This is a genomic window from Flavobacterium sp. UM26, from assembly GCF_057922445.1.
In genome coordinates this window covers 115,343-230,685 of sequence record NZ_JBVHCY010000003.1, presented here as the reverse complement: position 1 = coordinate 230,685, position 115,343 = coordinate 115,343, and the positions used below count along the sequence as shown (strand labels likewise).

General features: G+C 34.4%; 91 protein-coding genes, 1 tRNA gene and 1 CRISPR repeat array (2 of these 93 running past the window's edge). Of the genes, 59 read left to right on the top strand and 33 right to left on the bottom strand.

The genetic code is table 11. The annotated features are described in order from the left end of the window. A protein-coding gene (locus ACZ1AQ_RS05405; RefSeq protein ID WP_489631925.1) for a DNA topoisomerase IV subunit B crosses the window boundary here: on the bottom strand, positions 1-860 show its beginning. The gene continues 1,003 nt to the left of window position 1, outside the view; 860 of the gene's 1,863 nt are visible here — the first part of the coding sequence; the start codon lies at positions 858-860; the stop codon falls past the left edge of the window. Positions 861-1,006: 146 nt separating this feature from the next. Here ACZ1AQ_RS05405 and ACZ1AQ_RS05400 point away from each other — a divergent pair, with 146 nt between their 5' ends. The 22 genes from ACZ1AQ_RS05400 (at position 1,007) to ACZ1AQ_RS05295 (ending at position 32,610) form a co-directional block, all read left to right on the top strand. After that, positions 1,007-2,203 (top strand): GAF domain-containing sensor histidine kinase, encoded by a 1,197-nt coding sequence (locus tag ACZ1AQ_RS05400; RefSeq protein WP_489631924.1) that lies wholly within the window; start codon positions 1,007-1,009, stop codon positions 2,201-2,203. 234 nt (positions 2,204-2,437) lie between these two features. Beyond that, positions 2,438-2,935 carry a thiol peroxidase gene (gene tpx / locus ACZ1AQ_RS05395; protein WP_489631923.1) on the top strand — a complete coding sequence of 166 codons (498 nt, stop codon included), beginning with the start codon at positions 2,438-2,440 and terminating at the stop codon, positions 2,933-2,935. Positions 2,936-2,941: 6 nt separating this feature from the next. After that, positions 2,942-3,316 carry a diacylglycerol kinase family protein gene (locus tag ACZ1AQ_RS05390; RefSeq protein WP_489631922.1) on the top strand — a complete coding sequence of 125 codons (375 nt, stop codon included), beginning with the start codon at positions 2,942-2,944 and terminating at the stop codon, positions 3,314-3,316. An 18-nt stretch (positions 3,317-3,334) separates the two neighbouring features. Beyond that, positions 3,335-5,785, top strand: coding sequence for a DNA translocase FtsK (locus tag ACZ1AQ_RS05385; protein WP_489631921.1), 2,451 nt, complete (start codon positions 3,335-3,337; stop codon positions 5,783-5,785). 63 nt (positions 5,786-5,848) lie between these two features. Next, the gene (gene lolA1, locus ACZ1AQ_RS05380) at positions 5,849-6,487 is read left to right on the top strand and encodes an outer membrane lipoprotein periplasmic chaperone LolA1 (protein WP_489632061.1); all 639 of its coding nucleotides are present in this window, start codon (positions 5,849-5,851) and stop codon (positions 6,485-6,487) included. Between the two features lie 6 nt (positions 6,488-6,493). Further along, positions 6,494-7,939, top strand: coding sequence for an LptF/LptG family permease (locus tag ACZ1AQ_RS05375; RefSeq protein WP_489631920.1), 1,446 nt, complete (start codon positions 6,494-6,496; stop codon positions 7,937-7,939). Positions 7,940-7,947: 8 nt separating this feature from the next. Then, positions 7,948-9,081 carry a 3,4-dihydroxy-2-butanone-4-phosphate synthase gene (gene ribB, locus ACZ1AQ_RS05370; protein ID WP_489631919.1) on the top strand — a complete coding sequence of 378 codons (1,134 nt, stop codon included), beginning with the start codon at positions 7,948-7,950 and terminating at the stop codon, positions 9,079-9,081. A 168-nt stretch (positions 9,082-9,249) separates the two neighbouring features. Then, positions 9,250-9,334, top strand: a tRNA-Ser gene (locus ACZ1AQ_RS05365). A gap of 285 nt (positions 9,335-9,619) precedes the next feature. Beyond that, positions 9,620-10,864 carry a site-specific integrase gene (locus tag ACZ1AQ_RS05360; RefSeq protein WP_489631918.1) on the top strand — a complete coding sequence of 415 codons (1,245 nt, stop codon included), beginning with the start codon at positions 9,620-9,622 and terminating at the stop codon, positions 10,862-10,864. Between the two features lie 130 nt (positions 10,865-10,994). Beyond that, positions 10,995-11,819 carry an RteC domain-containing protein gene (locus ACZ1AQ_RS05355; protein WP_489631917.1) on the top strand — a complete coding sequence of 275 codons (825 nt, stop codon included), beginning with the start codon at positions 10,995-10,997 and terminating at the stop codon, positions 11,817-11,819. A 489-nt stretch (positions 11,820-12,308) separates the two neighbouring features. Further along, positions 12,309-12,689 (top strand): helix-turn-helix domain-containing protein, encoded by a 381-nt coding sequence (locus ACZ1AQ_RS05350; protein ID WP_489631916.1) that lies wholly within the window; start codon positions 12,309-12,311, stop codon positions 12,687-12,689. Between the two features lie 308 nt (positions 12,690-12,997). Further along, the gene (locus tag ACZ1AQ_RS05345) at positions 12,998-13,879 is read left to right on the top strand and encodes a transcriptional regulator (protein WP_489631915.1); all 882 of its coding nucleotides are present in this window, start codon (positions 12,998-13,000) and stop codon (positions 13,877-13,879) included. Further along, positions 13,863-14,522 carry an ATPase gene (locus ACZ1AQ_RS05340; protein ID WP_489631914.1) on the top strand — a complete coding sequence of 220 codons (660 nt, stop codon included), beginning with the start codon at positions 13,863-13,865 and terminating at the stop codon, positions 14,520-14,522. The genes ACZ1AQ_RS05345 and ACZ1AQ_RS05340 overlap by 17 nt, the downstream gene beginning before the upstream one ends. A gap of 319 nt (positions 14,523-14,841) precedes the next feature. Continuing rightward, the gene (cas9, locus tag ACZ1AQ_RS05335) at positions 14,842-18,888 is read left to right on the top strand and encodes a type II CRISPR RNA-guided endonuclease Cas9 (protein ID WP_489631913.1); all 4,047 of its coding nucleotides are present in this window, start codon (positions 14,842-14,844) and stop codon (positions 18,886-18,888) included. Between the two features lie 2 nt (positions 18,889-18,890). After that, positions 18,891-19,787: a type II CRISPR-associated endonuclease Cas1 gene (cas1, locus tag ACZ1AQ_RS05330; protein ID WP_489631912.1), complete on the top strand. Its 897-nt coding sequence runs from the start codon at positions 18,891-18,893 to the stop codon at positions 19,785-19,787. Continuing rightward, the gene (gene cas2 / locus ACZ1AQ_RS05325) at positions 19,780-20,127 is read left to right on the top strand and encodes a CRISPR-associated endonuclease Cas2 (RefSeq protein WP_489631911.1); all 348 of its coding nucleotides are present in this window, start codon (positions 19,780-19,782) and stop codon (positions 20,125-20,127) included. Before cas1 ends, cas2 begins: the two co-directional genes overlap by 8 nt. A gap of 115 nt (positions 20,128-20,242) precedes the next feature. After that, positions 20,243-22,871: a CRISPR direct-repeat array (repeat unit 46 nt; unit sequence GTTGGGAATCATAAGTAAAAATACAATTCTGAAAGCAATTCACAAC). A gap of 461 nt (positions 22,872-23,332) precedes the next feature. Beyond that, positions 23,333-26,002: a UvrD-helicase domain-containing protein gene (locus ACZ1AQ_RS05320; RefSeq protein WP_489631910.1), complete on the top strand. Its 2,670-nt coding sequence runs from the start codon at positions 23,333-23,335 to the stop codon at positions 26,000-26,002. Positions 26,003-26,267: 265 nt separating this feature from the next. Then, positions 26,268-28,256, top strand: a complete 1,989-nt coding sequence (locus tag ACZ1AQ_RS05315) for a hypothetical protein (protein WP_489631909.1) — start codon at positions 26,268-26,270, stop codon at positions 28,254-28,256. A gap of 221 nt (positions 28,257-28,477) precedes the next feature. Beyond that, positions 28,478-30,433, top strand: a complete 1,956-nt coding sequence (locus ACZ1AQ_RS05310) for an AbiJ-related protein (protein ID WP_489631908.1) — start codon at positions 28,478-28,480, stop codon at positions 30,431-30,433. Then, a complete protein-coding gene (locus ACZ1AQ_RS05305) occupies positions 30,420-31,268 on the top strand; it encodes an HNH endonuclease (protein WP_489631907.1) in 849 nt (282 codons plus the stop codon). The genes ACZ1AQ_RS05310 and ACZ1AQ_RS05305 overlap by 14 nt, the downstream gene beginning before the upstream one ends. Positions 31,269-31,276: 8 nt before the next feature. Beyond that, positions 31,277-31,510, top strand: a complete 234-nt coding sequence (locus ACZ1AQ_RS05300; RefSeq protein WP_489631906.1) for a hypothetical protein — start codon at positions 31,277-31,279, stop codon at positions 31,508-31,510. Positions 31,511-31,647: 137 nt separating this feature from the next. Next, positions 31,648-32,610, top strand: a complete 963-nt coding sequence (locus ACZ1AQ_RS05295; protein WP_489631905.1) for an endonuclease/exonuclease/phosphatase family protein — start codon at positions 31,648-31,650, stop codon at positions 32,608-32,610. Between the two features lie 498 nt (positions 32,611-33,108). Here the strand turns inward: ACZ1AQ_RS05295 and ACZ1AQ_RS05290 are convergent, their stop codons facing one another. After that, positions 33,109-33,888 carry an XRE family transcriptional regulator gene (locus tag ACZ1AQ_RS05290; protein ID WP_489631904.1) on the bottom strand — a complete coding sequence of 260 codons (780 nt, stop codon included), beginning with the start codon at positions 33,886-33,888 and terminating at the stop codon, positions 33,109-33,111. Between the two features lie 85 nt (positions 33,889-33,973). Between ACZ1AQ_RS05290 and dinB the strand changes: the two genes are divergently transcribed. The 8 genes from dinB (at position 33,974) to ACZ1AQ_RS05250 (ending at position 45,744) form a co-directional block, all read left to right on the top strand. Further along, entirely contained in the window at positions 33,974-35,164 is a 1,191-nt protein-coding gene (gene dinB / locus ACZ1AQ_RS05285) for a DNA polymerase IV (RefSeq protein ID WP_489631903.1), read from the top strand. Positions 35,165-35,653: 489 nt separating this feature from the next. Continuing rightward, positions 35,654-38,707 (top strand): DNA polymerase III subunit alpha, encoded by a 3,054-nt coding sequence (locus tag ACZ1AQ_RS05280; protein WP_489631902.1) that lies wholly within the window; start codon positions 35,654-35,656, stop codon positions 38,705-38,707. Positions 38,708-38,981: 274 nt separating this feature from the next. Next, positions 38,982-39,863, top strand: a complete 882-nt coding sequence (locus ACZ1AQ_RS05275; protein WP_489631901.1) for a WD40/YVTN/BNR-like repeat-containing protein — start codon at positions 38,982-38,984, stop codon at positions 39,861-39,863. A 293-nt stretch (positions 39,864-40,156) separates the two neighbouring features. Next, a complete protein-coding gene (locus ACZ1AQ_RS05270) occupies positions 40,157-41,407 on the top strand; it encodes a WD40 repeat domain-containing protein (RefSeq protein WP_489631900.1) in 1,251 nt (416 codons plus the stop codon). Between the two features lie 197 nt (positions 41,408-41,604). Beyond that, positions 41,605-42,204 carry a hypothetical protein gene (locus ACZ1AQ_RS05265; protein ID WP_489631899.1) on the top strand — a complete coding sequence of 200 codons (600 nt, stop codon included), beginning with the start codon at positions 41,605-41,607 and terminating at the stop codon, positions 42,202-42,204. Positions 42,205-42,444: 240 nt separating this feature from the next. After that, positions 42,445-42,777 carry a YegP family protein gene (locus ACZ1AQ_RS05260; protein WP_489631898.1) on the top strand — a complete coding sequence of 111 codons (333 nt, stop codon included), beginning with the start codon at positions 42,445-42,447 and terminating at the stop codon, positions 42,775-42,777. 372 nt (positions 42,778-43,149) lie between these two features. Further along, positions 43,150-43,785 carry an SOS response-associated peptidase gene (locus ACZ1AQ_RS05255; protein ID WP_489631897.1) on the top strand — a complete coding sequence of 212 codons (636 nt, stop codon included), beginning with the start codon at positions 43,150-43,152 and terminating at the stop codon, positions 43,783-43,785. Between the two features lie 1,536 nt (positions 43,786-45,321). Beyond that, positions 45,322-45,744: a DUF6943 family protein gene (locus tag ACZ1AQ_RS05250; RefSeq protein WP_489631896.1), complete on the top strand. Its 423-nt coding sequence runs from the start codon at positions 45,322-45,324 to the stop codon at positions 45,742-45,744. Between the two features lie 210 nt (positions 45,745-45,954). On the opposite strand, the gene ACZ1AQ_RS05245 is transcribed toward ACZ1AQ_RS05250, so the two are convergent. The 6 genes from ACZ1AQ_RS05245 to ychF all read right to left on the bottom strand — a co-directional run bounded on the left by ACZ1AQ_RS05245 (position 45,955) and on the right by ychF (position 50,373). Beyond that, complete coding sequence (locus ACZ1AQ_RS05245; protein ID WP_489631895.1) at positions 45,955-46,131, bottom strand: hypothetical protein; 177 nt, start codon at positions 46,129-46,131, stop codon at positions 45,955-45,957. Continuing rightward, positions 46,121-46,408, bottom strand: a complete 288-nt coding sequence (locus ACZ1AQ_RS05240) for a hypothetical protein (RefSeq protein WP_489631894.1) — start codon at positions 46,406-46,408, stop codon at positions 46,121-46,123. Before ACZ1AQ_RS05240 ends, ACZ1AQ_RS05245 begins: the two co-directional genes overlap by 11 nt. A 38-nt stretch (positions 46,409-46,446) precedes the next feature. After that, entirely contained in the window at positions 46,447-46,848 is a 402-nt protein-coding gene (locus ACZ1AQ_RS05235; RefSeq protein ID WP_489631893.1) for a DUF5675 family protein, read from the bottom strand. A 1-nt stretch (position 46,849) separates the two neighbouring features. Then, positions 46,850-47,605, bottom strand: a complete 756-nt coding sequence (locus tag ACZ1AQ_RS05230; protein WP_489631892.1) for a hypothetical protein — start codon at positions 47,603-47,605, stop codon at positions 46,850-46,852. Between the two features lie 818 nt (positions 47,606-48,423). Next, positions 48,424-49,125: a DUF1826 domain-containing protein gene (locus ACZ1AQ_RS05225; RefSeq protein ID WP_489631891.1), complete on the bottom strand. Its 702-nt coding sequence runs from the start codon at positions 49,123-49,125 to the stop codon at positions 48,424-48,426. Positions 49,126-49,278: 153 nt separating this feature from the next. Next, positions 49,279-50,373, bottom strand: coding sequence for a redox-regulated ATPase YchF (gene ychF, locus ACZ1AQ_RS05220; protein WP_489631890.1), 1,095 nt, complete (start codon positions 50,371-50,373; stop codon positions 49,279-49,281). A 225-nt stretch (positions 50,374-50,598) separates the two neighbouring features. Between ychF and ACZ1AQ_RS05215 the strand changes: the two genes are divergently transcribed. After that, positions 50,599-53,274: a TonB-dependent receptor gene (locus ACZ1AQ_RS05215; protein WP_489631889.1), complete on the top strand. Its 2,676-nt coding sequence runs from the start codon at positions 50,599-50,601 to the stop codon at positions 53,272-53,274. A gap of 125 nt (positions 53,275-53,399) precedes the next feature. Continuing rightward, entirely contained in the window at positions 53,400-54,155 is a 756-nt protein-coding gene (locus ACZ1AQ_RS05210; protein WP_489631888.1) for a class I SAM-dependent DNA methyltransferase, read from the top strand. 13 nt (positions 54,156-54,168) lie between these two features. Here ACZ1AQ_RS05210 and ACZ1AQ_RS05205 read toward each other — a convergent pair whose 3' ends face one another. Next, positions 54,169-55,332 (bottom strand): hypothetical protein, encoded by a 1,164-nt coding sequence (locus tag ACZ1AQ_RS05205; protein WP_489631887.1) that lies wholly within the window; start codon positions 55,330-55,332, stop codon positions 54,169-54,171. A 231-nt stretch (positions 55,333-55,563) separates the two neighbouring features. Next, a complete protein-coding gene (locus ACZ1AQ_RS05200) occupies positions 55,564-55,914 on the bottom strand; it encodes a 4Fe-4S dicluster domain-containing protein (RefSeq protein ID WP_489631886.1) in 351 nt (116 codons plus the stop codon). A 143-nt stretch (positions 55,915-56,057) separates the two neighbouring features. Between ACZ1AQ_RS05200 and ACZ1AQ_RS05195 the strand changes: the two genes are divergently transcribed. The 6 genes from ACZ1AQ_RS05195 to ACZ1AQ_RS05170 all read left to right on the top strand — a co-directional run bounded on the left by ACZ1AQ_RS05195 (position 56,058) and on the right by ACZ1AQ_RS05170 (position 60,959). Further along, positions 56,058-57,119: an acyl-CoA reductase gene (locus ACZ1AQ_RS05195; protein WP_489631885.1), complete on the top strand. Its 1,062-nt coding sequence runs from the start codon at positions 56,058-56,060 to the stop codon at positions 57,117-57,119. 90 nt (positions 57,120-57,209) lie between these two features. Next, the gene (gene serC / locus ACZ1AQ_RS05190; RefSeq protein ID WP_489631884.1) at positions 57,210-58,280 is read left to right on the top strand and encodes a 3-phosphoserine/phosphohydroxythreonine transaminase; all 1,071 of its coding nucleotides are present in this window, start codon (positions 57,210-57,212) and stop codon (positions 58,278-58,280) included. A 189-nt stretch (positions 58,281-58,469) separates the two neighbouring features. Next, positions 58,470-59,420, top strand: a complete 951-nt coding sequence (locus tag ACZ1AQ_RS05185; RefSeq protein ID WP_489631883.1) for a D-2-hydroxyacid dehydrogenase — start codon at positions 58,470-58,472, stop codon at positions 59,418-59,420. Positions 59,421-59,518: 98 nt separating this feature from the next. Continuing rightward, positions 59,519-60,076, top strand: a complete 558-nt coding sequence (locus ACZ1AQ_RS05180) for a DUF937 domain-containing protein (protein ID WP_489631882.1) — start codon at positions 59,519-59,521, stop codon at positions 60,074-60,076. A gap of 116 nt (positions 60,077-60,192) precedes the next feature. Then, a complete protein-coding gene (locus ACZ1AQ_RS05175) occupies positions 60,193-60,624 on the top strand; it encodes a DUF6146 family protein (RefSeq protein WP_489631881.1) in 432 nt (143 codons plus the stop codon). Between the two features lie 32 nt (positions 60,625-60,656). Further along, entirely contained in the window at positions 60,657-60,959 is a 303-nt protein-coding gene (locus ACZ1AQ_RS05170) for a DUF6787 family protein (RefSeq protein WP_489631880.1), read from the top strand. 39 nt (positions 60,960-60,998) lie between these two features. Here the strand turns inward: ACZ1AQ_RS05170 and ACZ1AQ_RS05165 are convergent, their stop codons facing one another. Genes ACZ1AQ_RS05165 through msrA form a run of 3 tightly spaced genes read right to left on the bottom strand, consistent with a single transcriptional unit; the run spans position 60,999 to position 62,557 of the window. Next, positions 60,999-61,301, bottom strand: coding sequence for a hypothetical protein (locus ACZ1AQ_RS05165; RefSeq protein ID WP_489631879.1), 303 nt, complete (start codon positions 61,299-61,301; stop codon positions 60,999-61,001). 39 nt (positions 61,302-61,340) lie between these two features. After that, entirely contained in the window at positions 61,341-62,009 is a 669-nt protein-coding gene (gene folE, locus ACZ1AQ_RS05160) for a GTP cyclohydrolase I FolE (RefSeq protein WP_438060192.1), read from the bottom strand. Positions 62,010-62,023: 14 nt separating this feature from the next. Then, on the bottom strand, positions 62,024-62,557 hold the full coding sequence (gene msrA, locus ACZ1AQ_RS05155; RefSeq protein WP_489631878.1) for a peptide-methionine (S)-S-oxide reductase MsrA: 534 nt from the start codon (positions 62,555-62,557) through the stop codon (positions 62,024-62,026). A gap of 153 nt (positions 62,558-62,710) precedes the next feature. Between msrA and ACZ1AQ_RS05150 the strand changes: the two genes are divergently transcribed. The 9 genes from ACZ1AQ_RS05150 to ACZ1AQ_RS05110 all read left to right on the top strand — a co-directional run bounded on the left by ACZ1AQ_RS05150 (position 62,711) and on the right by ACZ1AQ_RS05110 (position 73,198). Beyond that, positions 62,711-63,376 carry an ABC transporter ATP-binding protein gene (locus ACZ1AQ_RS05150; RefSeq protein WP_489631877.1) on the top strand — a complete coding sequence of 222 codons (666 nt, stop codon included), beginning with the start codon at positions 62,711-62,713 and terminating at the stop codon, positions 63,374-63,376. Between the two features lie 30 nt (positions 63,377-63,406). After that, a complete protein-coding gene (locus tag ACZ1AQ_RS05145) occupies positions 63,407-64,171 on the top strand; it encodes a TIGR02757 family protein (RefSeq protein ID WP_489631876.1) in 765 nt (254 codons plus the stop codon). A 69-nt stretch (positions 64,172-64,240) separates the two neighbouring features. Next, positions 64,241-65,302 (top strand): HEAT repeat domain-containing protein, encoded by a 1,062-nt coding sequence (locus ACZ1AQ_RS05140; protein ID WP_489631875.1) that lies wholly within the window; start codon positions 64,241-64,243, stop codon positions 65,300-65,302. Beyond that, the gene (locus ACZ1AQ_RS05135) at positions 65,293-66,735 is read left to right on the top strand and encodes a glycosyltransferase family 2 protein (RefSeq protein WP_489631874.1); all 1,443 of its coding nucleotides are present in this window, start codon (positions 65,293-65,295) and stop codon (positions 66,733-66,735) included. The genes ACZ1AQ_RS05140 and ACZ1AQ_RS05135 overlap by 10 nt, the downstream gene beginning before the upstream one ends. 6 nt (positions 66,736-66,741) lie before the next feature. Next, entirely contained in the window at positions 66,742-68,007 is a 1,266-nt protein-coding gene (locus ACZ1AQ_RS05130; protein ID WP_489631873.1) for a YaiO family outer membrane beta-barrel protein, read from the top strand. A gap of 65 nt (positions 68,008-68,072) precedes the next feature. After that, positions 68,073-70,232 carry a glycoside hydrolase family 20 protein gene (locus ACZ1AQ_RS05125; protein ID WP_489631872.1) on the top strand — a complete coding sequence of 720 codons (2,160 nt, stop codon included), beginning with the start codon at positions 68,073-68,075 and terminating at the stop codon, positions 70,230-70,232. A 16-nt stretch (positions 70,233-70,248) separates the two neighbouring features. Beyond that, entirely contained in the window at positions 70,249-70,623 is a 375-nt protein-coding gene (locus ACZ1AQ_RS05120; protein WP_489631871.1) for a response regulator, read from the top strand. 120 nt (positions 70,624-70,743) lie between these two features. After that, complete coding sequence (locus ACZ1AQ_RS05115) at positions 70,744-71,754, top strand: thioredoxin domain-containing protein (RefSeq protein ID WP_489631870.1); 1,011 nt, start codon at positions 70,744-70,746, stop codon at positions 71,752-71,754. Positions 71,755-71,845: 91 nt separating this feature from the next. Then, positions 71,846-73,198 carry a DEAD/DEAH box helicase gene (locus tag ACZ1AQ_RS05110; protein ID WP_489631869.1) on the top strand — a complete coding sequence of 451 codons (1,353 nt, stop codon included), beginning with the start codon at positions 71,846-71,848 and terminating at the stop codon, positions 73,196-73,198. Between the two features lie 72 nt (positions 73,199-73,270). On the opposite strand, the gene ACZ1AQ_RS05105 is transcribed toward ACZ1AQ_RS05110, so the two are convergent. Then, complete coding sequence (locus ACZ1AQ_RS05105) at positions 73,271-74,386, bottom strand: lactonase family protein (RefSeq protein ID WP_489631868.1); 1,116 nt, start codon at positions 74,384-74,386, stop codon at positions 73,271-73,273. 335 nt (positions 74,387-74,721) lie between these two features. Between ACZ1AQ_RS05105 and ACZ1AQ_RS05100 the strand changes: the two genes are divergently transcribed. The 4 genes from ACZ1AQ_RS05100 to ACZ1AQ_RS05085 are packed head-to-tail and all read left to right on the top strand — an operon-like array spanning position 74,722 to position 78,940. After that, on the top strand, positions 74,722-76,647 hold the full coding sequence (locus ACZ1AQ_RS05100; RefSeq protein WP_489631867.1) for a BatA domain-containing protein: 1,926 nt from the start codon (positions 74,722-74,724) through the stop codon (positions 76,645-76,647). A 32-nt stretch (positions 76,648-76,679) separates the two neighbouring features. Next, positions 76,680-77,930: a dihydroorotase gene (locus ACZ1AQ_RS05095; RefSeq protein ID WP_489631866.1), complete on the top strand. Its 1,251-nt coding sequence runs from the start codon at positions 76,680-76,682 to the stop codon at positions 77,928-77,930. Positions 77,931-77,954: 24 nt separating this feature from the next. Then, positions 77,955-78,278 (top strand): DUF4870 domain-containing protein, encoded by a 324-nt coding sequence (locus tag ACZ1AQ_RS05090; protein ID WP_489631865.1) that lies wholly within the window; start codon positions 77,955-77,957, stop codon positions 78,276-78,278. A gap of 20 nt (positions 78,279-78,298) precedes the next feature. Beyond that, complete coding sequence (locus tag ACZ1AQ_RS05085) at positions 78,299-78,940, top strand: alpha/beta hydrolase (RefSeq protein ID WP_489631864.1); 642 nt, start codon at positions 78,299-78,301, stop codon at positions 78,938-78,940. A gap of 31 nt (positions 78,941-78,971) precedes the next feature. Here the strand turns inward: ACZ1AQ_RS05085 and ACZ1AQ_RS05080 are convergent, their stop codons facing one another. Then, positions 78,972-79,472, bottom strand: coding sequence for a hypothetical protein (locus ACZ1AQ_RS05080; protein ID WP_489631863.1), 501 nt, complete (start codon positions 79,470-79,472; stop codon positions 78,972-78,974). 14 nt (positions 79,473-79,486) lie between these two features. Continuing rightward, on the bottom strand, positions 79,487-80,251 hold the full coding sequence (locus ACZ1AQ_RS05075) for an MBL fold metallo-hydrolase (RefSeq protein ID WP_489631862.1): 765 nt from the start codon (positions 80,249-80,251) through the stop codon (positions 79,487-79,489). A gap of 97 nt (positions 80,252-80,348) precedes the next feature. On the opposite strand from ACZ1AQ_RS05075, the gene ACZ1AQ_RS05070 reads away from it, so the two are divergent. Then, positions 80,349-81,806, top strand: a complete 1,458-nt coding sequence (locus ACZ1AQ_RS05070) for a TonB-dependent receptor (protein WP_489631861.1) — start codon at positions 80,349-80,351, stop codon at positions 81,804-81,806. 41 nt (positions 81,807-81,847) lie between these two features. Here ACZ1AQ_RS05070 and ACZ1AQ_RS05065 read toward each other — a convergent pair whose 3' ends face one another. Both ACZ1AQ_RS05065 and bcp read right to left on the bottom strand, forming a co-directional pair. Then, the gene (locus ACZ1AQ_RS05065) at positions 81,848-82,306 is read right to left on the bottom strand and encodes a YciI family protein (protein ID WP_489631860.1); all 459 of its coding nucleotides are present in this window, start codon (positions 82,304-82,306) and stop codon (positions 81,848-81,850) included. 153 nt (positions 82,307-82,459) lie between these two features. Beyond that, positions 82,460-82,912, bottom strand: coding sequence for a thioredoxin-dependent thiol peroxidase (bcp, locus tag ACZ1AQ_RS05060; protein WP_489631859.1), 453 nt, complete (start codon positions 82,910-82,912; stop codon positions 82,460-82,462). 296 nt (positions 82,913-83,208) lie between these two features. Here bcp and ACZ1AQ_RS05055 point away from each other — a divergent pair, with 296 nt between their 5' ends. Then, positions 83,209-83,862 (top strand): endonuclease III domain-containing protein, encoded by a 654-nt coding sequence (locus ACZ1AQ_RS05055; RefSeq protein WP_489631858.1) that lies wholly within the window; start codon positions 83,209-83,211, stop codon positions 83,860-83,862. Positions 83,863-84,172: 310 nt separating this feature from the next. On the opposite strand, the gene ACZ1AQ_RS05050 is transcribed toward ACZ1AQ_RS05055, so the two are convergent. The 8 genes from ACZ1AQ_RS05050 to ACZ1AQ_RS05015 all read right to left on the bottom strand — a co-directional run bounded on the left by ACZ1AQ_RS05050 (position 84,173) and on the right by ACZ1AQ_RS05015 (position 99,184). Beyond that, the gene (locus tag ACZ1AQ_RS05050; RefSeq protein WP_489631857.1) at positions 84,173-84,757 is read right to left on the bottom strand and encodes an RNA polymerase sigma factor; all 585 of its coding nucleotides are present in this window, start codon (positions 84,755-84,757) and stop codon (positions 84,173-84,175) included. Between the two features lie 264 nt (positions 84,758-85,021). After that, a complete protein-coding gene (locus tag ACZ1AQ_RS05045) occupies positions 85,022-85,780 on the bottom strand; it encodes a glycoside hydrolase family 16 protein (RefSeq protein ID WP_489631856.1) in 759 nt (252 codons plus the stop codon). Between the two features lie 210 nt (positions 85,781-85,990). Next, on the bottom strand, positions 85,991-88,285 hold the full coding sequence (gene bglX / locus ACZ1AQ_RS05040; RefSeq protein ID WP_489631855.1) for a beta-glucosidase BglX: 2,295 nt from the start codon (positions 88,283-88,285) through the stop codon (positions 85,991-85,993). Positions 88,286-88,351: 66 nt separating this feature from the next. Continuing rightward, positions 88,352-89,986 carry a glycoside hydrolase family 16 protein gene (locus tag ACZ1AQ_RS05035; protein ID WP_489631854.1) on the bottom strand — a complete coding sequence of 545 codons (1,635 nt, stop codon included), beginning with the start codon at positions 89,984-89,986 and terminating at the stop codon, positions 88,352-88,354. A gap of 12 nt (positions 89,987-89,998) precedes the next feature. Next, positions 89,999-91,588, bottom strand: coding sequence for a hypothetical protein (locus tag ACZ1AQ_RS05030; protein ID WP_489631853.1), 1,590 nt, complete (start codon positions 91,586-91,588; stop codon positions 89,999-90,001). A gap of 12 nt (positions 91,589-91,600) precedes the next feature. Then, positions 91,601-93,079, bottom strand: coding sequence for a RagB/SusD family nutrient uptake outer membrane protein (locus ACZ1AQ_RS05025; RefSeq protein ID WP_489631852.1), 1,479 nt, complete (start codon positions 93,077-93,079; stop codon positions 91,601-91,603). 11 nt (positions 93,080-93,090) lie between these two features. Further along, entirely contained in the window at positions 93,091-96,135 is a 3,045-nt protein-coding gene (locus ACZ1AQ_RS05020; RefSeq protein WP_489631851.1) for a SusC/RagA family TonB-linked outer membrane protein, read from the bottom strand. A gap of 241 nt (positions 96,136-96,376) precedes the next feature. Beyond that, positions 96,377-99,184, bottom strand: coding sequence for a triple tyrosine motif-containing protein (locus tag ACZ1AQ_RS05015; RefSeq protein ID WP_489631850.1), 2,808 nt, complete (start codon positions 99,182-99,184; stop codon positions 96,377-96,379). A gap of 192 nt (positions 99,185-99,376) precedes the next feature. Here ACZ1AQ_RS05015 and uvrA point away from each other — a divergent pair, with 192 nt between their 5' ends. After that, a complete protein-coding gene (gene uvrA, locus ACZ1AQ_RS05010) occupies positions 99,377-102,187 on the top strand; it encodes an excinuclease ABC subunit UvrA (protein WP_489631849.1) in 2,811 nt (936 codons plus the stop codon). Positions 102,188-102,283: 96 nt separating this feature from the next. Here uvrA and ACZ1AQ_RS05005 read toward each other — a convergent pair whose 3' ends face one another. The 6 genes from ACZ1AQ_RS05005 to ACZ1AQ_RS04980 form a co-directional block, all read right to left on the bottom strand. Beyond that, positions 102,284-102,580 carry a hypothetical protein gene (locus ACZ1AQ_RS05005; RefSeq protein WP_489631848.1) on the bottom strand — a complete coding sequence of 99 codons (297 nt, stop codon included), beginning with the start codon at positions 102,578-102,580 and terminating at the stop codon, positions 102,284-102,286. Between the two features lie 245 nt (positions 102,581-102,825). Continuing rightward, positions 102,826-104,517, bottom strand: coding sequence for a mechanosensitive ion channel family protein (locus ACZ1AQ_RS05000; RefSeq protein WP_489631847.1), 1,692 nt, complete (start codon positions 104,515-104,517; stop codon positions 102,826-102,828). 271 nt (positions 104,518-104,788) lie between these two features. Further along, the gene (locus tag ACZ1AQ_RS04995; RefSeq protein WP_489631846.1) at positions 104,789-106,258 is read right to left on the bottom strand and encodes an oligosaccharide flippase family protein; all 1,470 of its coding nucleotides are present in this window, start codon (positions 106,256-106,258) and stop codon (positions 104,789-104,791) included. A gap of 40 nt (positions 106,259-106,298) precedes the next feature. After that, positions 106,299-107,621, bottom strand: a complete 1,323-nt coding sequence (locus ACZ1AQ_RS04990) for a glycosyltransferase family 4 protein (RefSeq protein WP_489631845.1) — start codon at positions 107,619-107,621, stop codon at positions 106,299-106,301. Positions 107,622-107,648: 27 nt separating this feature from the next. Further along, the gene (locus ACZ1AQ_RS04985; protein ID WP_489631844.1) at positions 107,649-110,069 is read right to left on the bottom strand and encodes a YfhO family protein; all 2,421 of its coding nucleotides are present in this window, start codon (positions 110,067-110,069) and stop codon (positions 107,649-107,651) included. A gap of 48 nt (positions 110,070-110,117) precedes the next feature. Further along, entirely contained in the window at positions 110,118-110,408 is a 291-nt protein-coding gene (locus tag ACZ1AQ_RS04980; RefSeq protein ID WP_489631843.1) for a DUF4834 family protein, read from the bottom strand. 121 nt (positions 110,409-110,529) lie between these two features. Here ACZ1AQ_RS04980 and ACZ1AQ_RS04975 point away from each other — a divergent pair, with 121 nt between their 5' ends. The 5 genes from ACZ1AQ_RS04975 to ACZ1AQ_RS04955 all read left to right on the top strand — a co-directional run bounded on the left by ACZ1AQ_RS04975 (position 110,530) and on the right by ACZ1AQ_RS04955 (position 114,307). Continuing rightward, positions 110,530-111,480 (top strand): transporter, encoded by a 951-nt coding sequence (locus ACZ1AQ_RS04975; protein ID WP_489631842.1) that lies wholly within the window; start codon positions 110,530-110,532, stop codon positions 111,478-111,480. A 78-nt stretch (positions 111,481-111,558) separates the two neighbouring features. Further along, complete coding sequence (locus tag ACZ1AQ_RS04970; protein WP_489631841.1) at positions 111,559-112,677, top strand: GTP cyclohydrolase; 1,119 nt, start codon at positions 111,559-111,561, stop codon at positions 112,675-112,677. A gap of 250 nt (positions 112,678-112,927) precedes the next feature. Further along, positions 112,928-113,323 carry a hypothetical protein gene (locus tag ACZ1AQ_RS04965; RefSeq protein ID WP_489631840.1) on the top strand — a complete coding sequence of 132 codons (396 nt, stop codon included), beginning with the start codon at positions 112,928-112,930 and terminating at the stop codon, positions 113,321-113,323. Between the two features lie 114 nt (positions 113,324-113,437). Further along, positions 113,438-113,935 (top strand): hypothetical protein, encoded by a 498-nt coding sequence (locus ACZ1AQ_RS04960; RefSeq protein ID WP_489631839.1) that lies wholly within the window; start codon positions 113,438-113,440, stop codon positions 113,933-113,935. Between the two features lie 12 nt (positions 113,936-113,947). Continuing rightward, positions 113,948-114,307 carry a hypothetical protein gene (locus ACZ1AQ_RS04955; RefSeq protein WP_489631838.1) on the top strand — a complete coding sequence of 120 codons (360 nt, stop codon included), beginning with the start codon at positions 113,948-113,950 and terminating at the stop codon, positions 114,305-114,307. 84 nt (positions 114,308-114,391) lie between these two features. On the opposite strand, the gene capB is transcribed toward ACZ1AQ_RS04955, so the two are convergent. After that, on the bottom strand, positions 114,392-115,343 hold the 3' portion of the coding sequence (gene capB / locus ACZ1AQ_RS04950) for a cysteate-C-fatty acyltransferase (RefSeq protein WP_489631837.1). 311 nt of this gene lie beyond the right edge of the window; only the last 952 of its 1,263 coding nucleotides appear in the window; its start codon lies off the right edge, out of view; it ends in the stop codon at positions 114,392-114,394.

Genomic DNA, 115,343 nt, shown 5'->3' with positions numbered 1-115,343 from the left:
AAGTTTTTATTGTAAAATTCACGTATGGTTCTAACCACCGCCTCTCTAAAAGCAACTAAATGCGTTCCCCCTTGTGTTGTATTTTGACCGTTTACAAAAGAATGATATTCTTCACTGTATTGCGATTTGCTATGGGTCATTGCAATCTCAATATCATCCCCTTTGAGATGAATAATGGGATACACCATGTCTTCCTCTGCAATATTTTCATCTAATAAATCTTTCAATCCATTTTCAGAAAAATATTTTTCACCATTATAAATGATGGTCAAGCCTGTATTTAGGTAGCAATAATTTTTGAGCATTTTTACTATATACTCATTTCTGAATTTATAGTTTTTAAAAATGGCTTCATCTGGTGTAAACGTAACCTTGGTTCCTTTACGCTTGGTGGTTTCGATGATATCTTCTTCTAAAACCAAATTTCCTGCTGAAAATTCTGCTGCTTTTTGCTTATCATCACGAACCGATTCGACTCTAAAATAATTAGACAAAGCATTAACTGCCTTGGTTCCTACTCCATTCAATCCAACTGATTTCTTAAATGCCAAGGAGTCATATTTTCCTCCTGTATTCATTTTAGAAACTACGTCGATTACCTTACCTAGTGGAATCCCACGACCATAGTCACGTACCGCTACGGTTTTGTCTTTAATGGTCACTTCGATAGATTTTCCAGCGCCCATTACGAACTCATCAATACAGTTGTCTAATACTTCTTTTAAAAGAATATAAATACCGTCATCCGGTGAAGAACCGTCACCAAGCTTTCCGATATACATTCCGGGACGCATCCGGATGTGTTCTTTCCAATCGAGAGAACGTATATTGTCTTCATTATAAATATTTTGCTCAACCATAAACAGATTTTGGATTTTTACGCAATATAGCATATATCTCCAAAAAATGAAAGGTGATACTCTTTAATTTTTTTTAATAAAATCGGAGTCAAAAACAACATTTCACATCTGTTTTGAGTAAATTTAACGCCTAATTTTTCCAATAAATGCCAAATACCATAAAACCGAGTTTAGAGCAAATTAAGCTCATCAATCAATATTTATTATTTGACTCTCCCAACGAAGAGCAGTACGATAACATTACTTTTTTGGCTACCCAAATTTGCAATACTCCTATCTCAACTATAACCTTAATCGATACTAATCGCCAATGGTTCAAGTCAAAAGTAGGTTTTACACACGACGAAAACCCCATAGAATATTCCTTTTGTGCCTTGGCGCTTTCTAAAAATCTAGACTTTATAGAAATTCCCAACTTAATGTTAGACAATGAGTTTAGCGGCATAGGCAAATTGAACGGCTTAGAAGAAAATGGTTTTTATGCTAGTGTAGCAATTAGGAACGAAAAAGGAATTCCATTAGCAACCTTATGCGTCATAGATTATGAAAGCAAAAAACTAACGGATGATCAAAAAAAAGGATTGCAAATTTTAGGAAAACAAGTAGAAGAACTTTTTAAATTGAGACTTAAAAATGTAACACTACTGAGCAACTATAAACTTTTAAGCGAACAATATGAGGCTTTAAAACAATTCTCTAATCGAGTGTCACATGACATCCAGTCTCCGCTTAACAACATTATTTCATTGATCACCCTTTTCAGAGAAGAAAACGAAACTTCTTATTCTAGCTCAGAATATTTAGATTTAATGATTGAAAGCTCAAGTCAACTGAAAGAATACGTTACTAAACTCCTTTATTATTACCGTTCAGAAAACCAAACCATTATTAAACAAAAATTCGACATCCAAGATATAATTACAACTACCAACTCTATTTTAAATCCCAAAAAGGAATACAAAATAACATCAACCTTCAAAAAAGCAGAAATATATTCGGATCCATTGGCTTTAACACAAATTGTCATGAATCTCGTTTCAAATGGCATAAAGTACAATTACAGTACGATACCTGCAATTACATTTGACTTCAATAATACAGCAACTTCCTATGAGTTACTAATTAGCGATAATGGAATTGGCTTAAGCGAAATTGAAGCGACTACACTCATAGACAATGCAGCTAGTATTGCAAAAATAGATCGTTTTGGCAACTACGGAACACAATTAGGTTGGACCACCATTAAAAATCTTTGCCTCAAAATAGGAGCAACGATTATCATTAACTCAAAGCTCAATGAAGGTAGTACGTTTATCCTTTCCATTCCAAAAGAAACAAACTAGTCTTAATTGTTCATAATAGGATAAAAAATAAACGATGGTTTGAAATGAATTGAAATCAAAAGCTTTTCATCCAGTTTTTTGATGCTTTATTCTCCGAATTCAACTATCAAAAAAAACCGAATAATGAGTTTTCTTATTGAAGAACAAGCCGTTTAGAACAAGCTAAAATCTTGCTTGAGTAAACCCAATTCTTAAAAAAAATTCATACTTTTGAAACTCAAAAAAAATAACGATATGGCAACAGTAACATTAGGTGGAAACCCAATTCACACTTCAGGCGAACTTCCTCAAGTTGGAAGCAAATTAGTAGATTTCAAACTAATCAAAAATGATTTATCCGTAGCTACATTAGCTGATTTTGCTGGCAAAAAATTGGTTTTAAATATTTTTCCAAGTATCGACACCGGAACATGTGCTACATCTGTTAGAAAATTTAACGAAAGCGCTAGTTCATTAGAAAACACTACAGTTTTATGCATTTCTAGAGATTTACCTTTTGCTCAAAAACGTTTTTGTGGCGCAGAAGGATTAGAAAATGTAGTGAATTTATCCGATTTTCAAGAAGGTAGTTTTGGCAAAACTAATGGCCTAGAAATCACTGACGGTCCTTTGACAGGATTACACTCTCGAGTAATTATTGTAGTAGACGAAAACGGCGTGATTACACATACTGAACAAGTTGGAGAAATCGCTAACGAACCTAATTATGAAGCAGCATTAGCAGCACTATAATAGATTATGGAATTTCAAAAAGACAATTCTTTTGTAACCGGAAGATTAAAAAGTGTTACCTATGCTTTTAAAGGAGCAATAAAATTAATAACTACTGAACACAGCATAATGGTTCAGTTTTCTATTGGAATCCTCATAAGCATTTTAGGCTTTATCATGAACATTACTGCTTCAGAATGGTTATTTCAAACTTTTGCGATTGGCTTAGTCATGAGTATCGAAGGACTGAACACTGCTGTAGAAAAAATAGCCGACTTCATTCATCCGAATTACAGTCAAAGAATTGGTTTTATCAAAGACATTGCTGCAGGATCTGTATTCTTTGCAGCAATTACAGCAATCATTATAGGTTTGATCATTTACGTTCCAAAATTCATATAGGCTTACTTCAAAACAAGAATGGCAAAAACAAGTAAAAAAAACACCCCTGAAACTCCTTCTGAAACAACTACTCCGAAAATAAAATTTTGGGAAGTCTCAAAGCAAAACAAACTCATTATAGGCAGTTTATTACTCCTATTTTCTGTTGGATTACTCATTGCATTTGTTTCCTTTTTTCTGTATGGACAAGAGGATCAAAGTGCTGTAAATAGTATTACCGACAGGAACGAAGTCGTGCAAAATTGGTTAGGAAAAATTGGTGCTTTTCTTGCAGATGCCTTAATCTACAAAGGATTTGGAATCGCTTCGTTTTTATTCGTTCGATTATTTTTCCTGACAGGTTTATTTTTATTTTTAGACTTACGTCTCAAAAAACTCAAAAATATTTGGTTTTGGGACATGTTTTTGGTTGTAATTCTTTCTGTTTTATTTGGCTTCTTTGCTACATCTGTACCTGAATTAGGCGGAACTGTAGGCTACGAACTCAATTTATTGTGCCAAGACTACATCGGAAAAACAGGTACTTTATTGGTGCTAATTTTTGGTGTCTTAATTTATCTAATTTTCAAATTAAAAGTTTCACCAGAAAAGATTCAAAATTTATTTCATTCTACCAAAGAAGAAATTAAAGATGAAATAGCCAACAATCCATTTCCTAAAGAAACTTCAAACGCATACAATTTAGAAGAGTTTGCCATTGAAGAGGAAGAAGATATCGAAGACACCATTCATTTAAAAACCTCAGGCTCACAGTTTGAAATTAACAAAGAGGCTTTGAAACCTACTATTAGTAGTGCTTCGGAGATTAATTTGGAACCTCAATTGAAACCACAACCCATAATTACTCCAATTCCAAATGAAGTAATCACTACCAACGACGATGCTTTTGTAATTGAAAAAGCAGCCGAAGAAGATATTATCGAAGAAAATCTTGCTTCACGTTTGGTTTCTGATTTCGGTTTATTCGACCCAACGTTGGATTTATCGCACTACAAATACCCAACAATAGATTTATTAAAAGAATACTCTACTGGTGGAATTACCATCAATCAAGAGGAATTAGAAGAAAATAAAAACAAAATCGTTGACACCCTTCGCAATTATAAAATAGAAATTGCGCAAATTAAAGCAACAGTTGGCCCATCAGTAACCTTATATGAAATTGTTCCAGAAGCAGGAATCAGAATTTCAAAAATTAAGAGTTTAGAGGACGATATTGCTTTGTCTTTATCAGCACTTGGAATTCGTATTATTGCGCCAATTCCTGGAAAAGGAACCATTGGTATCGAGGTTCCGAACAAGAATCCAACTATGGTATCAATGAAAAGCGTAATTGGTTCAGCTAAATTTCAAGAAGCCGAAATGGAACTACCAATTGCATTAGGAAAAACCATTTCTAATGAAACTTTTGTAGTTGATTTGGCAAAAATGCCTCACTTATTGATGGCGGGTGCTACCGGACAAGGAAAATCAGTAGGATTAAATGCCGTATTGACTTCGCTTTTATACAAAAAACATCCAGCCGAGGTGAAATTCGTTTTGGTCGATCCTAAAAAAGTGGAGCTTACTCTCTTTAACAAAATAGAAAGACATTATTTAGCCAAATTACCCGATACCGAAGATGCCATTATTACGGATAATGCGAAAGTTGTTGCTACCTTGAACTCACTTTGCGTAGAAATGGACAATCGCTATTCGTTGCTGAAAGACGCCATGGTGCGTAACATTAAGGAATATAACGAAAAATTCAAGTCTAGAAAGTTAAATCCAGAATTAGGGCACCGTTTTTTACCGTACATCGTATTGGTAGTCGACGAGTTTGCCGACTTAATTATGACGGCCGGTAAAGAAGTAGAAGTTCCTATTGCGCGTTTGGCTCAATTGGCTCGTGCAATCGGAATACATTTGATTATCGCTACTCAAAGACCTTCGGTGAATGTAATTACAGGTTTGATTAAAGCCAACTTCCCAGCCCGTATTGCTTTTAGGGTAACTTCAAAAATTGACTCTAGAACCATTTTAGATACACAAGGCGCTGACCAATTGATTGGTAGAGGAGATTTGTTATACACCAATGGCAATGATGTGGTTCGTGTACAATGTGCTTTTATTGACACCCCAGAAGTAGAAAAAATAACCGAATTTATAGGTTCTCAAAAAGCCTATGCCACTGCTTACTTACTTCCAGAGTTCGTTGGAGAAGAAAGTGGCATTAATCTTGATATGGATGTTTCCGAAAGAGACCCCTTATTTAGAGAAGCCGCCGAGATTATTGTCAATGCACAACAAGGCTCCGCTTCTTTACTACAGCGCAAACTCAAACTAGGTTATAACAGAGCAGGCCGACTAATTGATCAATTAGAAGCTGCTGGAATTGTAGGCTCGTTTGAAGGAAGTAAAGCTCGCAGTGTAAATATTCAAGATATGAGTTCTCTTGATCAATTTTTCAATAACGAACTAAACAATTAAATCATGTTACCTAGTATTCAAAACTCCACCCTTGTTCCTTCAAATAACAAGTTCCAATTCTTGATGTCTTATTTAACAACAATTGCCTTATTCTTTGTCGTTTTTACTACATCAGCGCAAGACAAAAAAGCTAAAGCTTTATTAGAGCAAGTTACTGGCAAAGTTAAAAGCTACGACAACATTACAATTGACTTTAAATACAGCTTACAAAATGCCAAAGAAAACATCAATCAAGACAGTAAAGGAAATGTTACCCTAAAAGGAAATATGTATGTACTCAATTTCATGGGCGTTACCAAACTTTTTGATGGTAAAAAAACATACACAATCGTTCCTGAAGACGAAGAAATTACCATTTCTAAACTAAATGAAAATGACGATAACGCCATTACACCTTCAAAAATGTTGACCTTTTTCAACTCGGGTTATAAATACACTATGGACATCATTCAAGATGTTAGAGGACGAAAAATACAATACGTAAAACTTGTTCCTACCAACGCAAAAGATCAAAGAAAAGAAATCTTATTAGGAATCGACATTCAAACCAAACACATTTACAACTTAATTGAATTTGGAAAAAAAGGAACAAAAACAACCCTTACCGTTAATTCTTTTAAAACTAATCAGCCATTATCAAAAAATCAATTTACCTTTGTGCCGAGTAAATACCCCAATTACTACATCAATAAATTAGATTAAACATAGGTGAAGATACTTGACAAATATTTATTAAAATCCTTTCTGATTACATTTACTACGGTTTTTGTTATCCTTTTTTTCATCTTTATTCTCCAAACTGTTTGGCTTTTTATCACTGAATTAGCTGGAAAAGATTTAGATTTCATAATGATCGTCAAATTTTTATTATTTTCTATGCCAAGGATCATTCCTTTGGTTTTGCCATTATCGGTTTTATTAGCTTCTATCATGACTTTTGGAAGTTTTTCCGAGAATTATGAATTGGCAGCTATGAAATCCTCAGGAATTTCGTTGCAGCGTTGCTTTCGTACCTTGGTTATTTTTATCTTTTTCCTGAGCATCGTAGCTTTTATGTTTGCTAATAACGTAATTCCGTATGCCGAGTACAAATTCATGAGTTTCAGAAGAAATATTGCTCAAGTTAAGCCCGCTTTGGCTATAGCCGAAGGACAATTTAATACCGTTGGCGTGTACAACATCAAAGTGAATAAAAAATCTGGGGATAAAGGAAACTTTTTAAGTGGCGTAACCATTCACAAAAAATCATTAATGGGTGATGGAAATAAAACTGTCATCAAAGCCAAAACAGGTGAATTAATTAGCAACGAAACTTCCAATTTATTACAATTGGTTTTGAAAGACGGGTATTATTATGAAGATGTTACTCCAAAAAAATACGAAGACAGAGAAAAAATGCCTTTTGTAAAAAGTTCATTCAAGAGAGACATCATCAACATTGACTTATCCAAATTAAACACAACAGCCGTAGAAGACACCAAAGACGCCAATACCAAAGGAATGCTTGACGTATCTGAACTAAGGTATACCATCGATTCTTTGTCAAAAAGCAAAGCCACGGAAGCTAAATCTTTTTCTGAAAACATCAACCAGAGAATCTCTATTCCTTTGACTACTTCTACTCCAACTAATGATACCGTAAAAAAAACAAAAAAGATTAATATCAAGGATCCATTAGCCCCATTTACTGATGACGAAAAAGCAACCGTTTATAAAAATGCTTTGGCTAATATACAAAGTACTGTTGTCAGCATAGACGGAACACTTACGGATTTGAAGTTAAAACAGAAAAACATCAACAGTCACGAATTTGTTATTTATGAAAAATTTGTAATTGCCTTTGCTTGCTTTTTGATGTTTTTCATAGGAGCTCCATTGGGCGCTATTATCCGAAAAGGAGGTATTGGACTTCCAATTGTATTTGCCGTTTTGATTTTCATTACTTTCCATTTCATCAACACTTTTGGAAAAAGAATTTCGCAAGAAGACGGACTAACTCCTTTTATGGGAGCTTGGATGTCCTCATTCATATTGACACCTTTAGCAATTATGTTAACGTATAGAGCCATCAATGATATTGGTATCATTAATATGGATCGTATAACAGAACCTTTTCAAAAATTGGTTAAAAAATTATTCCCTTCTAAAAATTAATTCTACACATGGTAGCAGATAAAATACAACTCAATACAATTGAGGAAGCAATTGAAGACATTCGTCAAGGCAAAGTAATTATTGTAGTAGACGATGAAGACAGAGAAAACGAAGGTGATTTTTTGGCAGCTGCCGAAAAAGTAACTCCAGAGATGATCAATTTTATGGCTACACACGGACGAGGACTGATATGTGCTCCCCTTACTGAAAGCCGCTGCAAAGAACTTGGATTGCATGTGATGGTAAGCAACAATACCGACCCTATGGAAACTGCTTTTACCGTTTCAGTCGACTTAAGAGGAAATGGTGTTACCACAGGTATTTCTGCTTCTGATAGAGCAAAAACAATTCTATCCTTGGTCGATTCTAATACAAAACCGCACGACTTAGCCCGACCTGGACACATCTTTCCGTTAATTGCTAAACAAGGTGGAGTTTTGAGAAGAACAGGACACACAGAAGCCGCCATCGATTTTGCACGTCTAGCAGGCTTTAAATCTGCTGGGGTGATTGTAGAAATCATGAACGAAGACGGAACCATGGCACGTTTGCCTCAATTGGTAAAAGTGGCTAAAAAATTTGATTTAAAATTAGTTTCTATTGAAGCATTGGTAGCTTATAGAATGCAACACGATAGCCTAATTGTAAAGAAAGAAGATTTCGATATCCATACCCGTTTTGGGACTTTTAGATTACGCGCATACCAACAAACCACCAACAAACAAGTACACATTGCCTTAACCAAAGGAACTTGGAATTTAGGAGAATCAATTTTGACAAGAATTAACTCTTCACAAGTGAATAATGATTTACTAGGCACACTAACCAACAACGCAGACAAACAGTTGGATGACATGTTTACCACCATTAATAATGAAGGTAAAGGTGCGGTAATCTTTATCAATCAAGATATGCAAGCCGTAAACCTTTTGAGCCGAATTGCTGAATTAAAGGAATTACAAGCCAATGGTGAACTCAAAGCACCTAAAATAAAAATAGACAGTAAAGACTTTGGAATTGGAGCACAAATACTTCACGATCTTGATATTTCAAAAATACGTTTAGTGACCAATTCAGCACACGAAAAACGTGTAGGTATGATTGGTTACGGCCTTGAAATTACAGAATATGTAAGCTATTAAGCTTTTGAAACTATTTTTTTTTATTTTTTTTATTTACCTAAAACCTAGAAAATGAAATGATTAAAAAAAAGCCAAAAAAAAAGGTGCGATTTTTATAAAAATACATTTGCATAACCAAAAAAGGTTCTTATATTTGCACTCGCAATCACGAAATGATAGCAACATACTGGAGAAATGGCAGAGCGGTCGAATGCGGCAGTCTTGAAAACTGTTGACTGTAACAGGTCCGGGGGTTCGAATCCCTCTTTCTCCGCGAAACAACCTTCAAAAGGTAACAAAACCCTGAAAATCTTATGATTTTCGGGGTTTTTTCTTTTATGAAATACTCAAAATATTCATTCTTTTACAAATTGCAAGGGACAAAATCGAGACCCTAAAAAATTGAAAAATTAGGGTCTCGCTAAATGATCACAAATTCGACCTAAACCTCAGTATTTATTAATGGTTCCAAAGGGTTAGTAACCGTATCATTTTTTAAACATCTTGCAGTTAGACAAACCTTAAGTTAACTTAATTGTATAATTTAAAGGTTACCAAAATGAATGTAAAAACAACATTGCATTTCTATGCAAAATCAACCAAAAGCAATACTAAAGGGCAATTCCCTATTTATGTGCGATTAACTGTCGATGGAAAACGACTAGAGTACAGTACTAAAAAATTTATCGACCCCGCCAAATGGTCCTCTAGCGCAAGCAAAATGAAGGGTAGTTCAGAAGAAGCTCGTTCAATTAATAATCTACTAGATTTAATAAAAAACAGAATCAACGAGATTCAATATGAACTTTTAAAAGGTGGACATCAAATTACTATAGAAGAATTCAAAAACAGACTACTCGGAACAACCGAGAGAGCCCGTACCCTAATCCCCATCTTCCAAGACCACAACGACAAAATAAAGGCGCTAATAGGCAAAGAATACGCTCCAGGGACTTTGGAACGCTATGAAACTTCTTTAAGGCATACGAAAGAATTTTTAGAATGGAAATACAAGCAAACCGACATTGACATCCTCAAAATCGACCATGCGTTTGTAACCGATTATGAGTTCTACTTGAGATCTGTGCGTAATTGTGCTAACAATACCGCTGTGAAGTACCTTAAAAACTTCAACAAGATCATCAAAATCTGTTTGGCCAACCATTGGCTCGAGCGCAATCCCTTTGCCAATTACAAATCCAAAATCAAAGAAGTGGAGCGTGTCTATTTAACAGAAAACGAAGTTCAAGAAATCATCAATAAAGACTTAGGAACCGATAGATTATCGCTAGTGCGCGACATCTTCTTGTTTAGCTGCTTTACTGGACTGGCGTATATCGACGTGAAGAACCTCACCAAAGCACACATAAGCATGGGCATTGATGGCGAAAAATGGATTTTCACCCACCGCCAAAAAACAGAATCCGCTTCTAAGATTCCCATTCTTCCAGTTACACAAATGATCATCGACAAATACGAGAATCATCCGCAAGCGATTAATTCCAATCGCCTACTCCCTATCCTATCCAACCAAAAAATGAATGCTTATCTGAAAGAGATTGCAGATTTATGTGGAATCAACAAAGAATTGACTTTCCATATCGCGCGACACACTTTTGCTACAACGGTAACTTTGACCAATGGAGTTCCTATTGAAAGTGTCAGCAAAATGCTCGGTCATAAAAACATCCGCACCACCCAGCACTATGCCAAAGTGTTGGATAAAAAAGTAAGTGAGGATATGAGAATACTGAAAGACAAGTTCCAACCAATAACCACAGTACAGCGTTCAAAAACCAACTAAAAAGAGCCAAAATACTACAAATTATATGATTTTTGTGATAAAAAATAGTAAGAAATTACATTTAATTTTATTTATTTTGTAAGTAAACCAAACTTAAAACTTACAAACAAATCAAAAAATGACCGAAGTAATGAATCAACTCTGTGAAGAGATGGAGCAAAAAAACCGAAACTTCCACCAACACAAAAAAGAGTACATCTGCCATGCCAAAGAAATCATTCTGTGGGCAGAACCACGAATTGAAAAACTAAACCAACTCTTAAAAAACCATCAATTCAGTACCCTGGAAGAGGAAATCCATTTCTTCAAAAAGGTAAAACCCAAAATAATGTCCAGGGTTATTTTCTACAAAGAAGTACTCCGCATCGAAGTGGCAAAGCCACCAGGCAAAGTCCTTCAAAACAAATATTACAAAAACGCTTTAGAAAAAAGCACGGAATACTTCAAGAAAGAACCTAAAATCTACAAGTACTACAGAGCCAATGCAGAAACTTATGACACCCTCTATTTCACCAGAGATACACAAAAAGACGTATTGGAGACGGAGAACTTTCACATTAATATAGATTCACGCATAACCACTTGCTATGACTATAAGATTGCCAAAATTATGGCTGCTGAGGCCATTGCAGATTTCATTGAAGAGCAAATCGCTTATTTGAACAAGCCGCAACAACTGCAGGAAAAACCATTCCTGAGCAAATGGCAATGGACAGGCTCCAAAACAGACCTAACAGAATTAATCTATGCCCTACATACCAAAAAAAGCATCAACCACGGCAATGCAGACATAATGGAAATTGCAACCGACCTAGGAAAGCTATTAAATGTAGAGTTGAACCAGTCCATCTACAGAAACTACACCGACATAAAAAGCAGGAAAATAACCAAGACCAAATTTTTAGACGCTTTATCTGAATCGCTGACTAACAAAATCCTAGAAGAAGAAAGATAGGATAACTGCCTTTAATACCAAATACCACATTTTATTCTACTACACCAACCATTCTCGAGCATCTTCTAAGCAAGAGCTTTCAAACAACTCACCACTCACTACTCACTACCAACTTGGGAACTACTCGCCACTCAATACTGACAACTCACAACTCACAACTCACCACTGACAACTCACCACTGACAACTCACAACTCACAATTCAAAACTCACCATTCAAAACTCACCATTCACTTCTCACTTCTCACTAGTACCTACCACCTTGTGAACTACTTGGAAAAAGGACTCCAAACCATACAAAACAAACAACTCCCCTCCTACACTGCAAAGACAGTAAGACAAAAGCCTTGTTCTTTTACGCAACCAACCCAACAAAACCAAGACAATTAAAGTTTTTTGGTATAAAATCGTTACCAACTTGGGAAGACCTTGGTAGTTCATTCCATTCAAATCCAATTATTTTGCTTTAGACATTTAAAACAAAATAAACATGACAATCCATCCAAAAAAACTATTCCCTGAAGTAACTAATTTAGAATTACTCAACCACCAAACCATTACCAAAAAAGACCTACTCAATTTTTGCAACATCCTTTTAGAGGAAATCCAAGAAACACTCGGGGCTGCAGAACCAACACCCCAATGGCTGAAATCCTCTGAAGTCCGTAAACTACTCAAAATCTCCCCAGGCACCCTCCAAAACCTCCGCATCAACGGCACCCTCTCCTACAACAAAATCGGAGGCATCATCTATTACAACTACGCCGAAATCCAAAAAATCCTCAACCCCCAACCCACAAGTATAGTGTCTCTTCGACTAGTCCATACTGAGCGAAGTCTAAGTACAGTCGAGAACCCACAACAACCTTAAACCATAAACAATGAACCCAAAAACCTCAGTTTGTCACTTCGAGTAATCTATACTGAGCGAAGTCGAAGTACAGTCGAGAAGCCCCAACAACCTTTAACAACCTTAAACAACCTTAAACAACCTTAAACAACCTTAAACAACCTTAAACCTTAAACCAATGAACCCAGAACCCTTGCGCCTTTCGCGTCCTGGCGGTAAAAAAAAACACAACCCTCAGTTTGTCACTTCGAGCGGAGTCGAGAAGCTTCAACAACTTTAAACAACCTTAAACCTTAAACCTTAAACCTTAAACCTTAAACCATAAACCCATGACCCACATAAAACACCTCACCGGCTTCTACAACAAATCCAACCAAGACCCAGCCATCACCCCATCCCATATAAGCCTCTATTTCGCTTTATTCCAACGATGGAACCTCAACCGCTTCAAAAACCCAATCCTCATTTCAAGAAACGAAATCATGTTGGCAGCCAAAATCAAATCAAAAGCAACCTATCACAAATGCATGAAAGACCTCCATCAAAAAAACTACATCATTTACAAACCGTCCTACAATCCCTATGAAGGCACCGAAGTAATTCTACCAGATTTAACCCTCCCAACCAGTTCAAATATTACACAAACCCGTTCAGCAAATGACCACAGCAGTTCAAATTTTGAAACACCAACCACTACAAAAAATTCTTGGAAAAAAGACGACAACCAAACCCGTTCAGCAACTGAACCCAAATCCAACAACCCTCAGCACCCCCTTGTAAATACTACAGAAAAGAGGACACATAGTATACCAACCAGTTCAGTAACTAACCCAGCCTTACCATTAAACGAACAACTAAAAAAAAGGGTACATACTATAGATAATAATAGAAATAATATAGATAATAATAGTAAGTATAGTGTGGAGGCAAAAAATCAAAAAAAGGAAGTTTTTGTTCCGCCTACCCTCTCGGAAATACTCCCCTATTTCATCGAAAAAAAAGCTACCGAATTTGAAGCCCAAAAATTCCACAACTATTACTCCAGTAATGGCTGGCTAGTAGGTGGAAAAACCAAAATGAAGGATTGGCAAGCCGCAGCTCGAAATTGGCTCCTCAACGCAGATAAATTCAAAACCCCTCAAAACAACAACAAACTAAATCCAAACAACCTTCACGTAACCAACAATAAAAACTATGCAGAACCACTCTAACCCTTTCACATCCACCTTCCAAATCATCGAGGGGCGCAAACTATACGACTTCAAAAAATGCCTCGCTTACATCGAAAAACAAGGAAAAATACGCTATGGCTATAGCTTCAAAATTGACCAACAAGACCTGCCCACCCTGTACAAACTGCTCATCTACGCCATCAAAGACGAAAAAAATGCAGCCAAAGCCAACATAGACCTCCACAAAGGCATTATCCTTTCTGGCCCTATTGGGTGCGGTAAAACATCCATCATGCAACTCATAAAACCTTTCTTTGTAAAAGCAGCCGAATACAAAATCAAAACCTGCCGCGAAATCTCCTTCGAGTTCGCCAAGAACGGCTATGAAGCCCTAGTCCCCTACACCGAAAAATCAACTTACCAACCCAAACTACCTGGCTACTGTTTTGACGACTTAGGCGCAGAGCAACAAATCAAACACTTCGGCAATGACTGCAACGTGATGGCAGAAATCCTAATTACCCGTTACGAACATTTCGTGGCCAACCAATCCATCACCCACATCACCACCAACCTCTCAGCCTCCGAAATCGAAAAACTATACGGCAACCGACTCAGGTCCAGAATGCGAAGCCTTTTCAACCTCATCACCTTCGAAGCCAATGCCAGAGACAAAAGATAATCCGCTTCCAAAAGCCCGCGCCCCCTCTCATTCTCCCTGTACGGACAGGTCACGACCTGTCCTGTTATATCCTTTTCAAAATCTATCTCTTCTCTTCATCTAACAGCACAAACAAAAAAAGCGACCCTTTGGAGGCCGCTTTGAATGTTTTCACAACGGAATAATCCTTATTGTGAATTGCTTCAAAATTGTGACACAATTATACTAAAAAAGTTTTAATATTCAACTGAGGTTTTCCGTAAAAAAAATAATTTTCTTTTATTTAAATTTAAGGACTACATTAGATAAAGAGAAAATCACACTTAAATAAAGTTTAATAATGAAGAAAATATTAGGATTGGATTTGGGTACAACATCCATTGGTTGGTCTTTTATAAACGAAGCAGAGAATGAGAATGAAACCTCATCTATTGTTAAAACTGGTGTTAGGATTGTTCCACTTACAACTGATGAGGAGACCGACTTTCAAAAAGGAAATACAATTTCTATAAATGCAAGTAGAACCCTAAAACGAGGAGCGCGAAGAAGCTTGCAGCGTTTTAAGCAAAGAAGAAATGCTTTGTTAGAAATTTTCAGCAGAATAAAATTCATTCCTACAGATTTTGTTTATGCCGAACTTGGAACAGACACAACCTTTTCTTCCTATCAAATAAGGGCTAAAGCAGCAACCGAGGCCGTTAGCAAAGAAAAATTAGTTCAAGTTTTATTAATGCTCAACAAAAAACGAGGTTACAAAAGTAGCCGAAAAGCCAAAACTGCGGAAGAAGGCGATGCAATTGACGGAATGAAAATCGCCAAAGAAATTTTTGAAAACAGTTTAACACCAGGACAATGGGTTTATAATTCACTATTAAATGGAGGTAAATATATTCCTGATTTTTATCGATCGGATTTACAAAAAGAATTAGAGAAGATAGTACGTTTTCAAAATCAATTTCATCCAGTACAAATGAATGATAAATTATTGGAAGACATTAAAGGGAAAACAAGAACAGTAACTTCTCAGTATTTTTCAAAAACATTAAATATTCCTCTTGCCGAGAATAAAGGAACTAGAGAAGAAACCAAATTACAACATTACAAATGGAGAAATGAAGCTTTGACAAATGAACTCGATTTGAAAATATTGGCTTTTATTATTACTGAAATCAATAATCAAATTAATCAATCCAGCGGTTATCTTGGTGCTATAAGTGACCGAAGCAAAGAATTGTATTTCAATCAAGAAACTGTTGGGCAATTTCAATACAAACAACTTCAAAAAAACGCACACGCCAAGTTAAAAAATCAAGTTTTTTACCGCCAAGATTACCTAGATGAATTTGAAAAAATTTGGGAAACACAAGCGAAATTTCATCATGAATTGAATGAAGAATTGAAATCAGAAGTTAGAGATATTACAATTTTTTACCAACGAAAATTGAAATCTCAAAAGCATTTGGTAAGTTTTTGTGAATTTGAAAAAGGCCATAAAGCCATTCCAAAATCATCGCCTTTGTTTCAGGAATTTAGGATTTGGCAAAACATTAATAATATTGAATTTAAAAAAGAAAAAGAAATTTATCCATTAGGAGAAGAACTTAAACAGATTATTAGTCAAGAACTTTTATTTAAAGAAAACATGACTGATGCACAATTTATTAAGTTCATCGTAAATGAATGTAAATTAGAAAAAGGTAATTATTCCATTAATTTCAAAAAAATTGAAGGCAATAGAACCAATACTGAAATTTTTAAGGCTTTTGAGAAAATTTTAATCCTTGAAGGCTATGACGAATTGGATTTTTCTAAATTAGATGCAATAGATATCAAACAAATTTTCAAATCGGCTTTTAAAGATTTGGAAATCAATACGAATATTCTTGATTTTGATCCAACTATTCAAGGCAATGATTTTGACAAACAAGGGTATTACCAATTATGGCATTTGCTCTATTCGTCAGAGGAAGACGAACCTTTGAAAAAAAACCTAATGACAAAATTTGGTTTCAAAGAAAATCACATTCAATTTCTTTTAAATATAAATCTACAAGCTGATTATGGCAGTTTAAGTGCCAAAGCAATAAAAAAAGTATTGCCTCATTTGATGGATGGACATATTTATGACAAGGCTTGTTTGATGGTGGGCTACAATCACTCATCTTCATTGACCAAAGAGCAAAATAATGAAAGAGTTCTAAAAGACACCTTAGAATTGCTCAAGAAAAACAGTTTACGAAATCCAGTAGTGGAGAAAATTCTCAATCAAATGATTAATGTAATCAATGCGATAATCAAGGACCCTCAAATGGGTAAACCTGATGAAATAAGGATTGAATTAGCTCGTGAATTGAAAGCAAACAATGAGCAGCGAAATGAAATGACAAAGGCAATCAATAAGAGTACTGCTGAACACGAGCAAATCAGGAAACTATTACATAGTGAATTTGGAATTCATCGTGTAACAAGAAATGATATTATTCGCTATAAACTTTGGAAGGAATGTGATGGTATTTCAATTTATACAGGAAAGCCAATTGAACCATCTAAACTATTCACAAAGGACTATGATATTGAACATATCATTCCCAAATCACGTTTGTTTGATGATAGTTTTTCAAATAAAACGATTTGCGAACGCCAATTAAACATTGATAAAAGTAATAAAACAGCATATACTTTTTTAAAAGAAAAATTATCTCCCGAAGAATTTGACCAATTCGAAAAAAGAGTAAAAAGTTTGTTTGGAAAAATTAGCAGAACCAAACAAAATAAACTACTAATGCCTGACAATGAAATTCCAGAGGGGTTTATTGACCGTCAATTAAGAGAAACCCAATACATTGCCAAGAAAGCCAAGGAAATTTTATTGGAAGTTTCCAGAAATGTAACTGCAACAATTGGTAGTGTTACGGATAAATTGCGTGAAGATTGGGAATTGGTCGATGTGATGAAAGAACTCAATTGGGAGAAATACGACAAATTGGGTTTGACTCATATTGAAGAAGGTAAAAACGGTGAACGTCTGTACAAAATTAAAGACTGGACCAAACGCAACGACCATCGCCATCACGCTATGGATGCAATAACTGTTGCTTTTACAAAACCTGCTTATATTCAGTATTTAAACAATTTGAATGCCAAAACACAAGGAGAAAATAAAGCCAAATCAATTATTGGAATTGAATTAAAATATTTAAGAAGAGATAAGAACAACAAACTTCGATTTATTGAACCAATGCCAAACTTTAGAGAAGCAGCCAAAAAGCAACTTGAAAGTATTTTAATTTCATATAAAGCAAAAAACAAAGTGGTTACCAAAAACAAAAACGTAACTAAAAAAAGCGTTGGAACTAATCAGAAAATACAATTGACGCCGAGAGGTCAATTGCATAAAGAAACCGTTTATGGAAAATTGCAACGTTATGAAACCAAAGATGAAAGCGTAAACGCAAAATTTACCAAAGAATACATCGCTAAAGTTGCCAAAAAAGAATATCGAGAAGCACTTTTAAAACGATTGCAAGAAAACGATAATGATCCTAAAAAAGCATTTACAGGAAAAAATGCTTTGACCAAAACACCTATTTACATCAATCTCAAAGACAACATTGTAGTTCCTGAAAAAGTAAAAATAGTTTGGTTAGAAGCTGATTATACTATAAGAAAAGATATTACACCCGATTTAAAAATTGATAAAGTAATTGATATTGGTTTAAAAACTATTCTTCAAAACCGTTTGAATGAATTTGGTAATGACCCAAAAAAAGCATTTGTGAACCTTGACGAAAACCCGATTTGGCAAAACAAAGAAAAAGGAATTGCGATAAAACGTGTTACTATTAGCGGAGTGAGTAATGCACAAGCTTTACATACCAAAAAAGACCATTTGGGCAATGAAATTTTAGACCATAGCGGCAAACCCATTCCTGTTGATTTTGTTAGCACTGGCAATAACCATCATGTTGCTATTTATAGAGATGAAAAAGGAAATTTGCAAGAAGAAGTAGTTTCGTTTTATGATGCCGTAGTTCGCAGAAATTTAGGATTATCTGTTATCAATAAAAACCACAATAAAGGCTGGGAGTTCTTGTTTACTATGAAACAAAATGAGTTTTTTATTTTTCCTTCGGATAATTTTAACCCGCACGAAATAGATTTATTAAATCCAGACAATTATCATTTGATTAGCCCTAATATGTTTAGAGTACAAAAACTAGGTTCAAAAGATTATACTTTTAGACACCATTTAGAGACCCAACTGTTAGACAATAGCCAATTAAACAATATTGCTTACAAAAGAATTAGGAGTCCAAAAGAATTATCAATGGCACTAAAAATACGCATCAATCATTTAGGCCAAATTGTGCAATTAGTAGAGTATTAGTTATGATAAAACGAACCCTCTTCTTCGGTAATCCAGCTTATTTAAGCACCAAAAATGAGCAAATTGTGATTTCATATCCCGACAAGGAACAAGAAACCAAAACAGTGGCTATCGAGGATATTGGCGTGATCGTTTTGGAAAACCAGCAAATCACTATTACCAATGGTTTACTCGAAAAACTAACCCATAACAATGTAGCATTAATCAATTGTGACCAACAGCACCTGCCTATTGGTTTGTTAATGCCACTCAACGGACATACGGAACAAACAGAACGTTTTAAAAACCAAATCAATGCTTCTGTGCCACTCAAAAAGAATTTATGGCAACAAACCATTAGTGCTAAAATATCAAACCAAGCGGGATTATTAAAAGAAAAAGGAATTCCTTGCCGAAAAATGGAACTTTGGGCTAAAGAAGTTACCTCTGGAGATGCGCTTAATCACGAATCGAGAGCAGCGGTTTTTTATTGGCAAAACCTCATCACAATAGAAAACTTTACCAGAGGTCAAAAAGGAATTCCACCGAACAATTTACTGAATTATGGTTATGCAATTCTTAGAGCCATTACAGCAAGAGCTATTGTCAGTTCTGGAATGTTACCCACCTTAGGAATTTTCCACCGCAATAAATACAATGCCTATTGCTTGGCTGACGATATTATGGAACCGTATCGTCCGTATGTAGATTTAATTGTCTGCCATATTATGGAAACCGAAGATTCGTATGAGGAACTGACCATCGAAATTAAAAAACAATTGTTAAGTATTGCCTCTATTGATGTGTTTATAGACGGAAAAAACAGTCCGTTGATGGTTGCCATGAGTAGAACTACTCATTCCTTACACGAATGTTTTGAAGGAACAGCAAGGAAAATTTTATACCCTGTTTATGTATGACGAACATTACACGCGCTTAAACCAATATAGAAGTTTGTGGATACTAGTATTTTTTGATTTGCCCACCGAGACTAGGAAGGAGCGTAAAATAGCCAGTGCATTCAGAAAAAGGCTATTAGACGATGGATTTTCTATGTTTCAATTTTCAATTTACATGCGATTTTGTGCCAGTAGAGAAAATGCGGAAGTACACACCAAAAGAATAAAAAATAGTTTGCCCGAACACGGAAAAATTGGCGTGATGCAAATCACAGACAAACAATTTGGAATGATGGAACTTTTTTATGGGAAGAAACCAGTAGAGCCTGAAAAACCATCTCAGCAATTAGAACTTTTTTAAACTAGGAATAAAAAAAAAGGATTGTCTTCTGAATCTTAGCATACAAATAATGCTTTTTTTTAGTTTTAAAAACTACTTATAACTACCAACATATCAATCGATTAAATCGATGTATGTTGGGAATCATAAGTAAAAATACAATTCTGAAAGCAATTCACAACTGTTTTAACAAATGTTCTTTTGTCCGTATAGTTGGGAATCATAAGTAAAAATACAATTCTGAAAGCAATTCACAACGTGCCGATGCTAAGGATGATGTGTTGATTGGTTGGGAATCATAAGTAAAAATACAATTCTGAAAGCAATTCACAACATATAGCCTTAGAAGAATTTGATAAACGTTGTTGGGAATCATAAGTAAAAATACAATTCTGAAAGCAATTCACAACTGCGCGTGTGGTTGCGAATCTAAGCTTACTGTTGGGAATCATAAGTAAAAATACAATTCTGAAAGCAATTCACAACGGTAGCTAGTTCATTTTTTCTTTTAGCAGAGTTGGGAATCATAAGTAAAAATACAATTCTGAAAGCAATTCACAACAATATTGTCTGTAACTATTTGCTTTCTTGCGTTGGGAATCATAAGTAAAAATACAATTCTGAAAGCAATTCACAACGATGCGATAATTGATAATTACCAAACAACAGTTGGGAATCATAAGTAAAAATACAATTCTGAAAGCAATTCACAACCTGTAGTAGCCACCGTATCGAGTACAAATAGTTGGGAATCATAAGTAAAAATACAATTCTGAAAGCAATTCACAACGACTACTAGCAACACTTTTTTGCGTGTGGCGTTGGGAATCATAAGTAAAAATACAATTCTGAAAGCAATTCACAACCCGCTTTCTCTGCTTTCGTATCTCCTTGTGGTTGGGAATCATAAGTAAAAATACAATTCTGAAAGCAATTCACAACACGCCTTATACAACTCCGTTATTAGGAGCGGTTGGGAATCATAAGTAAAAATACAATTCTGAAAGCAATTCACAACTGTTCTCATTGCGAATCATTAGAACACGAAGTTGGGAATCATAAGTAAAAATACAATTCTGAAAGCAATTCACAACAAATGAATCGCTAGGAGCTGAAATACTAATGTTGGGAATCATAAGTAAAAATACAATTCTGAAAGCAATTCACAACCAAGAAGAATAACAGTTAAAGTAATACCTGGTTGGGAATCATAAGTAAAAATACAATTCTGAAAGCAATTCACAACGCTTAACCGATAGTTATTTAGACCGAGGTAGTTGGGAATCATAAGTAAAAATACAATTCTGAAAGCAATTCACAACACTATTGGAAGCCGTGCCAATAGTCGCTATGTTGGGAATCATAAGTAAAAATACAATTCTGAAAGCAATTCACAACATGACGATGGCGTAGAAACTGAAGGATTGAGTTGGGAATCATAAGTAAAAATACAATTCTGAAAGCAATTCACAACCATGGGATATAATGGGAACCAACTCGACAAGTTGGGAATCATAAGTAAAAATACAATTCTGAAAGCAATTCACAACTATTCCATTTTTTACTTTTATCAGTCCTGGGTTGGGAATCATAAGTAAAAATACAATTCTGAAAGCAATTCACAACAGATACTGACATAGACAAAGATACTGACATGTTGGGAATCATAAGTAAAAATACAATTCTGAAAGCAATTCACAACTCGGTAGGTAATGCATATATATATCTTACTGTTGGGAATCATAAGTAAAAATACAATTCTGAAAGCAATTCACAACTCGGTAGGTAATGCATATATATATCTTACTGTTGGGAATCATAAGTAAAAATACAATTCTGAAAGCAATTCACAACTATGGATAGATTGTGGGATTTAGGTCAAGAGTTGGGAATCATAAGTAAAAATACAATTCTGAAAGCAATTCACAACCGTTTGTATAAAGAAGAAGAGGATGAAGTAGTTGGGAATCATAAGTAAAAATACAATTCTGAAAGCAATTCACAACCTCAATTGAATGTCTTTAATATCAACAAAGGTTGGGAATCATAAGTAAAAATACAATTCTGAAAGCAATTCACAACCCATTGTATCCACAAGCAGGATTATTCAATGTTGGGAATCATAAGTAAAAATACAATTCTGAAAGCAATTCACAACTAATTACTAACTAATTGATAATTATGCTACGTTGGGAATCATAAGTAAAAATACAATTCTGAAAGCAATTCACAACAGGGCGGTAATGCTCATTTATAAAAAAAAGTTGGGAATCATAAGTAAAAATACAATTCTGAAAGCAATTCACAACAAATGAATCGCTAGGAGCTGAAATACTAATGTTGGGAATCATAAGTAAAAATACAATTCTGAAAGCAATTCACAACGATGTAAGCCAAGTGATGTATTAATTCTGGGTTGGGAATCATAAGTAAAAATACAATTCTGAAAGCAATTCACAACTAGTCAATAATTGTTAGCTTTGCACGTGAGGTTGGGAATCATAAGTAAAAATACAATTCTGAAAGCAATTCACAACACGCCTTATGATGGTAAAGTCTTTGTAATTGTTGGGAATCATAAGTAAAAATACAATTCTGAAAGCAATTCACAACAGGTTCAATTCTTTTGAAAAGGAGCTGCATGTTGGGAATCATAAGTAAAAATACAATTCTGAAAGCAATTCACAACGACACTTATTGAACTAACTCCTCAACATCCGTTGGGAATCATAAGTAAAAATACAATTCTGAAAGCAATTCACAACCAGACAAACAAGGAATTAAGGTTAAAGAAAGTTGGGAATTATAAATAAAAATACAATTTTCAATTGAAAATCATCGAACTCTAAAAAAAAAAATAAAAGCCAAGTAAGATAAATCAATTCACAACTTGTTATACCTAGCTTTACGAAGTCTCTCGACTTCGTATTTTTTTATAAACTTGAATAGACATATATTTTAAAGTTTTCTAACTTTTTCGATAACCGTTTTATAAATCTTACGATTTTATGATAATCCATGGCCTTGTTCACCTCAAAATCAAAGAAATAATAACTGTAAAAGTAGAGCAATGTACTAAAAGTTGTATATATTTGAACTAGTTTAAAGTAAAACAAAACTGTGCAAAAAACCCCATTTTTGCAGAAAGCACAAAAGTATAATAGACCTCATTATTGTCTATCATAGGATTATATGTTTTTCAAATGAAATATAAAGAGCAACAAATATGACATTGACAATCATTATTATTGCGGTTATATTGATAGTGTTTTTTCTTGTATTTCTACAAAAGCTAGAAAAGAAAAAATATCAAAACACCACATACCTTCTAAATTTACAGCAGATAAATTCTTTTTTTGAAGCGATAGAATCCCTTGATGATTACGTAACTTGGAAACATCGTGATCAGATAAAGACAGATTATTCTGCAGTAGGTAAGTTTTTTAAATACAAAACAAGATTTTATAAAAAGGAAGAGAGAGTTAAAAATTTCAATGAAATTTACAGCGATTTTGACAATTACTTTGCCAAATATAACCAAAACTATGTCCTTGCTCAAAAAGAAAAACTCAGCCAATATTTTGAAGATATTGAAGGCAAAAAATTAGACGACCAACAACAAACTGCAGTGATAACAGATGAGTATTCAAACCTTATTATTGCGGGTGCTGGCTCTGGAAAAACCTTAACAATAATTGGTAAAGTGAAATACCTAATAGAGCAAAAGAAGGTAAAACCAGAAAACATCTTACTGTTATCATTCACTAAAAAAACAGTTGACGAATTAAACGAACGGTTAAAAAACATAAACTTAGAGGCAAGAGCTACAACTTTTCATAAACTTGGCTACGATACCATAAAAAACCACCTAGAAGCTGTTCCAGCACTAACCAACGAAAACACATTAAGTAATCTTATCAAAGCATACTTAGAAAAAGAAATACTTGACAATACAGCAGCACTAGAAGCTTACATCGTTTATGTAGCGTGTTATATGAACATACCCGAAGAACACGATAGTTATGAGTCTCTAGGGGATAAACTTGATACTGAAAAAGGAATAAATTTTCAAACTTTAAGATCTAAATGTGAACCTGAATTAAACAAAGTAAAAAAAACAAATTTGGACACAATACATGGCGAGAGAGTAAAAAGTGTTGAGGAGCTTACCATTGCCAACTTTCTTTACTTAAATGGTATTGAATATGAATATGAAAAACCATATCCTTTTGGCAATACAATGTATCGTCCTGATTTTTATCTAAAAGACTACGACATTTATTTAGAACATTTTGGTGTTGACGAAAATAATCAGGCAAAATGGCTTACACCACATAATGAACAAAAGTATGTGGAAGAAATGGAAATGAAGAGGGAAATACATAAAACAAATAACACCAAACTTTTAGAAACCTATTCTTACTACAACAGAGACCACATATTGCTCGAGAAATTACGTGAAGTACTGGAAAATGAAAATGTAATTTTTAATCCAAGAGATAAAAAAAGTATTTACTCAAAAGTTACAGAAAGCGAGAATAATTTTGGCAAAGAAATTTCAAATCTTATAATCACCTTTATTAATCTTTGTAAATCAAGAAAGTTAAACAATAATGCAATAATCACTTTGTTTTCTGATAAAAAAAGTACTAAAAATGATTATATGCTCGAAAGACAGGAAGTCTTTTTAAAATTCGCACTTCCTATTTTAGAAAAATACAACGATAAACTTAGAGATAAAAATGAAATTGACTTTAATGATATGATAAATCTGGCAACAGATATTGTAATAGACAAGAAACCAGACTACACTTATCAACATATCATCATTGACGAATATCAGGACATATCCTATTCTCGTTTTAACCTCATAAAAGAAATTAGAGAAATAGCACAAGCTAGATTAATTTGTGTGGGTGATGATTGGCAATCCATCTATCGTTTTGCAGGTAGCGACATTTCTTTGTTTAGCAATTTTGAAAAGTATGTTGGAAAATTTAAACAATTATTTATTGAACAAACGTATCGCAACTCACAATCCTTAATTGACATAACTTCTAAATATATTCAAAAGAATAAAAAACAAATAAAAAAGAACCCAAAGTCCAAAAAAGAACTGTTGGAATACCCTATTAAGTTTGTTTACTATTCACAAGCCAATGCTGAAAATGTTTTAATAAATGAAGTTCAAAATATAATAAATAAATATGGAAAAAAGCCAATATTAGTATTGGGTAGACATAGTTTTGACATCAACGAATTTATCAAGTATACTGATAATAGCAGAATTAAATATAATGAACGTACAGATCAATTAGAAATCAAAGGTTTTGAAGACATTGATATTAAATTCATAACAGTACACAAATCAAAAGGTCTAGAAGCGGATAATGTAATAATACTAAACCTAAAAAATGACTTACTAGGCTTTCCAAATAAAATGACAGATGACCCTATGTTATCATTATTACTCAGTGATGATGAAGAATATCGTTTTGCAGAAGAACGTAGATTATTTTATGTAGCATTAACAAGAACTAAAAACACAGCGATACTTCTTACCCCTTCTGATATTTCAGTTTTTGTAGAAGAATTAGAAAAGGAGAATAACTTTTTATTTAATAAGAACAATGAAAATTTAACGAAAACTAATTGTCCATACTGTCAAACAGGACGTCTAGTTATTAGGCAAAATTCATCAAATCAAAATCAATTTTTAGGGTGTTCTCATTACCCTATATGTAATCAGACTTTTAACAACATTGAAATTTTAGAAAACACTATACTTTGTCCAAGTTGCCAAAGCGGATTTATGACTAAAAGAACCGGACCATACGGTAACTTTTTAGGTTGCACAAATTATCCAAAATGTAACAAGACAATAAAATTAGAATAATTTACCTAAGCACCTTAAAGCCCCGATTACGATGTCTCATTTTCTTTACAAAACCAAAGAAATAATCAATATTAAAATAAATAATGTACTAAAAGTTGTATATATTTGAAAAAGCAAGAACACAACGAAAGCACTAAGCCAATAGATTTGGGTTATATACGAAAGCTTGTTGCTACTGTATGCTAACTAGTAGCTATGCCTTGACGGGAATACTACAAACATCTCAATTAAATAAACTTCTATCTATACTTTTTATCAACTTATTATGGAAATTACTACGAAACTCGATAAGCTATATTCTCTACGTGAAGAATTTAGCATACTTGGAATTACAGGCAGAACAGGAAGCGGTTGCACAGATGTCGCTAAGAGCTTATCACATCCATTTGAAAATTTAGATCGAATTGTTGCTCCGAGAGTAAAATCCGAAAATATCGAGCAACGTAAATATAAAATTATTTACGATTTTAATTCACTAAATTGGAAACAATATCGGATTATAAAGTACAAGAATATTCTTCTTTTTATAATGTGTCAAAACATAGACATAAGGAAATTTAGAAAACATTTATTAAGCTTTTACAGATTTAGTGCTTTAGAATACGATGATCAAAAAATCGAAAATGTTCATCAAGAACTTCACGAATTCTTTACAACCAATCAAGAAATAATTAGCACTATAAAACAATTTGGTAATATCCGAAAAATTAAAAGTCGTGATGATTTGAAATTTCTTGCGGATTTCTACTGGAATTCTTTTGAGAATTTTGCCGACCAAGTGGATAATATCCTTAAAAAACATGGTATAGCAGAGAGAACAAAATTACTACATCATACAGCTATTAATTTTAGAAAGTCGGGACAAGCATACGAAAGTGATAACGAAGATTTTCAGTATATTTATTTCATTGCAGAAGTTATTAATAGAATCATTAAGGGTACCAAAATACTACAAAGGAATTCATGCCATATTGTTATCGATTCACTGCGCAATTCTTTAGAGATTAATTTTTTTAAAGAACGTTATTCAGGTTTTTATCTAGTTGCAGTAAAGTCGGACGAACGACGAACTAGATTAGTTGACACTTATGGAAAGAATGAAACTAGACTAATAAATCGACTATTAGAGTTAGATGAAACTGAATATAAGTGTTCTGATTTTTCTAAAGGACATTTTTTTTCTCCTGATGTTCAAAATTGTATTCAGAAAGCTGACTTTCATATTTTAAATAATAAAAGAGATAACATTGAAGAAGATTTTGATTCTGTTCAACAACAACTATTGAAATTGCAGGGACTTATCCAACAACCTGGATTAATAACACCTAGCGCTGTTGAAAGATGTATGCAAATGGCTTTCACTGCGAAACTCAGTTCAGGATGTATTTCAAGACAGGTTGGAGCAGTAATTACAGATTCAGACTATTCTATTAAATCAATTGGTTGGAACGACGTTCCTAAAACTGCTGTGCCTTGCGCTTTAAGGAATATCAAAGAAATTGGACAAGAGGAGCCTTTTGGATTTTCAGATTTTGAACGTGGTATTGGTTTAACTGAAAAAGATTCTGCAAGCAAGGAAAATTTAAATAATCCTGACAATGCTGAAATAGATAAAGAATCTAAAAATTTTAATGAATACCTGAAAGCTAGTTTTTCCGAAGAAAAACTAAGTACGCAAGATCTTGGTGGAATCAACTGTCCATATTGTTTTAAAACCGCTTATAATAAATTTAAAGGTGAAACAAATCAAGTCCACACACGTTCACTACATGCTGAAGAAAATGCAATGATGCAAATTTCAAAGTATGGCGGACAACCTTTAAAAAATGGCTTTTTATTTACTACGGCAAGCCCATGCGAATTATGTGCAAAAAAAGCTTTTCAACTAGGAATAACGAATGTATTTTATATCGACCCATATCCAGGAATCTCTAGAAGTCATATTTTAAAACAAAGCAAAAAAAATCCTAATCTTAAAATGTTTCATGGGGCAATCGGACGTGGATATATAAAATTTTACGAACCTTTTTTAGCTCAAAAAGATGAAATCTCGATTCTTACTTCACATTCACTTGTAACTCCTCAAAAAATTAAGATAAAACAATTTAAAGAAATGTTCGCAAAGAATCTTGAAAAATCTCCACAGATAAAGAAGCAACTTGACGAATTGTTTAAAGATGATAATAATGCGTTTGAAAACATTGTAACTTTGATTGAAGAAGCGTTAATTTCTAGAGGTGATAAAAGTATTTAAACTGGCACGGCATTGAAAAATACAATAAGCAATTTGGGGGTACTAGCCTTAATTTGAAATTGGTTTTGTATTTGGGATTTCAGTGATAACCTAAAAACAAACCAGAACAATCGGCAACCGCATCATTGTGCAAATCAAAGAGTTTATAGAGATGTTTGTGAAAGGGATAATGACTTAATAAAGAATTAAAAAAGTTAAAAATACGATAGTAAAAAATTAGGATGTTAGAACTTTCAAAAAAATTAAAACTAGATATATTAAAGTCGTTATTACAAGAAAACGAGTTATTTGGAACACCAGTTAATGATGAAAATATAATAAAGTTTTTAGACGATTTATTAAACCTTAAAGAATTACCATCTAATGACCCAAGATATAATAATGCCTATAGTGATGCATACCAACATTTGGTAAATAATTATGATTGGGAATACGAATATGTGTTGACTGAAAGATTCAATATAATCGAAAATACAGAAACTTTTATAGAGTTTCTAAATAGAATTATTCATCCAAACATTAGAAATACAAAGGATGAAATAATGAAATTCTATTTAATGATAAACCCTTATTTAGAAAAGGAAAATTTATCATACAAAGCAATTCAATTAGATAATAATGGGTTAATAGTATATAAAGTAAGTGCCAAACAAGATGCGGATAAAATTCCATTAGGTTTAGTTACAAATAATATCCCTTTTTTTGTAAATAATAACCCTAGAGGTTTTTTTGATAGAAAAAGTTCGCATCAAACACCAACTGAATTTCCCTCATTTGTATTGGTTTTAAATGATGGGTGGAATGATTTCGGTATTATATCTGAATATGAATTGTTTTTTTATCAAAGTGCTAGTGATTGTTATATAATTGGACGATTAAAAATTATACATAATAAAGATATTATAACACCAAATATAATCCCTCCTTCATTCACACAACTTCCTGATTTATTTTGCTCTCTAGGACAAGAATATAAATATTATGAAAATATTAAAAAACTATTTGGAGACAATTTTAAAAACATACTTTGGGCAATACAAGACACTGCATTTTTTCCAACAATATTAGAAAGTTTTGAAAACAATCAAATTTTTAAAAAATCTATAATAAGAGAAGATACTTCTGAACGTTTAATGCGCGAAGTAAAATATAAAATTTATGGTATTAATTCAAAAAAACTTTACAGTTTCAAATATAAATTTCAACCTAAATTTGCTGATAATGAATTAGAAGTTGATTTTGACTTTGATAATAATAGTATGATTCCAAATAGAATTTATGCAATTATTGGTAAAAATGGTACTGGTAAAACCCAATTAGTTACTACGTTACCTATTGATATATCAAATAAAAACGACGATAATTTCACGCCAAAAACACCTTTATTTAGTAAAGTAATAGCGATTTCTTATAGCTCATTTGACAGATTTGAAATACCCAAAAAAACAGCTGAATTTAATTATGTCTATTGTGGCTTAAAAGATGAGAATGGCAATCGTATGGAGGAAAATGAACTAATTTTAAGGTTTAAGAAATCATACGAAAAAATAAGTGAACAAAGTAGAACAAATATTTTCTTAGATACAATCAAAGAATTTATCGAATTAGATTTAATCAAAGAGTTTATTATCTATAAAAGTGAAACTGAAGAGTATGAAATTAACTATGCTAAGTTTGTTGAAATTATCAATATTCTAAGCTCAGGTCAAAGCATTCTGATATTAATTATAACTGAAATAATTGCCAACATCAGGTACGATTCTTTACTAATTTATGATGAACCTGAAACACATTTACATCCAAATGCAATTTCACAACTTATTAATACTATTTATGAATTAAGTCGAATATTTCAATCCTATTGCATTATCGCAACTCATTCACCAATTATTATTCAAGAATTGTTTTCAAAAAACGTTTATGTTGTTCAACGTGAAGGTAAATATGCATCAATTAGAAAACCAAGCAAAGAGACATTTGGTGAAAACCTATCCACTATTATTGAGGAAATTTTTGGTAACAGAGAAATTCCGAAACAATTCAAAATCATTTTATCTAATTTGATTAAAAAGGGAATGTCTTATGAAGATATAATAAAAGAAATAGAATCTGACAACGTTCCTGTAAGTCTTAACACACGTTTATTTCTAAAAAGTATTATTGATGAAAAATCTTAAACCATATAAGGAATGTTCAAGTACTTTTTTAGATGATGTTTTAAAAGCTAAAAATAATTCTAACAAAGACCCTGACTACAAAAAAAGAATAGAACTATTAAAACCAAATGTAAAAAATAAATACGGAACTTTTGATATAGAAAACACAGCAAATAATCTTTCATCACTTACAGCTCACGGTTATGTGGGTCAAGATAAAATTGATTTATTAAAATTATACAAATACGACAATTCAGTAATACAAAAATTAAACATAGAAGTAACTACAGTTGAGGGTGATAGATTAATTAATACTTGCCAAAATTGTACTATCAATGAGATTAATTCATTTGATCATATTGTTCCCAAAGATGAGTTTCCAGAATTTTCGGTAAATCCACGAAATTTATTTCCTTCTTGTTCAAAATGTAATGGGCATAAAAGTAATGTTTGGAGAGAAAACAACAAATCAGTATTTCTAAATCTTTATTTAGACAATTTACCAGAGGTACAATATTTATTCTGTTATCCAGCATTTGATGAAGATAAAATAACTTTAAAATTTAATGTAGAAAATAGATTTGGTATTGAGCAAAATCTTTTCAACTTAATTAAAAATCATTACAAAAGATTACATCTACCTAAAAGATTTAGAAAAAATAGTCATGATACAATTTATGAACTCACTAAAGAAATAAATAAGTATAAGGACAAAATGAGTCAAGGAGAATTAATAACAACTATAAAGGAAGATATAATGGGAGAGAAGATCTATTATGGATTCAATTATTGGAAAGCCATCATAAAAGAAACACTTATAAATAATAAAGATTATCTTGATTTAATTTTTAATTAATAAATTAAATGAAAAAATCATTAGTGAAATTATGCAAAGAAGAACACCTGTACAAAGCCCAATTCAAAGCCTTAATCGACGCCTACATTTACAGCGGTAGAGAACCCATAAAAAACGAAGTATTCCAATGCATTGACAACCCTGATAGCGCGGATTTGCAATCCGTGCCCAAAGTGACGTGGCGCCATTCTGCTAACAGCTGTAAGTTCCAGTCCAAATTGACCACCTCCATTTCTAATTAAGAAGTTCGGACAGCTTGCGAGCTGTCCCATCCCCATCCCCATTCCCATTCCAAACCACAACACTTATTTAACACACAAGCATTCAGCTAATTAAATAAAATTCCTATCTTTAATTTCAGAACCCAAAGCACAAAAAGATGGATACGATTGAAGATAAATTACCAGTGGATGTAGAAGCCAATCTCAAAGAACTAAAAGAAGATTTAGACCTAAAAATACCACCCAAAAAACTAGAAAAAAACCTACTCATTGCCACTTGGAACATTAGAGGATTTGGAGACATTACCCGTAAGTGGACTTCGGCTCCTACAGACAGTCCAAAAAGAGATTTACATTCTTTGGTATGTATAGCCGAGATTATAAAAAGATTTGATGTAATAGCAGTCCAGGAAGTAAAAGCCAATCTCAAAGGACTACGCGATGTGCTGAAAGTCTTAGGTTCGGATTGGTCCCTAATCCTAACAGACGTCAATCAAGGCGATGTCGGCAATGGCGAACGTATGGCCTATCTCTTTGATACCCGTCGCGTAAACCTTTCCGGTTTAGCCTGCGAATTAGTAGTTCCAGACGAATGGACAAAAACCATCAACAAAGGAATGCTCGACAAACAATTTGTGCGTTCCCCTTATGCAGTGAGCTTTAGAGCACAAAACCAAACCTTTATTTTGGTCACCTTACACATCCTTTTCGGAAATACGTCCAGCGACCGCATCACCGAGCTCAAAGGCATAGCCAAATGGTTGGCCAGCTGGGCAGACGACATCAACGCCTACCACCAAAACCTAATCGCCTTAGGAGATTTCAACATCGACAAACGCGGCGACTTACTGAACCAAACCTTTATCTCCGAAGGATTGTATATTCCACCCGCTTTACAAAACGACAAAGTAACCCGTTCCATCTTCGATGAAACCAAATACTATGACCAAATCGCTTGGTTCCAAAACAGCAACAAGAAAAACAACCTATCGTTAGAATTCATAACAGGCGGCAATTACGACTTCATCAAAACCGCCCTATCCAACCGTGGCCTCACCAAACAAGCCCTATCCTTTATGCTATCCGACCACTACCCCCTCTGGGCTGAATTCAAACTATAATCCTGTACGGACAGGTCGCGACCTGTCCTACTCTTTAAACCAATAACCTCAAAAAGAGAATCTTTTTGTCCTCTTCCCCACCCTTTTAGCCAGCTCAAGAAAAGAAAGCTCCCAAAACGCACCACACACAATCAAAAAAATCTTCGCCCCCTAACCTCTTCACGCACAAAACTCATAACTGATAACTAATAACTAATAACTGACAACTCATAACTCATAACTCATAACTCATAACTGATAACTCACAACTGATAACTCACAACTGATAACTGTCAACTCATAACTGATAACTGACAACTCATAACTCATAACTCACAACTCATAACTCACAACTGTCAACTCATAACTAATAACTCATAACTAATAACTCACAACTCATAACTCACAACCCATAACTCATAACTCATAACTGATAACTGATAACTGATAACTCACAACCCATAACCTATTAAACAACCTTAAACAACCTTAAACTATAAACGATTAACCCATAACCGATTAAACAACCTTCGAAACCCTCTGCTCCTTAATCTCCTTCACTTCCCTTTTCAACTCCATTAAAATGGCTTTCAAACTATCAATTTCGGTAACAGGTTCTTTCCTATCACTACGGCCAATATTACATACGAACTCCCATATTTCTAGAATTTCTGAAAACTTAACTTCAAAATTGGGATAAAAGCGGTTATCCGATTCCAAGACAAAGGCATTCCTTTTGTTTTTATTCAAACGTTTATAGACCATCCCTTGATTTTTGGTAATCAAAATATAGGTTTTGCCGTCTTGTACTTCTCCCAGCTTTTCAACATAGCGTCCGACAATAATAGAACCCTCCTCGTGTGGTGGCATCGAATCCCCTTCAACTGGGAATCCTCTATGCTTCCCTGGACCCAAAAAGGGCAAAGAAATTTGCTGCAAACTTTCAATATATTCGGGGTCCGCATAGCCATTCAAATAACCCGCTTTTACTTTTTGCGTGACTACCTCAATGACATTTTCCCCTATGGCATCCACTTGTATGGGCAAAATAAGGCGGTTATTTTCCAATTTAATCAAATCCTGAAGGTCAATTTTACGGACATCAACAGCCAATAACAAATCAATACTGATATGATAATGATGTGCGATTTTCTTCAGTATGTCATACGGAGCTTCCGAGGTACCATCTTCATATTTCACATACCGACCTCTGGTAATCCCCAACTGCTCCGCTAATTTTTCTTGCGAGATTTGATGCTTAATTCGCAACGCCCTGATATTGTCTGAAAATAACGACATAATAATTTTGTTACAATTTGTAACAACAAATATATAAAAAATTGTTACTATCTGTACTAATTTTGTTCCCTATAAAAGCATCAAAATGACTAGGGCAATTGTACATCTCGACATGAATACTTTTTTCGTTTCCTGCGAAAGAATTACGAACTCACAATTAGAAGGCATCCCTCTAATCATAGGAGGTGGCGACCGTGGAGTCGTAGCTTCTTGTTCCTATGAAGCACGCCGTTTTGGGGTGCGTTCAGCCATGCCTATTCATATGGCACTAAAACTTTGTCCACAAGCCAAGGTGATGAAAGGTGATATGGAATTGTATTCCAAATTTTCCCATACCATAACCGAAATCATTCAAGAAAAAGCGCCTGTGGTAGAGAAAGCCAGTATCGATGAATTCTATTTAGACATCACCGGAATGGATAAATTTTATGGCTGTTACAAATGGACAGACGAACTCGCCAAAACCATCACCAAAGAAACGGGTTTACCCTTAACTTTTGCTTTATCAGTAAACAAAACAGTATCAAAAATTGGGACAGGAGAAGGAAAGCAAAAACAAAATCTAGAGATACCCGAGCACTTGGTAAAACCTTTTCTAAATCCCTTATCCATACAAAAAATACCGATGGTGGGTGACGTGACCTTTAGATTATTATCCCGCATTGGAATTCGTACCATTCAAACCCTATCGGAAATGCCTGCGGAAGTACTGCAGCAAATGATTGGCAAAAACGGACTTGATATTTGGAAAAAAGCCAATGGAATAGACAACACCCCCGTAGAACCCTACACCGAGAGAAAATCAATTTCAACCGAACATACATTTTCCCAAGACACGATTGACATAATCAAACTAAAAGCAATCCTAATGGGAATGGTTGAAAAACTGGCATTTCAACTACGTTCAGAACAATGGCTCACCTCAACTATTGTAGTTAAAATCCGCTATGCCAATTTTGACACCGAAACCAAGCAATGCAAAATTGCCTACACCTCAGCCGACCATATCCTCAACAAACACGTAATGGAACTATTTGACAAAGTATACCAAAGACGTATGCGCTTGCGATTAATTGGTATTCGTTTTAGTGGCCTCGTACGAGGAACCTACCAAATCAACCTTTTCGAAGACACCTTAGAAATGCTAGCCCTCTATGAAGCTATGGACAAAATGAAAACCCGCTACGGTTTTGATGCCGTTATGCGTTGTGCAGGAGCCTCCTTCAAACCCAACAGAAAAGATGTAATTCTAAAAAGACCCCCAAAACAACAATAAACTATATCAATCACTATCACTTCGAGTAGTCTATACTGAGCGAAGTCGAAGTACAGTCGAGAAGCCTAACAACAACCTTAAACCTTTAAACAACTTTAAACTTTAAACAACCTTAAACCATAACCCACAACCGATAACTCACTACTGATAACTGATAACTGACAACCGACAACTGATAACCGACAACCGATAACCCATAACCCACAACAACCATAAACAACTTTAAACAATTACCCCAGAACAAACAACAATCACTGTCACTTCGAGCGGAGTCGAGAAGCCTCACAACACCCACAACAACCTTAAACCTTTAAACAACTTTAAACTTTAAAAAACCTTAAACCCAAAATCGTATACAAAGAATCATCTCGTTCTCTTTTCCTCCCTTTAGGGCTGGGGAAAAGAAAAGAGAACTTCCCAAACAACCTTAAACCTTTAAACTTTTAAACAATTTTAAACTTTTAAACAACCTTAAACCCTCAAAAAAAAATGTACCTCAACTGCCACTCCTTCCACTCCCTCCGTTACGGCACCATTCCTCTTAATGACCTTATTAGGCAGGCCGTTACTTGTGGAGTACAAGCGATGGCACTTACAGATATCAATACGGTAACTGGAATCTATGATTTTATAAAAGGCTGTGATGAGGTAGGAATCAAACCACTTGTAGGGATTGAATTCCATTCAGAAAACAAAATGCGGTACATCGGTTTAGCCAAAAATGCCAGTGGTTTGGCAGAGATGAACCGATTCCTAACGACTCATAATTTCAGCGGCGAACCACTACCAAAACAAGCACCACAATTCGAGCAAGTTTTCATCATTTATACTATAGAAAATGCACCAAAAACACTTCAGGAGAATGAATTTATAGGCATTCGCCCAGAAGAGCTACCTAAACTTTTTGCTTTGGAACTCAAAAGCAAAATAGCCAAAATGGTCGTATGGCAACCCGTGACGTTCAGAACCAAAAAAGAATTCAATCTGCATAAAATTTTAAGAGCCATTGATTCCAATAGCATATTGTCGAAACTAACGGAAGCTGACTATTGTAAAACAACAGAAGTACTCAAACCAGTAGAAGAGCTTTTGACGCAGTATGCAGACTACCCACAAATCATTGCCAATACAACAGAACTAATAGAGCAATGCAATTTTAAATTTGATTGCAATACCCCTAAAAACAAAAAATACTACACCAACAATCGGCAAAGCGACATAGCATTACTAACATCATTAGCCCAACAAGGAATGCTATGGCGCTATGGTAAAAATAATATAGAAGCAAAAGCAAGAGTCGAAAAAGAACTCAAGGTCATTGACCAATTAGAATTCAGTGGTTACTTTTTAATCACTTGGGACATTATTCGCTATAGCAACAGCCGTGGTTTTATGCACATTGGTCGGGGAAGCGGTGCCAATAGCATCATAGCCTATTGCTTGGGCATTACCGATATTTGTCCACTAGAACTCGACTTGTACTTTGAACGGTTTCTAAATGAAAACCGCAAAAGCCCACCTGATTTTGATATTGATTGGAGTTGGAAAGAACGCGATGTAATCCTGGAATACATCTTCAATCGCTATGGCAAAGAAAATGTCGCTTTTTGTGGCACCAATGTCGAATTCAAATACCGTTCTATTTTCAGAGAAGTAGGTAAAGTATTTGGTCTTCCCAAAGAAGAATTAGACCTACTGGCCAAAAACCCAATGAAATTGCACGACAAGAACAGCATTGTCAAGCTCGTACAAGAATATGGTATGATGCTAGAAAAATATCCCAACCAACGCAGCATGCATTCCTGTGGCATCTTAATATCGGAAGAACCTATTACGAATTACACCCCACTGGAAATGCCACCAAAAGGATTTCCAATCGTCCTTTTTGACATGCACGTAGCCGAAGATATCGGCTTTGAAAAATTCGATATTTTAAGCCAACGCGGTATTGGACATATTGACGATACAGTCAAACTCATCGAACAAAACAGAGGAATTCGGGTAAACATCCGAGATACTTCCATTTCAAAAAATGAAGCCGTAGCCAATACCTATTTAGCGCAAGGCAAAACGATTGGCTGTTTCTATATCGAAAGTCCAGCAATGCGAGGCTTATTAAGAAGACTCAAATGCAACAATTACAAAACATTAGTAGCGGCTTCTTCTATCATTCGCCCTGGTGTGGCCAAATCGGGTATGATGAAAGAATACATTTTTCGCCACAACAACCCCTCCCAATTTGAGTACTTCCATGAAGTGTTCAAGGAGCAATTAGGCGAAACCTACGGCATTATGGTGTACCAAGAAGATGTAATCAAGATAGCCCTACATTATGGTGGTTTACCAGCTGCTGATGGAGACATATTGCGTAGAGCGATGTCGGGCAAAGGACGTTCTGTAGAAGCCTTGCGAAAAGTAAAAGAAAATTTCTTTGCCTCCTGCTTGCAAAAAGGACACCCTCCTACCCTCAGCGAGGAAATTTACCGCCAGATAGAATCTTTTGCAGGATACTCGTTTTGCAAAGCGCATTCCGCTTCCTATGCTGTAGAAAGCTATCAAAGTTTGTACTTAAAAGTCTATTATCCTATAGAATTTATGGTCGCGGTAATCAACAACCAAGGCGGATTTTACAGAACCGAAGTCTATGTCCACGAAGCACGAATGGCAGGCGCAACCGTTCACAATCCTTGTGTAAACAAAAGCAACTACGAAACAAACCTTTATGGTTCAGATGTGTATTTAGGGTTCATGCACCTTCTTAGTTTGGACAGTAAAATGGCGTTTTTCATTCAGTCAGATAGAGAAAAAAACGGCCCATTTCTTTCTTTAGAAGACTTTATCAATCGCATCCCAATGGGAATTGAAAGCATTAAAATATTAATATTCATTGGTGCTTTTCGATTTACCAATCAAACAAAAAACCAGCTTTTAGTCATTGCAAGTTTGTTACTCAACAACTTAAAGCCAGAGCATAGAAATGCAATGCTGATACAAGAACCCGTAAAAGAATACAAACTCCCCAATTTAGAACGCTCCTTATTGGAAGACGCTTTTGATGAAATAGAATTGCTCAGTTTTCCCGTTTCTTGTACAATTTTCGATTTGCTACAAACAAAATATCGTGGGGATGTTATGGCCAAAGATTTACTACTACACCACAAAAAGCAAGTCAAAATGCTAGCCTACCTCATCTCAAGAAAGCAAGTCCCCACTGTAAAAGGAACCATGTATTTCGGCACTTGGATAGACAACGAAGGTACTTATTTTGATACGGTGCATTTTCCTGATAACCTAGTGCAATATCCCTTTCAAGGCGGAGGTTGTTATTTGTTGTTAGGAATAGTTGAGGTAGATTATCATTTTCCAACCCTTACCATTTCAAAAATGGCCAAGATGCCCTTTGTTCCCGACCCACGATATATGGAAGCAAAAGACCAATACAAAACCCAACAACAAATCAAAGAAGATGTAAGCAGCACCCAACGTGCCCCTTACCCACAAGCCCATGAAATCAACCTACCCCGCCACCGAATGACCCCATAAATTACAATTCGTACGGACAGGTCGCGACCTGTCCCATCCTAAAACTCATCCAGCCCTTCATTTCATCAACCAAATAAATCGCTAATCTAATATCCAAAATCAAAGAAATAATAACTATAAATGCTGAAAAGTGTACTAAGAGTTATATATATTTGAATAAATATGAAGCAGAAAAAGTCTTTGCTTATCTAACCAATTATTGGTATGTATACGAAGGCTTCTTATATTTATAGACAAGTTGGAAAACATTGAAAAAAAATAAGACTCCCAGATAATGAATAGATTCATAATTACATTAATCCTATTGCCCTTTAGTCTATTTTCTCAATCTTTTGAGACAATAATTGAGGACAAAGATGTTCCTTTTTTTTCTTCAATAGCGTTTCGAGATTCACTAAATGGTTGGGCAGTTGGTTGGGGTGGTACTATTTATAAATTTGATCATGGAAAATGGGCTAAATATAGAAGTCCCGTTAAAGAAACTTTAAATAAAGTCTTTTTTGATATGGACGGAAATGGATGGATAGTTGGTGAATATGGAACATTACTTAAATTAAAAAATAATGTGTGGGAAAGTATCCAAATTGATACAAAAGAAGGCCTCAATGATATTCATTTCAAACAAAATTCTGGCTATATAGTTGGCAATAATGGTGTCATTTTTAAATATATTGAAAATAGATGGTTGCAAATTAAATCAGAAACGCAATCTCATTTATACTGTGTTAGTATTTCTGACCAAGACAAAGGATTCATTTTAGGATGGAACAGAACATTAATAAAAATGGATGGTGATAACCTAAAACATATAAAGCAAGAAGATATATTGGGGATGAATCATCCGTATTATTATTTTTATAGTTTACAACATATCAACAAGAACGAAGGTTATATCTTTGGTCAAGAGATCGTATACTTTAAAAATAATGAATACAGAGTTAAAAGAAACGACTATACTCCTATTATCAGAGATTCGAAAATGATTGCTGATGAAATTTGGTTAATCAGCAACTCAAATCTCTATTTATTAAAGAATAGCAAATTAATTGAAATTAATGATAATTATTATCAGGATTTTAAGTCTATTTCCTTTTCATCATCTGATATAGGATGGATAGTTGGAGAAGGAGGTTTAATAATTAAATTTAAAAAGTAACCATTGAAAAAGACACCCCACTCAACGAAGTCGGGGGACCTCGCTGATTTATAAATATATCCCAATAAAATACGTACTAAAAGTCTTTCTGTTTTTTTTAGTAAACCTTAAAAAAATCTTTCATTTTCGAATCAATTCATAAGCCATCTACACCACCAAAATCCAAGAAATAATTACTGTGAAAGCAGAATAGTGTACTAAAAGTTGTATATATTTGAATTAAACAAAATCACAACAAAAGTTCGCTTAGAAACCCAATTTTGGCTGTATATACGAAAGTTTGTTGCATCTATATGCAATTACCTAAAAACCAACACATAGTGTATAAAAAAATTTACATAATCGTTTTATTGATGTTTTCTCAGAATAGTTTGAAAGCTCAAAATGAATTTGGAACCATAAAAGGAGAGTTTGCCTATTCAAATTTCGGATATGAATTAGCTATGTCTGGTAACGGTAAGCGTATAATTGCAAGCTCAACTAAAAGTGAAAAATGCGGGAATAATTGTGGAAACATAAAAGTATATGAACTTAAGAATAATAAATGGGAACAACTAGGAAAAACTGTCATTGGGGGTGATACTGGTGATTATTTTGGTGCATCCGTTGATATTTCCTTTGACGGCTCTAGAATTATTGTAAGTTCTCCCAATAACGATGTTAATGGATATATTTCAGGTATGGTCAAAGTTTACGAATTTGTTAATAATCAATGGATGCAAGTGGGGCAAAATCTATCAGGCCAATCTAAAGATATGTTTGGAAGTGAAGTTAAAATTTCTAAAAATGGCAATTATATTGCTATTAGCTGTCCATTTAGTCGAAATGGTGATTTTATAAGAATTTATGAGTATATAAATAAAAAATGGGTAATAAAAGGTCAAAATATATCCGATAGCTCTCAATCTGAATATTTCGGTGCCTCAATCTCGTTAGCTTCTTCAGGCAATAGAGTGGCTGTTAGCTGCCTTAATCCTGATAACTTAGGATATGTAAGAATTTTTGATTTTAAAAATAACAAATGGATTCAAAATGGCAAAGATATCAAGTCAAATAAAGCAAAAGATAAATTTGGATTTTCAGTATCATTATCAGAAGATGGGAATACAGTAGCGATTGGAGCACCTGAGGGTAATAAAATTGATAGTGAACAAAATGGATTTGTTAATATTTACGCCCAAAAAGACAATGAATGGATTCAAATTGGAAATAGTATTTATGGAGAAAACAAATACGATCTATTTGGACAAGCTATTAAAATTTCTTCAAATGGCAAATTATTAATAGCCTCAAGCATCTTTAGTGATAATAATGGAACTAACTCTGGTCAATTTAGAGTCTTTGAGTATGATGGAAATATATGGAATCAAATTTTCAAAAAAGACGGTAATGGAGCAAGAGATTATTTTGGAAAATCACTTTCTTCCAATTCTAAAGGAGATATTATATCGGTTTCGGCAACACAAGAGTGGCAAGAAGAACAGGGACTGGGAGAAATTACAACTTTTAATATAAAAAAGCATATAACAGCCAGCAAGCAATAGACGTGCTATAGGCTAAATTTGAATTTGGTTTTGTATTTGGGTCCCAGCTATACAAAGTCTCCCGACTTCTTATTTATATATTTAGCTCCTTGAATTAACATACATACTAAAAGTCCCCGCTATAGTACAACGGGCGTTAGCTGATATTTTTTGAAACTAAAAAGTAATTAAATAATCAAACAAAAAAGTAATAAACGATGAAATTGAAATTAGCATCATTTTTATTAATCTCTGCAATTAGCATTAGTTATGCACAACTTAAACCTGTAAAAATCACTTTCAAAAATGGTGAAATAGTAAAAGGAATTGGCAAAAAGAAAGGGTATACCTTTAAATTTAAAACCGATGAAAATGCAAAAGCACAAGAATTTGAATTTTCAAAATTAAAATCCGTTGAAATTGAATTTTCCTATGATAAAAAAGGAGTTTATAAATTTTTCCAAGTAAAAGATCGCGAAAACTTTATTGCGGTTGAGGAATTGGTTTCTGGTAACAAAGCGGAATTATATACAACATCTGCAACATTTTATACTGGTGGAATGGGAACTGGTGGAATGGGAACTGGTGGAATGGGAATGGGAACTCAATCAGCTACTTTTTATTACATAAAAAAACCAAATGAGGAGAGACTTACTGCATTGGGAGCATATAGTCCATTGACAAATGATCTCAAAGGAAAAGTTATTTCTTATTTTTCTGATTGTAAAATATTAATTGAAAAATTAGAAAATAGAGAATTTAAAGTTAGAGAAGGATTAGAAGATATTGTTAAATTTTATAACAAAAATTGTGAATAGAAATAAAACATCTGCTAACACACTCTAAAATCTATTTGGGCAAATGGTCCACTTTGAAAATAGTTTGTATTTGACAGATTTGCTTCTAAGCCGCTTACGAAGTCTCCCGACTTCGTATTTTTTTTATGCCCTTATCAAGCTAGCAACTGAATTTTTTTTAGGTGAAAAATCATTAAAAAAAAATGAAACAGTTACACCGTAAATACTTAAATTAGTGTCACATAACTAAAAAATGTTAATATGGGAAAATTTGTAATAACCAAAAGAACCAATGGTGAGTTTCAATTTAACTTAAAAGCCAACAACGGGCAAGTAATACTTACTAGTGAAGGCTATTCGACAAAAGCTAATTGTGAGAATGGAATTGCCTCTACAAAACAAAATGCACAAATTGATGCTAGATTTGAACGCAAGATATCTTCAAACAGCAAGTACTATTTTAATCTAAAAGCCTCAAACGGTCAAATTATCGGCTCAAGCGAAATGTACGAAAGTGAAGCCGCAAGAGAAAACGGTATAACATCTGTTCAAAACAATGCTCCAGAAGCAACAATTGAGGATCTTTCAATCTAATTTTATTATTTTAGTAAAAAAGCCTGATCCATACGGACCAGGCTTTCTATCCTAAATTAAAATCGCTCTGGTAATTATTCCAAAATCATTCCCTAAATTTGAGTAGCAAATAGAAAATAATTATATGCCCGTACGGACAGCTCGCGAGCTGTCCCCTCATTTTCTTTCTCGTGCTACAATAAAACAACAACCCCTAAATAAGCCATTCACTAATCACTAAGGACTTATAAATAATCACTTTAAACTTTTAACCATTAACCCACAACAACCTTAAACTTTAAACAACTTTAAACTTTAAACGTTCAAACAACCTCAAACCCTAAACAATTTCCCCACAACTGATAACCTAAAACTGATAACTGATAACCGAACATGTGCTTCCATTCCAAACAAACCAAAGCAGCAAAAGCAGTTGAAAGTCGATTCAAAGCTAAAATCGAAAAGATAGCGCTTTTCCAACCAAAGGAAAATATTAATGGGTTTGATTTCGCATTGAATCCCATTATTACTGATGAACAACCGGAAGTCATTACACATTATAATTGGGGCTTAATTCCTTCTTGGTCCAAAGACGAGGAAATAAAGAAGCTAACCCTCAACGCTAGAATTGAAACTATTAATGAAAAGCCTTCTTTTAGAAATGTAGTCAACCAACGTTGTTTGGTAATAGCCAATGGCTTTTATGAATGGCAATGGCACGATACCAAAGGAAAAAACAAATCAAAGTTTGAAATAGGCCTTGAAAATGAAGAATTGTTTGCTTTTGCGGGTTTATATTCAACCTGGCAAAATCCGACAACAGGAGAAGAAAAAAACACCTACACAATTGTGACCACAGAAGCCAATCCATTAATGGCAGAAATTCACAACATCAAAAAAAGAATGCCCATCATTCTCCGTCCAGAAGACGAACAAAAGTGGTTGCAACACGAACCCATCCAAAAATTCGCCTATCCTTATGAAGTGCATTTGGTAGCCAAAAATCTAAACTTCGGTTCATTATTCTAATAAAGTATAAAAGAACAAATGGTGAAAAAATACCGTTTTCCGTTCCCCCTGCCCCCACTGGCCAACGCTCCAAAAAAAAAGTACTGTCATGGTTTTTTTCCTACAGCACTTCAAGCACTTTGTCTGCTGGCTAGAGCAACTACGACAAAATAGAAAGTACCGATAAGCCATCAGCCAAAGAGCTTGCCCGCCGCCAAAAACAAAAACACGTACGCTTCGCAACTCACGCCAGTACTTTTTTTTCCCAAAGCTTCTTTACATAATGTGGCATTATAGTGCATTAAAAGCGTGTTTATTGTTTTTTTTTAGTTTTTCAATGCCCTATAATAACATTATGTAAAAAAGCCGCTCACCCCAAGCGCTTGTCAGTGGCTCCAGGACCACTTTTTTAAAAACTTCCTCGCTCCACCCTGTTTTTAAAAAAACGGTCTTTCGCCACTGCCCAAAACACTACTCATTTTCATAATAAAGAATCCGTTTTTCCCTTATTCAAACACGTTTTCGTTCCCTGTTTTTATGCACTGTGTGTTTACATCGGTAAGTATCTCATTTATCCTGAGCGAAGACGAAGGACATTGCTTTTGTGCGTGCTTTTCTGTTTCCCATCACCATCCTACTGTACACTATAAATCTGCACAATGAACACACCTCCAGCACCCACAAAACCAAATACCCAGCAAGAGTGTGGTTGTTGCATTGGCCAGAAGCATAAAATCCATTGGTTTCCAGATAGGGCGATAAACAACTATTCTAACCATCTCCCATTACCGAAAACCGATAACCACTACCAGATAACAGTTCAAGCATCGCCCCATCAGAAAACCAATCACAAAACCCCGATTAGCCACTACAAAACCACACCCTTGCCTGCGCTACTGCCCCATCGCACTAGGTAGTGCTTGCATTGCTTTTTGAAGAGGCTTCCCCGTATCGCACCACCTCCTTTTGCACACTAAAACCTCCCCACTGAAGACTATCTCAAGCCTCCTCAAAAACCACTCTAGGAAAGAGTATGGTATTTCCCAGTCCGATAAAAGCAGTTATAAGGATCATTGGTTCTTTTATCCGCCTGAAAAATACCATACCCTTTCCAACACGATAGTCTTAAAAATCTATTTCGAACCTTTCCTTCATACACAATCCTATTTACATTCCAAAACCATCTTTCCGTACCAATTCCGATAATCCCCACACGTCTCCACTCCGAATAAAAAAAAAAAAAGAAGGCGAAGGTAAGTTCCAGGTATTCAAAAAAGCCTATTCAAGCCCTACGGGTTTTGGATGAAATCTCCACCCTCGTTCTGTAATTGTTTCATAACCTTTTGATAGTTCAAGTTAGCTGCACCTATCAAATTCACTTGTGTATTCCCGGGTAGTATTTAATCCAAAAAACAGGCTTTTTTGAAACCTTACACTTCAAGAGAGTGCTTTCTTTTTTTCTTTTTTTTCTTTTCAAAAATTTTTAATAGATGTCGAGTAAAGCGAGACGTCAGGGGAAAAGGCAAAAAGAAATACTAACCCTTAAAAACTTGAAGTATGCTAAACTTTATGATGAAAACCCACAAGCCCGGAACCAAGTACACACAACCTCATTTTTTTGTATTAAACAAAGGAATGAATAGTGGCAAGCCACAAAAAGAAAGCTACACCAACAGCTTTGTAATTGTTTTCAAGTGCGAAAATGAAGCAGACAATTGCTACTGGATTGCCTTCTCTCTTTGGAAATCCAAATTTTGGCACCAACACCTCATTGGTTCGGTAATTCCTTTCCTTTGTCTTACTGATTTTAAAAAACAATTCAATGCTAAAGCCACTCAAATGATGGAAGAACACGAGGAACACGTCAAAAACATCGAAGCACTCAAACGTTTAGAACAACAAGAAAACAGATTCAAAGAAAACATCAACCTCATCAATGACCTTAGAAAAGTGATTTTGTACAGATATTGTAACAAATAACAGCTCAGTCATAAAAAACCTATTTGTGAAATGTTTGCAGAAACGAATTCCCCTCTTGAGAGGGGTTAGGGGTGTGTTTTCATATTTTCACAGGGATAAAAAATCAGTGATAGCCAAAATCGACCTAAGGAATCTATAAACGCAAAAAAGCCTGATCCAATCGGACCAGGCTTTCTCTTTCTCCGGAAAAGGTTACCAATCAAAACCGGACTATTTGCTTTTAATCTTCATCAACCACTTCAATAAAAGCGAAACGCTAAAACTTACAACGGCTCCTATTACAGCTAAAATGATCGTTTTGAGAATATCTTCTGAAAAAATGTTTGGTGCAATACTTAACAACGTTCCTGAGGCTGTTCCTGTCTTGGTAGTTACACTAGTCTCCATCTCTCGGTCTATTTTGGTTTTCACCCTGAACTGGTTTCAGGGTCTCATTATCAACTGCAATTTGTTCCAAGCTATCAGTACCAGTGGTAATTTGACTTACCGCTGATAATACACCACCTGCAACAGCCACATAGCCCGCAACGGTAACAACAGCTACAGGTAAAGCTACTGGTGCAGCTACAACACTGCCACTGATGGCCAACAAAGTCAGCCCAATAGTTCGCAAAACCTTGAAAAATTTTGGGGTGGGCGCTTTCGCGCGTTCAATTACATTCATACTAGTATTTTTTTATTCCTTGTCGTCCTAAGTGGAGTCTAAGGGTAAGATTCAACAATCAACAATACACTTTCATTTTGATCCAATGCTTTAAAAACGAAATCTTTGAGCTTTGTAAAAGCTTTTCTGGACATCAATCCTAATCCAGGACCTGAAAGTTTCGTTACGGGAGCAATACAACCTTGTAATTCGTTTTGAGCATAATTGGCTGGATGAAAAAGAATGAACTTTCGATGAGGTACATCCAGTAGTTCCAAATGCCATTGGTATTTTCTGCTGTAGCGCTTTCTAATAAAATATTCCCCCTCAGGAATGCAGGAAACCCTCGTTTCATTATTCTTCCAAGGTAATTCAATGGTATTACACAGAATTTTACCTTCACAACTGAGTTGTCCATTGGTTCCTTCGGGGAAATACTGCCTTTTAAGGACTAAAACCATTCTACAAACCGACTACTTGAACCAAAGAAAGCGGGTTGTAAGCTCCGTTTTTCAACGGATACATTTGCCCATTCACTTCTTGATAAAACTCAACGCCAAGGGCTAAAAACAAAGGCTTAGTACTATTAGCACTCACCGAGTTGTCTTGATCAATTGGGGCGGTCAAAGTAGCATCCCACGGCAAAATAGCCGTTTCTGAAGTCGTTACTTCAAAAGTCTCTGCTTCAAAATCAATAGCTGCACCAGCCGAAATAATTTTGAAATGAGTGGTCCCTGAAGGCGCTGCAATCATAGTAATTGGCACAAACGGAGCCAAACTTAATCCAATCAAACCAGAAACACGGTCAATAGTACCCACAAAAGGAGCGAACAAAGTGGTGCCCAACTTACCACCAATATTGAACTCAAAACCAGCCAACAATTCCGCCTCGCCATCAATCACATTACGTAGTCCTCTAGGGTTGGTAGCATCCGCTTGAATGACTTTCGTCATAGCTTGGGTCAATCGGCTTACCATTCGCCCATCTGCGGAATTAATCAACACCTGGCGCAACGCAGTTCTGAGTACTTTCCCAGCTTTCCCAGCTCTTCCAAACTCCGAACCATTCTCACGCGTTCTTTGAAAAGCGGGGTCATTGGCGATTCTACTAGCGTCGATACCGCCTTTTTCTCTCGCCAAATGCCCATCTTTCGTTTTGTAAAAAGTAATATCTCCGATAGTACCTTTCAATTTAATTATGCCTTTCTGTCTTGCCATAATTGCTAAAATTTAAAAATGAATAATCCATCAAACTCCCTCAATCATTTTCCGTTGCAACATTTCCCAGATTGATTATAAGGCAAATTTTAACCAATTTAACCACTTAAAAAAACGCCACCGTACCAAATGTCACTTCTGAACATAAATGTCAAAAAATGACACAAATGACAAAAATCAAACGTTCTAAAACAAAAGAAAAAATTACTAATTTTAGTCAAAATATGGACTTAAATCAGAGTAGTTTAAAGCAAGTCAAAGCCCAATCAAAGCTATAGATAGAGTATGAAAACAGAGAGTAAGAGGTTATGTATCTACCCAAAAGACATACAACGCATTACAGGCAAAAGTTACCGCCAAAGTATTCGGTTATTACAAAAAATAAGAACGAAGCTTGACAAGCAAGAAAATGAGTTCGTCTCAATCGAAGAGTTTTGCCAATACACCAGCCTTAAAATTGAACAAGTTCAACCTTTAATATTAGGGTAAGCATCTCATAACTAATTCATTTTTTGAACATCTCATTCAAAAAAATTTTTTAAATTTACATCATAAGATTTGTCTGAAAAGAATAACTATTTTGAGGTTCAAAATCGAGACCCTAGAGGTTTCTGTTTCGCCAAACTCATATAAAACGAGGGTTCTCAGAATTGATACAACACCCTCTTTCTCCGCAAAAAGCACCTCAACGAGGTGCTTTTTTTATTTTAACACTTTCCTCCACAAAATTCTATATTTTACTGGATTTACAATTCGTTTTGATGTAACTAGGCTATTTATTAGGTTTCAAAAAACTGAAATACTTTTGTTTTTACTAACTAACAAATCAACAACAAACGATATTCACCTTCGTTTTCTACAGGTGCCCTATGAATACAAGGCGGTACTTGTTGTTTGGGATGATCTACTGCAAGACGCCAAAGATGACCTATCCCCAAATTAATAGGTTGGGCATAAGGTTTGGCTTGATAATGCAAATCAAAATAGTTTTCCCTCAAAAAATCTTCAAATTCTTCAATTGAACCATGATGCAAAGTTTTTAGCTTTTTTCTAATTTCAGGAATTAAAATTTTCTGCTCAGCTTGATCATTTGGAATAATATCACTTGCAGCTCCATGATATGTACATAAAAAAGTATCTGTAGCAATGGTAGAACGATCTACGTGATAGGAATAAACATCCGTTGAGATAAAGTCTAATTCATTATCACGTTCATAACATTTCAATAAATTAAGTGAGGGTGAGGCGCCAAAATCACTTAACAACTTTAAATCATTAAGAATAATTTCTCTTGCCAAATTTGCTTCTTCCGTTAATTGTAGTGCTACTAAATCTTCAAAAGTAATTTCGGTTATATTTTCTTTGAGTTGCAGTTGGCTTACAATCGCTGCAAAATCACCTTCCAATTTTCGGTGCCAACATAAGGCATTCATTAATCCTTGAAAATCCGTTTCTACTAAATCTATAAAAGACGAAACAACACCAATTTGGCTGCTTTTAGAAGATATATCAATAATCATAGCAAATAAATAGAAGTATATGAATGGTATTCAAAATTACAAAAATCATGGATTTGCCTGCAATAACTCGCTCTATAAAACCTCCATTCATAAAAATTACAAAAAAACCGAGCAAATTGCTCGGTTTATCTTTTAAATGATAGTTGATTACTACTATACATTAAATCTAAAATGCATAACATCTCCATCTTTCACTACATATTCTTTTCCTTCTACTCTGAACTTACCAGCTTCTTTACATTTAGCCTCAGAACCATAGTGAACAAAATCCTCATATGAAATTACTTCGGCACGAATAAACCCTTTTTCAAAATCAGTATGAATAACGCCTGCTGCTTGCGGAGCGGTAGCACCGATATTAATTGTCCATGCTCGAACTTCTTTTACACCTGCTGTAAAATAAGTTTGTTGTTTCAATAATTTATAAGCGGCACGAATTAATACAGAAGCACCTGGCTCCTCTAATCCCATATCTTCAAGAAAAACCTGACGCTCTTCATAGCTTTCCAATTCGGTAATATCAGCCTCGGCTCCTACTGAAAGTACAATTACTTCAGCTTCTTCATCTTTGACCAATTCGCGAACTTGATCTACATATTTATTTCCGCTTACAGCAGAACTCTCGTCAACATTACACACATACAAAACTGGTTTTGAAGTAATCAACTGAAAACTCTCCATCAAAACTTCTTCATCGTGATTTTGAGGTATCACAGTTCTAGCAGACTTAGCTTGTAAAAGTGCTTCACGAATTCTGTTCAATAATGCTTCTTCAGCTTGAGCCTCTTTATTTCCTGTTTTCGCAGCTCTCTTTACTTTCTCTAATCGCTTTTCGATTGTTTCTAAATCTTTTAGTTGCAATTCGATATCAATAGTTTCTTTGTCGCGAATAGGATTTACATTGCCGTCTACGTGTACAATATTATCATTATCAAAACAACGTAAAACGTGAATAATGGCATTACATTCTCTAATGTTTCCCAAAAATTGATTTCCTAATCCTTCCCCTTTACTAGCGCCTTTTACTAAACCAGCAATATCTACGATATCTACCGTTGCCATTTGTACACGCTCAGGTTTAACTAATTCTTCTAATTTATTAATCCTTGGATCGGGTACGTTTACCACTCCAATATTAGGTTCGATGGTACAAAAAGGGAAGTTTGCACTCTGCGCTTTGGCATTTGACAAACAATTAAATAAAGTTGATTTTCCAACATTAGGTAAGCCTACAATTCCTGCTTTCATAGTATGTATTTTTCCGTGAATCAAAAAAAATGATTCACCTTTTAGGTATTACGATTTAAAGTTTGCAAATATAAGATTTATAATATCCTTGTTGAAGAACATTCTAACATTTATTAAAAGTTAACAACAAAACTCAAAAACTATAAACATTTTACACTCATTTTGTTAAAATTAAGCTACATTTATCTACAAATCAACCAAACAATAACCAAAAAACAAGAAATTATGAAAAAAGTATGTTTATTATTTTTTCTACTATGCTCCTTTATTGCAGTAGCACAGAAAGAAATAACTGGAACAATCAAGGACGCTGAGGGCAACCCAATACCTGGAGTCAATGTAACCGAAAAAGGAACTTCAAACGGAGTTTCAACTGATTTTGACGGAAAGTATAAAATCAAAATTTCTGCAAATGGAGTATTGGTTTTTAGTTATGTAGGCTACAAAACAATTAGCAAAACACCAACGGGAGATGAACTCAACGTTACATTAACCAACGATAATGGACAAGAATTACAAGAAGTTCAAGTGGTAGGTTCAAGAAACTCTAAACGAACCGTTGTCAATTCTGCTGTTCCCATCGACATCATTAGTGTAAAAGATGTGACTACTCAAAGCGGAAAATTAGAAATCAACGAACTTCTTCAATATGTAGCTCCTTCCTTTAATGCCAATAAACAATCCGGATCCGATGGAGCAGACCACGTAGATCCAGCATCACTTAGAGGATTAGGACCCGATCAAACCTTGGTTTTAATCAACGGAAAAAGACGTCATCAATCGTCATTGATCAATCTTTTTGGTACTCGTGGTAGAGGAAATACTGGAACCGATTTAAATGCCATTCCAGCTGCTTCTATCAAAAGAATAGAAATCTTGAGAGATGGTGCCGCAGCGCAATATGGCTCTGATGCGATTGCTGGGGTAATAAATATCGTTCTTAACGACAATGTTGATGAAGTAACTGGAATGATTACTTATGGTGCTTATAATACAAATGCCCAAGGAGATTTTCCTGATGGCACAGCCAATACCAAAGGTTTTCGATTGGATCAAAATGGAAACGGAAATAGCTTTGGAAAAGATCAGAATTTTGATGGCGGCTCTGTAAAAATCGCTGCCAATTATGGTCTTACTATCGGAGAAAAAGGAGGATATGCTAATTTCACCACTGAATATTTGAGTAAAAATAAAACCTTACGCCCTGGTTTTGATTTCAGAAAAGGATTTGGTGAAGCCGAAATACAAGGTTTCAATTTATTTGGAAATTTAGCCATTCCTATTTCAGAAAAATCAGAGTTTTATGCTTTTGGCGGACGCAACTTTAGAGATACCGATGCTTATGCCTTCACGAGAAACGATGGCGAAAGAGTCGTTGAAACTATTTATCCTGGAGGGTATACCCCAAGAATCACTTCAAACATTGTAGACAATTCTTTTGCTGCTGGTTTTAGAACCAAAACAGCTAGCGGTTGGAAAATCGACATCAGTAATACTTATGGGAAAAACCTTTTCCATTATTACGTGAAAGGAACCATTAATGCATCGTTAGAGGAAGCCTCTCCAACTGAATTTGATGCAGGTGGACATAGCCTTATTCAAAATACTATGAATTTTGATTTCTCCAAAAATTATGATTCGGTTTTGAGTGGAATGAACTTAGCTTTTGGAGCAGAATACAGAACAGAAAAATTCAACATTTTTGCTGGAGAAGAAGGTTCTTATGCAACCTATGACACCAACGGATTACCAATTACTGATCCTACATCCCAATTTGCTCCAATCGACCCTATTTCTGGAGAAGCAAGACCTGGTGGTTCTCAAGGATTCCCAGGCTATAGTCCTAAAAACGAAGTGGATAAAAATAGAACCAATTTATCTTTGTATGCCGATAGCGAATTAGACGTAACCGAAAACTTTCTAATAAGCGGTGCCTTGCGTTTTGAAAACTACAGTGACTTTGGAAGTACTTTAAACGGAAAATTCTCAACAAGAATAAAAGCATCTAAAAACATCAATTTTAGAGGTTCTATAAGTACTGGTTTCCGTGCACCTTCTTTGGCACAAGTATATTACAACTTGCGTTTTACTAATTTCTCTTCAAGTGGGGCTTCAGAAATTTTACTTTCACCAAACAATAGCCCTGTAACCAAAGCTTTTGGAATTGACAAGCTAAATGAAGAAAAAGCACTGAATGGCTCTCTAGGTTTTACTGCGACTTTTGGAGATTTTACAGCAACAGTAGATAGTTACTTAATCAATGTAAAGGACAGAATTGTACTTACTGGATATTTTGATGCATCAAGTTTTAATTTAGGTGTAGACGAAGCACAATTCTTCGTTAATGGCGTAGACACTAAAACCACCGGTTTGGACATTGTGCTATCTTGGAAAAAGAAAATCAATGACAATTCCTTCTCAGCTTCATTAGTAGGTAACATCAACAATATGAAAATTGATAAAGTGAAAAATGGTAGTTTAGACAAAGAAATTTTCTTTGGCGAGAGAGAAAAAGCCTTTTTACTAGCCTCAGCACCTGACAATAAATTTGGATTAAACTTAAACTATGACCGAAAATGGTTTAATGCTGGTTTGGCTTTTACAAGATTTAGCGAAGTTAAACTACTAGATTATCAAATGTATGAAGATGTGGCAGGTTATGGTTCTTTCGCAGAACAAATTAAATCAGCGACAGATACTTATGGTGCAAAAATCGTTACGGATTTAACTTTTGGTTTTCAATTACAAAAACATACCAAATTAAGCATTGGAGCTAACAACCTTTTCAATATCTATCCAGACCAACAAGATGACTGGGTGGAAGCTGGGGGATACTGGGATGCCGTACAAATGGGCTTTAGTGGAGCCTATTACTATGCTCGATTAGGTTTTAATTTTTAAATCACATCTAATTAACTAGACCAAAAAATCAATACCGATTATTAGATAAAAATAAATTAAACAGCATCAAATACGTTTTTGATGCTGTTTTTTATTTACATTTATAATCAATAATCTGCAAAAGTATGAATACATTATTTACAGATAAAATGGCTAGTATTTACGATGCTATGTATCAAACTTTCATTGATTACAACGAAGAATATCAATTCTATAACCAAATTTTACAGAAAAATCATTACAATGCTGTTCTAGAGCTTGGAAGCGGAACCGGAAATCTTGCCTTGCGTTTTTTTCAGAACAACCATAAGTACTTGGGCTTAGATGCAAGTGAAGACATGATTGCAATCGCTAAGAAAAGAACTTCGAAAAGCACTTTTATTCATGGAGACATGAGAGAGTTCACCCTAGAAAACCCCATTGATGCTATCCTCATAACGGGTCGTTCTACTAGTTACCTCATCTCCAACGAGGACGTATATTATTGTTTTGATTCTGTTTATCAAAATCTAACCCAAGAAGGCATATTTGTATTTGACTTCATCGACGCTAATCGTTATATCCCTTATACTGAAAACAACCCAAGTATTCTTCACAAAGCAGATTGTGATGGAATACCACATTACAGAGACAGTAATTGGAAACTGACCACAGCAGATAATTTTTTGATGGAATGGTCGGCAACTTATTATACCGTCATCAACGATGAAAAAGAAGTTATTGCAGAAGATTTTTCTACGGTTAGAGTCTTTACTTTAAACGAAATTCAGCTTTTTCTTTATGTAAAAGGTTTCGAAATCATTGAAATCATTGACAGAGAAACGTATGCTTACGACACGTATGTCATTGTCGCAAAAAAGAAAAAAACAGGTAGTCTATAGTGGTAAAAAAAGGTTATAATTTTTTCTCAATAATCGAAATTATTCGTTGTTCTTCGTCTGTAGCTGCCAAGCCTGAAAAATCCCAATAGTTGGTTAAGATACTATTCCCTTTATTAATAAGTGTTTTGTCTTTAAAAACTTGAGGTTCACGATAAGTGTAATTTTGGTTACTAAAATTGGTAGTTACCAAATAATTTCTAACCTCTATATTTTTAGTTTCTTTTTTGTAAACTTTTTCAAACCCAATTTCTTCTTTAGAACTAACTAAAAAATAGTTAGTATCCTCTACTCTATAGGTGGTTTTGAAATTAGACATATAAATTTTCTTGGCTCCAGTTTTGGCAATACCAGTACTTCTTGCCAAACTAATTTCAGATATTTTAGAACTCACTTCGATAATCAAATTTTTCTGATTGTCATAAATAATCTTAAATTCATCCAGCAATCCTTTCGAATTATCTAATGGTGTGGCAGTCAAAACATAATAGGCATCATTTTCAGAATAAGAACGTACCAAGAAGTAGTAATTATCCTTTGCTTTAGGATCCAAAATAGGTGCTAAATACTTAAACGTATAATAATTTTCAATGATATTATTGAGATTATACCCCAACAAATCGGCACTTATTTCTTCTTCTATCGCACCAAAAGAACGGTTTTGTTCAACCAAGATAGTTGAATTTAATTTTTTTTGATCTCCTACAATCTGAAAATTCAACAAACCATCTGTGTAATAAGAATACACCCCATTAAGTTTAAAAAACTCACGACAATATACTTTCAAACGAGCTGGAACATTGAATTTTTTAATTGAATTTGCTACTAAAGATTTCAGTAACTTCTGAGGATGCTGGCGGGTAACAACCAATTCATCTAGTTTATTCAAACTACTTTTCATGTAAACAACATTGCCATTTTGTTTGAGTGTAGCAGGACGAACGGTAATTCCAACGTAGGAAGGATGAGAAAACTGTAAATTTGAATTTCCATTCACAATAAAACTAACTTCCCCTTCCTTATTACTTACAAGGATTTGTTTGGTCTTAGCTACCAAAACGGTCACATCTTCTATAGGAAGTTGTGAATCCATGTCCTTAATTATCAAAGTTCTTTCTACTTTCTGAGCTAGAATAATAGAACTAGCCATTAATAAAAAGACAAAAAGTATTCTCTTCATACGAAGTGATTTTATGTCTTACTTAATTTAGAAACCTTACTATTTGCAATAAAAATAAAAAAATTGTTGATAAAAAAAATAAAAAAAGAAAAATATGTTATTATCAGGGGTTTTATTTTAAAAAACTCAACTAAACCATGAAAAAAGTAAGAAAATAACAATAGTCATTAACAATCAAAAAAAAGACCTGAGCTTTACTCAGGTCTAACTATTCAATATGATGCTTTGAGACTATTCGTTATGTAAAAACGCTTGTCTATTCAATAATGTTTCTTCAGATTCTACATGGTTATCGTCAGGTATACAACAATCTACTGGACATACAGCCGCACATTGTGGTTCGTCATGAAAACCTTTACATTCAGTACATTTACCAGGCACAATGTAATACACTTCGTCTGAAATTGGGGTTTGAGGCGCATCTGCGTCAATTTCGGTACCATCAGGTAAAATTACTTTGCCTTTTAACTTGGTACCATCTTTATAACGCCAATCATCTGCTCCTTCATAAATTGCAGTATTTGGACATTCTGGTTCGCAAGCTCCACAGTTAATGCATTCGTCTGTAATAATAATTGCCATCTTTAACTAAATTTTTTAATTAAATTTTAAAGTAATTGTCTTTGTATTAGATTTTCATAATAAAAAAACAACTTTTGTCATTAGCTTCTAAAAAGCTTATTTTTGCGCAAAATTACAATCAAAAGATTTCATACACAAGCAATATGACATTAGAAACAAAAAAAAGTAAATTTGTTGAATTAGGAAAATTCTTGAGTCAGTTTTCATCAATCGAAAATCCAATTCAAGGCGACGTAATAGGTAATGATTTATTTTTTGACAAATGTCTTAATCTCATTGCTCTTTCTCAATCACATAATGGTTGGTATACTCCTGAACAAGTTTGTTTTGCTTTTCAATCATGGGCGAAAGCATTAACACAAGAAAAACTAGACCAATGGCTTTCTGCATATGATTTTACAGACAGACAGCCCAAAACAATTGCTTTGATTCTTGCTGGAAATATACCTTTGGTAGGTTTTCATGATTTCTTATCGGTATTGATTTCGGGACACAATGTTCTTGTAAAAACCTCTTCGAATGACCAGCATTTACTTCCGTTTATCGCTAAATACCTAATACATATCGCCCCTGAATTTAAAGACCGTATCACTTTTGTTGAAGGAAAATTAGAAAACTTTGATGCCGTTATTGCTACCGGAAGCAATAATACCGCTCGCTATTTTGAATATTACTTTAAAGACAAACCTTCAATTATCAGAAAAAATAGAAACTCGGTAGCAGTGCTTACTGGCGAAGAAACCCGTGAACAACTGGAAGCTTTGGGTGAGGATATTTTTCGCTATTTTGGTTTAGGCTGTCGTAATGTTTCTAAACTTTTTGTACCAAAAAACTATTCTTTTGATGCTTTTTTTGAAGCTATGTTCAAATACAAAGATATCATTGAGTATGAAAAATATGCCAACAATTATGATTACAACAAAGCCGTGTTTTTGATGAGTAATTTCAAATTACTTGACAATGGCTTTTTGACCATAAAAGAAGATAATGGCTATGGTTCTCCTATCTCAAGTACTTTTTATGAGTATTATGAAAACATCGATGAGGTGATAAAACGTTTAGAAGACGAAAAAGATCAAATTCAATGTATTGTTTCCAATAATTTAACCTCCAACAGCATTCCCTTCGGACAAACCCAAAGCCCTGAATTATGGGATTATGCTGATAATGTAGATACAATTTCATTTTTACTAACAATAAAGTAGAAAATTGTATAATTATTTCGAATAATTCAGCTTGTTTTCAAGTATGATTGTCGAAATTTGCATTTTTAAATTTTCGGATACTTACAAACCATGAAAAAACACAACTACAGCGCAGGACCATGTATTTTACCACAAGAAGTTTTTGAAAAATCGGCTCAAGCCATATTAGATTTCAACAACTCAGGATTATCAATTTTAGAAATTTCCCACCGCAGTAAAGACTTTGTTGCCGTAATGGAAGAAGCCAGAGCTCTTGCTTTAGACTTATTAGGTTTGACAGGCAAAGGCTACCACGCTTTATTCTTGGCCGGAGGAGCTAGTTTAGAGTTTATTATGGCGCCTTACAACTTGATGAAAGAAGGAGGCAAAGCTGCCTATTTAGACTCTGGGACTTGGGCTAGTGCTGCAATTAAAGAAGCAAAAACTTTTGGAGAAACCGTAATCGTGGCTTCCTCAAAAGAACAAAATTACAATCATATTCCAAAAGGATATACCGTACCTGAAGATGCAGATTATTTTCACTGTACGAGTAACAATACCATTTTTGGAACACAAATGAAAGAATTTCCAAAATTAAATATTCCAATCGTATGTGATATGAGTTCGGATATTTTTTCGCGTGTTTTGGATTTTACTCAATTTGACATTATTTACGCAGGTGCTCAAAAAAATATGGGGCCAGCAGGAACAACTTTGGTAGTGGTTAAAGAAGAAATTTTGGGTAAAAACGGTCGCGTGATTCCAAGTATGTTGGATTACGCTAAACACATAAAGGCAGAGAGTATGTACAATACTCCACCTGTTTTCCCAGTATACACTTCGCTATTGACTTTGCAATGGTTGAAAAACTTGGGAGGTATTCCTGCCATCGAAAAAATAAATAACGAAAAAGCAGCTTTATTATACAATGAAATCGACAGAAATCCATTGTTTAGAGGAACAGCTGCTGTAGAAGACCGTTCGAATATGAACGTAACTTTCTTATTGAACGACGAAGCTCATAAAGATACTTTTGACGCGATGTGGAAAGCCGCTAACATTTCAGGACTTCCAGGACACCGTTCTGTAGGAGGTTACAGAGCGTCTATCTATAATGCGATGCCAATAGAAAGTGTTCAAGTTTTGGTTGATGTTATGAAAGCTTTGGAAGCAGCGGTTTAATCGCTTACACCAAATTTTCTTAAAAGCACAACTCCCCTAGCCCCGATAGTAGTGGATATCCTTTTCTATTTTTTCTTTAAAATAGAAAAGATAAGAACGGATAGCGGGATTAGCTCCTAAAAAATAAATATATAGTATAGTTGATTCTTTGGCAAAAACAAGGAATTAGAGAAACAAAATAAAAGCAAAATGAAAGTATTAGCCAATGACGGAATTTCGAAAAGTGGAATTCTAGCTTTAGAAAAAGGTGGTTTTGAAGTAATCACTACAAAAGTGGCGCAAGAACAAGTGGCCAATTTTATTAATGAAAACAACGTGAGCGTTATCTTGGTAAGAAGTGCTACCAAAGTGCGCAAAGACATTATCGATGCTTGTCCGGGTATCAAAATTATTGGTCGTGGCGGTGTTGGTATGGACAATATTGATGTGGATTATGCAAAAAGCAAAGGGATTCACGTAATCAATACGCCTGCTTCTTCATCAGAGTCTGTGGCGGAATTGGTTTTTGGACATTTGTTTACTGGGGTTCGTTTTTTACACGATTCGAACAGAAATATGCCTCTTGAAGGCGATACCAATTTTGAAGGTTTGAAAAAAGCCTACGCTAATGGTACTGAACTAAGAGGAAAAACTTTAGGAATTGTAGGTATTGGACGTATTGGTCAAGCTACTGCAAAAATGGCTTTAGGTTTAGGTATGAAAGTTATCGCAGCCGATAGCTTTATCCCTCAAGTTGATGTTAAAGTGGAGTTTTTTGACGGACAATCGATAACAACTACCATTGTTTCTCAATCTTTAGAATCGTTGTTTCAAGAAGCAGACTTTATTACTTTACACGTACCAGCACAAGACGGCTACATCATTGGTGAGGAGCAATTGGCTATCATGAAAGACGGCGTAGGAATTGTAAACTGTGCGCGTGGTGGAGTAATTGACGAAGTTGCTTTAGTAAAAGCTTTAGACAGCGGAAAAGTAGCTTTTGCAGGTTTAGATGTTTTTGAAAGCGAACCAAAACCAGAAATGGCGATTTTGATGCATTCTAAAATCTCGTTGACGCCTCATATTGGTGCAGCTACAGGAGAAGCTCAAGACAGAATTGGAACAGAATTAGCCTCGCAAATTATTGCTTTGTTAGGATAATTTTTGAGTCTTCAATATACCAAAGGGTAATTTATAAACAAACGTTATAAATTACCCTTTTTTATTTAAATTTGAGAATACTTTAAATCTAAAATCCTATGTTTGAGCAATTAACACAATTAGTACAGCAATTTGGAGAGGATGCTGTTGTAAAAAACAGCGCTATCCCAAATGAACATAACGAGGCAGTTATGCAAGAGGCGGGCAACTCCATTTTCGCTAGTTTACAAAAAATGGCTTCTGAAGGAAGAGTTGAGCAATTGTCAGGTTTGTTGCAAGGCAATAATGCTCAGGATAGTTCGAATCCTGCAGTCCAACAAATCACGCAACAACTTACTGGTAGTTTGAGTGAGAAATTCGGAATAAGTGGAGAAGCTGCTTCTGGTGTTGCTGGAGATATGATTCCGAAAATACTAGGAGGATTGATGGGCAAAGCCAATGACCCAAACGATAGTTTTCAAATTTCAGATATTATTGGGGCAATTGCTGGCAATAGCGAACAAGCAAGCGGTATTATGGATACTATTTCTAAATACGGAACGCAATTTGGTCTAGATCAAAATGCAGATGGCAAAGTTGACTTGAGTGATGCAATGAGTTTAACCAAAGGAAGTGGCGGAATTGGAGGAATACTAAGTAAATTATTCGGTAAATAAAGGCTTATAAACATAGATAAAAACGTCATTTCCTTAACAGAGATGACGTTTTTTTATGATAGAATTTAGAATTTTCAAGCTCAGATTTTGTACATTTCGATTTCAATACTTTAGCCATGAAAAAGATAGCTTTCATAATCGTGCTTATTGCAATAATTGGCGCTTGTTCTACTCCAAAAAAAAGTCTAGCTTCAGTTCCTACTACCAATTCAGTTAAAGGAGATACAATAAGAATTGCTAATGATTCACTGGAATATGAAGTAATCATTATTGATCCAGGTTTTAGTACTTGGTTGAATTCTATTGCTCATCCAAGAGGATATTATTCGCAATTTTACTTAGAAAATAAAAATCGATTTTACATTACAGAGTGGAATAATCGAGTACAACAACCCCTTCGATTTGACCCCAATTTATATGAAATGACAATAAATTATGACCCACAAATAAATTATGGATATGAGGTCAATTATCTTATCTACAACTACATGATTTATTTTCAAAATCGATACAAACAAAGATTATTTGGCAATGTCCCGATACGATAATCTTAGTATATTTGCACCATTGACACTTTAGAATGAGAAAATTAAAAGAACGTTGGGGAATAGAAAGTAACTTTCAATTAACACTGATTTTTATTGTTTTTGCAATCACTGGTTCAGCATCTGCATGGTTATCTAAACCTTTTTGTTATTGGCTGGGCATTACCAAAGACGATTTAGGATTTTGGTTCACTCCTATTCGACTCCTACTTATTTTTCCTATTTATCAAGTACTATTGGTTTTCATAGGATTTTTATTTGGTCAGTTTCGATTTTTTTGGGCATTCGAAAAAAAAATGCTTCGAAGTATGGGACTCGGTTTTCTTTTCAAAACATAAAAAAAGCTTCATTTCTGAAGCTTTTTTTGTTGGTATTAATTAAGAATTTTTCTGTTTCTTGATGAGATAAGTGTATATCCAAGTCAAAGTAAACGTAGGAATAACATCCGAGAAAGGAAAGGCTTCTTCTATAAATGTTATCGCTCCCGCTACTTTCCCAACACTTCCTTTGTACATCCAGGTCATCAGAAAACCCGCTAAGGGTGCCCAAACGACATCTGAGAATTCACCAATTATTGGAATGGAAAAAGAGAGCATTCCGATAGCATCAAACAAAATACTCAAGAATAAATGTCTTCTTTTCTGAGAAGTTTCAGCGCTAATTTCTGCTTGGTTTGTCATTTTTAAATTTTTGAAAAGACCAAACAAAAATAGTGCCTTTTATTCTTGTTTGATCATATTGAAGAAATCATTTCTATTTTCTTTTTCATTAAAAATCCCCCCATATTGAATCGTAGAGGTAAAACTAGTTTCATCTTTAATTCCGCGGCTAGAAACACACAAATGTTTTGCTTCCATCACAACAATCACGTTGTCCGTTTCCAAAACAGTTTTCAATTCATTAAAAATTTGCATAATTAAACGCTCTTGTACTTGGGGACGACGAGAATAATAATCAACAATTCGGTTCAATTTTGACAACCCAATCACTTTGCCGCTTGAAACATACCCAATGTGAGCTTTACCTACAATGGGTAAAAAATGATGCTCACAGGTAGAGTTGAAATTAATATTGGCTTCGACCAACATTTTGTCATAATGATAACTATTTTCGAAAACAGAAATTTTAGGTTTGTTCTTAGGATCTAAACCACTAAAAATTTCTTGAATGTACATTTTGGCAACACGAAACGGAGTGCCACTCAAGCTATCATCTGTCATATCCAATCCCATTTCTTCCATAATGGCATGAAAATGATGCTCAATTCGTTGCATTTTCTCGGCATCCGATTTTACAAATGCGTCAACTCTAAGCGGTGTATCTGCACTGGTGGCTTGGTGATTATCACCTAAAATTTCAATTAATTCTCTGTCTAATACTGTGTTCATCTTTTAGGTGCTATTTATTTTAATAATGTAGTAAACGATTCAGATAGCTTGTTCATTTTGGGAGTAATAACGTAATGACAATACGATTGTTCCTTATTTTGTTGATAATAGTTTTGATGGTACGATTCGGCTGGATAAAAGGTAGTAACAGGAGAAAGTTGAGTAACGATAGGTGAATCGAAAACTTTAGCTTCTTCTAATTGCAGGATATAAGTCTCAGCTAATAGCTTTTGACTTTCAGAATGATAAAAAATTTCACTGCGGTATTGCGTTCCTACATCGGCGCCTTGTCTATTGAGCGTTGTTGGATTGTGTGTAGCAAAAAACACTTCTAAAAGAGTTTCAAAAGCAATTAAGTCCTCATCATATGTAATTTGAATAGCTTCTGCGTGTCCTGTTGTACCTGTACATATCTGTTTGTAGGTTGGATTTTCAACAGCACCTCCAATATAACCTGACACTACTGACTCTACTCCTTTGAGCTGTAAAAACACAGCTTCGGTACACCAAAAACAGCCTCCAGCAAATGTTGCAATCGATTTATTCATTAAAAATTGAATTATAATTTTGTTTAACAAAAATAGCAATTAATTAAACAAAAAAGATGATTTAACTAAATATTAATAAATGTTACTATAAAGAAATTTTATAATAGTTGAGTGGCAGACAAAATCTTTGTTTCTTTGTAAAAATAGATTGGAATGATACAAGCAAAAAACATACATAAATTCTATGACCAACTTGAGGTTTTAAAAGGAGTTGATTTACATATCACTAAAGGAGAAATTGTATCTATAGTGGGGGCTTCTGGTGCTGGAAAAACCACTTTACTTCAAATACTTGGCACTTTAGACAGACCGACTTCGAATGAAAATTCAAGTTTGTTAATTAATGGAGAAGATGTCTTGAAAATGAACGACAAAGCTTTGTCACGTTTTAGAAATTTAAACCTAGGGTTTATTTTTCAATTTCATCAGTTATTACCAGAATTCACCGCATTAGAAAACGTATGTATTCCTGCTTTTATAGCCGGAAAAAACAAATTAGAAACAGAAATTGAAGCGAAAAAATTATTAGACTATTTAGGGCTTTCTCATAGACATAATCATAAACCTAACGAATTATCAGGTGGTGAACAACAACGCGTTGCTGTGGCAAGGGCTCTTATAAACCAACCAGATATTATCTTTGCAGATGAACCATCAGGAAACTTAGACACTACATCAGCTGAAAATTTGCACCAACTTTTTTTTAAACTTAGAGACGAATTGGGGCAAACATTCGTCATAGTTACACATAATGAAGATTTAGCAAATATGGCTGATAGAAAATTAGTAATGGTGGATGGTCAAATTAGCAGTAAATAATCCAAATCAACTATAGAAAAACACCTAAACATGACAGAGGCTGAACTCAAAGACTTTCTAGACCAAAAAGTTGTACAATACAACACCCTAGATTTTATAGAAAGTGATCCAGTTCAAATCCCGCATTTATTTACTCAAAAAGAAGATATTGAAATTGCTGGTTTCCTGAGCGCAACTATCGCTTGGGGTAACCGCAAAATGATCATCAAAAACAGTCATAAAATGATGGACTTGATGGGAAATTCACCTTATGATTTTGTTTTATCTCATTCAGATAGCCATTTGGAGGCTCTTGATTCATTTGTTCATAGAACTTTTAACGGACTGGACTTTAAGGCTTTTATAAAAGGATTACAGCATGTATACAAACATCATGGTGGATTAGAAAATGTTTTTGCAAAACATCAAGAAACCACGAGTGTCCAAAAAAGCATTCATGAGTTTAAAAAAATATTTTTTGAAGTAAATCAACCGCAAAGAAGTCAAAAACACATCTCTGATCCATTCAATAATTCGGCAGCCAAAAGAATCAACATGTACCTAAGATGGATGTGTCGTCAAGACAATAAAGGAGTAGATTTGGGCATTTGGAAAAGCATTTCTCCTTCAAAATTATCCTGTCCTCTGGATGTACATTCAGGTAATGTCGCTCGCAAATTAGGTCTTTTGAATAGAAAACAAAATGACGGAAAAGCCTTAAACGAATTAGATACCCAACTCCGAATTTTAGACCCAACCGACCCTGTGAAATATGATTTTGCTTTATTTGGCTTAGGGGTTTTTGAAGGCTTTTAAAAACATAAACCCTTAAAAAACAAAAAGTTATTCCTATTTTTATTACATTTGAGTGACTAACTATTTTTTATGGATACTTTTTTATTTTTTATAAAAAATTTTGCCGTACCTATACTTTTTATAGGAATCCTATTTGTTAGCGTATTACTTGTAACCAAAAGATTGTACAATCAATGGTTATTTCGTCTTAAAAAAAAATACAAAGCTATTATTCAGCAATTTTTGATAGAAATTGTTATCCAAGATTACAGCAAACAAGAGATTAAATCTAAACTTAAACAATTTCGCAATTCGATCCCTTTTAACCAAAATTGGTGCAAAAGTATCATTATCAATGAAATGATTCGATTGAAGAAAAACATCAAAGGAGATAAGACAGCAATTGTTTCAATATTATATAAAAGTTTAAAACTGCACAAATATTCCTCAAAACTCATTCGTGATTTTAGACCTTATAAAAAATGCATTGGTTTTTATCATTTTCAAATAATGAAGTATAATAAAGGAAAACACCAAATTATACCTTACCTAAAGAGTCGGAATGACTTAATTCGATCCAATGCCAATATTAGTTTTATAGCACTTGTTGATTTGAGTAAAGATGAATTACTCTACATTCCTGATAGAATCTCTAAACTTAATCAAATAAAAATCATGGATATGTTTTTTGAATTAAAAAAAGAATATCCCACAAGTCTTGATTTTTTGTTACAATCGGATAAAAGTTCGTTGATTGAATTGGGTTTAAAAATTGTAACCTATTTCAATAACCGAAGCAAATCAGAAAGAATTATTGCGCTTTTGAACTACCCTGTCGAATCAGTTAGGACAGAAGCCCTTACAGCTATAAGTAAACTCTTTCTAAAAGAAGCCGAAAAACCAATTTTAGAAAAAATCACAATTTATTCCAAAAAATCCCAGATTAAATGCTTTAGATGTTTAGCAGAAATAGGTTCTCAACTTACCTCTAGTTACATCACCTCAAGATTTGAAAACTATACTGATAGTGATGTTCAGCTCTCTGCTTTGTATTGCTTACAAAAAATTGATCCAACGCTTGCCAACGCATTAGTTGATAAAAATGAAAATTATTCAAGAATGTTAAAACATGTAAAAACATTATGGATGTAATTAAAAGTATTGTAGAAATTGTTTTATCAATCTATGAAATATTCATAGCGATTTTCTCTTTCTCTTATGTTTCATTTTACTTGGTTTTGGCCGTATTATCCTATATCGCAATCGTTAAACACATTAATAATAAAAAATTTTTAGATGACGATATTGTTACACGATCCAATTATATGCCGGGTGTTTCTGTGGTTGCACCTGCATTTAATGAAGGTCCCAATATAGTTTACAATGTAAAATCACTATTATCCTTGACCTATCCGAAATATGAAATCATTATTATTAATGACGGTAGTACGGATGACACTTTGGAGAAACTCATCCATGAATTTGAATTAGAAAAAATAGACTTTTACTACCAAGAGAAAATAAAAACACAACCTGTTAAAGGACATTACAAATCAAAAAACCCCGTTTACTCAAAATTATTAATTGTCGACAAAGAAAATGGAAAAAGCAAAGCAGACGCTTCAAATGCTGGAATTAATTCCTCTCAATATCCCTTGTTTTTATGTACAGACGTAGATTGCATTCTTAAGAGAAATACACTACTCAAACTTACAAAACCATTCATAGAAAACGAAACTCGAGTAATAGCCACAGGAGCTGGCATCCGTATTTCTAATTCCTGCGAAATCAAAGATGGTTTATTAGTAAAAGTACATTTTCCAAAAAAATGGTATCCCCGTTTCCAAGAATTAGAATATGTACGTTCTTTTATTTTTGGAAGAATGGCTTGGAGTCAAATCAATGGCTTACTACTCGTTTCTGGTGGATTAGGCATGTTTGACAAAGAAATTGTAATTGCCGCGGGTGGTTATTGGCATAAATCCCTAGGAGAAGATATGGAATTGATTACTCGGATGAGAAAATATATGCATCACAAAAATGAACCTTTTTTGATACAATACATTCCAGAATCCCTATGCTGGACAGAGGTACCTGAAACCAAAACTATTTTTATTAGACAGCGTGTGCGATGGGCCCGAGGCTTGGTACAAACGCTTTATTTACATAGAAAAATGTTTTTCAACAAAAAATATGGACGAACCGCCTTTGTCACACTACCTTTCTTTTTTGCCTTTGAGTTTATGGTGCCCATTATTGAACTTTTGGGCATTATTGTACTTTCACTAAGTTATGTTTGGGGTTTGATTAATTTTGAATTTTTACTCATCATGACAGCTTTTGTGTATTTAGTTTATTTATTCATCACATTGGTTTGTATTTTGATTGATGAAACGCTATACAGAAGTTATGCGAATTACAAAGAACTTCTTATTCTAATAGGAATGGCCATAATCGAACCCATAGCATATCATCCATTAACCATTTTTACCTCCTTGAAAGGTTATTGGGATTTTTTCGTTCAAAAAGAACAACAATGGGGTGTAATGGTTCGAAGAGGATATGAGCAACCCAAACCAAATTAACTATATATGAGACAGTTTCAATTATATATTCATCAAATTATAACTGTGATTCTTTTTTTGGGGAGTTTATCACTTTGTGCTCAAAAAATAAACACAGATAGTTTGTTAGTAGCCATAATTACAGACATGAAAACAACTACTAACTATCAAAAAAATATAGATAACTGTTTGCTGGGAAAAAAAATCGCACCCGAATATCTGGATTTTCAATTGCTTTTAGGACGAAATTATGAATTCATCAAGCAAACTGATAGTGCCCGATATTATTACAAAAAAGTAATAGACAAAAATCCGAAATACGATGAGGCTTTTTTGTATTTAATCAATATGACAACTGATGAAAAAAAATATACAGAAGCGATAGACCTGACTACAAAAGCTATTGAATATCATCCCAATCAAATTGCTTTTTATCACAAAAAAGCCGATTTATACGAACTGATAAAAGAGGACAAAAAGCGTAAAATTTTCCTGTTGGAAACACAAAAACGCTTTCCTGAAGACTCTAAAACAACAGAAGCGCTTATACAACTTGATCAAAGACACATTCATACCAGAATTGGACTTAACTATAATTTTACTCTAGTTGATAAAAATGAAATAGGACCATGGCATCTAGTACATCTTGAAGGAGTGAAAGAACAAAAATGGGGCTCAATTATTGGTAGAATTAGTTATGCAAACCGATATAATACAGCAAATTTTATATCAAAAGGGTTTCAATATGAAATAGAAACATACCTTCTTATGGGTAAAAGGAATTATTCGTATTGGGACATTACTTTTAGCAACGATTACGTTTTTCCCAAATATAGAATAGGAGGCTCATTTTTTCTAAATTTTAATAAAGGATGGGAAAGCGACATCGGATTCCGATATATTAAGACCTTAAACATAGATGTCCTTACACTGGTAACTGGTGTAAGTAAATATGTTGGCCCCTATATGTTCACCATAAAAGGATTTTTAAACAATGACAAAAAAAAATATAACCCCGTATTATTAATAAATGGTAGGTATTACTTTGATTCAAAATACGATTATATCAACTCAATCATTGGATTTGGGACTTCCCCTGATGAACGAACCACTATCGCGCAATTACAAAACAGATTCAATTTAAGTTCATATCGAATGGGACTTGGGTACTATCACATTTTTGCTAAAAAGATAATTTCAGGTTTACAAATCAATTACAATTATCAAGAATTCTTTCCAAATTTATATCAAAGCGAATATGAATTCGCGCTTTTATTACATTACAAATTATAGCTATGAAAAGTAAGTATTTGATTTATTGGGCCCTATGTATTACTCTAATTTCAACACCTTTTTTAATGGCACAGTCTAATTTGATATCTATAAAAAAAACAAACAAAGTAGATATTGTCTATACCTCTGCAGATGGATTGGCAGCTGCTAAAATCTTATGGATGAATTTAGACCAATCTATACCACAAACCTTTGAATTACAGAGTGAAAACAAACCAAAAACTGATAAAACTCAAATCGTACTAGATATACAAAAAAACAACAAAGAACTTACTAACCAGAGTTTTATAATCAAAAGTGATAGTAGCAGCATTTACATTATTGGCAAAAATCCCAAAACACTACAGCAAGGTGTTTATACTCTTTTAGAATTTTGGGAATTTAGGAAATTCACTGCCACAGTATCCTATTATCCAAAACATGATGTACTAACGTTTCCAAAAAACTTTTATAAAAAATACCAACCTTCCTTTGCTTATAGAAGCTTATTGTATCCTGATTCCTATGACCAAGCCTTTCGAGAATGGCATAAACTAGATTGGATAAATGATGATTTTGGTCTTTGGGGGCATACTTTTGATCGCTTAGTTCCACCAAAAGACTTTTTCAAAAAAAATCCAAAACTTTTTGCCTTATATGAAGGAAAAAGAAGAGCTGAATCGCTTTGCATGACCAATGATACAGTAATTGAACTCGTAAGTAGTGCCCTAAAAAAAGTTATCGCAGAAAAACCCAATGCTCGCTATTTTTCTATAAGTCAAAATGATGATGTGATATATTGTGAATGTGCACAATGTCGTAAAATCAATTCGAATCATGGCGGTCCACAAGGTTCTCTTTATACGTTCCTGAACAAAATTGCCAAACGTTTTCCAAAAATACAACTATGCACATTAGCCTATTTACATACTTATAATCCTCCAACAAACATTAAGATTGCTCCAAACATTACAACGCTTTTTTGCCCCATAGAAATGGATCGAGGCCTTCCGATCTCACCTGATAACAGAAATAAATCTATTGCAAATACAATATCTAGATGGGGTAAAACCAATAAAAATCTAATTGTATGGGATTATACCGTTCAATTCTCCAACTATTTATCGCCTTTTCCTAACATTCCATATTTTGAAGAAAACTATAAAACATTTCAAAAAAATAATGTAAGAGGATTGTTTGTTCAAGGGTATGCAGATGTTCCAGGAGATTTCTCAGAATTAAGACAATACCTATTAGCAAAACTGCTTTGGGACACCACAATTGATGTTCCTGCAACCATAGCCGACTTTTTGAGAGGGTATTATGGAAAAGCCGCTAAAAATATTCAAGATTATCTCAATCTGCTATCGGCAAATCAAAAAAAATCCAAAGCTTATCTCGATATTTACTCTGGCCCAATTCAGAATAGAAATACCTATCTAACCCCAGAAGCCATGGATCAATATGATCAAATCATTGAAGAAGCCCTAAATGCTGTAGCAGATGATAGCAGCATCAAATCTAGAATTGAAAAACTGAGACTTTCCCTAGAGTACGTTTATTTTGAACAATCAAAATTTTATGGTGCCGATGCTCATGGCCTTTTTGTTAGTGACGAAAATGGCAAAAAAACAGTCAGAAATGGACTTACCGAAAGAGTCTATCAATTTAGCCAAAAGTGCAAGCAAATGGGTATTTATGAATTAAGCGAAGGAGGAGTATCTCCGGATAAATACTACGAGGATTGGTTAGTAATAAGTAAAAATACTAGTCAACATTTGGGCGAAAAAATGAAAATTAATTTACTCACTCCTCCTGCCAATGAGTATTCAGGCAAAGGCCCCCAAGGATTGATTGATGGAATAAAAGGATACCATGATTTTAACATCAACTGGTTAGGCTGGTATGGTACCAACCCAATTATAGAAATCAACCCCAATTCGATACGATTCAATACTTTGAAAATCACATTTCTAGAAGATCAAAGACATTGGATTTTTCCTCCCAAATCCATAACAGTTTTAGGTCTAAAAAATAATCAATGGGTAAACATAGCTATTAAAAATAGTGAAGATTTAACGGAAATTTACGACATTACAACAAAAACTTGGGAAATAAACGGCCATAACTTTAGTAATTTTGCAAAAATAAAATTAATCATTCAAAATCAAGATATTGTACCCAGTTGGCGCTTTCGTAAGAATAAAAAACCAATGGTCATGCTGGATGAAATCGAAGTTTTCTGAATTAAAAACCCTTGAGATGAATACAATTCCAAACATACTAATTATTGAAAATGATTCCATGACTTTGGATATCTTATCAATTATTTTTGAAAAAGAAAAGTATAATTTAACTGTTGCTAACGATGGAAACGAAGCCATTTCGTTGGTACAAAAAAAGGGGTTCGATTTGATCATAATAGCCATACTTATTCCGCCAAGATCTGGTTTAGAAGTTATTAGTTACCTGAATAAAAACTATCCAAACATACCCATTGTGGCACTTTCTCCTTTAGCTGATGAAGAAAAAACTGTCGAAGAAGCTTTTGAATTAGGAGTGTCTGATTTTATTGCCAAACCTTTCAATCCAAATGAACTACTATTGCGAATAAAACGCTTATTGAAAAACAACTAAAAGTCAAATCACCTTCCTTCTAAAAAAAGAGAATTACAAAGCTTAATAAACAGTAATACATTAATTAACAATTGTTTAGAATTATTATTCATATCTTTGAGACAACACAGATCTTTTCGCATGAAAGAATTCTTGTCCAACATAGCTTCTAATTCATTATCATTACTAGCAATTGCAATAATTGTTTTGGTAATTTCTGTGGCTTTATTCAAAGCAATTCGCAAAAGAAATCTTCAAAAAACTCAGCACCGAACACTCCCAATTATCAAACATTTCTTAATCGATATTGTCAAAAATCATGACAATAAAGACTTTATTAGAGAAAAAATAAAGGAGATAAAAAGAAAAATACCCCTTAGAGCAACATGGTGCAAAGAAATGATGATAGACGAGATGATTCTCCTAAAAAAGAAACTAAGTCATGAAGAAGCTGAGACCATAATCCTTGTATATCGAACACTAAAACTACATAAATATTCTTCTAGTCTAATTAATGATAGTAAAATCTATAAAAAATGTCTTGGCTTTTACCATTATCAAACTATGCATTATGCTAAAGGCATCAACAAAATTATCCCCTATTTAAAGAGTAAAAATCAGCTTATCCAGTCCAATGCAAGTGTAGCATACCTTTCTCTAACCAATATTTCTACTGGAAATACAATCTATCAAAGTAAAAAAACAATTAAACGAAATAAAGAAAAAATAGAAAACCTATTTTACATTCAAAAGTATCCATACAACAGCAATATTGATTTTTGGTTGAAAGCAAAAAAAACATCAATTTTATTATTAGGGCTAAAAATTGCCGCTCACGAAAGTAATGGTAATGATACTAATGCCATTATTCAATTACTTTCTAACAAAAGCAATACTGTGAAAAACGAAGCACTTATCACCATTAAAAAATTGCATCTACAAGAAGCCGAAACCAAAATCCTTTCTTTATTAGAACAATATACTCCGGAGCTTCAAGAGCAAAGCCTACAGACACTAAAAGTCATTGGTACCGCTGAAACAATAGCATACATTCAAAGTAAAATGTCTTATTTTGATAACATCACTCTAAAAAATACTGCAACTGAGTGCTTGGAAACGTTATCATCGAGAGAAAAAATCATGGCTAATTAATAACCTTCATCCAGAACACATTACTAAGGAACAAGTCAAGAAAATAGTATTTACAGCTTATATTAGTATCTTTGCCAAAAAAATAATGCAAATGAGCACTTTCGAGCAATTCAATCTTCCAAAATCCTTACAAAAAGCAATAGATGAAATAGGATTTACCTCTCCCACTCCCATTCAGGAAAAAACTTTTTCTGTAATTATGTCTGGAAGAGATATGATGGGAATTGCACAAACAGGAACTGGTAAAACCTTTGCTTACCTAATTCCTTTATTGAAACTTTATAAATTTACGCATACCAATACCCCAAAGATTGTCATCCTTGTACCTACCCGAGAATTAGTTGTTCAAGTTGTCGAAGAAGTAGAAAAGTTAACCAAATACATGTCGGTTAAAACCCTTGGAATTTATGGAGGTGTCAATATCAATACTCAAAAAAAAGCAGTTTATGAAGGTGTTGATATTTTAGTAGGAACTCCGGGTAGAACTATGGATTTGGCTTTGGATGCAGTGGTACGATTTGATGAAACTCAAAAATTAGTTATCGACGAATTCGACGAAATGCTCAATTTAGGTTTTCGAACTCAATTAACGGCTTTACTAGCTATGATGAAAACCAAGCGTCAGAACATTTTATTCTCGGCTACCATGACCGATGAAGTAGATGAAGTACTGAACGATTATTTTGATTTTCCAGAAGAAATAACTCTTGCAGCTTCAGGAACACCTTTAGAGAATATTGAACAAATTACCTACAATGTTCCAAATTTTAATACCAAAATCAATCTTCTTAAGCATTTGTTAGAAAATAATGAAGACATGAGTAGAGTTTTGGTTTTTGTGAACAACAAAAAAATCTCAGACATGCTATTTAATCGAATAGATGAATTGTTTGAGGGGCAATTTGGAATTATCCATTCCAATAAATCGCAAAACTATCGATTAAGTACAATGGCAGAATTTCAAGCAGGAAACTTGAGAGGCTTAATCACCACCGATATCATGGCGAGAGGATTAGATATTTCGAACATTACCCATGTCATCAACTTCGAAATGCCAGAGCTACCAGAACTCTACATGCACCGTATTGGTAGAACCGGTAGAGCCGATGCCACTGGAACCGCAATTAATTTCGTAACACCTCGCGAAGAAGAAGCAAAAATCGAAGCTGAAGTCTTAATGAATATGGAATTGACCATCAGTGATTTTCCTGAAGAAGTCGAAGTATCAACCAAATTGATTGAACCCGAAAAAGACCGCCAACCCATTAAGTTCTTAATGAAAAAAGTGAAACTTGAAGGAGAAGGCGCTTTTCATGAAAAAAGCAAAAAGAACAAAAAAGTCAATCTTGGCGGGCCATCCAAAACAAAAAAGAAAACACATGGTTCTGTAAACCGAAACATGCTTAAAACAAGAGCCAAAAAACGAAAAGACTCCAATAAATAAACAATAAATAATAAGCCACGAATCACCAATTAAATTATTGAATTCGTGGCTTAAATTTAATATTTTGAAAGATTACAAACGCTTTTCAAAAAGCAAGTAAACCGGCGAACATACCGATATTCTTTTTTCAGTATCTGTCAAAACACCCGTATTTTTATCTCTTCTAAAAACCACCACTTCATTGCTGAATTGGTTAGCTACCAACAAAAAATTACCTGTTGGATCAATCACAAAACTTCTAGGCCCTTTACCTAAAGTACTCACCGACTCTTTAAATTCCAACTTTCCATTTTTCAATACTTTAAAAATAGAAATAGTATTGGCCTCTCCTCTATTAGTCGCATACAAAAACTTACCCTCTGGCGATAACGCAATGGCTGCCGAACGAAAATCGCCTTTGTAATCTCTTACCATTACCGAAGTATCTTCTACCAAAGTCAATTCTCCCTTAGCAAAACTATACGTCAACAAACCACCATCCAATTCATTCAAAACATAAACAAATTTTCCGTCTTTATCAAACGTTAAATGACGTGGTCCCCCGCCAGCTCTCACACTCACACTGCTTTTAAAAGTCAATATATCTTTGCTTGCATCCGCATTATAATTGTAAACATAAATTTTATCAGTACCTAAATCAACTGCCAAAACATACTTATAATCCGGAGAAAAAGCCACCATGTGAAGGTGCGATGACTCTTGACGCTCCTTATTTGGGCCACTACCAGAAAGTTGCACCACTTGTTTAGCATCCGTCAAACTTCCATCAGCATTTTTAAAGAAAACAGTAATACTTCCACCAGAATAATTAGCAGTAATTACATTTTTATCATCTGTAATAATATGACATGGATCAGCACCCTTTGTCGCTTGTTTGTTCAACACTATAATCTTACCCGCTTTCCCATCATAACTAAATGAAGTAGCAGTGCTTGTAGCCCCCGATTCATTCACCGCATAAAGATGTTTATTATCAGAAGAAAGAGCCAAATAACTCGGATTTTGAATATTAACGGTGGTTCCGTGCAACAACGAATTTCCTGAATTTACATCAAACTTATAATTATAAATTCCTTTTTTCTCACAAGTATTCGTATAAGTACCCACAAGTAAATGATAAAGATCCTGCTGAGCGTGAAGTGTTGTAAAAAAAGAAACAAAAACTAGCACAAAAATCTTGCTTTTCATAATATATGTATTTTTTAGAGTCGCGAAAATACTCATTATTTCAATACCCCGAAACAAATAACTCCTTTTTGAAAAAACCAAACATCATCGCCCATTTATAGGTACAAATTCGTATTTTTGGAAGGCAAAAAAGACTTGACAAGTAATTTTTTGAAGCACAAACAATAGGACAATTTGTTAGCATCGTCCCGCTCTCCGTTATATCTTTTCCTTTTTAAAGAAAAAAGAAAAAGGATGCCACTGCGATCGGGGCTAAAGAGCCACAAAAAGCATTTTCAGGAAACATCCAAAAAAAGAAAAAAACAAACCAAATTATAAAGTAAACCATCCATAGAATGCAATTCAAACATCCCGAAATTCTATACTTCCTATTTCTTTTATTACTCCCTATTTTGGTACATCTGTTCCAACTTAGAAAATTCAAAACAGAGTATTTTACCAATGTCCGTTTCTTAAAAAAACTGACCATTGAATCCCGAAAAAGTTCCAAAATCAAAAAAAGACTTTTACTAGCTACTCGATTGTTACTGCTAACGGGGTTAATCATAGCTTTCGCACAGCCATTCTTCGAAGCAAAAGATTATAAAAATGCCAATAACGAATTGTATATTGTCTTAGACAATTCCTTCAGTATGCAAGCCAAAGGCAATCGTGGTGAACTACTCAAAAGAGCCGTTCAAGAATTATTAGAAGAAATCCCAGAAAGCACCACTTTTTCATTACTAACCAACGATCAGGCTTTTTGGAATACCAATATTAAATCCATTCAAAGTGAACTTCAAAATCTAAGTTATTCTGCCATTCCCTTTGAAATCAACACTCAATTAGCCAAAATAAAAGCAAGAAAATCAGCTTTCAAAAAAGACATCATAATCCTATCCGATGGCATTGGCACCTCTCAAAAACCTGCACAAAAAAATGACGAAGAACTCATTTATTTTATACAATCTGAAGCCGAACAAACCAATAACGTAGCAATCGATAGTGTTTATATTAATCAAACTCTAGATAATTTTTACGAAATTTCGGTAGCTATCAAAGGTTTTGGAGATGATTTTAATCCTCTTCCAGTCGCTCTGTACAATCAAAACAAGTTGATTGCCAAAACTATGATTACTCCAGATTCTAAAATGAAAACGGTCAACTTCACCATTCCAAAACAAGAATTTCAGGGCTATGCTACTATTAAGGACAAAGCATTGACCTACGACAACGATTATTTCTTTAGCATCAGTAAAAACAAAAAAATTAGTATTTTAAGTATCGGTGAAGCTACAAAAAGTGACTTTTTATCCCGAATTTTCACTTCTGAAGAATTCAATTACAGCAATTCAGAGTTACGCACTCTGGATTACAACACCATCGAAAAACAAGCGACTATTGTACTCAATGAAATTCCCGATATTCCACAAGCCTTGCAAACTACCTTACAAACTTTTGTGAACAAAGGTGGTAATTTGGTCATAATTCCTTCCGAGACTACCCCAACAACAACAGCCAATACTTTTCTAAAGAATCTCGGAAATGTGCAATTTATAGCTCTGGAAAATAACTCCAAACAAATTACCAAAATCAATTTTAATCATCCACTTTTTAATGGCGTATTCGAAAGTAAAATCACCAATTTTCAATATCCAAAAGCCGAAAAATCATTTGGAATCAAAAGTGCTTATCCAAGTATTCTTTCTTACGAAGATCAAACTGCTTTTCTTACGGCTATACCAAAATCTGTAGGAGCGGTTTATATCTTCTCGGCCCCTCTAAATACAAAAAACACCAACTTTCAACTATCTCCTTTGATTGTTCCTGTATTTTACAAAATGGGAGTCAACAATAAAAATACTTTACTCTATGCCGCAACTATTGGCAACAATTCACCTTTTTGGGTAAATACTACACTGAGCAAAGAAGCTATTTTGACTGTAAAAGGGAAAGAAGAACAATTTATCCCCATACAACAAATGTTGGACAATAAAGTAAAATTAACCTTTGCTGACCTACCCAAAAAATCAGGAAATTATACCATTTTCAATAAAGAAATAAGCCTAGAAAACATCTCATTCAATTATGCCCGAACAGAAAGCGATTTGAATCAAGTGAATACCAATTGGGTAACTTCTTTTGATACAATGGACAGTATCAAAAGTGTTTTCAACACGTTACAAACCAATCGAACAGACCATCAACTTTGGAAATGGTTTCTTATCTTTGCCCTAACATTTTTGCTTGCAGAAATGGCCATCATCCGATTTGTAAAATAACTAAAGTTTAAAAAAACTTATCTTCTATACCCATGAAAATTCTCCTTAGAGCAGCTACAATCATCGATTCTAAAAGTCCTTTTCACAATAAAACTATGGATATTTTAATCCATGACGGATACATCAAAAAAATAGGAGTTGGACTCTCAACAGATGAAGCTCAAGAAATCCAATTACCACAATTACACGTTTCAACTGGTTGGTTTGATAGCAGCGTGTCTCTGGGAGAACCCGGTTTTGAAGACAGAGAAACCATTAGTAATGGTCTTACTGTAGCAGCAAAAAGCGGATTTACAGCCATTGCTTTACAACCCAATTCACATCCAATTATTGATAATCAAGGGCAAATTAACTTTGTTTTAAACAAAGCTAAGGATGCCTTAACGCAACTATATCCCATTGGCGCTCTAACAGTAAACAGCGAAGGAAAAGATATGGCCGAACTTTTTGATATGAAAAAAGCGGGTGCTATTGCGTTTGGTGATTATAATAAAAGCTTGGACAATGCTAACTTGTTGAAAATCGCTTTGCAATATGTGCAAGATTTTGATGGACTAGTTATTGCTTTTGCTCAAGACGAAAAAATAAAAGGTAATGGTGTAGCCAACGAGGGCTTAGCATCAACAAGATTAGGGCTAAAAGGTATTCCGACTCTTGCTGAAGAATTACACATTGCCAGAAACTTATTTTTATTAGAATACACAGGAGGGAAATTGCACATTCCAACCATTTCAACACAAAAATCAGTTGCGTTAATAAAAGAAGCAAAAGCCAAAGGTCTACAAGTAAGCTGTAGTGTTAGCGTACATCATTTAGTATTAAACGAAGATCAATTGGATGGTTTTGATACTCGATATAAAGTAACACCACCTCTCAGAAGCGAATCGGATAGAAAAGCCTTACTAGAAGGAATTCTAGACGGAACTATTGACATGATTACAACTGATCATAATCCTATTGATATTGAACATAAAAAAATGGAATTTGACGGCGCTAAAAACGGCACGATTGGACTTGAAAGTGCCTTTGGAGCATTAGCTACTGTTTTACCAACAGCCGTAATCATCGAAAAATTAACCGCAGGAAAAACAACTTTTGGAATTCCGACTCACTCCATAAACGAAGGACAACCAGCCAATTTGACTCTTTTTACTACCGAAGGAGAAAGTATTTTTACCAAAGAAAATATCCTTTCAAAATCTAAAAACTCCGCTTTTCTTGGGCAAAAGCTACAAGGAAAAGTGTATGGTTGTATCAACCAAAATCAAATGATTTTGAACTAATAATTGCCCTAAATCGCAACAAAAATGAGCACTTCAGACAACGGAAAAAATATAGCCATTGTAAGTTATCTTACTATAATTGGCGCCATTATCGCAATTTTTATGAACTCCGAAAAGAAAAATTCTTTTGCTGCTTTTCACATTCGTCAAGCCTTAGGCATTTTCGTTTCTTTCTTTTTAATTGGCTATTTCATTGGCTATTTTGATAGCTGGATGATATCGTCTGCCTTTTATGTATTCTATTTTATCCTATGGATTTATGGCTTTGTAGCAGCATTACAGGGAGAAGCCAAACTTATTCCGCTTTTGGGAGAACAATTTCAGAAGATTTTTAAAAACATAGAATAACATAACTTCAAATACATTTCATGAATTTATCCTTAGAGTACAAGATAAGAGAACCTAAAGTTGTTTTAGCAGAAAATCCAGTATTGATTTTACTACACGGTTACGGCAGCAATGAAGCAGATTTATTCTCTTTTGCACCAGAATTGCCAGATCACTATTATATCATTTCGGCTAGAGCCCCTTATGATTTACAATACGGGAGTTATGCTTGGTATGCCATAAATTTTGATGCGGATCAAAACAAATTTTCGGATAATGATCAAGCACGAGAATCTCGTGATCGCATTGCAAGTTTTATTGACGAATTACTTCAAAATTACCCTATCAACAAAGAAGAAGTAACACTTATTGGTTTTAGTCAAGGTGCTATTTTGAGTTACGCTGTTGCCCTCTCTTATCCCGAAAAAGTAAAACAAATAGTAGCAATGAGCGGTTATTTGAATCCCGATATCATAACTGAAGATTACTTAAAAAACAATCTGAATTCGTTGCGCATTTTTGCATCTCACGGCACAGTAGATCAAGTGATTCCTGTAGAATGGGCCAGAAAAACAGCGCCTTTTATGGAAAAATTAGGCGTTGCTATAACCTATAAAGAATACCCCATCGGACACGGTGTTTCGCCACAGAATTTTTATGACTTCAAAAATTGGTTACAATAAAAAAAGGTGCTTCGAGCACCTTTTTTAATGATTATTTATTATACAATAACGACTGATTAACTTCAAAAGAAATACTTTCGTCTGTATTGACAAAGTATTTTATCAAGACTTCTCCCCAATATTCGCCATCGCTGAAATCAGCAATAATCCATCGGTGATTCAAAATTCTGACTTTATTGATTACAAATTTATTGGGACCAATTGGATCTTGACCTGTGTATGGATTTCCTTTGGGATTGTTATTAAAATCAAGTAATTTCTCGGTTACAACAGGAATCAATTTTTCAATTAAAATTGTTTTATCTGGATTGGTCGCTTCAAAATAATTTTGGGCATTTTCGTTTTTACCCAAAGAAAAATAATTGGCATCATCCAATTTCAGTTCTACTTTTTTGATACTATCTCTAAGTTTGGCAGTAACTTTCGCGAATTTTTCTTGCTCAAATTTTACTTCTTTATTTAAAAACATATAGGTATAAATATTGAATAAAACTGCCAATATAAAACCATAAAGTAGGAGTGATTTTTTCATTTTAAAAATATAGATTAAAGGGTAATAACTAAATTATCGTAGGCCAAAAACACATTTTCTGGCAATTCTTTTTGAACTTCTTCGTGAAAGCCTAATAAATGACTGATATGCGTCAGATATGTTTTTTTAGGTTGAACTAAAGCAATAAAATCGAGCGCTTCTTGCAGATTAAAATGGGTGTTATGAGGTGTTATGCGCAGTGCATTCAAGACCAAAACGTCTAAATTTTTCAATTTTTTAACCTCTTCTGGGGCAACCGTTTTTACATCCGTCAAATAGGCGAAATCATCCACTCGATAACCAAAAACTTGTAAATCGCCATGCATCGCATTAATCGGAATTACCGTTTTACCACCCAATACAAAAGGTTGGTTATTGATTACTTCAATCGTTTTTACCGAAGGAGCGCCTGGATATCTGTTTTCGGTTTCAAAAACATAATCAAAACGTTTCTTTAAATTTTCGATTACACGTTGATGAGCATAAATTGGCATTTCGCCTTGTCTAAAATTAAACGGACGAATATCGTCTAAACCCGCAGTATGATCTGAATGTTCGTGAGTGAATAAAATTCCGTCTACTTTTTGACAATTGGACGCTAACATTTGCTGTCTAAAGTCGGGACCGCAATCGATAACGTAAGAATGGTCTCCCCATGACATCCACAGCGAAACACGCAGTCTTTTATCCTTATAATCAGTGCTTTTACAAACTGGATGTGTACTCCCAATAATTGGAATTCCTTGTGAAGTGCCAGTACCTAAGAAATAGATGTTCAATGGAGTGTTATTTTTTTACAAAAATAGAATTATTTATGATTCATTTCGAAATCGAATTAATTAACTTTGTCACAAAACACCACTATTTAGATTCAAAATGGATACAAAAAAAATCAAACTTAAGGGAGACAAAGTCATTGAGCAAATTCCATCGATAAAGGATAAAGCACTTCGAATAAATCTCAACGAAAATATTTACGGAACATTTGCTGAAATTGGTGCGGGACAAGAAACGGTAAGACATTTTTTTAGAGCAGGAGGTTCTTCTGGAACCATTGCAAAAGCGATGTCAGCTTATGATAAAGATTTTAGTGACGCAGTGTATGGAGTCGAAGAAGATGGACGATATGTAACCGAAAGTCGTCTTAAAAAAATGTTGACTTTTGAAGGAGAATTGATTGAAGAACGTTTAAGTCGAGTAAAACACCCCAACAAATTATTTTTTAGCTACGCCAATACAGTAGCCACCATCGATTTTGCAAAACAATTCAAAGGTCACGGTTGGGTGGGTATTCGCTACCAATTGGATCCAGCAGAAGCATACAACGAAATCATACTTCACATTCGTTTTAAAGAAACGGATTCACGCTTACAACAAGAAACATTAGGAGTATTGGGTGTAAATTTAATTTATGGCGCTTTTTATAAATACAACGACCCAAAAAAATTATTACGCTATTTATACGATCACTTAGACAAAGATCAATTAGAGATTGATACCATCAACTTTTCAGGACCACGATTTGCAGAAGTAGACAACCGATTGATGAGTTTACAATTGGTAAAAAACGGAATGACCGATGCGGTAATGTTCAATCCAGAAGGAAAAAATATCTTACCAGCAGCCATTTTATACAAAAAGAATATTCTAGCTTTTAGAGGTAGTTTCCGTCCGGTTACCAAAGTAAATATGGATATGTATGAAAACTCCATAAAAATGTTCTTGGAGGAAAACAAAGTAGAGAAAGAAAACACCCAAGTTATTTTTGAGATTACGTTATCGAATTTACGTTCGGATGGCGAGATTGACGAGAGAGATTTTATGGATAGAGCCGAGTTGCTATGTTCTTTGGGTCAAACCGTAATGATTTCTAATTTCCAAGAATATTATAAAGTGGTAGAATATTTTGCTAATTATACCAAAGCCCGCATGGGATTAGCGATGGGGGTTAACAACTTGGTTGATATCTTCGACGAGAAATACTACCGTCACTTGAGTGGTGGAATATTGGAAGCTTTTGGTAAATTATTCTATCGCGATATGAAAGTATTCTTATATCCGATGCTGGGTGAAGAAAAAGAAATTATTACTTCTGAGAACCTCAAAGTACATCCAAGAATGAAAGAATTGTACAAATTCTTTAAATTCAACGGAAAAGTGGTAGACATTACAGACTACGACCCAACTATTTTAGAAGTATTCTCTAGAGAAGTACTCAAAATGATTAGCCAAGGAAAGCCAGGCTGGGAACCTATGTTGCCTTCTGGTGTGGCAGAAATCATCAAAAAACAAAGCTTATTTGGTTACGATCCCGAAAAAGTATTACAAGCATAATAAACCGCAAAAGCCAAGTTCTTTACTTGGCTTTTGTATTATTAATGGTTCTTTTTCCAAACTCTATCATGATATGGCAAGTATTCAGGTAATGCCGATGAGCCATACCAAGGAAACACCTCGGCAGTTAATAATTTTACCTTAATAGCTGGATCGGTTTCTAATAATTGATTTGCTTCTTCAATTGTGGTAACATTTAGGATAAAAATCCCTCTCAAATTGGCTTCATTTTTACCCATTGGCCCAGCCACAATCAACTTTTTAGCGTTAGCTAATTTTGCAATATTGGTCATGTGACCCGCAAAACAATCGGCTATGAATTGTTTATCAGTCGTTGTGTTAGTGCCTGTTTTTAGCAATACAAAAACATAACTTTTCATTCCATAGTCATCGGCTCCAAGTTGTTGTGCTAAAGATGCATCATATTTTGGATTGTCATTTTGTGCATAGCTTGAAGTAAATGCAAAAAGTATCGTAAAAAGTAGCAGCCCTGTTTTCATAACTTGATAGAATAAAGTAATAATGAAGTTTTAAAGTAACTATCAAATATAAACATTATTTACTCTTGTTGAACGCTACACAATAAAGCAAGAAAAACAAAAAAGCCAAATGATAGGATTCATTTGGCTTGTTAACTACAACTAATTTTGTTGTTACTTCAAAATCTGTGAGGCGTGTACTTTTGTTTTTACGTCGGTGATAACTTCCTCAATGATTCCTTTTTCGTCGATGACAAAAGTGGTTCGATGAATTCCATCGTACTCTTTGCCCATGAACTTTTTAGGTCCCCAAACGCCAAAAGCTTGGATTACAGCTTTGTCTTCGTCTGCCAATAATGGGAATGGAAATTCGTATTTGTCTTTGAACTTGGCTTGCGCTTTGGCGCTATCGGCACTAACACCTAGTAAAGCATAGTTTTGTGCTTCAAATCGAGCGTAGTTGTCTCTCAAATCACAAGCCTCGGCCGTGCAACCTGGCGTACTGGCTTTTGGGTAGAAAAAAACGACTAGTTTCTTTCCGGCATAATCTGCTAATTGATGCGTTTTTCCGTCTTGATCAACTCCTGAAAATGATGGAGCTGGATCTCCTTTTTGCAATGTGGTCATATTTTGATGTTTATTGTTAGTGGTTGATGGTTGATGGTTTATAGTTTATGGTTTATGGTTTGTTGTTTATGGTGTTTTTGTTTTTCTTAATCGTTAAAGGAGCTTGTTATGCCCCAGATGGTCGTGGAAAGCCCGGACTGAAAAACTGTTATTTTTTCTTGATAAAAAAGAGCGACCAACGGAAGCTCCTTTTTTGTCTTAGAAAAATACAGTTTTGAAGGAGGACTTGTAACGTACAGCTGGATTAGGCACATTATAAAAAATAGGCTATTTTTACTCTCCATAAAAGTAGTAAAATGACCAAACAGGAACGCGTAACATTTGTTATAAATACGTTAAAAGAATTATACCCAACCATACCGATTCCCTTAGATCACAAGGATCCGTACACCTTATTAGTGGCTGTTTTGCTCTCGGCGCAGTGCACAGATGTACGCGTGAACCAAATTACCCCCTTGTTGTTTGCCAAAGCGGACAATCCGTATGATATGGTAAAATTATCTATAGAAGAAATTCAGGATATCATTCGTCCTTGTGGCTTGTCGCCTATGAAATCAAAAGGAATTTATGGTTTGTCCGAAATTTTAATTGAGAAGCATAATGGTGAGGTACCGCAGAGTTTCGAAGCACTAGAAGAATTGCCTGCTGTGGGGCACAAAACGGCTAGTGTAGTGATGTCGCAAGCTTTTGGCGTACCGGCTTTTCCTGTAGATACACACATTCACCGCCTGATGTACCGATGGAATTTGACCAACGGAAAGAATGTCGTTCAGACCGAAAAAGACGCCAAGCGCTTGTTTCCTGAGGAGCTTTGGAACGACTTGCATCTGCAAATTATTTGGTATGGCAGAGAATATTCGCCTGCGAGAGGTTGGGATATAGAGAAAGATATTATCACCAAAACTATTGGTCGAAAATCTGTTATTGACGAGTATTACAAAGGGAAATAAATTCTCTAGGCTAAGCCAACAGCATAAAAAAGCCCAAAATTGAGATTGATTTTGGGCTTGTCTTTTTAGTGAAGTGCTAAAAAAGTGCTGATGCAATTCCTAATTGGATACAATCTCAAAGCTGTTAGTCTTTGTTTTTAAGACGGTTAAAGCTTTGGAATAATTCAAAAGAAAAGAAACTACTTCTTTTTTTGGTTTTAATTCTTTTGAAATTGCATTTTTTTTAGAGTAAATTTTGGCCATATACAATGAATATAATTATTGATTAGACTGATAATCAAAGTACAACGGCAAATTTTACCATTTAGTATCAATTCGTTAAAATAATTTGATGTTTGTCGATAACTTTTCTCATATTAAGCAGAGCATAACGCATTCTTCCTAAGGCGGTATTGATGCTAACCCCTGTAGTTTCTGAGATTTCTTTAAAACTCATATCTTGATACATGCGCATTATTACCACTTCTTTTTGATCATCGGGTAATTCGTTTATGATGCGACGAAGATCCATTTCGACTTGGGAAGCGATTAATTGGTTTTCTATGGTTAATGCATCATCCGACATTACAGAGAAAATGGAAAACTCATCAGTTTCTCTGTAGAGTGGCATTTTTTTGTTTTTTCTAAAATGGTCAATGATGAGATTGTGTGCAATACGCATTACCCACGGTAAAAACTTGCCTTCTTCGTTATAAGAAGTTGATTTTAAGGTACGAATTACTTTGATGAATGTATCTTGAAAAATATCATTCGCAACATCTCGATCTGCAATTTTAGAATAAATGAATCCGAAGATTTTGGATTCGTGGCGTTTGATTAATAGTTCTAGTGCTTTTTCGTTACCAGAAACATACTCTTGCACTAAATAAGCGTCGGTGAAATGTTTAGCAGCCATAGTCTTACCTTTTAGTTTAGTTTTAAATTTGGGGGAAATTCTCTAAAAAGTAATTTTGGACTATAGGCTTAATTGGTTTTGGCTAGTTAATGGTCAAATTTAACAAATTTTTATCTTAACAAACAAATAAAAATTGCAAAAAATAAGAGCGATTGTTAAATAAATAATAGAAAAAAGCCTGAATTCTTACAAATAAGATCAGGCTTTTCTTGTTCAGCATTTTTGGATATAACTTGTTTTTGGAAAAAGTTATTTCTTAAAAAATTATTGATATACTTTGATGTAATCAATATAAAAATGATCAGGCAGTGCCGCATCGTCTACAATTTGTCCACCAAAATTACCTCCGATTGCCAAATTGGCTAGAAAATAAAAAGGTTGATTATATGGCCAAGTATTTTCATTCTTTTCTTTGGGTTGAAAAGTGTAAGTTAATTGATTGTCTACATAGAAAGCAATTTTGTCTTTATCCCAATCGATAGCATACAAATGAAAGCCTTTTTCGATATCTGGAATGGTAGTTTTCTTAGTATTTATGGTATTTCCGTGACTGTCTTGTGTATGCAACGAATTGAAAATAACGTGTGGTTCACGGCCTACATATTCTAAAATATCAATTTCACCGCATTTTGGCCAACCTGCTTCTTTAAAATTTGAACCCAACATCCAAAAGGCAGGCCATAATCCATTGGCTACAGGCAACTTTGCCCTAATCTCAAATCGGCCGTACTGGAACTCTTTTTTTCCTTTGGTATTGATTCTGGTTGAAGTGTATTGATTACCTTCTTTTTTGGCTTTGATTACTAAATTCCCCTTCTCTATTGTGTGATTTGAATCGGTGTACAATTGTCGTTCGTTGTTTCCCCAACCGCAGTTAGGGCAGCCATCTCCAATTTCAATATTCCAGACTTTTTCGTCAAGGGTTTTTCCGTTAAAATTTTCTTCCCAGACTAGTTTTCGTTGCGTTTGCTGAGCAAAACTGCAACTCACCACTCCTACTATTAGTATTATATACTTTTTCATCCCCTAAAAATTAATGCGTTATTGTTTTACCCAGAGAGAGGGCAAATCATAAAATATAAAGCGTTGATTTAAACTTGTATTTCTAATTTTTTCAGGTATCCTCATTAAAGAGTATACGTTCGAAGTAAAAAAAAACACCATTAAAAATTAATTCATCTTGCAGCAGTAATGAAAACGAAATACAAGTTAAATCAACTACTAACTCCTTTATTATTGGGCAAATTGAAAATCTGCCTGTAATGTTTGTGCAGAGCTTCCACCTACAAATACTTTGAAATCTCCAGCTTCAGCTTCCCATTTTGCATTCGCAGTATAAAATTCGATTGTTTTTTCATCAATCGTAAAAACTACTTTTTTGGACTCATTGGGTTGCAGTTCTATCATTTCAAATCCTTTCAATTCTAAAACAGGTCGCGTAACACTAGCAAATAAATCCCTAATATACATTTGAACTACTTCTTTACCAGCCACTTTACCAGAATTGGTAACCGTAACTGAAACTTCAATTTTACCATTCTTTGTAAATGAAGGAGATGATAATTTTAAATCTGAATAGTCAAATTTGGAATAACTCAACCCGAAACCAAATGGGTAAAGAGGTGTATTTTTTTCATCGATATAATGCGACCAAAAAACACTTTCTGGCTCATTTGAGGATGGTCTTCCTGTATTTTTATGATTATAGTAAATAGGAACTTGAGCTACATTTCTAGGAAACGTCATAGGTAATTTTCCGCTAGGATTGTAATCGCCATATAAAACTTGAGCAATTGCGTTACCGCTTTGTGTTCCTAATTGCCAAGCTTCAACAATCGCTGGAATATGTTCGTCAGCCCAAGGCAAAGCCAGCGGACGACCATTATTCAATACTAAAACAATTTTTGGATTTACCGCATAAACCGCCTCAAGCAATTCTTGTTGCACGCCTGGCAAACCAATATCAGTTCTACTGCGTCCTTCTCCAGATTGCAATCCGTGTTCTCCAAGAACCATTACCACAACGTCTGCATTTTTGGCTGCTGTAATCGCCTCTTCAAAACCACTCTTGTCTGTAGTATTGATTTTGGTTTCAAAAACAAATTTAGGCTCCCCTAAAGCTACATCAGCGCCTTTGGCATACGTCAACTGGTTGTCTTTATAAGCTTGTAATCCTTCTAAAACAGAAACAGCGGTATTATCATCGGCTGCAATACGCCAACTGCCTAACGGACTTGTTTTATCAGCCGCAAGTGCACCGATTAACGCTATTTTTAGACCTGATTTCTTAAGTGGCAAAATCTCATTGTTGTTCTTTAACAAAACAATTGATTTTTTAGCCATTTCTAAAACCTGCTGATGAAATTCGGGTTTACCAACAGTAGCTTTTTCATATTCCTCATCGCAATATTTATAAGGATTATCAAATAAGCCTAAAACAAATTTTGTTCTAAGGATACGTTTTACAGCTTCATCGATGGTGCTTTCTTTCACTTTTCCTTCGCGAACAAGCTGAACCAAATGCTCTACGTAAGCACTAGATTCCATATCCATATCAGAACCTGCATTGATAGCCAACTCGGCAGCGTGTTTTAAATCTTTTGCATAGCCGTGCGCTTGCATTTCCATAATAGAACCCCAATCAGACACCATAAAACCTTGAAAACCCCAATCTCCTTTTAGGATTTTTCGTTGCAAATAGGCATTACCCGTTGCAGGAATTCCATCCAATTCGTTGAAAGAGTTCATAAAGGTTCTTACACCTGCATCGAGCGCAGCTTTAAAAGGAGGAAAAACTATATTTTGCAAGGTAGATTCGCCAATATCGACTGTGTTGTAGTCTCTACCTGCTTCGGCAAAACCATAACCTGCGAAATGTTTAGCACAAGCTAAAATGTTTTTGTTGCTACTAAAATCACCTTGAAAACCAACTACTCTAGCTTTGGCAATCAAACTTCCAAGATATGGGTCTTCTCCAGCGCCTTCCATTACTCTACCCCAACGAGCATCACGAGAAATATCTACCATTGGTGCAAATGTCCAGTTAATTCCAACAGCTCCAGCTTCTTCTGCGGCCATAGCTGCTGATTGCTGGATAGCTTGTAAGTCCCAACTCGCCGATTCAGCCAACGGAATTGGACTGATAGTCTTATAGCCGTGAATTACGTCAAAACCAAATAGCAAAGGAATACCCAATCGGGTTTGTTCTACTGCAATTTTTTGTAGCGTTCGGACTTCTTTTACTCCTTTTACATTGAGCATCGAGCCTACTAATCCTTTCTTTAAATTTTCGTATTTTTTAGCGGCTTGTCCTTCTTTTGGAGAAGGACCGGTAACATCCCAAAAACCATTGTATTGGTTTAACTGTCCAACTTTTTCCTCCAAAGTCATTTTCTTTAATAAAGAAGTAACTTTTTTATCCAAGCTAACTGCAGTGGCAACGGGTTTAGTTTGAGCAGTTATAGAACCGAGGTGCAAACCTGCAATAACAAAGGCCATTACAAGTTGTTTTTTCTTTGTGAGTATCATAAGCTCGCTGTTAAAAAATAGAAGATTGATTGTGAGTCAATCTTCTATTGGTATTAGTATATTAAATTATTGGTACACTCTAATGTAATCCACTTCCATAGTAGATTGTGTAAAAGCTGGATCAATTGTTCCTCCAAAAGTTCCTCCCATAGCCACATTCATAATCAAGAAAAAGTCTTTGTTGAACGGAACTGTGTTGTTATTTGCAAATGAATGAAATAATTTATCATCTACATAAAACTTTATAGACGATGGTGTCCAAATAGTTTTGTACACATGAAATTCAGTGGTTGCATTAGCAATGGTTGTAGTATTAGTATTCGCATTTCCTCCGAAATTACCTGGAAAGTGTAACGAACCATGAATTACATTTGGAGAATTTCCTCTATGTTCCATAAAATCGATTTCTCCACAACCCGGCCAAGTATTCGTTTTATAATCTTGCCCTAAAGACCAAACCGCAGGCCATGTTCCGCCGCCAGCAGGTAACTTAGCTCTAAATTCAATTTTACCATACGTAAACTCATATTTATCCTCAGATTTCAAACGAGCTGAAGTATACGTAGATCCTTCTTTTTTAGCAGTAATTTTTAATACTCCACCTTGCACAACAACATTTGCAGCGTTATTGGTATAGGTTTGAGCTTCATTATTACCCCAACCGCCAGCACCTAAATCATAACCCCATTTGGTAGCATCAGGAGCACCGTCGGTATTGAATTCATCAGACCAAACCAAGTTCGTATAATCTGTAGGTCCTGTAGCTTGTCCGGGAGGTGTAGTAGTAAAAATATGATACCATGCTAAGAAATCATTACCACCCATTACTGCTCTGACCACCATTCTGTTTTCAGTAATAGACAGTATTTCGTAAGAGCTTGTACCAATATAATACCCCATGAATCCGTTGTCTGAAATAGTCATTAAGGTACCGCGTGTTTGGGTTTTAGCGTCTGGATTTTTAGTAACAAAAGATTCTGATGGGCTCAAAATAACTGTTTTTTGTCCGCTAGTATCTAAGGCTCTACAGTCATCATTTCCGCCTCCTATAAAAGCAGCATTATAGTAAGTTTGACCTTTGTTATCCAAATTAAATTTTAATTGATCACCAGCAACTGAGAAAGTCATCACACTATTGTACAAACAAGTAGATGCTTTTTCATTAGCCGCTGCACCATAGAACGAAGGATAGTAGTTTTGAGTTCCGAATTGAGCATCAGTATGCGAAGTATTGGGGCCTACACCCAAATGACCTACTTCTGTTTGTGACCAATACCATTTTTTAGATGATCCACCTGTTAAAAACTTCACGGCTTCATCATCTTTAAAATTACTAAATACAGTAACCTCAACAGTGGTATTTGTAGTGATTCCTCCTTTACCGCTTGCCAAAACAGTTACGGTATAAGTATTTGTTCCTGGTTTTGCAAAGCCTTTTTCAAAAATACCACTTGGTGCATTTTGAGAAGTACCGTCACTAAAAATGTATTTGTAAGAGATTGCATTATCAGCAGTAGCTGTAAAAAGTACTTTCCCTGATCCGTCTCCATTAGGAGCTGTAGCAGACTTACCTACTATGTCTACTTTTACTGCTAAATTCGTAGGAGTATCTAAGGAGCCGAACTCTACATTATCGTCCTGACAATTTACCATGAGTAACAGTAAAAAGGCAGCTGTTATATATTTTAAAATATTTTTCATTTTTGAATTGTTTTAGTTGGATTGTTTGATGTCGTCAAAATAGAAGATAGAACCTGAACCTGCTACACCAAAATCAGGGAATAATGCTAACAAATTGTATGTTTTTGTAGCATCGTATTTACCCGTTAGATCAAAGGTCAATACTTCCCACGCATTGGCAACTGTTGTTGTTGCTGGTACTTCAAAATTTATTCCTGAATTGGATTTATCTTCCATTTTGAAAAGAATTTGTGCTCCCACTTTAGGTGACCAAACCGTAATTTTCATTTTTGTTCCTTTTGAAAAATCAATTTTTGTATCTAAAAGTAGCGTTGCACCTGCCCATGTTTGAGCACCAGATGGTTTTTCCATTTTAAGAACTTTGTTAGAAACATTAATTCCAGAAGCATCCGGATTTGCTACTACATTCGCTTTACCTTCCATTCCTCCAAAACCAGTCCATGCATACGTCAATAAAGTTGATTCAAAATCAATTGGATATTCTAACAAAGCTGATGGCGATTTATAGAAGTAAATGTTATCTATGAATACTGAGCCTTTTGCCCATGGCGTGCCAACAAATTTTAATTGAAAAATATCAGCTACCGTCAATCCTTGGCTTGTAAATGCTGAAATTGGAATATCGATACTTGTCCATTGATTGGCCACAAGATCTTTTACTACTGGCTTTTCGCCATTAGTTTTACTAATCAATGAAGTTTCAATTTTAGCCAAATCTGCTGTCCAAACGTCCATATGAATGTACTCCATTCCTGATACGTTTATCGTTGTTCCATCGGCCAGTGCAATTCCTTGATAACTCAAGTTTATGTAGTTTAACATCTTATCTCCGTTCAAATCAAACTCTGTCCAACTGCTTCCTTGCCCTGCTTGTCCCCAATCTGGGAAGAAATTTGTTCCTGCCACATTGGTATATTTCGATCCGTAAAGTGAGATTACATCTCCAGCCTGTCTGTTTGGAGGTGTTGGTGCCGAGCTACTTGGTTTATTTACAACTGTAACAGTAAAATCCGTTGAATACTCCGTGGTTTTTATGGCCGCACTTTTAGAAACCACACGTATTTTGTATACTCCTGGTTGTTGATACGTATAAGAAACAGATTCTCCATTGTTAGCCGAAATAGGATCAGGTTTTCCAGATTCCCCAAAATATACATCATAAAACAAAGCAAAATCAGCAGTCGCTTTAACTGTAACTTTTTTAGAAACTGTCAAATCATTTTCGATAGTCACCACAAGATTTTCTGGTGCTCTAAAAGCCACTACAACTTTTTGAATTACTTCGGTTCTTTTTCCATCGATAGTAGTCCCTACGATTTTGGCATCGTATACACCTTCTTTGTACGTGTGGTCGACTGTTCCTCCGGGTGTTACATAACCAGGTTCTGTGGTTCCGTCACCATAAAAAATCTCATAACGTGTAACTCCTTCTCCTCTTGGCAAAAAAGTTACTTTACCTGTATTATCTTGAGTAACCGTTGTCAGAGCGGATATATTGGATGGAGCTCCAACACTGCTTACATCTATAAGGTCGTTTTCGTTAGTACAACTTACTATCAAAATAAGCGCTAACATATTTAGTATATAAACTATTTTTTTCATCGTTTTCATATTTTAGTATCCAGGGTTTTGTTGCCAATTTCCGTTAGAAAATTGAATTTCTTCAATAGGTAAAGGGAATAATTCGTTTTTACCAGCAGTAAATCCTGGGATTTTTCCGGCTGCTTTACCAGTTCTCACCAAGTCAAAGAAACGATGTCCTTCTCCCAAAAGCTCTACTCTTCTTTCTGCCAAAATAAAATCTGTCAAAGCAGCTCCAGAAGCTGTAATATCATGATTGGTATCACCAAAAGCACGACGACGTACTTGATTCAAATACAATCTAGCTTTGGCGTCATCAATTCCGCCTCGGCTATTGGCTTCGGCAGCCATCAATAGCACATCGGCATAACGAATGGCTCTGTAGTTATTAGGATTGGTCAAATTCAAATCTCCTGCAGCATTCGCACTTCTTTTTCTTGGCAAATATTTTCTATTGAAATACCCTGTATGTTCGTTTCCTTTTCCAAAAGTAGCGTTAGTACTTGCTGCCCAAGCCTCTATATCAAGGATAGCAACATCCTTTCTTCGATCACCAATTTCGAAAGCATCGGCCGCTTCTTTTGTTGGAACATTAAAACTAAATCCAGAAGAAAAAACACTACCTGAATAATTTCTAATACCATTAAAACCTACAGCTACATTCCCTTCACTACATTGTAAACATCCAAATCCAGCGCCTTCAATATCTGTATATTGTACTTCAAAAACAGACTCTGCATTGTTTTCGCCAGCTTCTTCAAAAATGGAATTATAATCAGTAACCAAAGAATAAGTATTAGACGTAATAACACTCTCTAAAGTAGTAGCTGCTTGTGTGAATTTGTTTTGATACAAATATGCTTTTCCAAGAAGAGCCAAAGCAGCTCCTTTGGTAGCACGACCTTTTTGAGAAGGAACAGCGGCCAAATTAGCCGAAGCAAAAATCAAATCCGATTCGATAGAAGCATATACTTCTTGAATTGTGGCTCTCTTGATTGTTTTTTCATCACCAATTTTGAAGCGAGCATCACCTTTCATTGGAATACCTCCAAACCATTTAACCAATTCAAATTGGTAGTAAGCACGTAAGAAACGAGCCTCGGCAATAACCTGATTTTTGCCTGAAAAATCGGTTTTGTCTTTAAATTCCAAAATATAATTGGCTCTTTGCACTCCAGCAAACATCCAGTTCCATAAATCACGTAAATTACTGTTTACAGGCGTATGAATCATATCGTCTATTTGTTGAAAACCAATTACATCGGTTGGGCTTTCTCCACCGGCAAGTGTATTATCTGAGGCAATTTCGCCTAACAAAACATTCACATAAGATGATTGTAATAAATCGTAAGCGGCTACAAGTGCTTTATCATAATCATCTTTAGAATTAAAATAATTTTCTGAGTCGATAGAATAAGCAGGAGAACGATCTACAAATTCATCCGAACAAGAGGTAACGGTAAGTGTAGTAACAAATACGGTTGCTATCGTTAAAAAAAGATACTTTTTCATTGTAATTGCAATTAAAAATTAATGTTTAGTCCAAACAAATAAGTTCTTGGAATAGGATAAAATCCATAATCAATTCCTCCACCAATAGGCGCTCCATTTGAAGCTCCCGGATCGTAACCTTTGTATTTGGTAAACGTGTATAAGTTGTTTACCCCTGTGTAAATTCTGAATTTTGATACTCCAATTTTTTCAGAAACGGTTGGACTCAAAGTGTATCCTAGTTGAACATTCTGAATTCGGATGTAAGAAGCATCTTCTACAAAATAATCTGAGAATACATTATTTGAGGTAGCTCCTGTAGTTACTCTTGGCGTTGAGTTAGTAGACCCCTCTCCTGTCCAACGATCCAAGACATAATTTAATCGATTAGCATCAGATAAAGTTCTTTCATAATTACGAACCATATCATTTCCAACAGAAGCAAAAGTATATACTGCGAAATCTAGATTTTTGTAGTTTACTTGCATATTGAAACCCATTGTAGCTTCTGGAATGGGGTCTCCAATATTGGTTCTATCATTAGCATTGATAATACCATCTCCATTGATATCCACATATCTAATGTCACCTGGAGCAGCATTCGCTCCTAATGCAATTTGTGATGGATGCGCATCGATTTCGGCTTGATTTTGAAAAATTCCATCGGTTTTATAACCAAAGAAATATCCAATTGGCTTGCCAACTTCCATTCTTGAAGGAGCAGGTTGCCCTACGCCAAAAGATCCTCCTTCAATAAATCCAGTTCCGTTATCAACAGCCAAAACTTTATTGTTAAGGAAAGTAACATTATATCCTAAACTCAACGATAATTCATTTTCAAAAGTATGTTTGAAATCCATCGAAAATTCAACTCCTGAGTTTCTCACTGTACCAGCATTTAAGGTTGGCGCTCCAGCTCCTGGTGCAGCAGTACCATTAATACCCGAAACAGGAATATTTGGGATTAATAAGTCTTTACGAGTATCGATGAAATAGTCGGTAATAATAGAAAGTTTGTTCTCAAATAGTTTTAAATCCAAACCAACATCAAATTTTCTGGCTTCTTCCCATTTCAAATTTGGATTAGGAATTTGACCATTCGCCGTTCCGTTTACCAAAACTCCGTTAAATACATAAGTACCTTCACCTCCTAATAAACCAACATAACCATTGTTTGGAATTTGGTCATTTCCTAAAGTACCATAACTAGCTCTTAATTTCATAAAATTAAGTGTTTTAGACTCCCCATAAAAAGGTTCGTCCGAAACGATCCAACCTGCGGTAAATGAGGGAAAGTAACCTACTCTATTAGTTGGTCCAAATTTGGTTGAAGCATCACGTCTTAACATCGCCGATAATAAGTATCTTCCTTTGAAATCGTATTGTAATCTCCCAAAATAAGACAGCCTTCTCTCGTCGTACACATAAGAACTATTGGTTTTAGCATCTAACGTTCCTGTAGTCAATGAAATATCTGCGAATTCCCAAGAATTGTTGGGCACATCATAACCTGTAGCGAAAAGTCCATTACCCCATTCTTTAAAAATAGTATTACCTATGGTCCCTACAAAACTGTGATTTTCTCCAATTTTTTTTGTGTAAGTTCCAAAAATATCAAACGAGTAATTGTTATCATTCACAGCTCCTTGCGTTACCGAACTACGTTGTACATCAAAAACTTTACCTCCGTAACTTATTTGCTTGGCAAAATCTCTTGATTCGCTATTAGAAGTATTAAAACCAATCGTACTAGAAAGTACGAAACCATCAAACAATTTATAATCTAATCCGAAATTACCATTCAATTTCTTAAAGTTATAATCGTTGTAGGTATTATCTACTTGTGCCAATGGGTTAATAATTTCAGTACCTAAACCCGCTGTGCTTGGTACTAAAGTAAAGTTGCCATTCGCATCATAAGGTTTTAGAGTAGCGGGAGTATTTAAGGCATTAAACAAGACAGAACCTAATCCATTTTCATTTAATGTTTTTCTATTGAAATAAGTATAAATAACATTGGTTTTCAATTTCAATTTGTCGCTTAGGTCTGCACCTAAAGCTACTCTAGCCGTGTTTCTTAAAAAACCAGATTTATCTGTACCAACAATACCTTCTTGATCTAAGTGCGAACCACTTACAGAGTAAGTCATCTTTTCGGAACCACCAGAAATTGATATATCATGATTAATGATAGGAACTCCTGTACTGAATACTTCTTTTTGCCAATTGGTTCCTTTTCCTAAACCTGTAACATTCGGGTAAGGAATAGTCTGACCACCATTAGCATAACTTTCATTCAACAACAAAGCATACTCTGTTGCATTTAAAGTAGGTAATGTTCTAGAGGTTTCTTGAAAACCAACGTAGGTATTAAAGTTAACCTTAGTTTTAGCGTTCTTTTTTCCTGTTTTGGTGGTAATTAAAATCACCCCATTTGCACCGATGGTACCATAAATGGCCGCTTGTGCATCTTTCAAAACAGTAATAGTTTCGATATCGTTAGGATTGAGCAGGCCTAATTCACCAACATAACCATCAATAATAGTGGTTGGTCTATTTTCACCGTTAGTTGCGATACCACGAATTCTGATATCCAAAGCAGCCCCTGGCGAACCTGACTGAGTCGTAACATTTACTCCAGAAACGGTTCCTTGAAGCGCCTGTTCAACTTTTACTGGTTTGATAACGTCCAAGGCTTTGGCATCTAAGACCGAAACTGCTCCTGTTACCTCTCTTTTCTTTTGGCTACCATAACCAATCACCACTACTTCTTTTAAAGCACTGGATTCTTCTTCCATTTTTATGGTTAAATTTTGATTACCTGTAACCGTAATCTGAGTATCTCGATACCCAACATAGCTAAAAAGCAACACCGAATTGCTAGCTACTTTGCCTAATTTAAAACTTCCGTCAAAATCGGTTGAGGCAGATTGAGTACCATTTTTTACCCTCACATTTACTCCCGGGAGTGAGGTTCCGGTTTTGGCATCGATTACCTTTCCAATGATTTCATTCGTTTGTGCATACCCCAATGAGGCCAGCAAAATGAATGCAATTACTACTAGTTTAGATTTCATAACATTTTGGTTTTGTATTGAAACCTAAAATTACTTTAACTACAACGTGATAGTAAAAAAACAACCCCTACAAAAAACATACAAACCAAAAAAAATAGCATTAATTTAAATAAACCTTAAAAAAACAGCATATTTATTACGAAAATAATATGTTAACGATTTTAATAAAGAATCAAAAAAAACCACAACAAATCAAAATGTTGTGGTGATGTATAGGTAAAAAAGAGGTTTTTATAAAAAACTATACGGTAAGAATATATTCAACTAAGCCTTGTTCATGCGTTAAATCCATTTTTTTACGCAAACGATATCTTTTTATCTCTACACTTCTCACTGAAATGTTTAACAAAGGAGCAATTTCTTTTGAAGAAAGGTTCATTCTTAGATAGGCACAAAGACGCAAATCATTTGGAGTCAAAGATGGGTGCATTTGTTTTACACGCTTAAGGAAATCTTTATCTACACTATCAAAAGCTTCACGAAAAACTTTCCAAGAATCTTCTTCAGTAATATTTTTATTGATAGTTGATATTACTGATTTTATATTCGATGTGTCGCTCTGTGCGGTTTTCTTTAAATCTTCTTTAATAAAAGCCAATAACTCATTTTTACTATTCAAACTCATAGTAGAAACAGCCAATTCTCTATTCTTAGAATCGACATCCTGAGACAATTGCTCATTTCGTAAGCGCATTAACTCTTGTTCGTTTTCTAATTCTTTAATTTCTAACAAAAGGTTGTTCTCTTCGATTAATTTGGCTTCTTGCTTTTCATAATAATTTTTGTAAGCTCTATGAATATAGAATACCAAAACAACAAATAACACCAAGTAAATAAATACCGCTAAATTGGTAAGATACCAAGGTTTTAATACTGTAAATGAATAAATAGCGGTATTGTCTAGTAAGGTATTCGAAAACTTTGCCCTTACCTTAAAAACATAATCTCCAGGAGGCAAGTTTTTAAAATTAATGGCTGACCTAGAACTCCACTTGCTCCAATCTTCTTGAAATCCTTCGAGTAAAAACTGATACTCGGCATTGATGTATTTATTATACTCAGGTACCGTAAAATTGAATGCAATATTGTTTTGCTTGTAATTGAATTTACCGTCTTCTGGAATAGAGTAATTGTATGAACCTTCATTCAACCGATTGACAGCAATGTTTGTAATGGCTACTTTATAATTTTTAAAACTCAAATCATTCAAATTCAAAGTATAATATCCATCAGCAGTTCCTATAAGAAAAACTGAATTAGAAAGTTGCGTACAATTCTCGTAACCCAACATTGAATTCGTCAACGAAGCTGGAATCGGAATTACATTATCTTTTAACTGATTGCTCAATTTACTTAACGACCAATAATGAATATAGTTCTTGGTAAACAACCACAATCTATTGGAATTATCAACAATCATTTGACCTGAAGTATACTCATCTTTGCTAAAAATAGTACTAAGGAAAGGGTCTTTTATAAATAGCTTCGTTCTGGGGTTCAACTTAAAAATTCCTTCCTTATAGGCATAATAGATAGCTCCATTAAATTGTATTAGACTGGCATTTTTTCCTTTTTTGGGAGACGAATACGTATAAAAAGGCGCTGTTTTTGTCAATTCTTTATTCAATTGCAAACGAAAAACACCTTTGTATTCGTGACTTATGTATACTTCAAGTCCTTTTGTGATTTCAAAACTTTTGGCAGAATAATCAAAACCAGCAATTTTGTTTTTAAAGACCCATTGATTATTTACCTTTTGCAAAACCGAAATCCCATAATAATTGCCTTGCAACAAAAGGTCTTTTCTATTAGGTACTGGAGAAAACTTCCAAGTACCGGAACTTTTAAAAATAGGAATAGCCGTTCCTCCTTGAATTACAAAAGTACCCGAATCATGACCACAAAATAATTCTCCATTCCAGTCAAATAAAGACCACACCTGTCCTTTTGTTCCATTGATAAACTTAAACTCTTCATTGGAAGGATATCGTTTATAAAAAAGACCTTGATTTGTACCTACATAAAGTCTTCCGTCAATAAGTTTTGTAGCATAAACAGTTCCCAAAACACCAGAATTATCAGTAAAACTCTTAATTGGCGATTGCAAATTGATGCAATTGATACCGTTATCTAAACCAATCCATAAATTTTTATCGGCATCTTCAAACAAAGACAAAGCAGTGTTATTACTCAATCCTTTACTTTGAGATATATGATGTTGTAACTTACCCTGAGGATCAATAATAAAAACACCATCAGAAACAGTACCTACTGCAAAACTGCCATTGGATAATTGTTGACTGTTGTAAATATTATTTGCAATTAACTGATGATCGACTTCGGTGGCAAATCGAGATACTTTATTTTGAATTAACGTATAAAAACCATTCCACTGAGTTTGAATCAAAAGCCCTTGGTCAATGGCGAATACGTTGATTATTTTATTGTTTTTGAGTATTGGATCATTCGAAACTAAACTTTCTTTTCCACTTACAATTTCAAACAAACCATTTGATACTGTTTGATAATAAATTGCATTGGGTGTTCGATAGGATTTCAAAATACCGCTTTGAGGTGCAATAACTTTAAATGTATCTTTTTTGGAATCATAAATAAAAATTTTGTTCAACGACTGAAAAATAATCCATTGGTCATAATTCAAAATATTCCAAAACTGCTCATCCTCTTGAATTTTGCCTTTAATTTTTTTACTCAAAGAAGTATACTGAAGTTGACCATTTTTCTTACGCACCCAATAGCCAAACTCCATATAACAACCGATGTAAATTCGCTGACCAATGACCTTTACAGAACGAATAATCGTTTCGTTGGGCGATGGATACAAATCCCATTTAGAGCCATCAAAAGTGAGTAAACCTTCATTATTAGCAAAATACAAATATTGATTTTGGTCTTGAGAAATCATCCAATTTTGATTGCCTGCTCCGTAAGTATTGGGAGAATATTTTACAATTGGTGGTAGTTCTTGCGCGAAAAAATTAAAAACAGAAAATAAAGCTCCGAGTAGAAAAATTTTATATAATCGCATGGGTTGAATATTTATGTAAAACTATAACTTAATATCTTAAATTCTAAATAAATCAATAGAAACCAAAAATTCAAACTGTAAAAAACAACTATAATCGTACTTCTTTTTTAGCAAATAGGACTAAAAATTGTGATTCGTTCAACCTCTACAAACAGGGCAAAATTGATTACTTTTGTGCAAATTCATTTTATTATGCCGATTGAACTTTCTACTATAGACCCAAAGCAAAACATTATCATTAAAGGTGCTCAGGTTCATAACCTAAAAAATGTGGATGTTGTAATTCCTAGAAACAAATTAGTTGTAATTACTGGACTATCGGGCTCAGGAAAATCAAGTTTGGCTTTTGACACTCTTTATGCCGAGGGACAACGACGCTATGTAGAAAGCTTGTCTTCGTATGCCAGACAATTTTTAGGCAGATTAGACAAACCAAAAGTAGAATACATCAAAGGGATTGCTCCAGCAATTGCCATCGAACAAAAAGTAAATACAACCAATGCACGCTCAACCGTTGGAACTTCTACAGAAATCTATGACTATATTAAGTTGTTGTATGCTCGAATTGGACGTACCTACTCTCCTATTTCTGGTCAAGAGGTAAAGAAAAACACCGTAACTGATGTGGTCAATTGTGTAAAAGGATTAGCGTTGGATAGCAAATGGTTACTATTGGCCCCTCTTCATGTAGAAGAAGGACGAAAACTACAAGACAAGCTAAAAATTTTGCAACAACAAGGCTTTGCTAGAGTTCTTGTAGATCATGAAATGCTTCGTTTAGACGATTTCATTACTTCTATTTCCGACAAAAAAGAGAAAGAGTTAGAAAAATTAACCATCGAACTTATCATAGACAGGATTGTAGTAAAGAATGAAGAAGAGTTTTACAATCGATTGGCAGATGCGATTCAAACGGCTTTTTACGAAGGAAAAGGAGAATGTTTTCTACAAGAACTCAACGAAAAAAATAGATTTAGCTTCTCTAATAGCTTCGAGCTTGATGGTATGTCTTTCCTTGAACCCAACGTTCATTTATTTAGTTTCAATAATCCTTATGGGGCTTGTCCTGCTTGTGAAGGCTACGGAAACATTATTGGTATCGACCCAGAACTCGTCATTCCTAACACAACCCTTTCGGTATTTGAAAATGCTATCTATCCTTGGCGTGGCGAAAGCATGAGTTGGTTTAGAGATGAATTAGTCAACTCTGCCTACAAATTCGATTTCCCCATTCACAAACCTTATTTTCAGTTAACTGAAGAACAAAAAGAACTGATTTGGACAGGAAATCAATACTTTCAAGGACTACATGATTTTTTTAAAGAATTAGAGGAAAAAAATTATAAAATTCAAAATCGTGTTTTGTTATCTCGTTACAGAGGCAAAACCAAATGCCCTACTTGTAAAGGAAAACGACTTCGCCCAGAGGCATCCTACGTAAAAGTCAATCAGAAAACCGTTTCTGATTTGGTTGATTTACCAATCAAAAAACTAGTTGACTTCTTCAAAGACATTCAATTAGATGAATATGAAAAACAAATCGCTAAACGTCTCTTAGTGGAAATCAACAATCGATTATCTTTTTTGACGGAAGTAGGATTGGATTATTTGACCTTAAATAGAAACTCGGCAACCTTGTCAGGTGGAGAATCACAACGCATTAATTTGGCAACATCTCTTGGAAGCAGTTTGGTTGGATCTATGTATATTTTGGATGAACCCAGTATTGGATTGCACCCAAAAGATACCGAACGCTTAATTAATGTATTACTTTCATTACGAGATTTAGGCAATACCGTGATTGTTGTAGAACATGATGAAGACATCATGAAAGCTGCCGACATGATCATTGATATTGGACCAGAAGCAGGAACTTTGGGCGGAAACTTAGTAGCTCAAGGAACTTTTGATGAAATTCTAAAAGCCGATTCCTTGACCGCAAATTATTTGAGTGGCAAAAAAACAATTGAAACTCCCAAAAAAAGACGTTCTTATAAAAATTATATCGAAATTATTGGAGCTAGAGAAAACAATCTACAAAACATTGATGTTGTTTTTCCTTTAGACGTCCTTACGGTGGTAACGGGTGTTTCAGGAAGTGGAAAAAGTACACTAATCAAGAAAATACTGTTTCCTGCCATGCAAAAAAAACTAGAAAACATTGGTGAGAAAGCAGGTCAGTTTACTGAAATAAAAGGTTCATTTTCTCATATTAAACATATTGAGTACGTAGATCAAAATCCAATAGGAAGAAGCTCTCGCTCAAACCCAGTAACGTATATAAAGGCTTATGATGACATTCGAGACCTATTCGCAAAAGAAAAACTATCTAAAGTAAGAGGATATCAAGCCAAACATTTTTCTTTCAATGTAGATGGAGGCCGATGCGAAACCTGTAAAGGAGAAGGTACTATCAATGTAGAAATGGTTTTCATGGCAGATGTACAATTACCTTGTGAAACTTGCAATGGAAAACGATTCAAAAAAGAAATTTTAGAAGTTACTTTTGAGGAAAAGAACATTCATGATATACTTACAATGACAATTGATGATGCCATTGCCTTTTTTACAAAGCATAAACAAAATAAAATCATACAAAAACTACAACCTTTACAGGATGTTGGTTTAGGATATGTACAATTGGGACAATCTTCATCTACGCTTTCAGGAGGAGAAGCTCAACGTATTAAATTAGCTTCTTTTTTAGTGAAAGGAGCCACCAAAGAAAAAGCATTATTCGTATTTGATGAACCAACCACAGGTCTTCATTTTCACGATATCAAAAAATTATTAGCCTCTTTTGACGCTTTAATAGAAAAAGGGCATTCTATACTTGTCATCGAACACAATTTAGATTTGATAAAAAGTGCCGATTGGATTATCGATTTGGGCCCTGAAGGTGGAGAAAATGGAGGAAAACTTTTAGCAGTAGGAACTCCAGAAACCATCATTCAAAATAAAGATTCGGTTACTGCCAAATATTTAAAAGACAAACTGAACTAAAGGTTAAACAAGTTTGAATAAAAATAGCCACGAATACTGTAATTAATTATCAGAATTCGTGGCTAATTCTTTTATGAAAGAATAAGAAGGAATACACTAACCCATATAGCAATTTTCTTGAAAAACATTTCCATCTTCATCAAGCCCCACTACAATCTTTTTGGCCTTTGAAATATGATTCAAATAAAGCCAAACAATAGACCAAATACCTAAAGTAATACAAGATAATTTAAAGTTTAACTTATGATTTACCCTTTTTGGCTTTTTAGATAAAACAGCGAAAGGCAATGCGTCATTTCTTTCCTCCAAGATAAATCCTTCTTCTAATTTAGAATTAATAGATTTTGTAAAAATGGTTAAATCTTCTTGGTTTAATGGTTGGTTACTTTTCATGCTTCTAAGATTTTTAAGTTAAAACTCAATTAAAAATTAAATTTTAATGCTTGCCAAATTTACCCCAGAATAATAGCATTCACAATACCCAGATTTAGTGATATTTGTTATAAAAAACCTCTAAAAACACAATGTATTAAAAATCAATACTTTAAAAAATAATCTGTATTTATAAACTAGATAAACGGTAATTAAAATCGATTAAAAGCTTATCAAAAACAGCAAAAAATGAAGCTATTTTTAAGCTATTTCTTGTTATTATCATTCCTATTAACTTGAAATACAGTTGGTTGATAATTAGCAGATAAATAGGACTGTGGAATCGTGGTGTGATTTCCGTCTCGAAGCGCTTTATAATGAGGTGACATAATTTCGATGCCAGCTTCATTAAAAGAGTCCTGAATATTTTGATGCAATAGTGAATAGATAAGAGGTTGTTTTGTAGCTTCTTTGGTATAAGCATTGATTTCATAAGAAACATAAAAATCGTCTAAACTGGTTTGCAAGACAAATGGCATTGGCTCTTTTTCAATTAAATCAGTGCGATTGGCTGCTTCTATTAGGGCTTTATGAACATCTCTCCAAGGAACATCATAACCAATGGTTACGGTGGAATGAATTACTAATCCGTTGGTATTTGTTCTGGTATTAGCAGAAAAATTTATAGATGAACTCGATAAAACTGTAGCATTGGGAATGGTAATATCTTCCATTTTTGGTGTTCTAATTCGGGTGACTAGGGCCGTTTTTTCAATTACAGAACCACTAACTTCACCAATTTTGATAAAATCACCAATTTTAAAAGGACGCATATAAGTGATTACCAATCCGGCCACCATATTGGCAATGGCATTCGAAGAACCTATGGAAAACAAAACACCAACAAATACGGTAACTCCTTTGAAAATGGGCGAATCAGAGCCTGGCAAATACGGAAAAATAATGACTAACATAAAAGCATACAACAATACTTTTACGATATTGAACGTTGGTTTTGCCCAATCACTATAAAACCCTTCAATATTGATGTTTTCTTTTTGGATTTCATCTACAAAATATTTGATAATTTTTAGAGCATAGCGAAACAACACTACAATAACAATGATAGAAAACAGATTGGGTAGAAAATCAATAAAACTTACCAAAGCAAACTTGGCTGGTTTCATAATCCATTGAATTAATGTAGTGGTGTACCCTACTGTAGATGGAAAGACACTAAAAAGTAAGGGTAACGAAAGATAAATTATAAAAATAAAAACTACAGTGCGAATGATCCCTATAAAACGCAGCGTAAAATAAAGTTGGTTGGATGGTGATAAAATATGAAAATTCTTGATTAAAATACCTTTGAAAAACTTTTCTTCATTGCGGATTAAAAAATATTTAAACTTTCGAAAAAGAGCATTTATACCAAACAAAAGCAAACTAACACATCCTATAAAAAGAAGTTCTAGTGCAATGCGTTTCATCCACTTGACAGGAGCGTTGTCTTCTTTCTCTTTAACGATTGCATTAGCAATGATAGCTTTATTTTGTTTTGCTAAAAACTGACTGTCTTCTCCCACAGATTTAGCATCCTGAGTGGTTATAGACATAATAATAAAGGCTTCTTTGTAAACAATATCAAGCGTTATATCTGCGGGAACGATTTTTAAAGAATCAGCTTCGAACAAAGGGTCGCTGTAAATTTGTCGTATTCTGTCGGCAATGGCTTTGGCTCTTTTTTCGGGAGAAAAACTTCCTATTTTATTGTGAATAAAAAACAAGGTATCCTGAAAAGGCACTACAGGGTAACTATCCTTAAATGTAACCACATTGACCGAATCAGTAACTTTTGGGGTGGTTGCAAAGGGCTTTGATTGTTGTTTTTGTGCCCATAATACGGATATTACGGACAAGGAAATGATAAGAATCTTAAAAGCTTTCAAATGATTCATAAAAGATGACTGTTTGTATTAAAACTAAGCTATTGATTTCTTCATAATGAAAGCAAGAAAGCACTTTGCCTCCTTATAGCCCCGACAGTAGCGACATCCTTTGCTTTTTTTCTTTAAAAAAGCAAAGATATAGCGGATGGCGGGACGATGTGACCAAGAACTCTTTTGATCACTGCTCCTAAACATTGTTTATCTGACAATCAGCTTAACAAATATAAAGACAAAACAGCATACTTTTAACACAAACCATTCTATTTTAAGAAGATACCGCTTATTTTTTTATTTTTAATTTTAAAAAAAGTGTGTCGATGGCTTGGTTAATTTCGGGAGAAATAACCATTTTATAGTTGGCATAAACATACACCACGGTTAGCAAAATCGATTTTAAGGTAATACCAATTAAAGGATGAAATGGGAATTGCCAAAAGTAAAAAAGCAGAAAAATTACCAACGTAACCCCTAATGATTCTAAAGTTGGTTTGCTAAAGGGATACAGATGCATTCGATTGACCACAAAATACAATTTGGCAATACTGTATGCGGTAATAGACAACAAAGTAGCAAATGCGGAGCCAATTATGCCATATAAAGGAATAAAAATCCAATTGAGTAAAAAGGTTAGCACAGCTAACATTACGCCCAAAAACAGCACCATACGATAGTATTTGGAGTTGAAAATAATGGCATTATTATTCCCTAAAATCAAATCGAAATATTTTGAGATGCCAATCATAAAAACAACAATAATTCCGCCAGCGTATTCCTTGGGCAACAATTCATACAACTGATTGATGTTGACAAAGATGCACAACATTACGAATCCGCCCACCATTTGTAGATTGATAGACGTTTTTTTGTACAAGACATTCAATTCGTCGTATTTGTTTTCGTGCATTAACTTGGCCGTAATTGGATACACGATTTGATGCATAGCGCGACTTGGCACTGAAATCACCAAAGCAATAAAAGTAGCCACCGAGTAAATACCAATAGCTCCAATATCTAGATACTGATTGAGCATAATTTTATCACCATCGAGTAGCAAATTCGCAACACTTCCAGATAAAATGATGTAGAACGAATACTCTATAATCCCTTTTACGTGTGCTGGAATTACCCATTGAAAAACTGGCTTTTTGATTCGGAAGGCATATAACATAGTGACCAAAAAAGCTATAAAATAAATCCCCGCCGTGAGATAAATAAACTGTACCGCAGTAATCCACTTAAAATACATAGCCAAAAGGGCTAACAATGAAAATAGTCGTAAACCAACCTCTTTGATAAAATTTCCAAAGACAGAATGCATATGTACTCTTGCCCAAGCATAAAATATTTCGAAATATGCCATTGACAATCCTACAAGAGGAATCATCCAAATAAAATCTTTTACAATTGGATTCTTTTTGGTAACAAAAAATAAAATTTCATCATAGAAAAACAAACCAATCAAAAGCAGTGGAATACTAAATAGCAATGGAAATAAAACTGTAAAAGACAAAAACTGATTTCTTTCCTCTTCGGTTTTGCACTGCGAATAAAACTTCACTAAGGTATTTTGCATTCCGATAGCGAATAAGGGCATCAATACATTGGCACAAGACAAAATGTAATTAGAAAGACCATAATAAGTTTTGCCTAAAATAGGTGGAAATAAAAACAAGGTACTTATCCCTCCTATTCCAAAACCGATGTAAGTGATTATAGTGTTCTTTAATGATTGATTTAAAACAATGCCCATTATTCGAAGGTAGAATTTAGAGGTTAGAGGTTTGAAGTTACTATTTTGAAGTTAAAAGAGTAGCTAATTCTTTGGTTAAACTTTTTCTGGAATATTTTTGTAAACCAACAGGATTCGACTGTAATTTTCCATCCAAAAATTGGTGATAGTAGGCTAAAATCGTAGCCTTTAACTGCTGTTTTTTATCGTATTCGAAAAATACTCCTGTATTTGTACTTGTAATAATCTCGGCAAAATCAGAGTCTTTGGGTCCAATAGCGATGATTGGTCTTCCAGAAACCATATATTCGAAAAGTTTCCCCGGAATAATGCTTTTGGTATCTTCAGAATCAATTTCAATTAACAATAATACTTGCGATTTACGTTGATTTGCTACAGCTTCATCGTGTGACACATAGCCTAAATTATTCAAATAGTCATTGAGTCCAAATCGTGTAATCGTATCCAATACTTCCTGACTTACAGCACCCATCAATTTTATTTCAAGTTGCTTTTTAAAATCAGGGATTTCGGCAACTAACTCCACTAAACTTCCCCAAAGAATCAGTGGATTGCGTTCAGACAAAAACGAACCAATATGTGCCAAAGTGAATTTGGTATCTAACTTTTGTGGTGCCACATTTTCAGTGTCATACCCATTCGTAATAACTTCAATGGGTTTTGAAGTGATGGCTTGAAACTCCGTTTTAGTCGTTTTACTGGTTACAATAATCGTGTCAGCAGCATTGAGCACTTGATGTTCTAATTTTTTATGCTTTTTGGCTGCATAACTAGACAAACGCAAAGCTTTGTGATAGCCAATAGTCGTCCAAGGGTCACGAAAATCGGCGAACCATTTTACGTTTCCTTTTTTTTGCAACTCCAGTCCAATCAAATGCAAACTATGCGGTGGACCAGAGGTAACGATAGTGTCAATATTATTTTCAGTAATGTATTTTTCTAAATAGGAGACCGAAGGTTTCACCCAATAAACACGGGCATCGGGAATGAATAAGTTACCGCGTATCCACAATAAAAACGCTTCCAAAAAGGATTGCTTTTTTTGATTAGGAATAATACCCGAACTTATTTTTTTAGTTTTATTTTTAGAAAAAAAGGAAGCTAATTGATAGGGTTCAAAAATGCTTTTTTTCAATATTATAGCTTGTTGCGACACTTCTTTTTCTAAATGTGCATCGACTATAGGATAGGTTGGATTTTCAGGGATATAAACAATTGGCTGTATATCAAAATCAGGTAAATATTTTACAAACTTTAGCCAACGTTGCACACCAGGCCCTCCGGCTGGCGGCCAATAATAAGTGATGATTAAGAGTTTACGCCCACTTGTCCCCAAAGGGGAAATTCCTACTGATTTATCCATCAAATCAATTTCAATTTTTCAATACAATTACTTTCCTTTATTGGTAGCTTTTTTTCTCTCTACATATATCCCTCCTACCAAAAGCAATACCATTCCAATAGAACTAATCAACGCTATGAGACTTCCAGTTTGTACCACTTGTGGCTCGAATTTGAATTCCACTTTGTGTTTACCCACTGGAATTTCAATAGCTCTCAAAACATAATCTACTCTGTAAATTGGCGTTTCTTTACCATCAACGTAGGCTTTCCAACCTTTAGCATAGTACATTTCAGAAAACACCGCTAAACCAGCATTAGTATTAGTTGAAGTATACGTTAGATGATTCGGTTTGTAGGCATCCAAAGTAATTACCGCTGAAGCATCTTTTACAAAGTTTTTATTTTGAATGGTAAACTCATTTGTATTGACAATTGCGACATTTTTAGAATCGAATTTATCCAAAGCTTTCATTTCTTCATCGGCAGAAGCTACAGCTTTTATTTGACTTACAAACCAAGCGTTTCCATTGGCATTAGGATTAACGGTTGGGAATTCTTTACCTTCTTTATCGGTTTGAATGATGTATTTTACATTTAAAAAATCTAAAACCTCAATATTATTTTTAGCAATTTGGTAATCGAATAATTGCTGAATTCTCCTTGGCTTAGCCGCGTGATAACCTCCCAAAGATTTATGAAAGTATGAAGCTCTTGCGCTTGATAGATTTCCGCTTACCTCAAAAACCCTGTAATTAGAAGGATCTCTCAAAATTTGAATATCAGCAGGCGTTTCCTGAAATGGAGCCGCCACTTCTCTACCATTCATAAAATCTTTTCCTGAAACATATTTTTTATCCACAAAGAAAAGATCAAAAATCATCAAAATTCCAACCAAGATTATGGCGGTATTTTGTGCGAAACGCTTTTGGGTATACAACCACAAAATTGCAGCGATAACGATTATAAAAAAGGAAGAACGCAACAAATCGGCTGTGTATAAACTCATACGATCTGCTTTTAATGCGTCTACAAATCCAGGACCATAACTCTGCAAATACAATCCATCGTTACTACCTGCATAACTCCAAGCACCCTTGCTTACGAATAGAATCAACATAACTCCTAAACCAAATAGTAAGGTATGTAAAATTCCTTTCGTTTGTTCTTGTTTTTCTATGGTAAAAAAGGATTGTAATCCCATAATGGCTAATACTGGGAAGCATAATTCCAAAATAACTTGAATAGACGAAACGGCTCTAAACTTATCGTACATCGGAATGTAATCAATGAAAAAATCCGTCAATAAAGAAAAGTTTTTTCCCCAAGACAGGACTAGTGCAAACATAGCGCCACCAAAGAATATATATTTGATTTTTCTTTTATCAATGAATAATGCTAAAACCGCCAAAAAGAAAACCACAACTCCAATATATGCTGGTGCAGCCACTATCGGCTGATCACCCCAATATGTTGGTAATCCATTAGCAAAATCGGCAGCTTGATCTTCAGGAACACCTTGACCCACCATAAATTCAAACATTGCACTATCTTTCCCAAGAGCTTCACTATTCGAACCACCAAAGAGTCTTGGAGCAATCAAATTGAAACTCTCCATTATGCCATAGCTATATTCCGTAATATAATCACGAGACAAAGCTATGTCTTCCGTTTTCTTCGAACCATCTGGATTAAATGTCAATTCACTTTTCCCACGAGTACTAAAAGCGGCATATTCAGAAGTAGCTAATAAATTGGTAGCATTGGCTCCAATGGCTAAAATTCCAGCAATTGCTAATATTCCAAAGCTTTTACCAAGGTCTATATATTGTTTTTCTTTGATGGCTTGATACGAATAATAACCCACCAAAATCAACAAAAACAACAACAAATAATAGGTCATTTGAAAGTGATTCGCATTAATTTCTAGAGCTGTGGCAAACAACGTAACCAAGCCACCTAGAATATATTTACGCTGAAAAACAAGTATAAAACCCGCAATAACCATAGGCATATACCCAATGGCGTGGGCTTTGGCATTGTGTCCCACACCCAAAATAATAATCAAATAAGTAGAAAACCCAAAGGCAATCGCACCAAAAAAAGCCTTAAGCGGGTCGATTTTTAAAACCAATAAAAGACCGTAGAATCCTAGAAAGTATAAAAATAAATAATCGGCTGGTCGAGGTAAGAATCGGATAGCATCATCTAGAGCACCGATGTAATCGTGAGGATATTTTGCACCTAACTGATAGGTTGGCATTCCACCAAAAGCAGAATTTGTCCAATAAGGTTCTTGATGTTCGATGGCTCTAAAGTCGTTTTGCTCTTTGGCCATACCAGTAAACTGAGCAATATCAGACTGGAAGATTTGTTTTCCTTGTAGAACGGGATAAAAATAAATTAAAGAAATAACTACAAAACCTAGTATAGCTAATGCGTGCGGATAAAATTTATTTAAAACTTTCAATGGATTCAGATTTGAATTAGATTAAAAAATGGGCTTCAGCGCACAAATTTAATCTATTTCTTCGTAATCCACATATTCTCCAACTTTTTTGGTCTCTTTTGGGTTTTTAGAACGAGCGGTATCTACAATAATTTCGTCTTGATTATTGTATCTTCTATTATGTTGGGCATATTGCTGTTGCGCGTATTGTTGCTGTTGTTGAAAGTTTTCACCGGCTTTCTCTACCGCTTTTTTAACTAAAATTGGCAAAAAAAGTTTAGCCAAAAATTTAAAAACATAGTAAAACATAATCATGTAAAACAATGTCCTTACAAATCCACTAAAAGAAGCTAGTTCCATATCTAAAAATTTTTCCAAAATTAGTAAATCAAATGGTCAAATTTAAAATCCTATTCTTAAATAAATAATAAAATATAGTACATTTGGTTGCGTTACTATTTTAAATCAAAAGAATATAACTATGCTCCCATTCAAAAAAACTGTTTTAATCGCTTTATTTTTAATGCCTTTTATTCATTATGGGCAATATACCGATCAAATTAATTCCAATCGACCTGGAGAAACCATGTCGGCTTATGGCGTTGGCAAAAATGTCATCCAACTCGAAAGCGGTATTTATGGTATAACTTCCCATCACAACTTATTAAATTATGATGTGAATGGTTTTGGTCTTGACGCTACAATTCGTTGGGGTGCTTTTCTAGAAAGATTAGAAGTTATTGCAGATATCCAATATCAAAATGACCAACTCGATAGTAATATCAGTTCAACCAACAGGGCTAATTTTAGACAAACCAATTTAGGCGCGAAGTATTTAATTTATGACCCATTTAAAAATTATGAGAAGAAAATCAATTTTTACAGTTGGAAAGCCAATCAGCGTTTTAACTGGAGACAATTTTTACCAGCGGTTTCTTTATTCGCAGGAGCCAATTTTGTGTTTTCTGGAAATCCTTATGCCTTTACATTAGAATCTAGTATTTCTCCAAAAGTGATGTTGATCACACAAAATCATTTTGGCGACGGAAGATGGGTTTTTGTAACTAATATTATAGCCGATTATATAGGTACAGATTATCCAAGTTATGGCTACGTAGTGACTTTAACCCGCGGATTCAGCAAAAGATGGTCTGGTTTTATTGAAAACCAAGGCTACAATAGTGATTTTTACAGCGATATGATTGCTCGTGGTGGAGCTGCCTATTTGCTCAACGACAATCTACAAATCGATGCGTCAATCAGTACCAATTTCAAGGATACTCCATCAATTTTATATGGTGGATTTGGCGTTTCTTGGCGCTATGATGGTTTTTATAAAAAAGCGATTTCAAGAATGAAAAAAGAAGACAAAAAGAAAAAAGCAGTTGACAATCAAGAGCAAGAAAGAAGAAGAAAATCCAAATACGACTAACAAAGAAGCCCTTATTTGGGCTTTTTTTATGGTCAAAAGTTGGCTATATTCGCACCTACACTTTACACTTAAAAATCCATGATTACGATTCACGAAGCCAAAAACAAAAAGGAAATCACCGAGTTCATAAAATTCCCTTTTTCTCTCTATAAAAACAACAAGTATTGGGTACCACCATTGATTGCAGATGAATTAGAAACTTTTGACAAAACCAAAAATCCCGCTTTCGAAAATGCCGAAGCATATTTTTTTGTAGCCAAAAGAAATCAAGAAATTGTTGGAAGAATCGCCGCCATTATCAATTGGGATGAAGTTAATAATCAACAGAAAAAAAAGGTTCGTTTTGGTTGGTTTGATGTTATTGACGACATAACCGTAACCCAAGCACTACTTGAAAAAGTGTATGAACTGGGTCGCAAAAACAACTTAGAATACGTAGAAGGCCCGATGGGGTTTTCGAATCTTGACAAAGTGGGCGTGCTGACCGAAGGTTTTGAAGAAATTGGCACGATGGTTACTTGGTACAATCACCCATATTATGCAGAACATTTTGAAAAATTAGGCTATGTAACCGAAAAAGAATATGTAGAAAATAAATTTCCTTTTTCGAATGTAAGACCCGAAACTTTCGAGAAAGCAGAGGAATTGATTAGAAAACGATACCAGTTAAAAGCCATTAATTTCACCAAAACCAAAGACGTCCTCCCGTATGTGGACAAAATGTTTGATTTATTCAATGAATCGTATGCCAAACTTTCCTCGTTTGTAGCCATTACGGATGTTCAGAAGGAATATTTCAAAAATAAATACATCAACTTCATCAATCCAGAGTATATTAAATATGTAGAAGACAAAGACGGAAATTTAGTCGCTTTTGCCATTGTAATGCCAAGCTTCTCAAAAGCACTTCAAAAAGCAAAAGGCAAATTATTCCCATTTGGATTTCTTCATTTATTGCAAGCAAGAAAAAACAGCAAGGACGTTCTTTTTTACTTAATTGGTGTACATCCCGAATATCAAAACAAAGGAGTTACTGCATTAATTTTCAAAGAATACTTTATCACTTTTAGCAAAAAAGGCATTCAAAACTGCATCCGTACTCCCGAATTAGCAGACAATCTCGCTATTCAATTAATATGGAAAAACTTCAACCCCACCATTCACTGCCGAAGAAAAACGTTTAGAAAAGAACTTTAATTATAGTGAATAGTGACTAGTCCCGAAGTGTCGGAATTAGTCCTCAGAAAAACAAAAATAATCCATTCGCCAAAAACGAATGGATTATTTGTTTCTTTAAAGTTAATCGTTTGACTAGCAAACTTATTTTTGAAATATCACTAAAAGCGGGTATTTTTTGTTTGAAATAAATTCTTACATTTATAAACCATTAAATTTAATGCAATAACTTGATCTTTGAGTTTAGTTCAATCAAATAAATAAAAATCATATGGAAACTGCAAATTTCAAGATATATCCTATACTTAGCTTTTTAATTATTGTTATTCCTGGTGAACATATTTCACCTCCAGTTGGATTAATTTTATTATTTAGTTTATTTCAATCAATTTGGTCTATTTTTTATGAAAATTTGAATCAAGAATCATTAATTGAATATGCTACTATAGCAATTGTATGTAGTAGCTTATTTTTAATAATTATAAAAAATAAACTGTTAAATCTAACAGGAATCATTATTCAATTTATTTGGTTACTACATATATTTAAATACAAGTTTTTAAAGGATTGGTTTTATACTGTTCCTGCATTACTCTATATGGTTCTAAGTCTCATTTTTGTCTATCTTATTTTAATAAAAAGAAAAAGGGAAACTAAAATCAGGTAGTTACACGATACCAACTATTTATTTTTTGATATAAAAAAAAAGCTAAATATATTGATATATGGATTTTAAATTAAATAAAAGCTCTTCAAGTAAGAGCATTACACTAGCAATTTAATGTTTAAATTTCCTAAGAAATTATTGAATCTTATTTTCTTCTTATTTACCATATCATTTTACTGTCAAGATTTCGTAAAAAAAGACACTATTAAGCTTGATGGTGAAACTTATACGTATTCTCATATTAGCTTTGGAGCAACAAATGGAACCAAATATTTCAAACTTATGACTTGTTCAGAAAATGATTTCAATAGCATTAAAAATGCAGTCATAAATTGTGCTACAAAATCTAAATTAGAATATTCAGAATTTTATATAATGATTATTCCTAATGAAATAATTAAAACCAAAAAAGAAAATGAAATTTTATTTAGGTTAATTCGTGAAATCGATCAATATAGAATGTCAATGAATTTATCTACAGCTCTAATTAAACAGAAATATGATGTGTCAAATAATAAATTCGAGTATTTTATAAATGAACCAATAACGGATTTTAACGAATACAACCTACAAATAAAAGTTCAAGATATCTGTTCATTCTTAAAAAAGTAAAACTAAACCATAATGAAAAAAATATCAATAATTTTAGTGATGTTAATCTTTAATTTTTGTTTCTCTCAAAACAAAAAAACAGTAGAAAAAAGAACAATTGAAGTTACTTTAAATAGTGTCGGAAAAACAAATATTGACAAAAAAACAATCTCTAAAGTCACAGGAATCAATGAAAAAAATCTAACAACTAGTTTGTATTTTTATGATAATTCAAAAAAAATTATTGGATTACCAATAAATGACGAAACCTTCAATTATGAGTATTTTAACTCAAAAATTTATAAGAATCTAGAAAACAAAAGAGTTAAACTTTTTTTAGATGTTTATAAAAATAAATCAAAAGAAATAGTAATAATCTGTAAAATAGAATAGTTCATTTGTCAGACAAATTCAATACAAAAAAAATCCATTCGCCAAAACGAATGGATTTTCTATATAAGTGAAAACCTAAAAAAATTAAGCTTCCATATCTACTGTAGTGCGTGCTGCAATTTCTTTATACGTACCGTTAACTAGTTTCTCACGAATCGCTTCGAAAGCCGCCAAGGTTTCTGCAATATCTTCTAAAGTATGAGAAGCCGTTGGAATCATACGCAATAAAATAATACCTTTCGGGATTACTGGATAAACTACAATCGACAAGAAAATACCGTAGTTTTCTCTCAAGTCGTTCACCATCACCATCGCTTCTGGAATACTTCCTTCTAAGTAAACAGGAGTAATACAAGTGTTGGTATCACCAATATTGAATCCTCTTTCTTTTAATCCGTTTTGCAAAGCATTTACGTTTTCCCACAATTTATCTTTAATTGCAGAAGATTCACGCAACAACTGCAAACGTTTTAAAGAACCAATCGTCTGAATCATTGGTAAGGCTTTGGCAAACATTTGAGAACGCAAGTTGTATTTCAAATAATCTATTACATCTTTATCAGCAGCTACGAAAGCTCCAATATTTGCCATAGATTTTGCAAACGTAGAAAAATAAACATCAATTCCGTCTTGACAACCTTGCTCCTCACCTGCTCCAGCACCTGTTTTTCCAAGCGTTCCAAAACCGTGTGCATCATCAACCAATAAACGGAAATTGTATTTCTCTTTCAAGGCTACAATTTCTTTCAATTTACCTTGTTGTCCACGCATTCCAAACACACCTTCGGTAATGAACAAAATTCCTCCACCTGTTTCTGTTGCCATTTTAGTAGCACGTTGCAGGTTTTTCTCCATACTTTCTAAATCATTGTGTTTGTAAGTAAAACGTTTACCCATATGCAAACGCACCCCATCAATAATGCAAGCGTGTGAATCTACGTCATACACAATAATATCGTTTTTAGTTACCAAAGCATCAATAATAGACACCATTCCTTGGTAACCAAAATTCAATAAATAAGCCGATTCTTTCATC

Bases quoted from the DNA above. Each gene is read 5' to 3' on its own strand.
- ACZ1AQ_RS05400 (WP_489631924.1), top strand. From the start codon at position 1,007: ATGCCAAATACCATAAAACCGAGTTTAGAGCAAATTAAGCTCATCAAT.
- tpx (WP_489631923.1), top strand. From the start codon at position 2,438: ATGGCAACAGTAACATTAGGTGGAAACCCAATTCACACTTCAGGCGAA.
- ACZ1AQ_RS05390 (WP_489631922.1), top strand. From the start codon at position 2,942: ATGGAATTTCAAAAAGACAATTCTTTTGTAACCGGAAGATTAAAAAGT.
- ACZ1AQ_RS05385 (WP_489631921.1), top strand. From the start codon at position 3,335: ATGGCAAAAACAAGTAAAAAAAACACCCCTGAAACTCCTTCTGAAACA.
- lolA1 (WP_489632061.1), top strand. From the start codon at position 5,849: ATGTCTTATTTAACAACAATTGCCTTATTCTTTGTCGTTTTTACTACA.
- ribB (WP_489631919.1), top strand. From the start codon at position 7,948: ATGGTAGCAGATAAAATACAACTCAATACAATTGAGGAAGCAATTGAA.
- ACZ1AQ_RS05360 (WP_489631918.1), top strand. From the start codon at position 9,620: ATGAATGTAAAAACAACATTGCATTTCTATGCAAAATCAACCAAAAGC.
- ACZ1AQ_RS05355 (WP_489631917.1), top strand. From the start codon at position 10,995: ATGAATCAACTCTGTGAAGAGATGGAGCAAAAAAACCGAAACTTCCAC.
- ACZ1AQ_RS05350 (WP_489631916.1), top strand. From the start codon at position 12,309: ATGACAATCCATCCAAAAAAACTATTCCCTGAAGTAACTAATTTAGAA.
- ACZ1AQ_RS05345 (WP_489631915.1), top strand. From the start codon at position 12,998: ATGACCCACATAAAACACCTCACCGGCTTCTACAACAAATCCAACCAA.
- ACZ1AQ_RS05340 (WP_489631914.1), top strand. From the start codon at position 13,863: ATGCAGAACCACTCTAACCCTTTCACATCCACCTTCCAAATCATCGAG.
- cas9 (WP_489631913.1), top strand. From the start codon at position 14,842: ATGAAGAAAATATTAGGATTGGATTTGGGTACAACATCCATTGGTTGG.
- cas1 (WP_489631912.1), top strand. From the start codon at position 18,891: ATGATAAAACGAACCCTCTTCTTCGGTAATCCAGCTTATTTAAGCACC.
- cas2 (WP_489631911.1), top strand. From the start codon at position 19,780: ATGTATGACGAACATTACACGCGCTTAAACCAATATAGAAGTTTGTGG.
- ACZ1AQ_RS05320 (WP_489631910.1), top strand. From the start codon at position 23,333: ATGACATTGACAATCATTATTATTGCGGTTATATTGATAGTGTTTTTT.
- ACZ1AQ_RS05315 (WP_489631909.1), top strand. From the start codon at position 26,268: ATGGAAATTACTACGAAACTCGATAAGCTATATTCTCTACGTGAAGAA.
- ACZ1AQ_RS05310 (WP_489631908.1), top strand. From the start codon at position 28,478: ATGTTAGAACTTTCAAAAAAATTAAAACTAGATATATTAAAGTCGTTA.
- ACZ1AQ_RS05305 (WP_489631907.1), top strand. From the start codon at position 30,420: ATGAAAAATCTTAAACCATATAAGGAATGTTCAAGTACTTTTTTAGAT.
- ACZ1AQ_RS05300 (WP_489631906.1), top strand. From the start codon at position 31,277: ATGAAAAAATCATTAGTGAAATTATGCAAAGAAGAACACCTGTACAAA.
- ACZ1AQ_RS05295 (WP_489631905.1), top strand. From the start codon at position 31,648: ATGGATACGATTGAAGATAAATTACCAGTGGATGTAGAAGCCAATCTC.
- ACZ1AQ_RS05290 (WP_489631904.1), bottom strand. From the start codon at position 33,888: ATGTCGTTATTTTCAGACAATATCAGGGCGTTGCGAATTAAGCATCAA.
- dinB (WP_489631903.1), top strand. From the start codon at position 33,974: ATGACTAGGGCAATTGTACATCTCGACATGAATACTTTTTTCGTTTCC.
- ACZ1AQ_RS05280 (WP_489631902.1), top strand. From the start codon at position 35,654: ATGTACCTCAACTGCCACTCCTTCCACTCCCTCCGTTACGGCACCATT.
- ACZ1AQ_RS05275 (WP_489631901.1), top strand. From the start codon at position 38,982: ATGAATAGATTCATAATTACATTAATCCTATTGCCCTTTAGTCTATTT.
- ACZ1AQ_RS05270 (WP_489631900.1), top strand. From the start codon at position 40,157: ATGCAATTACCTAAAAACCAACACATAGTGTATAAAAAAATTTACATA.
- ACZ1AQ_RS05265 (WP_489631899.1), top strand. From the start codon at position 41,605: ATGAAATTGAAATTAGCATCATTTTTATTAATCTCTGCAATTAGCATT.
- ACZ1AQ_RS05260 (WP_489631898.1), top strand. From the start codon at position 42,445: ATGGGAAAATTTGTAATAACCAAAAGAACCAATGGTGAGTTTCAATTT.
- ACZ1AQ_RS05255 (WP_489631897.1), top strand. From the start codon at position 43,150: ATGTGCTTCCATTCCAAACAAACCAAAGCAGCAAAAGCAGTTGAAAGT.
- ACZ1AQ_RS05250 (WP_489631896.1), top strand. From the start codon at position 45,322: ATGCTAAACTTTATGATGAAAACCCACAAGCCCGGAACCAAGTACACA.
- ACZ1AQ_RS05245 (WP_489631895.1), bottom strand. From the start codon at position 46,131: ATGGAGACTAGTGTAACTACCAAGACAGGAACAGCCTCAGGAACGTTG.
- ACZ1AQ_RS05240 (WP_489631894.1), bottom strand. From the start codon at position 46,408: ATGAATGTAATTGAACGCGCGAAAGCGCCCACCCCAAAATTTTTCAAG.
- ACZ1AQ_RS05235 (WP_489631893.1), bottom strand. From the start codon at position 46,848: ATGGTTTTAGTCCTTAAAAGGCAGTATTTCCCCGAAGGAACCAATGGA.
- ACZ1AQ_RS05230 (WP_489631892.1), bottom strand. From the start codon at position 47,605: ATGGCAAGACAGAAAGGCATAATTAAATTGAAAGGTACTATCGGAGAT.
- ACZ1AQ_RS05225 (WP_489631891.1), bottom strand. From the start codon at position 49,125: ATGATTATTGATATATCTTCTAAAAGCAGCCAAATTGGTGTTGTTTCG.
- ychF (WP_489631890.1), bottom strand. From the start codon at position 50,373: ATGAAAGCAGGAATTGTAGGCTTACCTAATGTTGGAAAATCAACTTTA.
- ACZ1AQ_RS05215 (WP_489631889.1), top strand. From the start codon at position 50,599: ATGAAAAAAGTATGTTTATTATTTTTTCTACTATGCTCCTTTATTGCA.
- ACZ1AQ_RS05210 (WP_489631888.1), top strand. From the start codon at position 53,400: ATGAATACATTATTTACAGATAAAATGGCTAGTATTTACGATGCTATG.
- ACZ1AQ_RS05205 (WP_489631887.1), bottom strand. From the start codon at position 55,332: ATGAAGAGAATACTTTTTGTCTTTTTATTAATGGCTAGTTCTATTATT.
- ACZ1AQ_RS05200 (WP_489631886.1), bottom strand. From the start codon at position 55,914: ATGGCAATTATTATTACAGACGAATGCATTAACTGTGGAGCTTGCGAA.
- ACZ1AQ_RS05195 (WP_489631885.1), top strand. From the start codon at position 56,058: ATGACATTAGAAACAAAAAAAAGTAAATTTGTTGAATTAGGAAAATTC.
- serC (WP_489631884.1), top strand. From the start codon at position 57,210: ATGAAAAAACACAACTACAGCGCAGGACCATGTATTTTACCACAAGAA.
- ACZ1AQ_RS05185 (WP_489631883.1), top strand. From the start codon at position 58,470: ATGAAAGTATTAGCCAATGACGGAATTTCGAAAAGTGGAATTCTAGCT.
- ACZ1AQ_RS05180 (WP_489631882.1), top strand. From the start codon at position 59,519: ATGTTTGAGCAATTAACACAATTAGTACAGCAATTTGGAGAGGATGCT.
- ACZ1AQ_RS05175 (WP_489631881.1), top strand. From the start codon at position 60,193: ATGAAAAAGATAGCTTTCATAATCGTGCTTATTGCAATAATTGGCGCT.
- ACZ1AQ_RS05170 (WP_489631880.1), top strand. From the start codon at position 60,657: ATGAGAAAATTAAAAGAACGTTGGGGAATAGAAAGTAACTTTCAATTA.
- ACZ1AQ_RS05165 (WP_489631879.1), bottom strand. From the start codon at position 61,301: ATGACAAACCAAGCAGAAATTAGCGCTGAAACTTCTCAGAAAAGAAGA.
- folE (WP_438060192.1), bottom strand. From the start codon at position 62,009: ATGAACACAGTATTAGACAGAGAATTAATTGAAATTTTAGGTGATAAT.
- msrA (WP_489631878.1), bottom strand. From the start codon at position 62,557: ATGAATAAATCGATTGCAACATTTGCTGGAGGCTGTTTTTGGTGTACC.
- ACZ1AQ_RS05150 (WP_489631877.1), top strand. From the start codon at position 62,711: ATGATACAAGCAAAAAACATACATAAATTCTATGACCAACTTGAGGTT.
- ACZ1AQ_RS05145 (WP_489631876.1), top strand. From the start codon at position 63,407: ATGACAGAGGCTGAACTCAAAGACTTTCTAGACCAAAAAGTTGTACAA.
- ACZ1AQ_RS05140 (WP_489631875.1), top strand. From the start codon at position 64,241: ATGGATACTTTTTTATTTTTTATAAAAAATTTTGCCGTACCTATACTT.
- ACZ1AQ_RS05135 (WP_489631874.1), top strand. From the start codon at position 65,293: ATGGATGTAATTAAAAGTATTGTAGAAATTGTTTTATCAATCTATGAA.
- ACZ1AQ_RS05130 (WP_489631873.1), top strand. From the start codon at position 66,742: ATGAGACAGTTTCAATTATATATTCATCAAATTATAACTGTGATTCTT.
- ACZ1AQ_RS05125 (WP_489631872.1), top strand. From the start codon at position 68,073: ATGGCACAGTCTAATTTGATATCTATAAAAAAAACAAACAAAGTAGAT.
- ACZ1AQ_RS05120 (WP_489631871.1), top strand. From the start codon at position 70,249: ATGAATACAATTCCAAACATACTAATTATTGAAAATGATTCCATGACT.
- ACZ1AQ_RS05115 (WP_489631870.1), top strand. From the start codon at position 70,744: ATGAAAGAATTCTTGTCCAACATAGCTTCTAATTCATTATCATTACTA.
- ACZ1AQ_RS05110 (WP_489631869.1), top strand. From the start codon at position 71,846: ATGAGCACTTTCGAGCAATTCAATCTTCCAAAATCCTTACAAAAAGCA.
- ACZ1AQ_RS05105 (WP_489631868.1), bottom strand. From the start codon at position 74,386: ATGAAAAGCAAGATTTTTGTGCTAGTTTTTGTTTCTTTTTTTACAACA.
- ACZ1AQ_RS05100 (WP_489631867.1), top strand. From the start codon at position 74,722: ATGCAATTCAAACATCCCGAAATTCTATACTTCCTATTTCTTTTATTA.
- ACZ1AQ_RS05095 (WP_489631866.1), top strand. From the start codon at position 76,680: ATGAAAATTCTCCTTAGAGCAGCTACAATCATCGATTCTAAAAGTCCT.
- ACZ1AQ_RS05090 (WP_489631865.1), top strand. From the start codon at position 77,955: ATGAGCACTTCAGACAACGGAAAAAATATAGCCATTGTAAGTTATCTT.
- ACZ1AQ_RS05085 (WP_489631864.1), top strand. From the start codon at position 78,299: ATGAATTTATCCTTAGAGTACAAGATAAGAGAACCTAAAGTTGTTTTA.
- ACZ1AQ_RS05080 (WP_489631863.1), bottom strand. From the start codon at position 79,472: ATGAAAAAATCACTCCTACTTTATGGTTTTATATTGGCAGTTTTATTC.
- ACZ1AQ_RS05070 (WP_489631861.1), top strand. From the start codon at position 80,349: ATGGATACAAAAAAAATCAAACTTAAGGGAGACAAAGTCATTGAGCAA.
- ACZ1AQ_RS05065 (WP_489631860.1), bottom strand. From the start codon at position 82,306: ATGAAAACAGGGCTGCTACTTTTTACGATACTTTTTGCATTTACTTCA.
- bcp (WP_489631859.1), bottom strand. From the start codon at position 82,912: ATGACCACATTGCAAAAAGGAGATCCAGCTCCATCATTTTCAGGAGTT.
- ACZ1AQ_RS05055 (WP_489631858.1), top strand. From the start codon at position 83,209: ATGACCAAACAGGAACGCGTAACATTTGTTATAAATACGTTAAAAGAA.
- ACZ1AQ_RS05050 (WP_489631857.1), bottom strand. From the start codon at position 84,757: ATGGCTGCTAAACATTTCACCGACGCTTATTTAGTGCAAGAGTATGTT.
- ACZ1AQ_RS05045 (WP_489631856.1), bottom strand. From the start codon at position 85,780: ATGAAAAAGTATATAATACTAATAGTAGGAGTGGTGAGTTGCAGTTTT.
- bglX (WP_489631855.1), bottom strand. From the start codon at position 88,285: ATGATACTCACAAAGAAAAAACAACTTGTAATGGCCTTTGTTATTGCA.
- ACZ1AQ_RS05035 (WP_489631854.1), bottom strand. From the start codon at position 89,986: ATGAAAAATATTTTAAAATATATAACAGCTGCCTTTTTACTGTTACTC.
- ACZ1AQ_RS05030 (WP_489631853.1), bottom strand. From the start codon at position 91,588: ATGAAAAAAATAGTTTATATACTAAATATGTTAGCGCTTATTTTGATA.
- ACZ1AQ_RS05025 (WP_489631852.1), bottom strand. From the start codon at position 93,079: ATGAAAAAGTATCTTTTTTTAACGATAGCAACCGTATTTGTTACTACA.
- ACZ1AQ_RS05020 (WP_489631851.1), bottom strand. From the start codon at position 96,135: ATGAAATCTAAACTAGTAGTAATTGCATTCATTTTGCTGGCCTCATTG.
- ACZ1AQ_RS05015 (WP_489631850.1), bottom strand. From the start codon at position 99,184: ATGCGATTATATAAAATTTTTCTACTCGGAGCTTTATTTTCTGTTTTT.
- uvrA (WP_489631849.1), top strand. From the start codon at position 99,377: ATGCCGATTGAACTTTCTACTATAGACCCAAAGCAAAACATTATCATT.
- ACZ1AQ_RS05005 (WP_489631848.1), bottom strand. From the start codon at position 102,580: ATGAAAAGTAACCAACCATTAAACCAAGAAGATTTAACCATTTTTACA.
- ACZ1AQ_RS05000 (WP_489631847.1), bottom strand. From the start codon at position 104,517: ATGAATCATTTGAAAGCTTTTAAGATTCTTATCATTTCCTTGTCCGTA.
- ACZ1AQ_RS04995 (WP_489631846.1), bottom strand. From the start codon at position 106,258: ATGGGCATTGTTTTAAATCAATCATTAAAGAACACTATAATCACTTAC.
- ACZ1AQ_RS04990 (WP_489631845.1), bottom strand. From the start codon at position 107,621: ATGGATAAATCAGTAGGAATTTCCCCTTTGGGGACAAGTGGGCGTAAA.
- ACZ1AQ_RS04980 (WP_489631843.1), bottom strand. From the start codon at position 110,408: ATGGAACTAGCTTCTTTTAGTGGATTTGTAAGGACATTGTTTTACATG.
- ACZ1AQ_RS04975 (WP_489631842.1), top strand. From the start codon at position 110,530: ATGCTCCCATTCAAAAAAACTGTTTTAATCGCTTTATTTTTAATGCCT.
- ACZ1AQ_RS04970 (WP_489631841.1), top strand. From the start codon at position 111,559: ATGATTACGATTCACGAAGCCAAAAACAAAAAGGAAATCACCGAGTTC.
- ACZ1AQ_RS04965 (WP_489631840.1), top strand. From the start codon at position 112,928: ATGGAAACTGCAAATTTCAAGATATATCCTATACTTAGCTTTTTAATT.
- ACZ1AQ_RS04960 (WP_489631839.1), top strand. From the start codon at position 113,438: ATGTTTAAATTTCCTAAGAAATTATTGAATCTTATTTTCTTCTTATTT.
- ACZ1AQ_RS04955 (WP_489631838.1), top strand. From the start codon at position 113,948: ATGAAAAAAATATCAATAATTTTAGTGATGTTAATCTTTAATTTTTGT.